Source organism: Haemophilus influenzae, assembly GCF_900475755.1.
Classification (GTDB): Bacteria; Pseudomonadota; Gammaproteobacteria; order Enterobacterales; family Pasteurellaceae; genus Haemophilus; species Haemophilus influenzae_D.
Map to the genome: position 1 here is coordinate 922,741 of NZ_LS483411.1, position 115,343 is coordinate 1,038,083.

Annotated in this window: 109 protein-coding genes, 1 rRNA gene, 1 other RNA gene, 2 pseudogenes and 1 riboswitch (3 of these 114 cut by a window edge); of the genes and pseudogenes, 75 read left to right on the forward strand and 38 right to left on the reverse strand. The window is 38.0% G+C overall.

The genetic code is table 11. The annotated features are described in order from the left end of the window. Positions 1-3, forward strand: partial view of a penicillin-binding protein 2 gene (gene mrdA, locus DQN24_RS04620; protein WP_111695453.1) — the 3' portion only. Its footprint begins 1,953 nt before the window's first position; only the last 3 of its 1,956 coding nucleotides appear in the window; its start codon lies beyond the left edge, outside the window; it ends in the stop codon at positions 1-3. Then, positions 1-1,108, forward strand: partial view of a rod shape-determining protein RodA gene (rodA, locus tag DQN24_RS04625; protein ID WP_021035516.1) — the 3' portion only. Its footprint begins 8 nt before the window's first position; 1,108 of the gene's 1,116 nt are visible here — the last part of the coding sequence; its start codon lies off the left edge, out of view; its stop codon occupies positions 1,106-1,108. Before mrdA ends, rodA begins: the two co-directional genes overlap by 11 nt. Positions 1,109-1,159: 51 nt before the next feature. Beyond that, positions 1,160-2,023: a septal ring lytic transglycosylase RlpA family protein gene (locus DQN24_RS04630; protein ID WP_048940936.1), complete on the forward strand. Its 864-nt coding sequence runs from the start codon at positions 1,160-1,162 to the stop codon at positions 2,021-2,023. A gap of 15 nt (positions 2,024-2,038) precedes the next feature. Then, positions 2,039-3,220: a D-alanyl-D-alanine carboxypeptidase family protein gene (locus DQN24_RS04635; protein ID WP_021035514.1), complete on the forward strand. Its 1,182-nt coding sequence runs from the start codon at positions 2,039-2,041 to the stop codon at positions 3,218-3,220. 96 nt (positions 3,221-3,316) lie between these two features. After that, a complete protein-coding gene (ybeD, locus tag DQN24_RS04640) occupies positions 3,317-3,595 on the forward strand; it encodes a DUF493 family protein YbeD (protein ID WP_006995721.1) in 279 nt (92 codons plus the stop codon). 1 nt (position 3,596) lies between these two features. Further along, positions 3,597-4,235, forward strand: coding sequence for a lipoyl(octanoyl) transferase LipB (gene lipB, locus DQN24_RS04645; RefSeq protein ID WP_048940939.1), 639 nt, complete (start codon positions 3,597-3,599; stop codon positions 4,233-4,235). A 53-nt stretch (positions 4,236-4,288) separates the two neighbouring features. After that, on the forward strand, positions 4,289-5,251 hold the full coding sequence (gene lipA / locus DQN24_RS04650; RefSeq protein WP_111695454.1) for a lipoyl synthase: 963 nt from the start codon (positions 4,289-4,291) through the stop codon (positions 5,249-5,251). Between the two features lie 377 nt (positions 5,252-5,628). After that, positions 5,629-6,636 (forward strand): [citrate (pro-3S)-lyase] ligase, encoded by a 1,008-nt coding sequence (citC, locus tag DQN24_RS04655; protein ID WP_048940942.1) that lies wholly within the window; start codon positions 5,629-5,631, stop codon positions 6,634-6,636. A 37-nt stretch (positions 6,637-6,673) separates the two neighbouring features. After that, entirely contained in the window at positions 6,674-6,961 is a 288-nt protein-coding gene (citD, locus tag DQN24_RS04660; protein ID WP_005639587.1) for a citrate lyase acyl carrier protein, read from the forward strand. After that, positions 6,958-7,833, forward strand: a complete 876-nt coding sequence (gene citE / locus DQN24_RS04665) for a citrate (pro-3S)-lyase subunit beta (RefSeq protein ID WP_172453974.1) — start codon at positions 6,958-6,960, stop codon at positions 7,831-7,833. Before citD ends, citE begins: the two co-directional genes overlap by 4 nt. Positions 7,834-7,846: 13 nt before the next feature. Beyond that, entirely contained in the window at positions 7,847-9,349 is a 1,503-nt protein-coding gene (citF, locus tag DQN24_RS04670; protein ID WP_111695456.1) for a citrate lyase subunit alpha, read from the forward strand. Between the two features lie 180 nt (positions 9,350-9,529). Then, positions 9,530-10,927 (forward strand): triphosphoribosyl-dephospho-CoA synthase CitG, encoded by a 1,398-nt coding sequence (citG, locus tag DQN24_RS04675; protein WP_111695457.1) that lies wholly within the window; start codon positions 9,530-9,532, stop codon positions 10,925-10,927. A 1-nt stretch (position 10,928) separates the two neighbouring features. Further along, on the forward strand, positions 10,929-12,368 hold the full coding sequence (locus DQN24_RS04680; RefSeq protein WP_042593654.1) for an anion permease: 1,440 nt from the start codon (positions 10,929-10,931) through the stop codon (positions 12,366-12,368). Between the two features lie 382 nt (positions 12,369-12,750). Then, complete coding sequence (miaB, locus tag DQN24_RS04685) at positions 12,751-14,175, forward strand: tRNA (N6-isopentenyl adenosine(37)-C2)-methylthiotransferase MiaB (RefSeq protein ID WP_111695458.1); 1,425 nt, start codon at positions 12,751-12,753, stop codon at positions 14,173-14,175. A gap of 70 nt (positions 14,176-14,245) precedes the next feature. Here the strand turns inward: miaB and ung are convergent, their stop codons facing one another. Beyond that, positions 14,246-14,905, reverse strand: a complete 660-nt coding sequence (ung, locus tag DQN24_RS04690) for a uracil-DNA glycosylase (RefSeq protein ID WP_111695459.1) — start codon at positions 14,903-14,905, stop codon at positions 14,246-14,248. Positions 14,906-15,162: 257 nt separating this feature from the next. On the opposite strand from ung, the gene grcA reads away from it, so the two are divergent. From grcA to era, 5 genes are all read left to right on the forward strand, one after another. Next, positions 15,163-15,546: an autonomous glycyl radical cofactor GrcA gene (grcA, locus tag DQN24_RS04695; protein WP_005628746.1), complete on the forward strand. Its 384-nt coding sequence runs from the start codon at positions 15,163-15,165 to the stop codon at positions 15,544-15,546. A gap of 170 nt (positions 15,547-15,716) precedes the next feature. After that, positions 15,717-17,513 (forward strand): translation elongation factor 4, encoded by a 1,797-nt coding sequence (gene lepA, locus DQN24_RS04700; RefSeq protein ID WP_111695460.1) that lies wholly within the window; start codon positions 15,717-15,719, stop codon positions 17,511-17,513. Positions 17,514-17,521: 8 nt separating this feature from the next. Next, positions 17,522-18,571 (forward strand): signal peptidase I, encoded by a 1,050-nt coding sequence (lepB, locus tag DQN24_RS04705; protein WP_021035502.1) that lies wholly within the window; start codon positions 17,522-17,524, stop codon positions 18,569-18,571. 1 nt (position 18,572) lies between these two features. Continuing rightward, entirely contained in the window at positions 18,573-19,256 is a 684-nt protein-coding gene (gene rnc / locus DQN24_RS04710) for a ribonuclease III (protein ID WP_038439622.1), read from the forward strand. Then, the gene (era, locus tag DQN24_RS04715; protein ID WP_021035500.1) at positions 19,253-20,161 is read left to right on the forward strand and encodes a GTPase Era; all 909 of its coding nucleotides are present in this window, start codon (positions 19,253-19,255) and stop codon (positions 20,159-20,161) included. The genes rnc and era overlap by 4 nt, the downstream gene beginning before the upstream one ends. A 62-nt stretch (positions 20,162-20,223) precedes the next feature. Here the strand turns inward: era and rsmC are convergent, their stop codons facing one another. Then, on the reverse strand, positions 20,224-21,216 hold the full coding sequence (rsmC, locus tag DQN24_RS04720; protein ID WP_021035499.1) for a 16S rRNA (guanine(1207)-N(2))-methyltransferase RsmC: 993 nt from the start codon (positions 21,214-21,216) through the stop codon (positions 20,224-20,226). A gap of 104 nt (positions 21,217-21,320) precedes the next feature. Between rsmC and holD the strand changes: the two genes are divergently transcribed. Continuing rightward, positions 21,321-21,725: a DNA polymerase III subunit psi gene (holD, locus tag DQN24_RS04725; protein WP_021035498.1), complete on the forward strand. Its 405-nt coding sequence runs from the start codon at positions 21,321-21,323 to the stop codon at positions 21,723-21,725. Positions 21,726-21,727: 2 nt separating this feature from the next. Then, positions 21,728-22,168 carry a ribosomal protein S18-alanine N-acetyltransferase gene (rimI, locus tag DQN24_RS04730; protein ID WP_021035497.1) on the forward strand — a complete coding sequence of 147 codons (441 nt, stop codon included), beginning with the start codon at positions 21,728-21,730 and terminating at the stop codon, positions 22,166-22,168. A gap of 39 nt (positions 22,169-22,207) precedes the next feature. Here the strand turns inward: rimI and fdhE are convergent, their stop codons facing one another. The 4 genes from fdhE to fdnG form a co-directional block, all read right to left on the reverse strand. Then, a complete protein-coding gene (gene fdhE, locus DQN24_RS04735; RefSeq protein ID WP_021035496.1) occupies positions 22,208-23,116 on the reverse strand; it encodes a formate dehydrogenase accessory protein FdhE in 909 nt (302 codons plus the stop codon). A gap of 71 nt (positions 23,117-23,187) precedes the next feature. After that, positions 23,188-23,907, reverse strand: coding sequence for a formate dehydrogenase subunit gamma (locus DQN24_RS04740; RefSeq protein WP_005649889.1), 720 nt, complete (start codon positions 23,905-23,907; stop codon positions 23,188-23,190). After that, on the reverse strand, positions 23,900-24,838 hold the full coding sequence (gene fdxH, locus DQN24_RS04745) for a formate dehydrogenase subunit beta (RefSeq protein ID WP_005668036.1): 939 nt from the start codon (positions 24,836-24,838) through the stop codon (positions 23,900-23,902). Before fdxH ends, DQN24_RS04740 begins: the two co-directional genes overlap by 8 nt. Position 24,839: 1 nt before the next feature. Continuing rightward, positions 24,840-27,926 carry a formate dehydrogenase-N subunit alpha gene (fdnG, locus tag DQN24_RS04750; RefSeq protein ID WP_143413987.1) on the reverse strand — a complete coding sequence of 1,029 codons (3,087 nt, stop codon included), beginning with the start codon at positions 27,924-27,926 and terminating at the stop codon, positions 24,840-24,842. Positions 27,927-28,196: 270 nt separating this feature from the next. Here fdnG and fdhD point away from each other — a divergent pair, with 270 nt between their 5' ends. Continuing rightward, entirely contained in the window at positions 28,197-29,009 is an 813-nt protein-coding gene (gene fdhD, locus DQN24_RS04760; RefSeq protein ID WP_021035493.1) for a formate dehydrogenase accessory sulfurtransferase FdhD, read from the forward strand. 37 nt (positions 29,010-29,046) lie between these two features. On the opposite strand, the gene DQN24_RS04765 is transcribed toward fdhD, so the two are convergent. Next, positions 29,047-29,277: a zinc ribbon domain-containing protein gene (locus DQN24_RS04765; protein ID WP_111695461.1), complete on the reverse strand. Its 231-nt coding sequence runs from the start codon at positions 29,275-29,277 to the stop codon at positions 29,047-29,049. 196 nt (positions 29,278-29,473) lie between these two features. Between DQN24_RS04765 and DQN24_RS04770 the strand changes: the two genes are divergently transcribed. The 18 genes from DQN24_RS04770 to pheA all read left to right on the forward strand — a co-directional run bounded on the left by DQN24_RS04770 (position 29,474) and on the right by pheA (position 50,687). After that, on the forward strand, positions 29,474-31,060 hold the full coding sequence (locus DQN24_RS04770; protein WP_021035491.1) for a carbon starvation protein A: 1,587 nt from the start codon (positions 29,474-29,476) through the stop codon (positions 31,058-31,060). 201 nt (positions 31,061-31,261) lie between these two features. After that, positions 31,262-31,717, forward strand: coding sequence for a division/cell wall cluster transcriptional repressor MraZ (gene mraZ, locus DQN24_RS04775; RefSeq protein WP_050847212.1), 456 nt, complete (start codon positions 31,262-31,264; stop codon positions 31,715-31,717). A gap of 30 nt (positions 31,718-31,747) precedes the next feature. Then, positions 31,748-32,713, forward strand: coding sequence for a 16S rRNA (cytosine(1402)-N(4))-methyltransferase RsmH (rsmH, locus tag DQN24_RS04780; RefSeq protein WP_111695462.1), 966 nt, complete (start codon positions 31,748-31,750; stop codon positions 32,711-32,713). 2 nt (positions 32,714-32,715) lie between these two features. After that, positions 32,716-33,039, forward strand: coding sequence for a cell division protein FtsL (gene ftsL, locus DQN24_RS04785; protein ID WP_050838306.1), 324 nt, complete (start codon positions 32,716-32,718; stop codon positions 33,037-33,039). A 12-nt stretch (positions 33,040-33,051) separates the two neighbouring features. Continuing rightward, positions 33,052-34,884 (forward strand): penicillin-binding transpeptidase domain-containing protein, encoded by a 1,833-nt coding sequence (locus tag DQN24_RS04790; RefSeq protein ID WP_111695463.1) that lies wholly within the window; start codon positions 33,052-33,054, stop codon positions 34,882-34,884. A gap of 9 nt (positions 34,885-34,893) precedes the next feature. Beyond that, positions 34,894-36,360, forward strand: coding sequence for a UDP-N-acetylmuramoyl-L-alanyl-D-glutamate--2,6-diaminopimelate ligase (gene murE / locus DQN24_RS04795; protein WP_111695464.1), 1,467 nt, complete (start codon positions 34,894-34,896; stop codon positions 36,358-36,360). Between the two features lie 13 nt (positions 36,361-36,373). Next, complete coding sequence (gene murF / locus DQN24_RS04800; RefSeq protein WP_111695465.1) at positions 36,374-37,747, forward strand: UDP-N-acetylmuramoyl-tripeptide--D-alanyl-D-alanine ligase; 1,374 nt, start codon at positions 36,374-36,376, stop codon at positions 37,745-37,747. Further along, positions 37,741-38,823 (forward strand): phospho-N-acetylmuramoyl-pentapeptide-transferase, encoded by a 1,083-nt coding sequence (gene mraY / locus DQN24_RS04805; RefSeq protein WP_005651824.1) that lies wholly within the window; start codon positions 37,741-37,743, stop codon positions 38,821-38,823. The genes murF and mraY overlap by 7 nt, the downstream gene beginning before the upstream one ends. Positions 38,824-38,935: 112 nt before the next feature. Further along, the gene (gene murD, locus DQN24_RS04810; RefSeq protein ID WP_111695466.1) at positions 38,936-40,249 is read left to right on the forward strand and encodes a UDP-N-acetylmuramoyl-L-alanine--D-glutamate ligase; all 1,314 of its coding nucleotides are present in this window, start codon (positions 38,936-38,938) and stop codon (positions 40,247-40,249) included. 21 nt (positions 40,250-40,270) lie between these two features. Continuing rightward, positions 40,271-41,455, forward strand: coding sequence for a putative lipid II flippase FtsW (gene ftsW, locus DQN24_RS04815; protein WP_021035484.1), 1,185 nt, complete (start codon positions 40,271-40,273; stop codon positions 41,453-41,455). Between the two features lie 11 nt (positions 41,456-41,466). Further along, positions 41,467-42,522: an undecaprenyldiphospho-muramoylpentapeptide beta-N-acetylglucosaminyltransferase gene (gene murG / locus DQN24_RS04820; protein WP_111695467.1), complete on the forward strand. Its 1,056-nt coding sequence runs from the start codon at positions 41,467-41,469 to the stop codon at positions 42,520-42,522. Between the two features lie 97 nt (positions 42,523-42,619). Then, positions 42,620-44,047 carry a UDP-N-acetylmuramate--L-alanine ligase gene (gene murC / locus DQN24_RS04825; RefSeq protein ID WP_111695468.1) on the forward strand — a complete coding sequence of 476 codons (1,428 nt, stop codon included), beginning with the start codon at positions 42,620-42,622 and terminating at the stop codon, positions 44,045-44,047. Between the two features lie 70 nt (positions 44,048-44,117). After that, the gene (locus tag DQN24_RS04830) at positions 44,118-45,038 is read left to right on the forward strand and encodes a D-alanine--D-alanine ligase (protein WP_111695469.1); all 921 of its coding nucleotides are present in this window, start codon (positions 44,118-44,120) and stop codon (positions 45,036-45,038) included. Beyond that, the gene (locus DQN24_RS04835) at positions 45,038-45,802 is read left to right on the forward strand and encodes a cell division protein FtsQ/DivIB (protein WP_021035480.1); all 765 of its coding nucleotides are present in this window, start codon (positions 45,038-45,040) and stop codon (positions 45,800-45,802) included. Before DQN24_RS04830 ends, DQN24_RS04835 begins: the two co-directional genes overlap by 1 nt. Before the next feature lie 18 nt (positions 45,803-45,820). Then, positions 45,821-47,098 carry a cell division protein FtsA gene (ftsA, locus tag DQN24_RS04840; protein ID WP_103745984.1) on the forward strand — a complete coding sequence of 426 codons (1,278 nt, stop codon included), beginning with the start codon at positions 45,821-45,823 and terminating at the stop codon, positions 47,096-47,098. Between the two features lie 83 nt (positions 47,099-47,181). Then, positions 47,182-48,447, forward strand: coding sequence for a cell division protein FtsZ (gene ftsZ / locus DQN24_RS04845; protein ID WP_111695470.1), 1,266 nt, complete (start codon positions 47,182-47,184; stop codon positions 48,445-48,447). A 38-nt stretch (positions 48,448-48,485) separates the two neighbouring features. After that, entirely contained in the window at positions 48,486-49,403 is a 918-nt protein-coding gene (gene lpxC, locus DQN24_RS04850; protein ID WP_021035477.1) for a UDP-3-O-acyl-N-acetylglucosamine deacetylase, read from the forward strand. A 126-nt stretch (positions 49,404-49,529) separates the two neighbouring features. Further along, positions 49,530-50,687, forward strand: coding sequence for a prephenate dehydratase (pheA, locus tag DQN24_RS04855; RefSeq protein WP_021035476.1), 1,158 nt, complete (start codon positions 49,530-49,532; stop codon positions 50,685-50,687). Positions 50,688-50,731: 44 nt separating this feature from the next. Here the strand turns inward: pheA and rapZ are convergent, their stop codons facing one another. Genes rapZ through yjgA form a run of 6 tightly spaced genes read right to left on the reverse strand, consistent with a single transcriptional unit; the run spans position 50,732 to position 54,526 of the window. Next, complete coding sequence (gene rapZ / locus DQN24_RS04860; protein ID WP_021035475.1) at positions 50,732-51,589, reverse strand: RNase adapter RapZ; 858 nt, start codon at positions 51,587-51,589, stop codon at positions 50,732-50,734. A gap of 17 nt (positions 51,590-51,606) precedes the next feature. Next, on the reverse strand, positions 51,607-52,101 hold the full coding sequence (gene ptsN / locus DQN24_RS04865) for a PTS IIA-like nitrogen regulatory protein PtsN (RefSeq protein WP_021035474.1): 495 nt from the start codon (positions 52,099-52,101) through the stop codon (positions 51,607-51,609). Between the two features lie 2 nt (positions 52,102-52,103). After that, the gene (gene lptB / locus DQN24_RS04870; protein ID WP_021035473.1) at positions 52,104-52,829 is read right to left on the reverse strand and encodes an LPS export ABC transporter ATP-binding protein; all 726 of its coding nucleotides are present in this window, start codon (positions 52,827-52,829) and stop codon (positions 52,104-52,106) included. A 3-nt stretch (positions 52,830-52,832) separates the two neighbouring features. Then, positions 52,833-53,351, reverse strand: coding sequence for a lipopolysaccharide transport periplasmic protein LptA (lptA, locus tag DQN24_RS04875; protein ID WP_011272405.1), 519 nt, complete (start codon positions 53,349-53,351; stop codon positions 52,833-52,835). Further along, positions 53,332-53,940: an LPS export ABC transporter periplasmic protein LptC gene (gene lptC, locus DQN24_RS04880; protein ID WP_021035471.1), complete on the reverse strand. Its 609-nt coding sequence runs from the start codon at positions 53,938-53,940 to the stop codon at positions 53,332-53,334. Before lptC ends, lptA begins: the two co-directional genes overlap by 20 nt. A 49-nt stretch (positions 53,941-53,989) precedes the next feature. Then, positions 53,990-54,526, reverse strand: a complete 537-nt coding sequence (gene yjgA / locus DQN24_RS04885; protein WP_111695471.1) for a ribosome biogenesis factor YjgA — start codon at positions 54,524-54,526, stop codon at positions 53,990-53,992. An 88-nt stretch (positions 54,527-54,614) separates the two neighbouring features. Between yjgA and pmbA the strand changes: the two genes are divergently transcribed. The 4 genes and pseudogenes from pmbA to DQN24_RS04905 all read left to right on the forward strand — a co-directional run bounded on the left by pmbA (position 54,615) and on the right by DQN24_RS04905 (position 58,377). Then, complete coding sequence (gene pmbA / locus DQN24_RS04890) at positions 54,615-55,970, forward strand: metalloprotease PmbA (RefSeq protein WP_111695472.1); 1,356 nt, start codon at positions 54,615-54,617, stop codon at positions 55,968-55,970. A 199-nt stretch (positions 55,971-56,169) separates the two neighbouring features. Further along, positions 56,170-56,709, forward strand: coding sequence for a hypoxanthine phosphoribosyltransferase (gene hpt, locus DQN24_RS04895; RefSeq protein WP_021035468.1), 540 nt, complete (start codon positions 56,170-56,172; stop codon positions 56,707-56,709). 86 nt (positions 56,710-56,795) lie between these two features. Continuing rightward, positions 56,796-56,960 (forward strand): annotated as a pseudogene (locus DQN24_RS09085) (LysE family transporter); the annotation flags it as partial. A 94-nt stretch (positions 56,961-57,054) separates the two neighbouring features. Beyond that, complete coding sequence (locus tag DQN24_RS04905; protein WP_005690669.1) at positions 57,055-58,377, forward strand: L-cystine transporter; 1,323 nt, start codon at positions 57,055-57,057, stop codon at positions 58,375-58,377. A gap of 99 nt (positions 58,378-58,476) precedes the next feature. Here the strand turns inward: DQN24_RS04905 and nrdG are convergent, their stop codons facing one another. Further along, positions 58,477-58,944, reverse strand: coding sequence for an anaerobic ribonucleoside-triphosphate reductase-activating protein (gene nrdG, locus DQN24_RS04910; RefSeq protein ID WP_005657221.1), 468 nt, complete (start codon positions 58,942-58,944; stop codon positions 58,477-58,479). A 129-nt stretch (positions 58,945-59,073) separates the two neighbouring features. On the opposite strand from nrdG, the gene ffs reads away from it, so the two are divergent. Then, positions 59,074-59,172: signal recognition particle sRNA small type (gene ffs, locus DQN24_RS04915), an RNA gene on the forward strand. Between the two features lie 20 nt (positions 59,173-59,192). Here the strand turns inward: ffs and cydC are convergent. The 9 genes from cydC to DQN24_RS04960 form a co-directional block, all read right to left on the reverse strand. Further along, a complete protein-coding gene (cydC, locus tag DQN24_RS04920) occupies positions 59,193-60,923 on the reverse strand; it encodes a heme ABC transporter ATP-binding protein/permease CydC (RefSeq protein WP_021035464.1) in 1,731 nt (576 codons plus the stop codon). Further along, positions 60,923-62,683: a heme ABC transporter permease/ATP-binding protein CydD gene (gene cydD / locus DQN24_RS04925; RefSeq protein ID WP_111695473.1), complete on the reverse strand. Its 1,761-nt coding sequence runs from the start codon at positions 62,681-62,683 to the stop codon at positions 60,923-60,925. The genes cydC and cydD overlap by 1 nt, the downstream gene beginning before the upstream one ends. 61 nt (positions 62,684-62,744) lie before the next feature. Further along, positions 62,745-63,701 carry a thioredoxin-disulfide reductase gene (gene trxB, locus DQN24_RS04930; protein WP_005627209.1) on the reverse strand — a complete coding sequence of 319 codons (957 nt, stop codon included), beginning with the start codon at positions 63,699-63,701 and terminating at the stop codon, positions 62,745-62,747. A gap of 73 nt (positions 63,702-63,774) precedes the next feature. Beyond that, positions 63,775-64,632 (reverse strand): co-chaperone YbbN, encoded by an 858-nt coding sequence (locus tag DQN24_RS04935; protein ID WP_021035462.1) that lies wholly within the window; start codon positions 64,630-64,632, stop codon positions 63,775-63,777. Positions 64,633-64,710: 78 nt separating this feature from the next. Further along, positions 64,711-65,682 carry a ferrochelatase gene (hemH, locus tag DQN24_RS04940; protein ID WP_021035461.1) on the reverse strand — a complete coding sequence of 324 codons (972 nt, stop codon included), beginning with the start codon at positions 65,680-65,682 and terminating at the stop codon, positions 64,711-64,713. Continuing rightward, complete coding sequence (locus tag DQN24_RS04945) at positions 65,679-66,095, reverse strand: hotdog fold thioesterase (RefSeq protein WP_054249327.1); 417 nt, start codon at positions 66,093-66,095, stop codon at positions 65,679-65,681. Before DQN24_RS04945 ends, hemH begins: the two co-directional genes overlap by 4 nt. Positions 66,096-66,140: 45 nt before the next feature. Next, positions 66,141-66,590 carry a hypothetical protein gene (locus DQN24_RS04950; RefSeq protein ID WP_021035459.1) on the reverse strand — a complete coding sequence of 150 codons (450 nt, stop codon included), beginning with the start codon at positions 66,588-66,590 and terminating at the stop codon, positions 66,141-66,143. Then, positions 66,547-66,729, reverse strand: coding sequence for a hypothetical protein (locus DQN24_RS08985; protein WP_032825031.1), 183 nt, complete (start codon positions 66,727-66,729; stop codon positions 66,547-66,549). Before DQN24_RS08985 ends, DQN24_RS04950 begins: the two co-directional genes overlap by 44 nt. Positions 66,730-66,782: 53 nt before the next feature. Beyond that, on the reverse strand, positions 66,783-69,866 hold the full coding sequence (locus DQN24_RS04960; RefSeq protein ID WP_111695474.1) for an FAD-binding and (Fe-S)-binding domain-containing protein: 3,084 nt from the start codon (positions 69,864-69,866) through the stop codon (positions 66,783-66,785). 369 nt (positions 69,867-70,235) lie between these two features. Between DQN24_RS04960 and ompA the strand changes: the two genes are divergently transcribed. Both ompA and grxD read left to right on the forward strand, forming a co-directional pair. Next, a complete protein-coding gene (gene ompA / locus DQN24_RS04965) occupies positions 70,236-71,279 on the forward strand; it encodes a porin OmpA (RefSeq protein WP_021035457.1) in 1,044 nt (347 codons plus the stop codon). A gap of 150 nt (positions 71,280-71,429) precedes the next feature. Continuing rightward, positions 71,430-71,753 carry a Grx4 family monothiol glutaredoxin gene (gene grxD / locus DQN24_RS04970; RefSeq protein ID WP_005653629.1) on the forward strand — a complete coding sequence of 108 codons (324 nt, stop codon included), beginning with the start codon at positions 71,430-71,432 and terminating at the stop codon, positions 71,751-71,753. Positions 71,754-71,829: 76 nt separating this feature from the next. Here grxD and hisC read toward each other — a convergent pair whose 3' ends face one another. Together hisC and serC are read right to left on the reverse strand one after the other, a co-directional pair. Next, complete coding sequence (gene hisC / locus DQN24_RS04975; RefSeq protein ID WP_111695475.1) at positions 71,830-72,930, reverse strand: histidinol-phosphate transaminase; 1,101 nt, start codon at positions 72,928-72,930, stop codon at positions 71,830-71,832. Between the two features lie 86 nt (positions 72,931-73,016). Further along, a complete protein-coding gene (gene serC, locus DQN24_RS04980) occupies positions 73,017-74,105 on the reverse strand; it encodes a 3-phosphoserine/phosphohydroxythreonine transaminase (RefSeq protein ID WP_021035455.1) in 1,089 nt (362 codons plus the stop codon). Positions 74,106-74,295: 190 nt separating this feature from the next. Here serC and DQN24_RS04985 point away from each other — a divergent pair, with 190 nt between their 5' ends. Next, positions 74,296-74,640 (forward strand): DUF496 family protein, encoded by a 345-nt coding sequence (locus DQN24_RS04985; protein ID WP_005653635.1) that lies wholly within the window; start codon positions 74,296-74,298, stop codon positions 74,638-74,640. A gap of 40 nt (positions 74,641-74,680) precedes the next feature. Here DQN24_RS04985 and DQN24_RS04990 read toward each other — a convergent pair whose 3' ends face one another. Then, entirely contained in the window at positions 74,681-75,247 is a 567-nt protein-coding gene (locus DQN24_RS04990) for an aminotransferase class IV family protein (protein WP_021035454.1), read from the reverse strand. A 131-nt stretch (positions 75,248-75,378) separates the two neighbouring features. Next, complete coding sequence (locus DQN24_RS04995) at positions 75,379-76,356, reverse strand: aminodeoxychorismate synthase component I (RefSeq protein ID WP_111695476.1); 978 nt, start codon at positions 76,354-76,356, stop codon at positions 75,379-75,381. Positions 76,357-76,412: 56 nt separating this feature from the next. On the opposite strand from DQN24_RS04995, the gene DQN24_RS05000 reads away from it, so the two are divergent. From DQN24_RS05000 to fbpC, 7 genes are all read left to right on the forward strand, one after another. Next, positions 76,413-76,985: an anthranilate synthase component II gene (locus DQN24_RS05000; protein WP_111695477.1), complete on the forward strand. Its 573-nt coding sequence runs from the start codon at positions 76,413-76,415 to the stop codon at positions 76,983-76,985. A gap of 375 nt (positions 76,986-77,360) precedes the next feature. Further along, positions 77,361-77,516: a hypothetical protein gene (locus DQN24_RS09270; protein WP_411690095.1), complete on the forward strand. Its 156-nt coding sequence runs from the start codon at positions 77,361-77,363 to the stop codon at positions 77,514-77,516. Positions 77,517-77,590: 74 nt separating this feature from the next. Then, positions 77,591-78,037: a methyltransferase regulatory domain-containing protein gene (locus DQN24_RS09275; protein ID WP_411690089.1), complete on the forward strand. Its 447-nt coding sequence runs from the start codon at positions 77,591-77,593 to the stop codon at positions 78,035-78,037. Next, the gene (locus DQN24_RS09280; RefSeq protein ID WP_021035451.1) at positions 78,000-78,158 is read left to right on the forward strand and encodes a hypothetical protein; all 159 of its coding nucleotides are present in this window, start codon (positions 78,000-78,002) and stop codon (positions 78,156-78,158) included. The genes DQN24_RS09275 and DQN24_RS09280 overlap by 38 nt, the downstream gene beginning before the upstream one ends. A gap of 151 nt (positions 78,159-78,309) precedes the next feature. Then, entirely contained in the window at positions 78,310-79,308 is a 999-nt protein-coding gene (locus tag DQN24_RS05010; RefSeq protein WP_005667903.1) for an iron ABC transporter substrate-binding protein, read from the forward strand. Between the two features lie 117 nt (positions 79,309-79,425). After that, positions 79,426-80,946 (forward strand): ABC transporter permease, encoded by a 1,521-nt coding sequence (locus DQN24_RS05015; RefSeq protein ID WP_005687630.1) that lies wholly within the window; start codon positions 79,426-79,428, stop codon positions 80,944-80,946. After that, positions 80,933-82,003, forward strand: a complete 1,071-nt coding sequence (gene fbpC / locus DQN24_RS05020; protein WP_032821670.1) for a heme ABC transporter ATP-binding protein FbpC — start codon at positions 80,933-80,935, stop codon at positions 82,001-82,003. Before DQN24_RS05015 ends, fbpC begins: the two co-directional genes overlap by 14 nt. A gap of 34 nt (positions 82,004-82,037) precedes the next feature. Here fbpC and DQN24_RS05025 read toward each other — a convergent pair whose 3' ends face one another. From DQN24_RS05025 to DQN24_RS05045, 5 genes are all read right to left on the reverse strand, one after another. Further along, on the reverse strand, positions 82,038-82,718 hold the full coding sequence (locus DQN24_RS05025; protein ID WP_005687632.1) for a M15 family metallopeptidase: 681 nt from the start codon (positions 82,716-82,718) through the stop codon (positions 82,038-82,040). 1 nt (position 82,719) lies between these two features. After that, on the reverse strand, positions 82,720-83,853 hold the full coding sequence (gene dapE / locus DQN24_RS05030; RefSeq protein WP_111695478.1) for a succinyl-diaminopimelate desuccinylase: 1,134 nt from the start codon (positions 83,851-83,853) through the stop codon (positions 82,720-82,722). Positions 83,854-83,880: 27 nt separating this feature from the next. Next, on the reverse strand, positions 83,881-84,225 hold the full coding sequence (locus tag DQN24_RS05035; protein WP_011961808.1) for an ArsC family reductase: 345 nt from the start codon (positions 84,223-84,225) through the stop codon (positions 83,881-83,883). 78 nt (positions 84,226-84,303) lie between these two features. Further along, positions 84,304-86,184: a molecular chaperone HtpG gene (gene htpG, locus DQN24_RS05040; protein ID WP_172453975.1), complete on the reverse strand. Its 1,881-nt coding sequence runs from the start codon at positions 86,182-86,184 to the stop codon at positions 84,304-84,306. A 121-nt stretch (positions 86,185-86,305) separates the two neighbouring features. Next, entirely contained in the window at positions 86,306-87,367 is a 1,062-nt protein-coding gene (locus tag DQN24_RS05045) for an ABC transporter substrate-binding protein (RefSeq protein ID WP_050847246.1), read from the reverse strand. A 52-nt stretch (positions 87,368-87,419) separates the two neighbouring features. Further along, a riboswitch (TPP riboswitch) is annotated at positions 87,420-87,509 on the reverse strand. A 120-nt stretch (positions 87,510-87,629) separates the two neighbouring features. On the opposite strand from DQN24_RS05045, the gene uvrD reads away from it, so the two are divergent. The 5 genes from uvrD to DQN24_RS05070 all read left to right on the forward strand — a co-directional run bounded on the left by uvrD (position 87,630) and on the right by DQN24_RS05070 (position 93,790). Further along, a complete protein-coding gene (gene uvrD, locus DQN24_RS05050) occupies positions 87,630-89,810 on the forward strand; it encodes a DNA helicase II (RefSeq protein WP_172453976.1) in 2,181 nt (726 codons plus the stop codon). 88 nt (positions 89,811-89,898) lie between these two features. Continuing rightward, positions 89,899-90,900, forward strand: coding sequence for an ABC transporter permease subunit (locus tag DQN24_RS05055; protein WP_048954735.1), 1,002 nt, complete (start codon positions 89,899-89,901; stop codon positions 90,898-90,900). 14 nt (positions 90,901-90,914) lie between these two features. Then, positions 90,915-91,802, forward strand: coding sequence for an ABC transporter permease subunit (locus tag DQN24_RS05060; protein WP_080334082.1), 888 nt, complete (start codon positions 90,915-90,917; stop codon positions 91,800-91,802). A gap of 9 nt (positions 91,803-91,811) precedes the next feature. Next, entirely contained in the window at positions 91,812-92,804 is a 993-nt protein-coding gene (gene dppD, locus DQN24_RS05065) for a dipeptide ABC transporter ATP-binding protein (RefSeq protein ID WP_044330457.1), read from the forward strand. Between the two features lie 2 nt (positions 92,805-92,806). Next, on the forward strand, positions 92,807-93,790 hold the full coding sequence (locus tag DQN24_RS05070; RefSeq protein ID WP_048954736.1) for a peptide ABC transporter ATP-binding protein: 984 nt from the start codon (positions 92,807-92,809) through the stop codon (positions 93,788-93,790). A 28-nt stretch (positions 93,791-93,818) separates the two neighbouring features. On the opposite strand, the pseudogene DQN24_RS05075 reads toward DQN24_RS05070, so the two are convergent. Beyond that, a pseudogene (locus DQN24_RS05075) lies at positions 93,819-94,625 on the reverse strand (DNA ligase). Between the two features lie 205 nt (positions 94,626-94,830). On the opposite strand from DQN24_RS05075, the gene lpcA reads away from it, so the two are divergent. The 6 genes from lpcA to DQN24_RS05110 all read left to right on the forward strand — a co-directional run bounded on the left by lpcA (position 94,831) and on the right by DQN24_RS05110 (position 98,879). Beyond that, positions 94,831-95,415, forward strand: coding sequence for a D-sedoheptulose 7-phosphate isomerase (gene lpcA / locus DQN24_RS05085; protein ID WP_014550905.1), 585 nt, complete (start codon positions 94,831-94,833; stop codon positions 95,413-95,415). A 126-nt stretch (positions 95,416-95,541) separates the two neighbouring features. Then, on the forward strand, positions 95,542-96,273 hold the full coding sequence (gene artP / locus DQN24_RS05090; RefSeq protein WP_014550906.1) for an arginine ABC transporter ATP-binding protein ArtP: 732 nt from the start codon (positions 95,542-95,544) through the stop codon (positions 96,271-96,273). A gap of 16 nt (positions 96,274-96,289) precedes the next feature. Beyond that, complete coding sequence (locus tag DQN24_RS05095; RefSeq protein ID WP_048951360.1) at positions 96,290-97,009, forward strand: lysine/arginine/ornithine ABC transporter substrate-binding protein; 720 nt, start codon at positions 96,290-96,292, stop codon at positions 97,007-97,009. Positions 97,010-97,012: 3 nt separating this feature from the next. Continuing rightward, entirely contained in the window at positions 97,013-97,678 is a 666-nt protein-coding gene (gene artQ / locus DQN24_RS05100) for an arginine ABC transporter permease ArtQ (RefSeq protein WP_044330467.1), read from the forward strand. Then, entirely contained in the window at positions 97,678-98,361 is a 684-nt protein-coding gene (gene artM, locus DQN24_RS05105; RefSeq protein WP_111695483.1) for an arginine ABC transporter permease ArtM, read from the forward strand. Before artQ ends, artM begins: the two co-directional genes overlap by 1 nt. Positions 98,362-98,567: 206 nt before the next feature. Continuing rightward, positions 98,568-98,879 (forward strand): YadA C-terminal domain-containing protein, encoded by a 312-nt coding sequence (locus DQN24_RS05110; RefSeq protein ID WP_111695484.1) that lies wholly within the window; start codon positions 98,568-98,570, stop codon positions 98,877-98,879. A 97-nt stretch (positions 98,880-98,976) separates the two neighbouring features. Here DQN24_RS05110 and DQN24_RS05115 read toward each other — a convergent pair whose 3' ends face one another. The 3 genes from DQN24_RS05115 to metK form a co-directional block, all read right to left on the reverse strand. Continuing rightward, on the reverse strand, positions 98,977-99,489 hold the full coding sequence (locus tag DQN24_RS05115) for an opacity family porin (protein WP_111695485.1): 513 nt from the start codon (positions 99,487-99,489) through the stop codon (positions 98,977-98,979). A gap of 50 nt (positions 99,490-99,539) precedes the next feature. Continuing rightward, positions 99,540-100,055 (reverse strand): SprT family zinc-dependent metalloprotease, encoded by a 516-nt coding sequence (locus tag DQN24_RS05120; protein ID WP_110430592.1) that lies wholly within the window; start codon positions 100,053-100,055, stop codon positions 99,540-99,542. Positions 100,056-100,348: 293 nt separating this feature from the next. Further along, positions 100,349-101,503 carry a methionine adenosyltransferase gene (metK, locus tag DQN24_RS05125; RefSeq protein ID WP_005630438.1) on the reverse strand — a complete coding sequence of 385 codons (1,155 nt, stop codon included), beginning with the start codon at positions 101,501-101,503 and terminating at the stop codon, positions 100,349-100,351. Positions 101,504-102,014: 511 nt separating this feature from the next. Here metK and ybeY point away from each other — a divergent pair. Both ybeY and DQN24_RS05135 read left to right on the forward strand, forming a co-directional pair. Next, on the forward strand, positions 102,015-102,479 hold the full coding sequence (ybeY, locus tag DQN24_RS05130; RefSeq protein WP_050848776.1) for an rRNA maturation RNase YbeY: 465 nt from the start codon (positions 102,015-102,017) through the stop codon (positions 102,477-102,479). Positions 102,480-102,496: 17 nt separating this feature from the next. Continuing rightward, complete coding sequence (locus DQN24_RS05135) at positions 102,497-103,282, forward strand: Cof-type HAD-IIB family hydrolase (protein ID WP_172453995.1); 786 nt, start codon at positions 102,497-102,499, stop codon at positions 103,280-103,282. A gap of 36 nt (positions 103,283-103,318) precedes the next feature. Here the strand turns inward: DQN24_RS05135 and DQN24_RS05140 are convergent, their stop codons facing one another. Both DQN24_RS05140 and gap read right to left on the reverse strand, forming a co-directional pair. After that, the gene (locus DQN24_RS05140) at positions 103,319-105,118 is read right to left on the reverse strand and encodes an AMP-dependent synthetase/ligase (protein WP_111695486.1); all 1,800 of its coding nucleotides are present in this window, start codon (positions 105,116-105,118) and stop codon (positions 103,319-103,321) included. A gap of 192 nt (positions 105,119-105,310) precedes the next feature. Next, positions 105,311-106,330, reverse strand: a complete 1,020-nt coding sequence (gap, locus tag DQN24_RS05145; protein WP_014326504.1) for a type I glyceraldehyde-3-phosphate dehydrogenase — start codon at positions 106,328-106,330, stop codon at positions 105,311-105,313. Positions 106,331-106,580: 250 nt separating this feature from the next. Here gap and gmk point away from each other — a divergent pair, with 250 nt between their 5' ends. The 7 genes from gmk to DQN24_RS05180 form a co-directional block, all read left to right on the forward strand. After that, positions 106,581-107,207, forward strand: a complete 627-nt coding sequence (gmk, locus tag DQN24_RS05150; protein ID WP_111695487.1) for a guanylate kinase — start codon at positions 106,581-106,583, stop codon at positions 107,205-107,207. Between the two features lie 62 nt (positions 107,208-107,269). Next, on the forward strand, positions 107,270-107,536 hold the full coding sequence (rpoZ, locus tag DQN24_RS05155; RefSeq protein WP_111695488.1) for a DNA-directed RNA polymerase subunit omega: 267 nt from the start codon (positions 107,270-107,272) through the stop codon (positions 107,534-107,536). 543 nt (positions 107,537-108,079) lie between these two features. After that, positions 108,080-110,194, forward strand: a complete 2,115-nt coding sequence (gene spoT / locus DQN24_RS05160) for a bifunctional GTP diphosphokinase/guanosine-3',5'-bis pyrophosphate 3'-pyrophosphohydrolase (protein ID WP_111695489.1) — start codon at positions 108,080-108,082, stop codon at positions 110,192-110,194. Continuing rightward, positions 110,191-112,272 carry an ATP-dependent DNA helicase RecG gene (recG, locus tag DQN24_RS05165; protein ID WP_111695490.1) on the forward strand — a complete coding sequence of 694 codons (2,082 nt, stop codon included), beginning with the start codon at positions 110,191-110,193 and terminating at the stop codon, positions 112,270-112,272. The genes spoT and recG overlap by 4 nt, the downstream gene beginning before the upstream one ends. A 30-nt stretch (positions 112,273-112,302) precedes the next feature. Continuing rightward, the gene (gene murI, locus DQN24_RS05170) at positions 112,303-113,112 is read left to right on the forward strand and encodes a glutamate racemase (protein ID WP_111695491.1); all 810 of its coding nucleotides are present in this window, start codon (positions 112,303-112,305) and stop codon (positions 113,110-113,112) included. 210 nt (positions 113,113-113,322) lie between these two features. Then, a complete protein-coding gene (gene lldD, locus DQN24_RS05175) occupies positions 113,323-114,468 on the forward strand; it encodes an FMN-dependent L-lactate dehydrogenase LldD (RefSeq protein WP_021035422.1) in 1,146 nt (381 codons plus the stop codon). A 366-nt stretch (positions 114,469-114,834) separates the two neighbouring features. Continuing rightward, positions 114,835-115,343, forward strand: a 16S ribosomal RNA gene (locus DQN24_RS05180) (it continues 1,030 nt past the right edge of the window).

The following is a 115,343-nucleotide window of genomic DNA, read 5'->3' on the forward strand; positions in this document are numbered from 1 at the left end:
TAAAATCCCTTTTTGGTTGCGTGTTTGGCAACGTTTGCATATTGATTTTTGGCTGTTTATCGGACTTCTTGCAATAACGGCTTATGGTATGCTGGTGTTATATAGTGCATCAGGTGCCAGTGAAATGATGTTTAATAACCGAATTATTCAGGTTTTACTTGGATTTATTGTTATGCTGTTAATGGCTCAATTTCCACCAAGATTTTACCAACGCATCGCACCTTATCTTTATTTAATTGGTTTTGTGTTGTTGATCTTAGTAGATGCTATTGGCACGACAAGTAAAGGTGCGCAGCGTTGGCTTGATCTGGGATTTATTCGTTTTCAACCCTCTGAAATTGTAAAACTGGCTGTGCCATTAATGGTGGCGGTATATTTAGGTAATCGCCCGCTTCCACCTAAATTAAGTGAAACATTTATTGCGATTGCAATGATTATGATTCCGACTTTACTTGTAGCTATGCAACCTGATTTAGGCACATCAATTTTGGTAAGTGCGTCAGGTCTATTTGTAGTATTTTTAGCTGGAATGAGTTGGTGGCTTATTTTAGCTGCAGTGATTGGTCTAGCTGGGTTTATTCCGATCATGTGGCTATATCTAATGCACGATTATCAACGTACTCGTGTACTTACATTATTAGATCCAGAAAAAGACCCTCTCGGTGCAGGCTATCATATTTTGCAATCAAAAATTGCGATTGGTTCTGGTGGATTAAACGGAAAAGGCTGGATGCAGGGGACTCAATCACAATTAGAATTTTTGCCCGAACCTCATACAGATTTTATTTTTGCGGTAATGGGTGAAGAGCATGGAATGATTGGTTTCTTGATTTTAATAGCGATTTACTTATTTATTATTGTGCGTGGTTTAATGATTGCTGTAAATGCTCAAACTTCTTTTGGGCGTATTCTTGCTGGCGCAACAACATTAATTTTCTTTGTCTATGTATTTGTTAATATTGGAATGGTGAGCGGTATTTTGCCTGTTGTGGGTGTGCCATTACCTTTATTTAGCTATGGTGGTACATCTTATGTTGCTATTATGGCGAGCTTTGGTTTACTGATGTCTATTCATACGCACAAAAGTCAATTTATGAAAAGGAACTAATTTCATTTTTTTCTTTCTTAAAGAGAGACTAAATGAAAAGCGTCAATACTTATGAAATTAAAAACTTGGTTAAATTTGACCGCACTTTCGCTGTTTATGGTAAGCATTAATCTTCCAGTGCAAGCGAATACACAAAAAATGTATGGCATTCGAGGTGATAATCTGTCTATTACTACTAAAATGCCAACACCAATTACTTATTCGGTGAAAGGGAAAACCTATACGACTAAAAGTGGAGATGATGCCAAATTTTATATAAAAGAGGGAGTGGCGAGTTATTACCATTCTAAGTTTAATGGTCGCAAGACGGCAAATGGTGATATTTATCGTGCTACACAATTTACTGCAGCACATAAAACATTACCAATGAATTCTTATGCTTTGGTCACAAATCTGAATAATAATCGTAAAGTTATCGTTCGTATTAATGATCGTGGACCTTTCAGTGATAAACGTTTAATTGATCTTTCGCACGCTGCAGCAAAAGAAATTGGCTTAATTTCCCACGGCACTGGACAGGTAAGGATTGAGGCGTTGCATGTTGCTAAAAATGGAAATTTATCAGGTGCAGCCACAAAAACACTGGCTAAACAAGCAAAAACTCAGGAAGCTGCCGATCGTTTAGTATTAAAATCTAACACGTTTTCCGATAAGTCGCTTCAGGCTACAAATGAAAAAAAAGGAAATGAATTTTACCGTTTGAAAATGCTTGAACTAACCTCTCGTAGCCAAGCAAATAAGTTAATTACGCAACTTGCGTTAGCGAATATTCAGGCTGAAGTAAATCGCTCGGGAAATAAATATGAAATTCATATTGGGCCTTTTGATGACAAAACAAAAATGGCACAAGTGAGAACTAAATTACAAAAAATGGCAAATAATAAGCCATTAATTGTTTATACGTATAAAAATTAATTGTAGGAAGATCTTATGTTGAAAAGAACAACAAAAATCGCATTTTTATCTGGATTTGTGGCACTTAGCACTTTTTCCGTATCTGCTGAAGATATTCAGTTTGCTGTAATGCCTCCACAAATTACGGCTCAAACGTATGTACTGATGGATTATAATTCAGGCGCAATTTTGACCGCACTTAACCCAGATCAACGTCAATATCCTGCATCACTGACTAAAATGATGACAAGTTATGTAGTTGGTGTCGCATTAAAACAAGGCAAAATCCATAATACTGATATGGTGACTATTGGCGAGAGTGCGTGGGGACGTAATTTCCCTGACTCATCAAAAATGTTTTTAGATTTAAATACACAAGTATCTGTAGCAGATTTGAATCGAGGCGTGATTGTTGTTTCTGGAAATGATGCAACAGTGGCTTTAGCCGAACATATTTCTGGCAATGTACCGAACTTTGTAGAAACAATGAATAAATATGTTCAAAAATTTGGTTTGAAAAATACGAATTTCACTACGCCACATGGTTTGGACGATCCAAATCAATATTCTTCCGCGCGTGATATGGCAATTATTGGTGCGCATATTATTCGTGATTTACCTGAAGAATATAAAATTTACTCAGAAAAAGATTTCACATTTAACAAGATTAAACAACCTAACCGTAATGGCTTACTGTGGGATAAAACTATCAATGTTGATGGGATGAAAACGGGTCATACCAGTCAAGCAGGATACAACTTAGTTGCTTCTGCCACGACACCAAACAATATGCGTTTGATTTCAGTGGTAATGGGGGTTCCAACTTATAAAGGTCGTGAAGTAGAAAGTAAAAAACTTTTACAATGGGGTTTTGCTAATTTTGAAACCTTTAAAACTTTAGAAGCAGGTAAAGTCATTTCAGAGCAACCTGTTTATTATGGTGATAAAGGTAGCGTGAAATTGGGAACGCTACAAGACCGCTTTATCACTATTCCGAAAGGTAAACAAAATGAGCTTAAAGTGCGCTATGAGTTAGAAGGTAAAAACTTACAGGCACCTTTAGCAAAAGGACAAATTGTAGGGAAAGTCGTTTATCAATTAGAAGGCAAGGATATTGCAGCGGTAAACTTACAAGTAATGGATGAAGTTGGCGAAGCCGGTATTTTCGGAAAAGCTTGGGATTGGCTGGTGCTCACTGTAAAAGGCTTGTTTGCATAAAATATCTGAGAAATTACCGCACTTTTTTAATTAAGAGATTACGTACTATGTGGGTAGTTTGCCATCCACGCATAATTTTTATTACTGGGAAATAATATGACAACGGAAAACGATTACGCAAAACTTAAAGAATTAATGGAATTTCCAGCAAAAATGACCTTTAAAGTTGCTGGAATTAATCGTGAGGGGTTAGCGCAAGATCTAATTCAAGTCGTTCAAAAATATATTAAAGGCGATTATATTCCTAAGGAAAAACGGAGTAGTAAAGGCACTTATAATTCGGTATCAATTGATATTATTGCTGAAAACTTTGAGCAGGTAGAAACACTTTATAAAGAACTGGCTAAAGTTGAAGGCGTGAAAATGGTTATTTAGTATGAATAATTCCCTTATCGTTCGTCAGTTAGGATTGCAAGATTATCAAGAAATTTGGCACAAAATGCAGAATTTTACAGATGGTCGAACCGAGGAAACGCAAGACGAAATTTGGTTGGTGCAACATCCTCCTGTATTTACCCAAGGGCAAGCAGGTAAACCAGAGCATCTTTTACAACGTAGTGAAATACCTGTAGTGCAATCGGATCGTGGTGGGCAAATTACTTATCACGCACCTGGTCAGCAAGTGATGTATGTGCTCATTGATATTAAGCGTCATGAGAATTTAAATGTACGTCAATTAGTTACCGCACTTGAACAAACGGTGGTAAAAACCTTAGCTGAATATGGTATTGAAAGTTATCCAAAACCTGATGCACCAGGTGTGTATGTGGATGGAAAAAAGATTTGTTCTCTTGGACTACGTATTCGTCGTGGTTGCTCTTTTCACGGGCTAGCATTGAATATTAATATGGATCTGAATCCATTTCATTATATTAACCCATGTGGCTATGCTGGTCTTGAAATGTGTCAATTAGCGGATTTTGTTAATCAAGATGAGGCTAATTGCGATAAGGTTTCAGCAAAATTAATTAAACACTTCGCCGAACTTTTAGGCTATAATGTAACAACTTTATAACATTTTATAAAAAGTAAATGCCCAACTTGGGCATTTTTATTTAGGAAAATACTATGTCTACTCCTTTCAAAATGGAACGCGGTGTAAAATATCGCGATGCGGCAAAAACCTCAATTATTCCCGTAAAAAATATCGATCCTAATCAAGAGTTATTAAAAAAACCAGAATGGATGAAAATTAAACTTCCAGCAAGTTCAGCTAAAATTGAAAGCATTAAAAATGGAATGCGCCGTCACGGGCTACATTCTGTTTGTGAGGAAGCATCTTGTCCAAATTTACACGAATGTTTTAATCATGGAACTGCAACTTTTATGATTTTAGGTGCAATTTGTACGCGCCGTTGTCCATTCTGTGATGTGGCTCACGGTAAACCATTACAGCCCGATCCTGAAGAACCACAAAAATTGGCAGAAACGATTCAAGATATGAAACTTAAATATGTGGTAATCACATCGGTGGATCGCGATGACTTACCTGATCGTGGTGCGGGTCATTTTTCTGAATGTGTAAAAGCTGTGCGTGAACTTAATCCTAACATTAAGATTGAAATTTTAGTGCCAGATTTTCGTGGTCGTGTTACACAGGCTTTAGAAAAATTAAAAGATAATCCGCCAGATGTCTTTAATCACAATTTAGAAAATGTACCGCGCTTATATAAAGAAATTCGTCCGGGTGCGGATTACGAGTGGTCACTTAAATTATTGCGTGAATTCAAAGAAATGTTCCCAAATATCCCAACCAAATCTGGTTTAATGGTGGGATTAGGAGAAACTAACGAGGAAATTTTGCAAGTAATGCAAGATTTACGAGATAATGGTGTAACGATGCTGACATTAGGGCAATATCTCCAACCTAGCCGTCACCATTTGCCCGTTGCGCGTTATGTTCCGCCTACCGAGTTTGATATATTTCGTGATAAAGCTAATGAAATGGGCTTTGAACATGCAGCTTGTGGACCATTTGTTCGATCTTCTTATCATGCTGATTTACAAGCCAGTGGCGGATTAGTGAAATAATTTAAAACTACGCTGAATTAAACCGCACTTTTTGCTTCTTACAAAAGTGCGGTTTATTTTTACAACTCAGAGTAACCGCCAATATTGCCTATTCATTAATCAACTATTAAGCCTATCATCATTTCCGCAATTGTAAGGAAAAGGATATCAAGAAAATAGTATTTTTAACTTATATTATCGAGTACCATGTAAGTTTTTGAAAAAAAAGAAAATATCTATAAATTATTCAATGTATAATGCAGTGTGAAGATAATATTAGATTATAAAGTTGGGGAAAATATGAGCTTATCTTATATCGTAATTTGCTCATCGCTTATAATAACTCTATACTACTAACTTGGTAGTGATGTTATGTTTTCTTCTTTTTTGGAGAGTCGATGCAATTTGAGCGAATTTCTACTGAACAAAAAAAACTTTCTCTCATTCAGACATTTTTACATCAAAATGCGCTTAAATTAGATGAACAAATCGAGTATTTTGTTGTTGGCTATAATGATAACGAACAAATCGTTGTCTGTGGAGGTTTAGCAGGCAATATCATAAAATGTGTTGCGATTGATGAGTCTTTGCGTGGTAGCGGTGTTGCCCTGCAATTAATTACTGAATTGGTTGATTTAGCTTACACGCTAAAACGCCCACACCTTTTTATTTATACAAAACCCGAATATGCAACGTTGTTCAAATCTTGCGGTTTTTATATCATCTCTGATGCCAATCCTTATGTAGTATTGTTAGAAAATAGTGCTACGCGTTTACAAAAACAATGCTCATTATGGGAGAAAATGCGTGTGGATGGTAATCGAATTGGCTCGATTGTAATGAACGCGAATCCATTTACCTTAGGTCATCGTTATTTAATTGAGCAAGCATTACAACAATGTGATCATCTGCATTTATTTATTGTTGGTGAAGACGCATCGCAATTTTCTTACGCTGAACGATTTGAAATGGTTAAACAAGGTATTTTCGATTTATCCAATATCACTCTTCATTCTGGCTCTGACTATATTATTTCTCGTGCAACATTTCCAAATTATTTCCTAAAAGATCAATTAATTACAGATGAAAGTTATTTTGAGGTTGATCTGAAGTTATTCCGTTTACATATTGCTCAAGCTTTGGGCATAACACATCGCTTTGTTGGTACTGAGCTAAATTGTCCCGTCACTGCCGAATATAATCGCCAAATGCATTATTGGTTAAGGGATGCCGAAATGAATGCAGCAAAAATAAATGTTATCGAGATACCTAGAAAAACAGCAAGCAACCAGATTATTTCTGCTTCTACAGTACGAAAGCATTTGGCTGAAAAAAATTGGGCTCAACTCGCAGAGTTTGTGCCTATGACTACGTTAAATTATTTACAAAAGTGCGGTCGTTTTTAAATACATTTTTATTCATCAATATACGGAAGGAAAATCTATGAAAATAACAAAAGTAGCCGTTGCAGGGACACTGGAATCCAGTGATGTTCAAGTACGGGTTCAACCTTTTGATTCACTCGATATTGAAATCAATAGCTCAGTAGCAAAACAATTTGGTGAACAAATTGAAGCGACAGTTCGTGAAGTATTAGCAAAACTTGGCATTACAGCAGCACAAGTCATTGTAGAAGACAAAGGGGCGTTAGATTGCGTGTTACAAGCTCGAGTAAAAGCTGCTGCAATGCGTGCAACTGATGAAATGATTAACTGGGAGGCTGTGTTATGAAATTAAGAAGAAGTATGTTATTTGTGCCAGGCTCAAATGCCGCCATGTTAAGTAATAGCTTTATTTATAAACCAGATTCCATTATGTTTGACTTAGAAGATGCGGTTGCTCTCAAAGAAAAAGATTCTGCTCGTTTATTAGTCGCTCACGCACTTCAACATCCGCTTTATAAAGAAATTGAGACCGTAGTTCGTGTTAATCCGCTAGATTCTGAATTTGGTTTATTGGATTTGAATGCGGTAGTGCGTGCGGGTGTGGATGTGGTACGTATGCCAAAAACTGAAAGCGCGCAAGATGTGTTGGATATGGATCACGCCATTACTGAGATTGAGAAAGCCTGCGGTCGAAAAGCAGGTTCGACTAAAATGCTAGCAGCCATCGAATCACCATTAGGTATCACTCAAGCCAACCAAATAGCTTTCGCTTCTAAACGTTTAATTGGTATCGCATTGGGTGCTGAGGATTACGTACGTAATTTAAAAACCGAGCGTTCACCAGAGGGGATTGAACTGCTTTTTGCTCGTTGTTCTATTTTACAAGCGGCACGTGCGGCTGGCATTCAGGCCTTTGATACCGTATATTCTAACGCGAACAATGAAGAAGGCTTCTTAAAAGAGGCTGCGTTAATTAAACAGCTTGGTTTTGACGGTAAATCCTTAATCAACCCACGCCAAATTGAATTGTTACACAACTTATTTGCACCGACACAAAAAGACGTGGAGCAGGCAAAACGCATTATTGAAGCGGCAGCAGAAGCTGAACGACAAGGGGCTGGTGTTGTTTCGTTAAACGGTAAAATGATTGATGCACCGATTATTGATCGCGCAAAATTGGTATTAGAACGTGCGAAATCAGGTGTTCGTGAAGAGTAAGGGAGATAAAAAGATGACAACAAGAGAACAACGTATTGAAAAATATCATGCTAGTCGCCCAGTTTATCAAGCTGAGCTTAAATCTGAATCCCTTGCGCGCACTGAGAAAGATCGTAAACTTTGTACTTCTTTAGAAGAAGCAATTAAACGCTCGGGCTTAAAAGATGGTATGACTGTTTCATTTCATCATGCTTTTCGGGGCGGAGATTTCGTGGTGAATATGGTGATGAATAAAATTGCCGAAATGGGTTTCAAAAATCTGACCCTTGCATCTTCATCCTTAATTGATAGCCACTTCCCGATTGTCGAACATATCAAAAATGGCGTGGTCACCAAAATCTATTCTTCTGGTTTACGCGGTGAACTTGCAGAGCAAATCTCTCGCGGTTTATTAAATGAACCTGTAAATATTCATTCTCATGGTGGACGTGTTCACTTAGTAAAATCTGGCGAATTAAAAATTGACGTTGCTTTTTTAGGCGTACCTTGCTGTGACACATTCGGTAATTCCAATGGATTTACTGGAAAAAGTAAATGCGGCTCTCTAGGCTATGCGCGAGTCGATGCTGAATGCGCTGACAAAGTTGTGTTGCTCACAGAGGAATTTGTTGAATACCCGCACCACCCAATCGGCATTGCTCAAGATCAAGTAGATTTAATCGTGCAAGTTGAAGCCGTCGGTGACCCGAAAAAAATTGGCGGTGGCGCAACCCGAATGACTACCAATCCACGCGAATTACTCATCGCGCGTAAATGTGCAGAAGTAATTTTTGCCAGTGGTTATTTTAAAGATGGCTTCTCATTACAAACTGGTTCTGGGGGGGCAGCATTAGCTGTTACACGCTTCCTAGAAGAAAAAATGCGTCGTGAAAATATCACTGCCGATTTCGCACTTGGCGGTATTACCGCAAGTATGGTGGCATTACATGAGGCTGGTCTTATTAAAAAATTATTAGATGTTCAAAGTTTTGACTCTGTTGCGGCTGAATCACTTGCTCGCAACCCAAATCATATTGAAGTTTCCGCTAACCAATATGCGAACTATAGTTCCAAAGGGGCATCGGTTGAACGTTTAGATATGGTTATTCTTTCTGCTCTAGAAATCGACACTAAATTTAACGTGAATGTATTGACTGGCTCTGACGGTGTGATTCGCGGTGCATCTGGTGGTCATTGCGATACCGCAGCTTCTGCACAAATAGCAATCATTGTGGCACCATTAGTTCGTGGTCGTATTCCAACCGTGGTGGAAAACGTGATTACCTGTGTAACACCTGGTGAAAACGTCGATATTCTCGTTACCGATCATGGTGTAGCAGTAAATCCTAAACGTCCAGATTTGATAGACGCTTTAAATAAAGCAGATATTCCTTTGTTTACCATTGAACAGCTTTGTGAGTGCGCTTACAGCATTACAGGTAAACCAAAAGAAATTGAGTTTACTAATAAACCTGTGGCTGTTGTTCGTTATCGTGATGGTTCGGTGATTGATACGGTGTATCAAGTTAAAGACTAGAATCAGCATTACAAGCGATCTACTTTCAATAGCCAAAATTAACTCTTGTCTTCCCATGATTATCAGGAAAGGAACCCAAAGAGTTGAAAGGGACTCAATTAGCTCTTTCAGCTTTCGCCAACACCCTATAAATGGAAAGCGTTAAGAAAATTTATTTTTATACAAAAGAGTGGTCAAATTTTGCAGCATTTTTTTACGACATTCTCTACAGAGGGTTCAGAAATTTCACTTGAAGCATTACTTAATGCTCGAGAGGAACGTGCAATTTTACAACAACAGCTTATAACACAATATGGACAAACCTTACTTTGCATCACTTTAACTGCTGTGGGTGGAGTAAAAAAAAATGCTTTGCTGGATTATGTTTTTAGAAAAGCTCTAGAAAATCTGACCGCACTTTTTACTCAGTTAAACATTACAGCAGTAAAAGAAATAATCCGTCCGTTAGAAACGGGGCATGAAGCCTATTTTGTATTACCGATAGATGCTCGTACGCTAAAAGTGCTGATGATTGAATTGGAAGAAAGCATTCCTCTTGCTCGTTTGTGGGATTTAGATGTGTTTAATGCTAAAGGCAATCTACTGAGTCGTACAGATTTTGATCTTTCTCCAAGAACTTGTTTAGTGTGCGGGGAAAATGCAAAAATCTGTGCCAGAACCCGCAAGCACGAGATTGATGAGATTGTGGATAAAATTCAATCTCTTGCACAAAATCATGATTTCGCAGAACATATTGGTGAACAAGTTTATCTGGCATTAATACAAGAGGCTCGCTTATCGCCAAAACCTGGTTTAGTGGATGCCATCAATAACGGTTCGCACAAAGATATGAACCTGCATACTTTTGAGCAAAGTGCGATTAGTTTAAAACCTTTTTTTACGCAGTTTGTTCTCAAAGGCATGATGACCGCGCATTTGTCTGAAAATCAAATTCTCGCTGAAATTCGTCCTTTAGGTTTATTGGCGGAAAAAGCAATGTTTAAAGTTACTGATGGCGTAAACACCCACAAAGGTGCTATTTTTTCTTTTGGTTTAGTGTGTACGGCAATTGGACGATTATTGGCACAAAAAAGTTTGGCTCAAAGTGCGGTAGATTTTGATGTTAAATTAATCTGCTCACTTGTTGCACAATTTACTCAAGGTTTAACGGATGAACTCAAAAATTATCCTGAACACTTGCCTAGTACGGCTGGAGTGCGTTTATTCCAAAAATATGGCTTAACAGGTGTCCGTGGCGAAGCAGAAAATGGCTTTAATCTCATTCAAACGTTGTTGCCACAATTTGATGAGTACCATCAGTTAGAATGGGAACATCGTTTACTGATTTTGTTGTTGAATTTAATGGCAATTAACTCCGACACTAACGTGGTTCATCGAGGTGGTTTAGCAGGATTGCATTTCATACAGCAAACAGCACGGGATCTGCTTACAGATCAACATCTTGTGACAGATAAAGCAGCACTGACACAAGCATTAATGAAATTTGATACCGCCTGCATTGAACGTAATTTAAGTTCGGGCGGTAGTGCTGATTTATTAGCACTAACAATTTTCTTTTTATCATTTAGAGGTAATTAATATGGCATTATCCAAAAATACAAAACTGGTGATTTTAATGGCTATCCCATTGATCACTTTCTTACTACCTGCTCCTGATGGGCTTTCTTTGATTGCTTGGCGATTACTTGGTGTTTATATCGCCACTATCGTTGGGCTTGTGCTTAAACCTTATGGCGAGCCTGTTATCTTATTGGCTGCAATTGCGGTTTCTGGTGTTATCATCGGTAATACTGAAGGGGCTAAAGAATTGGTTAAAGTCGGCAATATGTTGGATGGTTATAAATCTGGCACAACATGGCTTATTTTTACCGCATTCACTTTGAGTTCAGCATTTGTAATCACAGGTCTAGGTAAACGTATCGCCTATCATATGATCGGCGCAATGGGTAGCACAACCCTACGCTTAGGCTATGTTACCATGTTCTTAGATCTTTTACTCTCGCCAGCAACGCCCTCTAACACCGCACGTTCAGGTGGGATTATCTTTCCAATCATTAATAGCGTAGTGGTTGCTCTTGGTTCAGATCCAGAAAAAAGCCCGAAAAAAGCAGGGCGTTATTTGATGATGAACGTATATATGGTGGTTAAAACTACCTCTTATATTTTCTTAACCGCAATGGCGCCTAATGCCTTAGCTCTTTCATTAATGGCACCAATTCTTGGTTTTGAAACCACTTGGATCAAATGGTTCTTAGCTGCATCCGTACCCGGCTTACTCTGCTTATTCTTAATTCCATTAATTTGTTATTGGGTATCTCCACCAGAATTGAAAAAAGTGGATAATAAAGCCATTGCGAAAAAAGGCTTAGAAGAATTAGGTCCAATGTCTTTTCGTGAAAAAGCACTCAGCGTGTTATTCGTAATTGCATTATTCGGCTGGATTTTCTCTAATTCACTTCATATCAATGCTACCATTGTTGCAATCATTGTAATGGTGCTTTGTATTGTATTAAGTATCGTCACCTGGGACGATATCCTAAAAAGCAAAGGCGCATGGAATACCCTAGTATGGTATGGTGGTATCATCGGTATGTCTGGCTTGCTTGAAAAAGCTGGCTTCTTCAAATGGTTAGCAAAAACCCTAAGTACCATACTTCAGTTTGAGGGACATGGTATGATGGCGTTAATAGTGATTCTTACCTTAAGTGTCTCTGTACGTTATTTATTTGCATCAGGCGGTGCATATGTAGCTGCAATGGTACCTGTATTTGCAACGGTCGGACATGTAACAGGTGCTCCTACTGAATTGCTTGCTCTAGGCTTAGTCTTTGCTAATTCTTATGGTGGTTCAGTAACTCACTACGGAGGTGGACCAGGTCCAATTGCATTCGGTGCAGGTTATAATGATATAAAATCTTGGTGGATTACTGGCGCGATCATTGCTTTTGGTAGTTTAATTATCCATCTAACTATCGGTATGGCATGGTGGAAATTATTAATGAGTTTAGGCTGGTTATAGGCTGATCTTTTTTTAATTTAACTGCTATTTTGACGGTGTAGTAGACAAAGTAGTTGATTATAAATATATGCTTGCGCTTTCCTAAAAAGTGAGCTCTATTTAATCCTTTTGGTTTACCTTGAATATACACATCGTTGTAATCGCGATAAGCTAGTATTTCCTTTAATTTTATGAACTAATATTTACCTCATACTGCATTATATCTTGAGTATATTTATGAATATCTTATTTTTTAATGATTTACAAGCCTTTCTAGCTTATCAAAATATCCTGTTTAGTGTCTTTCACCGAATATTCACTAGCCAGAATTATCGTAAGTCTGTAAAATAGCCGACCGCTTTATTCGACTAATTATTTATAACACCTGACGATATTGTAGAAAATGACTCAAAAATTACATATTAAAACTTGGGGCTGTCAGATGAATGAATATGATTCATCTAAAATGGCAGATCTTTTATTAAGCACTCACGGATTAGAACTCACGGAAGCACCTGAAGAAGCAGACGTATTATTATTGAATACCTGTTCTATTCGTGAAAAAGCACAAGAAAAAGTGTTTCATCAACTTGGGCGTTGGAAAGAATTAAAGAAAAATAATCCAAATTTAGTGATTGGCGTGGGCGGCTGTGTGGCTTCTCAAGAAGGGGAACATATTCGCCATCGTGCGCCTTATGTGGATATTATTTTTGGCCCACAAACTTTGCATCGTCTGCCTGAAATGATTAATCAAATTCGTGGTGGTAAAAGTTCTGTGGTTGATGTGAGTTTCCCTGAAATTGAGAAATTTGACCGCTTACCTGAACCTCGCGCAGAAGGCCCAACGGCATTTGTTTCCATTATGGAGGGTTGTAATAAATACTGTACTTTCTGTGTTGTGCCTTATACTCGCGGGGAAGAAGTTAGTCGTCCTGTAGATGATGTGTTATTTGAAATTGCGCAACTTGCGGATCAAGGTGTGCGAGAGGTTAATTTGCTTGGTCAAAACGTGAATGCTTATCGTGGCCCAACGCACGATGGCCAAATTTGTAGCTTTGCTGAACTGCTTCGTCTCGTAGCCTCTATCGATGGTATTGACCGTTTACGTTTTACAACTAGCCATCCAATAGAATTTACCGATGATATTATTGATGTGTATCGTGATACGCCTGAATTAGTGAGTTTCTTGCATCTTCCAGTGCAAGCAGGTTCTGACCGTGTATTAACAATGATGAAACGTGGTCATACCGCATTAGAATATAAATCTATTATTCGTAAACTTCGTGCTGTGCGTCCAGATATTCAAATCAGCTCTGACTTTATTGTTGGTTTCCCAGGGGAAACTGCGGAAGATTTTGAGCAAACTATGAATTTGATTGCACAAGTGAACTTTGATATGAGCTTCAGTTTTGTGTATTCTGCCCGACCAGGTACGCCTGCTGCAGATATACCAGATGATGTGACGGAAGATGAAAAGAAACAGCGTCTTTATGTGCTACAAGAGCGTATTAATCAACAAGCCGCACAATTTAGTCGTCGTATGCTTGGCACAGAGCAGCGCGTGTTAGTTGAAGGGCCATCGAAGAAGGATATTATGGAATTAACAGGACGCACTGAAACAAATCGTATTGTTAATTTCCAAGGTTCTCCAGAAATGATCGGTAAATTTGTGGATGTGAAAATCACTGATGTTTATACTAATTCGTTACGTGGCGAAGTGGTGCGTACTGAAGATGAAATGGGATTACGTATTGCACAATCGCCACAAGAAGTGATGAATCGCACACGTAAAGAAGATGAATTAGGCGTAGGGCGTTATCACGGCTAATTAAAATGCTGAAATATTTAACCGCACTTTGAGAGATTAAAGTGCGGTTATTTTTTTAGGGATATATGGTTTAGATTTGCCAATCAATTGGTTTCATTCCATTGCTTTTCAAATATGAATTTGTTTTGGAAAAATGATGACAGCCAAAGAAACCTCGATGGGCTGAAAGTGGGGAAGGGTGCGGAGCCGTTAAAACAAGGTGACGAGTGCGGTCAATAATTTGTCCTTTTTTTTGTGCGTGACTGCCCCAAAGTAAAAATACCAGTTTTTCACGATGTTCATTAAGCACTGCAATAACTTTATCTGTAAACCTTTCCCAACCTAAATTGGCGTGTGAATGTGCCATACCACGTTCTACGGTAAGCACTGTGTTAAGTAGCAATACCCCCTGTTCTGCCCATTTGACTAAATAACCATGTGATGGCATTTGGAATCCCGAAATATCTTGTGTGAGTTCTTTATACATATTTAATAGGGAAGGGGGAATAGCAACCTCGGGTTTCACTGAAAAAGCCAAGCCATGAGCTTGGTTTGGTCCATGATAAGGATCCTGACCTAAAATCACCACTTTTACATCTTCAAAAGCGGTATATTTGAATGCATTAAATACCTCTTCTTGTGGTGGATAAATTGTTTTCCCGTTTGCTCTTGCAAGATGAACTTGTTGTAGAGCGTGTTGAAAGTAAGGTTGTTCTTTTTCTTTTCCGATAACGTCTGTCCAGTTTTTCATTATTCTATCCTATTAATAAGTTTTTATTCATTATAAACAAAAACACTCATTCAATAAAAAGTTAAATTAATGTTAAATTATTGATATAAATTTTATTTAAAAATTAATAAATTTTAATTTAGATCAAATTTATAAAAATTAATTAAAAAAATAACCTGCTCTTTATCAAATAAATCTAAAATAATTTGAAATATTAAAATGATTTGATAAAATTTGTACAGTTTTATTATTATTTTCGTGCCAATTAGGAGGCTATTATGATTAAAGGTATTCAAATTACTCAAGCGGCAAATGACAATTTGCTTAATTCATTCTGGTTATTAGACAGCGAAAAAAATGAAGCGCGTTGCTTATGTGCAAAAGGCGAATTCGCTGAAGACCAAGTTGTTGCAGTGAGCGAATTAGGTCAAATCGAATACCGTGAATTACCAGTAAACGTAGCACCAACTGTAAAAGTTGAAGGTGGCCAACATTTAAACGTGAACGTATTACGTCGTGAAACTTTAGAAGATGCGGTAAATAACCCAGATAAATATCCACAATTAACTATCCGTGTTTCTGGTTACGCAGTACGTTTCAACTCTTTAACGCCAGAACAACAACGCGACGTTATCACTCGTACTTTCACTGAAAGCCTATAATTTCAGTTTGAATGAAAAAAAAGAAACCCCGAAGTTATTCGGGGTTTTGTTTTATCTAAAAGGTTAAAAAATTTGACCGCACTTTTCCTTTTCATCTCTAGCGATTTCCGCGCTTTTCAGGTAGAATCCGCCAGTTAAATTTATTGATTTTTTGAGAAAAACTATCTTTTATGAAGAATATTCGCAACTTTTCTATTATTGCCCATATTGACCACGGTAAATCGACACTTTCTGACCGTTTGATTCAAACTTGTGGTGGCCTTTCGGATCGTGAAATGGAAGCGCAAGTGCTAGATTCAATGGATCTTGAGCGTGAGCGTGGAATTACCATCAAAGCACAAAGTGTGACTTTAAATTATAAAGCCAAAGATGGCGAAACTTATCAATTAAACTTTATCGATACGCCTGGACATGTGGACTTTTCCTATGAAGTGTCTCGCTCTCTTGCTGCTTGTGAAGGGGCATTGTTGGTAGTTGATGCTGGTCAAGGGGTCGAAGCCCAAACCTTGGCAAACTGTTATACCGCAATCGAAATGGATTTAGAAGTAGTACCGATTTTAAATAAAATCGACTTGCCAGCGGCAGATCCTGAACGCGTAGCGGAAGAAATTGAAGATATCGTGGGAATTGATGCGATGGAAGCGGTTCGATGCTCAGCTAAAACGGGTGTCGGTATCGAAGATGTATTAGAAGAGATAGTGGCAAAAATTCCAGCACCAGAAGGCGATCCTAATGCGCCATTACAAGCATTGATTATTGATTCTTGGTTCGATAACTATTTGGGCGTGGTATCTTTAGTGCGTATTAAAAACGGGGTATTACGTAAAGGCGATAAAATTAAAGTGATGTCCACAGGGCAAACTTACAACGTAGATCGTTTAGGGATTTTCACGCCAAAACAAGAAGATACGACTGTTTTAGAATGTGGCGAAGTGGGTTGGGTCGTTTGTGCGATTAAAGATATTTTAGGCGCGCCAGTTGGGGATACCTTAACCCATCAACATAATTCTGCAACTGATGTGTTGCCAGGTTTTAAAAAAGTAAAACCACAGGTTTATGCTGGTTTATTCCCCGTTAGCTCTGACGATTATGAAGCGTTTCGCGATGCACTTGGCAAATTAAGTTTAAACGATGCATCACTTTTCTATGAACCAGAAACTTCGACCGCACTTGGTTTTGGTTTCCGTTGTGGTTTCCTTGGCCTTTTACACATGGAAATCATTCAAGAGCGTCTAGAGCGTGAGTATGATTTAGATCTTATCACGACTGCGCCAACGGTAATTTACGAAGTGCAATTAACGAATGGTGATGTTGTTTATGTGGATAGTCCTGCAAAATTGCCTCCACTTAATAATATTGCTGAACTTCGCGAGCCGATCGCAGAATGTAATATGCTGGTGCCGCAAGAATATTTAGGTAACGTTATTACCCTTTGCGTTGAAAAACGTGGTGTGCAAACCAATATGGTATATCACGGTAATCAGATTGCACTGACTTATGAAATTCCAATGGGTGAAGTTGTTCTAGACTTTTTTGACCGTTTAAAATCAACATCGCGTGGTTATGCTTCGTTAGATTACGGTTTCAAACGTTTCCAAGCGGCAGATATGGTTCGCGTGGATATTATGATTAACAGCGAACGAGTAGATGCTTTAGCTTTAATTGTTCATAAAGATAATTCACAATATCGTGGTCGTGAATTGGTTGAAAAAATGCGAGAGTTAATTCCTCGTCAGCAATTTGATATTGCCATTCAAGCAGCGATTGGAAACCACATTATTGCGCGTTCAACCGTAAAACAATTACGTAAAAACGTATTAGCAAAATGTTATGGTGGCGACGTGAGCCGTAAGAAAAAACTCTTACAGAAACAGAAAGAGGGTAAAAAACGTATGAAGTCTTTAGGTAACGTAGAAGTGCCGCAAGAGGCGTTTTTAGCAATTTTACACGTAGGAAAAGATAAATAAGGAAAATTATGTCAAATTTATTTTTTGTGATTTTATTGGCTGTGGGTTTTGGTGTGTGGAAAGTATTAGATTATTTTCAGCTGCCAAATACTTTTAGTATTTTGTTACTAATTTTGACCGCACTTTCAGGCGTATTATGGTTTTATCATCGTTTTGTGGTGCTGCCAAAACGTCATCGTCAAGTGGCACGTGCAGAACAACGTTCTGGTAAAACCTTAAGTGAGGAAGATAAAGCCAAAATTGAACCGATTTCTGAGGCTTCAGAATTTTTATCTTCACTTTTTCCTGTGCTTGCAGTGGTATTTTTGGTTCGTTCTTTTTTGTTTGAACCGTTTCAAATTCCCTCTGGCTCAATGGAATCCACCTTACGTGTTGGCGATTTTTTAATTGTGAATAAATATGCTTATGGTGTGAAAGATCCGATTTTTCAAAACACCATTATTGCAGGCGAAAAACCACAACGTGGCGATGTAATTGTGTTTAAAGCACCACAACAAGCGTTAATTCGTACAGGTCTTGGCGCAACTCGAGCGGCTTTTGCAGAAAATCTTGCGTTAAGTTCAAAAGATAATATGTCTGGTGTTGATTATATTAAACGTATTGTTGGAAAGGGCGGAGACCGCATAATTTTTGATGTGGAACAAAAAACATTAAAAATTGTATATGGTAAAGAAGGTAAACCTTGTGAAATTGATTGCGAAACCAAGGCGTTTGAATATACACAAAATCCAACAAATCCAGCTTTTCCTAATGAATTAGAATTGACTGAAAAAGGCGATGTAACACACAATGTGTTAATTAGTGAATATCGTCGTTATTCAGGCTCTGAATTTTTCCCACAAGAGGGGATGCAAACTGCAGAATGGCTTGTGCCAGAAGGGCAGTATTTTGTGATGGGGGATCATCGCGATCACAGTGATGATAGCCGTTTTTGGGGCTTTGTGCCTGAAAAAAATATTGTGGGGAAAGCCACTTATATTTGGATGAGCTTAGAAAAAGAAGCGAATGAATGGCCAACAGGTTTCCGTTTTGATCGCTTCTTTACAGCAATAAAATAAGATGAATCATTTAGATCGACTTGAGCGTAAAATCGGCTATTGTTTTAATGATATTGCGCTCTTAAAGCAGGCACTTACGCATCGAAGTGCGGCAACTCAACATAATGAACGCCTAGAATTCCTAGGCGATTCCATTCTTAATTTCACTATCGCTGAAGCACTTTATCATCAGTTTCCACGTTGTAATGAAGGAGAACTGAGCCGTATGCGTGCTACTTTGGTACGCGAACCCACTTTAGCGATTTTAGCGCGCCAATTTGAATTAGGCGATTATATGTCGCTTGGTTCTGGCGAGCTAAAGAGCGGTGGTTTTCGCCGTGAATCTATTCTTGCCGATTGTGTAGAAGCGATTATTGGTGCAATGTCTTTGGATCAAGGATTAGCTGTGACGACCCAAGTGATTCGAAATTGGTATCAACAATTATTGGCAGAAATTAAACCGGGCGATAATCAAAAAGATGCGAAAACTCGTTTGCAAGAATATTTACAGGGTAAACATTTGCCATTGCCAACTTATGAAGTGGTAAATATTCAAGGGGAAGCCCATTGCCAAATTTTCACTGTTGAATGCAAAGTGAAAAGTGCGGATAAAATTGACCGCACTTTTGTGGCAAAAGGATCTAGCCGTCGTAAAGCTGAACAAGCGGCAGCAGAACAAATTTTAAAAGAACTGGACATCAAATGACCGAACAATTCGACAAAACCTATTGCGGCTTTATTGCTATCGTAGGTCGCCCAAATGTGGGTAAATCAACGCTCTTAAATAAAATTTTAGGACAAAAAATTTCAATTACATCACGTAAAGCACAAACTACCCGTCACCGCATTGTGGGAATTAAAACTGAAGGGGCGTATCAAGAAATCTATGTGGATACGCCAGGGCTTCATATTGAAGAGAAGCGTGCAATTAACCGCTTAATGAACCGCGCCGCAAGTAGTGCTATCGGCGATGTTGATTTAATTATTTTTGTTGTTGATGGCACACACTGGAATGCAGATGATGAGATGGTGCTAAACAAATTACGCAATGCAAAATCCCCCGTTGTGCTTGCTATCAACAAAGTAGATAACATCAAAAATAAAGATGATTTATTGCCGTTTATTACAGATCTTAGCAGTAAATTTAACTTTGCTCACATTGTGCCAATTTCTGCACAGCGTGGTAATAATGTTCATGAATTAGAGAAAATTGTACGCCAATCTTTACGCGAAGGTGTGCATCATTTCCCAGAAGATTATGTTACAGACCGTTCACAACGTTTTATGGCATCGGAAATAATCCGTGAAAAATTAATGCGTTTTACGGGAGAAGAATTGCCTTACTCTGTTACTGTTGAAATCGAACAATTCAAAGTGAATGAACGTGGTACTTATGAAATAAATGGCTTAATTCTGGTTGAACGTGAAGGTCAGAAAAAAATGGTAATTGGTGCGGGCGGTCAAAAAATTAAAACTATTGGTATGGAAGCACGTGCTGATATGGAACGTTTATTTGATAACAAAGTCCATCTTGAACTTTGGGTAAAAGTGAAATCAGGTTGGGCAGATGATGAACGTGCGCTGCGCAGTTTAGGATATATGGATGAATAAAGTGCGGTAAAATTTATTCGCATAATAAAAATCCCCATTATTGTGATGGGGATTTTTTGTTTTTAACTTTTCACTGAATACACTTTAAATTTTCCTGTTTGAGCAAGAACTTGATAATCATTGAAATGTTGTTTAAGTAGCTCGGGATAAGGCAAAAATGCATTGGCGACAATGCGTAATTCTCCACCTTGATTGAGATGCCATTTCGCTTGAGTGATAAGTTCTTTTACGGCTCGATAGGCGGTATCAATGCCATCGTGGAATGGTGGATTTGAAATGATCAAATCAAATTTTCCTTGTACATCAGAAAAGACATCACTGGCGTAAACCTCGCCTTGTAATTGATATTCAGAAAGTGTTTTACGCGCTGATTCTAATGCCATTGCGTGAATATCTGCCATCGTAATTTGTGCGTTAGGCGAGCGTTTTTTTATCATAGAGCCAATTACCCCCGCGCCACAGCCAAGATCGAGCACTTTTCCTTTTATTTTATTATCAATGGTTGAAAGTAACAGTTCCGTGCCTGTGTCTAATTCCGCCGCACTAAATACCCCAGGTAAACTATATATAGTTAAGTCTTCTAGCGTAGAATGTTGATAGGTTTTCCAGAAATTTTTAAGTTCAAAGTGCGGTTTATTTTGGAGTGAAAAATGATATAAACCACAACGGCGAGCAGAGTCAATTTTTGCTATTTCCCCATAGGGTGCTAATGTTTTTTCTACTGAACGTACGCCACAACGATTTTCGCCAATAATTAATATTTCTTGACCAATAGGAGCTTGAGACAATAGTTGAAGCAGTTGGAAATTGACTTCTTGTTTGTTTTTAGTCCAATAATAAACGATTAAATCGGCTTGACCTTGAAATTCAACGGAAAAATTGACCGCACTTTGCGTTCTTGCATAGTCAAAATAGCAGCTCCAAATTTGGATTGATTGGCATTTTGAGGCTAATGTTTGAGGAAAATTATCAGAAATTCCTCCAGCAAATAATACCGATTTACCATTAAAAAATGAAAGATGGCGTTCTAAAACTTGGCTCTCTAGAGAAATCACGCTTTGAATCCTGTGGGTTATTAGTTAAAATTATGCGTCATTTTAGCAAAGATTAATAAAAGAAATTAACACTATTTTTCAAGCAACGTTTTAAAAATTCACTTATGAACAGACGCGATCTTCTTTTACAAGAAATGGGCATTTCCCAGTGGGAATTATATCGCCCCGAGGTACTGCAAGGTTCAGTAGGAATCAGTGTGGCAGAGAATATTCGCTTTATCACTGTTTCCGATGAGAATATCAGTAGCTCGCCTTTGTTGGCTGATGTGCTGTTAAGCCTTGATCTTAAAAAAGAAAATTGCTTATGTTTGAATTACGATCAAATCCAGCATATGGAATGTAAGCAGCCTATTCGTTATTGGTTACTATCAGAAAATAGCGACCAAATTGACCGCACTTTAGCATTTTGTGTGCAGGCAGAGCAGGTTTATCGCTCGCCAAGTTGGCAGCAATTTCAATCTAATCATCAAGCCAAACGAGCGTTATGGCAACAAATTCAGCAGTCTTAATTATGTCTATTATTTCTCAAATTGAAGCCTGTGATTTCGAGCGATTGTATGAAATCGAACAGCAAGCACATCTGGTGCCTTGGTCGCTGGGGACGTTAAAAAATAATCAAGGGGAGCGTTATCTCAATTTAAAATTAATTGAGAATAATCAGATTATCGGTTTTGCGATTTGCCAAACCGTATTAGATGAAGCGAATTTGTTTAATATTGCGATTTTGCCTAATTATCAAGGTTGTGGATTTGGCAAATTATTGTTAGGCGAATTAATCTTTCAATTAAAGGAAAGAGGTGTACAGACTTTATGGCTAGAAGTCAGAGAGTCTAACCCTGCTCGTTTCTTGTATGAAAAAGTTGGTTTTAATGAAGTCGATATTCGGAAAAATTATTATCCGAAACCCAGTGGTGGACGAGAAAATGCCGTGGTAATGGCGTGTTATCTATAGATTTAAATAATTAGCCTAGATATTTCTAGGCTATATTTTTTATGCTTCTTCTGCAGGAAAAACAAATGGATTTAATCCGCTTCGTGCGAAACCTTTTTCTTCCATTTCAATATCTAAGAAAATAGAAGCCAAATCGTCGGCTACAGGCTCTACATGAGGATCTTTTTCTTGGAACATAATTTTCAAGTAACTTTCACAGCTACCACAGGTTTCAGCACGAACAAGTGCAAGTTCTTCATCTAACGACCACATTTCGAGTTTGTCGTGGCTATTACAATTGGTGCATTGTGCGCGTACTAAATTCCATTCACTTTCACATAAATTACAATGTAAGTAGCGTAACCCTTGTGATGTACCAATTTGTACAATACTTGCCACAGGTAAAGAACCACAAACAGGGCAGTGATGTAAATTTTCGGCGTTCTCAACTTGGCTATTATGGGGAATTTGCTGGGCGAGCTGTAGCCAATAAAGAGAAAGTGCAGCCCAAATAAAGACGGCTTTATCACTGCTAACTAAATTAAATTCTTGTGCTAAGAGTTTATTTGCCATTTCTTCTAAGTCGGCAGAGGATGCTTTTTCAAGAAATTCAATTGTCGCAGCGACTTGCTCATTAGCCTTTGGTTTAATTTCATCAAGAATTTCAGTTAAGTATTCGCGCCAGATGCTGTTTCTTTTAAAGGTTTTTGCATTTAGTGGCTTGATATCATTTAGCTGTTCAAACTGTTGTGGCGGTAAAGGATTTTTTTCTAACGTGGAAAGTTGGCTTTCAACTATGTCTGCGGCAAATAATAAATAATCAGATAGAGGATGATTTTGTGCTAAGTCTCTTAAACGTTTTGCTCTGCGTAGGTAAAGATTTTTAGGATTGGCAAATAAAATCGCTGGGGCTTGATATGTATTTGCCACTTGTTTAATTTCTGATTCAGATAAGATTTTGATACTCATATTCTTCTCACTTTTATAATAAAAAGTGCGGTCAATTTTAACCGCACTTTTTTCTTTTTCAGGATTTGAGCTTATTTGCCAAATCCTTTAAATAAGACTTTGGTTTTACCTACTTTTTTGCCAGATTGCTCGTTGAGTAAATCTTCTTCAAGTTTTGATAAAACTTCTTCACGATACCATCTTGGGTGATGTTTTTTCGCCCAACGAACAGTAACCCAACCTTCAACAATACCGCGAATTGATCCTTTAACCCAAAATGCCATATATATATGCACCAAGATACCCGTGAATAACATAAAAGCACTTGCAGAGTGGAGTAAAATAGCAATTCGCAATACTGGGATTGAGAAGTAATGTGAAAAATATTGACGCCACATAATGATGCCAGTGACTAATAAGGTTACCATCGCCAAGTTTAATGTCCAAAAGAGCATTTTTTGACCAAGGTTATATTTACCGTTGTCAGCAACTGCGTGTTCATTCCCTTTAAGCACTTCAACGACACCTTTTGCCCAGCGAATATCGTTTTTTTCTGGAATATTGTGATCCCAGTACAATAACGCTAAGTAGATGAAAGCGAAGAACATTAAAATCCCAGTGAATGGGTGAATGGCGCGCGCAATTTGTGGTGTACCCAAAATTTCTGTGAGCCAAGCAAAGTCAGGGAAGAAAAATGCAACACCAGTGAACATCGTCATAAAAAAGCAAATAACCAACATCCAGTGACTAATACGCGCTGGGGTTCTATGACGGATAACGCGAGTATCGTTGCTAATTTCAATTTTACTCATTGTTTTCCCCCTTAGACGGTTTATTTTCTTCAAATTCGTGATGATGATCTTCTACATCTTCTTCTACATTTGGGCCAACGGTTAAGTAATGTGCAACTTCTGCTAGAGCTAGACCACCCATTGCCACTGCAGCGACTGGTTTCAATACATCTTTCCATAAGGTCACACTCAAATCAATTTGAGGATCTTTTGGAAGACCATTGTAAAGCTCAGGTTTATCTGCGTGATGCAACACATACATTACGTGTGTACCGCCTACACCTGGAGGATCGTAAAGTCCCGCATTTTCATAACCACGAGATTTTAAATCTACAACACGTTGTTCTGCGTAAATTTTCATTTCTTCTTTAGAGCCGAAACGAATCGCACCTGTTGGACAGGTTTTCACGCAAGCTGGTTCTTGTCCAACAGAAACACGATCAACACAAAGGGTGCATTTGTATACACGATTGTCTTCAGGATTCATTCGTGGAATATTGAATGGACAGCCTGCAATACAATAACCACAACCAATACATTTATCGGATTGGAAATCCACAATACCGTTAGCATATTGAATGATTGCACCCGGTGCAGGACAAGCCTTTAAACAACCAGGTTCTGCGCAATGCATACAGCCATCTTTACGAATCAGCCATTCTAAACGATCGTTTTCTTCAACTTCGTTAAAACGCATCACCGTCCACGCTTTTGCATCAAGATCAACTGGATTGTCATAAACCCCAACACATTGTGCATTGACATCAGAGCGAATATCATTCCACTCTGAACAACCCACTTGGCAGGCTTTACATCCGATACAAGTTGAAACATCAATTAATTTTGCGACTTCGACTTTATGATCTCTCGCTTGTGGTGCTGGTGTTAAACCAGATGTTGCGGAGATTTTAATAACGTCTTGCGTTTGAACGCCTTGAGCAGTTCCGGCCATATTATGCCTCCCCAACTTTTTCAATATTTACCAAGAATGTTTTGTATTCTGGTGTTTGCGTGATTGCCTCACCCCAAGATGGTGTTAAGGTATTAGTAGAGAATCCACGGTTACCTTTGCCATTCAATGCCTTCATATTCCAGTGAATTGGAAGACCTATATGGTGTACGACACGTCCATCAATTTCGAGATCTTTAAGACGTTTTGTAACCACGGCAACCGCTTTAATATAGCCACGACGAGAAGTAATTTTTACCATATCGCCTTTTTGGATGCCTTTTTCTGCCGCTAATTTTTCGCCAATTTCCACAAATTGTTGTGGTTGTGCGATGATATTTAATGCGGATTGTGCAGTCCAGCTGTGGAAATGCTCGGTTAAACGATAAGTTGTTGCTACAAATGGATAGTCTTTATTTGAACCAATAAATTCACGATCTTCTTTATAGATACGTAAAGTTGGATCTGTCACTACATTTGGATGAAGTGGGTTTGTATCAATTGGGCTTTCAACTGGTTCATAGTGTTCTGGCATTGGGCCATTTGCAATTTTATCAACGGCAAATAAACGTCCTACGCCTTCTGCGGACATAATGAACGGCCCAGTATCAGAACCTGGTGGTTGCGTGCCGTAGTCAGCAATATCAAACCAGTTCCAGTTTTTACCGTTCCATTTGATTAATTGGCGGTTTTTATCCCAAGGATTACCATTGATATCTAATGATGCACGGCTATAAAGTACGCGGCGGTTTGCAGGCCATGCAAAGCCCCAGCCAATAGTACAACCTAAACCCGATGGATCTGAATTATCGCGATTAGCAGTTTGGTTGCCTTTTTCAGTCCATTGACCAACATATAACCAGTTACCTGATGTTGTTGTACCATCATCACGTAAATGTGCAAATCCATTGAGTAATTGACCTTTCTTGTACATCAAGTTACCGTTTGGATCATAAAGATCTTCAAGTGCATAACCATTTAATTCTTTGGCTAATTCAACCGCACTTGGTGAGTGTGGTTGAGCATAATTCCAAGTCATTGCTTCAAAAGATTTAATGCCTTGACCACCCTCTTTTTTATAAAGTTCGTGCATTTCTTCGCGTAGCATAGAAAGAATATCAACATCAGGTAAGGCTTCTCCCGGTTGATCGCAACCTTTCCAGTGCCATTGAGCCCAGCGACCAGAATTAACGATTGATCCGTCTTCTTCTGCGAAACAAGTAGTTGGTAAACGGAAAACTTCTGTTTGAATTTCCGCAGGATTTACATCATTTGACTCACCAAAATTTCTCCAAAATTCTGATGATTCAGTTTGTAATGGATCCATAACGACTAAGTATTTCAGTTTACTCATACCAGATAACGTTTTATTTTTATTTGGTAGTGCATTTAATACGTTAAAACCTTGTAAAATCCAACCGTGTAATTTGCCTTCATTCATCAATTTAACGTGAGTAATCGGATCATATAAGCGATCTGCTTTTGGTAAGAAATCGAATCCCCAGCCATTTTCCTTAGTGGCATTATCTCCGTAGAAAGTTTTCATCATACTGACAAAGAATTTTGAAGTATGACGATAATAGTTCACTTGGTTTGGAACGATATCTTTTGGTGTAATTGCGTTAATGTATTGATCGTAAGAGGTATCTTTATCGTTTGGCAAACGCATATAACCTGGTAAAGACATTGGCAATAAGCCCATATCTGTCGTACCTTGAACATTGGAGTGTCCACGTAATGCGTTAATACCGCCACCTGGCATCCCCATATTACCTAAAAGTAATTGGATTATCGCCATTGAGCGAATATTTTGTGTACCGATTGAATGCTCTGTAAAACCTAATGCATATAGATGCGTCATCGTTTTATTTGGTACTGATGTCTTACCAATTTCTTCACAGATTTGTAAGAAGAGTTTTTGTTTTACACCTGTAATACGCTCAACCATTTCTGGGGTATAACGAGAAACGTGCTCTTTTAAGATGTTAATGACACAACGAGGATGTTGTAATGTCATATCACGTTTAGCGTGACTATTTTCATCAAATTGGTAGTTCCATTTAGATTTATCGTAGTTACGTTTTTCTTCGTCATACCCTACAAATAAACCATCTTCAAATTTGAAACCTTCATCAATTAAGAATGAAGCATTGGTATAGTGTTTAACATATTCGTGTTGAATTTGATTCGTTTCCAATAGGTAACGGATCACGCCCATTAAGAACGTAATATCAGAACCAGAACGAATTGGTGCGTGTAAATCTGCAACGGATGCTGTACGGTTAAAACGCGGATCAATAACGATGATTTTCGCACCGTTTTTCTTCGCTTCAATTGCCCAACGGAAGCCAACAGGATGAGCTTCTGCAGGGTTACCGCCTTGAACGATGATTAAGTTGGCATTTTTAATATCAACCCAGTTATTTGTCATGGCACCGCGACCAAATGATGGAGCAAGACTTGCTACCGTTGGTCCGTGTCAAGTATTCGCTTGGTTACATACTGGCACCATACCGAGCATTCGAATCCACTTTTGCGTTAATAACGCAGCTTCATTGCTCATTGCTGATGCAGTCATAATTCCTGTCGTTGCCCAACGATTAACCGTTTTTCCACTTGCATCTTTTTCAACAAAGTTGGCATCTCGGTCATCTTTCATTAAACGAGCAATACGTTTAATGGCATCTTTCCAAGAAATTCGTTCCCATTTATCAGAACCGGGTGCACGATATTGAGGATATAAAGAACGGCTTTCACTATTGACATAATCGAGTGCACCAGCACCTTTCGGGCAAAGTGCACCACGACTGACTGGGTGATCTGGATCGCCTTCAATATGAAAGAGTTTTGAACGAGTATTTGTGCCAGTATGGCTACCTAATGAATTGTAAGGTTTGCCTGTGCTATATAACAACATACCGCAACTTACAGCGCAGTATGTACAGGTGTTACGGGATTCAAACGCACGTAATAATTTATATTCGCGTGGTGCAGCTAATACATTTGCTGGAGCAAAGCCCAACATTGCAGCTGACGTTCCCGCCATACCTCCTGCACAGATCTTGAAGAATTTTCTTCTTGAGACCTGCATAATCACTCCTTTCAACAACAAGTTGTTGAGATATTATAGATAGTAATAAAATTCGTTTAGTAGCTAGATTATGTTGATTTCGTTAAAATAACACTCTCTAGTATATAAATCATCGAAAAAACGCTGATTTATTAGGTGGCTAGGATAACGATTTTTTAACGATAAATCCATAATCAAATAATATTAGCTTCAACAAATATTGTGATCTAGATCATAAATATAAAAATAATTTAACAGATTTTTTACATTTAACTGATGGGCAGGTAATAAATGCAGTGCTGGATTCGACAAACTATCAACTTTTTTAGAAAGATAAAAAATACAGAAAAATTGACCGCACTTTTACAACAAAAAGAGGACATACTGGCTGTTGAGATGCCAGTTTCTTTGGTATATAACGGCATTTCTCACGCAGTTATGATGTGTTCCCCAAACAATTTAGAGGATTTTGCTTTAGGCTTTTCTCTAACAGAGGGAATTATCAATCAACCAGAAGATATTTATGGTATTGATCTTGTAGAAGTTTGCAATGGTATTGAAGTGCAAATTGAACTTTCTAGCCGTAAATTTATGGCATTAAAAGAGCATCGTCGTAATCTTACGGGGCGTACTGGTTGTGGTATTTGTGGTACAGAACAATTGAATCAAGTATATAAAACTTTTCCAAAATTAGACTGTACTTTTCAATTTGATTTAAATTTGCTAGATAGTTGTCTTATTGATCTTCAAAAAAATCAATTACTTGGATGTAAAACTGGTGCTACCCATGCTTGTGCATTTTTCGATTTATATGGAAATATGTTAGCTATTTACGAAGATGTAGGTCGCCACGTTGCGTTAGATAAATTGCTTGGTTGGCACGCAAAATTGGGTAAGCCTAGAGGTTTTATTTTAGCCTCCAGTCGAGCGAGTTATGAAATGGTGCAAAAAACAGTGGCTTGCGGGGTGGAGATGTTAGTCACGATTTCCGCCGCAACGGATTTAGCAGTAACAATGGCAGAGAAACATAATTTGACTTTAATTGGTTTTGCTAGGGAAGGAAAAGGAAATATTTATAGTGGGCATCAACGACTTCACAATTAACCCCAATCAAGAGAGTGATTTGAGGTTTTGTTGTTGATTAATTTACCATCCAGCTTGTGACTGCGATAAAAATTGCAAAGATGCAAAACCAAGTTATGTGTAGTTTTGTGCTTTTACGATTGACTTCTTCATTATGTAAGCGTAGAGCTTCTAATCTTTGTTTGTAAATCTCTAGATCTTTTTGTTTGAAAGAAAAACCGCAATTAGGGCAATTTTCTGCATTTTCACTAATCTTTTTTCTGCATTCGGGGCATCTTGTTAAGGACATATTTGCTCTATACCTATTCAATTACTTATTTGTTAGTATTTTAATAGATGTTTTAGATTTTACAAATGTGATACAAGTCACAAATCTTATAAAAATCTTTAAATTCAATTTTTTATTTGACGTAATTTGAAATAGAATACAGCCGCTTGTTTAGGGCATATAAATACCTTTACTTTATTTTTTGAGGAGCCTTCCTATGTTATGGTTTTTCTTTTGTGTAGCCGTGTTGATTATCGGTTACTTTATTTATGGAAAAATTATCGAAAAAATTTTTGTGATTAATCCAAAACGTCAAACACCTGCTTACCAAGTAAATGATGGTGTGGACTATATGCCAATGTCTAAAACGAAAATTTGGCTAATTCAATTATTAAATATTGCGGGAACAGGCCCTATTTTTGGCCCTATTCTTGGTGCATTGTATGGACCTGTTGCAATGCTTTGGATTGTTATTGGTTGTATTTTTGCTGGCGCAGTACACGATTATTTCTGTGGTATGTTAAGTATTCGTCACGGTGGTGCAACAATGCCATATTTGGCGGGTAAGTTTTTAGGTCGTCCCGTTAAAGTCTTTATCAATACATTAGCACTTGTGTTGCTTTTACTTGTCGGTGTTGTGTTTGTGGCAAGCCCAGCTCAATTGATGGGTACCATTACAATGGATGTATTTGGTGCTTCGCAAGGTGCGTTAGTGCTTGGTGATGCAGAGGCAGTTCATCATTCTGTTGAAGCTGGTGGGATTAAAGTATGGGGAATGGATAAAGCAACAGTGGTTGCTGTGTGGACAGCGATTATTTTTGCTTATTATATTCTTGCAACCTTACTTCCAGTTGATAAGATTATTGGTCGAATTTATCCACTCTTTGGTGCGTTATTACTCTTTATGTCAGTTGGTATGGTATACGGATTAGTTGTTTCACATTTTAGTGCAACAGATCCAATTGAGTTTTTCCGTACAATCAATGCTGATGGCGAGGGTTTAACTTGGGCGAAATTTACACAAAATTTCCAAGTGAAAGGTGATGTTCCAATTTGGCCACTTTTATTCTTAACTATCTCTTGTGGCGCATTATCAGGTTTCCACGCAACGCAAACTCCATTAATGGCACGTTGTACAGAAAATGAAAGTGAAGGTCGCTTCATTTTCTACGGTGCAATGATTACTGAGGGGGTAATTGCATTAGTATGGTGTATGGTTGGTCTTGCATTCTATGAAAATCCACAAGCGTTACAAGATGCAATTTCAGCAGGTTCTCCATCTAAAGTTGTGTATGATAGTTCGTTACATTTCTTAGGTTTTATTGGTGGTATTTTTGCCATATTAGGCGTGATTGTTCTTCCTATTACTTCTGGCGATACTGCATTCCGTGCTGCGCGTTTACAGATAGCCGAAATTTTTAATGTTGATCAACGTTCATTACCTAAACGTTTATTAATTGCTGTGCCGTTGTTTGTATTAGGTTATTTTATTTCAACCATTGATTTCAGCGTATTATGGCGTTATTTCACTTGGGCAAACCAAATGACAGCAATGGTAATGTTATGGACTGCAGCGGCATATTTATATCGTTATCATAAATTCCACTGGGTTGCGTCTCTTCCTGCGTGGTTTATCACAACAGTATGTACAACTTATTTGTTCTACAACAAAATTGGTTTCGGCTTAGATTATCAGCTTTCTGTGTATCTTGGTTTAGCAACAACCATCGTTTGTATCGTATTGTTCTTCACAATGCTTAAACCATTAGGTACGCGAGATGAAGAAGCTTATATAAATAATTAGTCAATAAAATTTGATGAAAAAAGCCGTTTGAATTGTTTATTCAAACGGCTTTTTTATTTCGATAAAAATCAGTTGCTTTAATGTGGAATTACTTGCAAGTTGAGCGAACAAATTATAAACTTGCTAGAAGTGGAGAAAAGTGGTGTTTTGTGGAGATTTTTAGAGATTTTCTAAAAATAAGTTCAATTTTTAAGGTGTAATATGTTTCGTGGTGCAACGGCGGTTAATTTAGATTCTAAGGGACGTGTAGCGATCCCAACTCGCTATCGCGCTGAAATTCTTGAAAAGAACCAAGGGCAAATGGTTTGTACTGTAGATATTCGCCAATCCTGTCTTTTACTTTATCCCCTTGATGAATGGGAAAAAATCGAACAAAAACTTCTCGCACTTTCTAACTTTGATCCTACCCAACGTCGTTTGCAAAGAGTAATGCTTGGCCATGCCACTGAATGTGAGATGGATTCTCAAGGCCGTATTTTACTTGGTAGCTTGTTACGCCAACACGCAAAATTAGAAAAAGGTTTAATGTTGGTAGGGCAACTTAATAAATTTGAAATTTGGAGCGATGTAGAATGGCATACTCAAATTGCAGAGGATATAGAAATTGGCTCCAGCGCAGATTTTGCTGTTGATGCGTTAAATGATTTCTCATTATAGAAAATAATGTAGTACTTTTATCTTAAATTTATGAATAGCGAAAATTCTTTTTCTTCATCTGAACATATTACAGTTTTACTTCACGAAGCCGTGAATGGCTTAGCATTGAAGGAGAATGGCATTTATATTGATGGTACTTTTGGGCGTGGGGGGCATTCTCGGCTTATCCTTTCTCAACTTTCCTCTAATGGTCGTTTGATTGCTGTAGATCGCGATCCTCATGCTATTGCAGAAGCACAAAAAATTCAAGATTCACGTTTTCAGATTGAACATAACAGCTTTTCTCATATTCCTGAAATTTGTGACAAATTAAATTTAGTGGGCAAAATTGACGGTATTTTGCTTGATCTTGGTGTGTCTTCCCCTCAACTTGACGAAGCGGAACGTGGTTTTAGTTTTATGAAAGATGGGCCGCTTGATATGCGTATGGATACAACTCAAGGTTTATCTGCCGAAGAATGGTTAAAACAAGTGTCCATTGAGGATTTAACTTGGGTGTTGAAAACTTTTGGCGAAGAGCGTTTTGCTAAACGTATTGCCACCGCTATTGTTGATTACAACAAAAGTGCGGTAAAAAATGGCACAGAATTTTTATCACGTACTAGTCAATTGGCGGAGCTTATTTCACAGGCAGTTCCTTTTAAAGATAAATATAAACATCCTGCGACGCGTAGTTTCCAAGCCATTCGTATTTTTATTAATTCGGAATTAGATGAATTAGAAAGTCTGCTTAATTCTGCGTTAGATATGTTAGCACCAGAAGGGCGTTTATCAATTATAAGTTTCCATTCTTTAGAAGATAGAATGGTGAAACATTTTATGAAAAAACAAAGTAAGGGCGAGGATATTCCTAAAGGTTTACCGTTGCGAGAAGATCAAATTCAGCGTAATCAAAAATTAAGAATTATTGGTAAAGCCATTCAGCCAAGTGATGTAGAAATTCAAGCAAATCCTCGTTCAAGAAGTGCAGTATTGCGTGTCGCGGAGAGAATTTAGCGATGTCTGAAAATAATAAGCCTCGTTATCCGTTACAGCAAATTTTAGTCGAAGATTTATTTTCTTCAAATAAATTAGTGGTGTTGCTGTTAATGGGGATTTTAGTTTCTGCAATGGGAACGATTTGGATAACCCATAAAACTCGCCAACTAATTTCTGAAAATGGAATGTTAATTTTACAGCGTCAAGCACTTGAGAATGAATACCGTAATTTACAAGTGCAGGAAGCTACGGAAGGGGATAGTACGCGTGTAGAATCTATTGCGATTAGTACATTAAAAATGAAAGTTGTTTCTTCAGAGCAAGAAGTTGAAATTAGAGAATAATAGGTAAAAAAGATGGTGAAATTTAATTCCCCGCGTAAATCAGGTAAGTCGAAAAAAACAATTAGAAAATTGACTGCACCTGAAACTGTAAAGCAAAACAAACCTCAAAAGCTGTTTGAAAAATGCTTTATGCGTGGACGTTATATGCTTTCGACGGTTCTTATTTTACTCGGTCTGTGCGCTTTAGTCGCGCGAGCAGCTTATGTTCAATCTATTAATGCCGATACGTTATCGAGTGAAGCGGATAAGCGTTCTTTGCGTAAAGATGAAGTATTATCTGTGCGTGGTTCTATTTTAGATCGTAATGGTCAGCTTTTATCTGTAAGCGTGCCGATGAGCGCGATTGTGGCAGATCCAAAAACGATGTTGAAGGAAAATTCGATTGCGGATAAAGAACGAATTTCAGCTTTAGCCCAAGAATTAGGTATGACCGAAAATGATTTAGTGAAAAAAATTGAGAAAAATGCTAAATCTGGTTATTTGTATTTAGCGCGTCAAGTTGAATCAAATAAAGCTAACTATATTCGTAGATTAAAAATTAAGGGAATCATTTTAGAAACTGAGCATCGTCGTTTTTATCCTCGTGTAGAAGAAGCTGCACACGTGGTGGGTTATACGGATATTGATGGAAATGGTATTGAAGGCATTGAGAAAAGTTTTAATTCAATACTTGTTGGTAAAGATGGCTCACGTACTGTTCGTAAAGATAAACGTGGAAATATTGTTGAACATATCTCCGATGAGAAAAAATATGATGCACAAGATGTTACCTTAAGTATCGATGAAAAATTGCAATCTATGGTGTATCGTGAGATTAAAAAGGCGGTGGCTGAGAATAATGCTGAGTCTGGTACTGCGGTGTTAGTTGATGTTCGAACAGGGGAAGTGTTAGCTATGGCGACTGCGCCCTCTTATAATCCAAACAACCGTGTCGGCGTAAAATCAGAGTTAATGCGTAACCGCGCAATCACCGATACGTTTGAGCCAGGTTCTACGGTAAAACCTTTCGTTGTTTTAACCGCACTTCAACGAGGTGTCGTTAAACGAGATGAAATTATTAATACCACGTCCTTTAAATTAAGCGGTAAAGAAATTGTGGATGTTGCACCACGTGCTCAACAAACTTTAGACGAGATTTTAATGAACTCTAGTAACCGTGGTGTAAGTCGTCTTGCATTGCGTATGCCACCTAGTGCATTAATGGAAACTTATCAAAATGCAGGTTTAAGTAAACCGACAGATTTAGGTTTGATCGGCGAACAAGTTGGGATTTTGAATGCAAATCGTAAACGCTGGGCAGATATTGAACGTGCAACAGTTGCTTATGGTTATGGTATTACTGCGACACCTTTACAAATTGCTCGTGCCTATGCAACTCTTGGTAGTTTTGGTGTTTATCGCCCGCTTTCTATCACTAAAGTTGATCCGCCAGTTATTGGGAAACGCGTTTTCTCTGAAAAAATAACTAAAGATATTGTGGGGATTTTAGAGAAAGTAGCAATTAAAAATAAACGCGCAATGGTGGAAGGTTACCGTGTTGGCGTGAAAACAGGTACAGCACGTAAGATTGAAAATGGACATTATGTAAATAAATATGTGGCATTTACTGCGGGTATTGCACCAATTAGTGACCCTCGTTATGCCTTAGTGATTTTGATCAATGATCCAAAAGCAGGCGAATATTATGGTGGTGCGGTTTCTGCCCCTGTATTCTCTAGCATTATGGGCTATGCGTTACGTGCAAATGCTATTCCGCAAGATGCTGAAGCAGCTGAAAACACAACAACGAAAACTACAAAACGTATTGTTTATATTGGCGATCACAAGAATCAAAAAGTGAATTAAGGAAAAATTATGAAAAAACTCACCGCACTTTTTAATTTGCCTGAATTAAAGAATGATATAGAACTCCATCATATGGTGTTAGATAGCCGTAAGGTTAAAGCTGGCGATCTTTTTGTGGCGATAAAAGGTCATCAGGTGGATGGAAATCAATTTATTGATTCTGCTATTCATTCTGGTGCGAGTGCGGTGGTGTCTGAGACAGAATTATCTAGCGAGCATTTAACTGTCGCATTTATTGGGAATGTTCCCGTAGTGAAATATTATCAACTTGCACGTCATCTTTCGTCCTTAGCTGATGTTTTTTATGATTCGCCCTCTAAAAATTTAACCCTTGTTGGTGTAACAGGGACAAATGGCAAAACCACTATTTCTCAATTATTAGTGCAATGGGCGGAATTATTAGGTCATCGTTCGGCAGTGATGGGAACCATTGGTAATGGGCTTTTAGGTCAAGTTATAGAAGCTAAAAATACAACTGGTTCAGCAGTGGAAATTCAATCGTCCCTTTCAAATTTCAAGCAAGCAGGCGCAGATTTTTCCTCTATTGAAGTTTCATCACACGGTTTGGCGCAGCATCGTGTAGAAGCCTTGCATTTTAAAGCAGCAATTTTCACGAATTTAACCCGTGATCATCTAGATTATCATCAATCTATGGAAAATTATGCTGCGGCGAAGAAACGCTTGTTTACTGAATTAGATACCCAAATTAAAGTGATTAATGCTGATGATGAAATTGGACACCAATGGCTAACTGAATTACCTGATGCTATTGCCGTAAGTATGAATGCGGATTTTAAAGTAGGTTCACATCAATGGATGAAAGCAATAAATATCCATTATCATTTTAAAGGTGCAGATATTACTTTTGAATCTAGCTGGGGTAATGGCGTTTTGCATAGCCCATTAATTGGTGCTTTTAATGTAAGTAATTTATTATTAGTAATGACCACGTTGTTATCGTTTGGTTACCCATTGGAAAATTTACTCGCTACGGCGAAATCTTTAAAAGGAGTATGTGGAAGAATGGAAATGATTCAATATCCAAATAAACCAACCGTTATTGTAGATTATGCGCATACACCAGATGCGTTAGAAAAAGCGTTGATTGCTGCGCGTGAACATTGCCAAGGCGAATTATGGTGCATCTTTGGTTGTGGCGGAGACCGTGATAGAGGCAAACGTCCGTTAATGGCACAGGTTGCAGAGCAGTTTGCTGAAAAGATTATTGTGACAAAAGATAATCCACGAACAGAATCACAAAACCAAATTGAAGCAGATATTGTCGCAGGCTTTAAAAATATGGAAAAGGTGGGGATTATTCCTGATCGTGCACAGGCAATCCAGTTTGCGATTGAAAGTGCGGTAGAAAATGATGTGATTTTAATTGCTGGAAAGGGGCACGAACATTATCAAATTATTGGTTCGGAAGTTGTGCATTTTTCCGACCAAGAAATTGCACTTGATTTCTTAAAATAATCATCACTCAATTATGATTAAACTCTCTACTGTACAACTTGCACAGATTCTTCAAGCTAAATTAATTGGCGATGAAAATGTGCAAGTTGAAGAAATTAATACAGATACTCGAAAAAGCATATCAAATAGCTTATTTTTTGCTTTGAAAGGCGAAAAATTTGATGCTCATCAATATCTTGAACAAGCGGTAGCACAAGGTGCGCTCGCACTTGTTGTTCAGCAAGAAAATTCTTCCATTTCTATTCCACAACTTGTGGTTAAAGATACTCGTATTGCTTTGGGCGAGCTTGCAAAATGGTTACGCGAGAAAATTAATCCGCGTATTGTGGCGATGACAGGCTCTTCTGGTAAAACTACGGTAAAAGAAATGACCGCAAGTATTTTGCAGCATACTGCTGGTAATCCAGAGGCGGTACTTTTTACTAATGGTAATTTCAATAACGACATTGGTGTGCCTTTAACCCTGCTGCACTTAACAGAAAAGCATCGTTTTGCTGTGATTGAACTTGGTGCTAATCATCAAAATGAAATCAATTACACCACAAAATTAGTTCAACCTAATGCCGCATTGATTAATAATATTGCACCCGCACATTTAGAGGGGTTTGGTTCTTTAGCGGGGGTTGTTCAAGCAAAAGGCGAGATTTATCGAGGTTTAACAAAAAATGGTGTAGCGATTATCAATGCTGAACATAATCACTTAGCTATTTGGCAAAAAGAAATCAGCAATCACGCCATTCAATATTTCAACGGCAAGGATTATTCTGTCAAAAATGTTCAAGGTAACGAACAAGGTTCAACCTTTACGTTAGTTTCTCCGCAAGGCGAAATTGATATTAGTTTTCCTTATCTTGGAGAGCATAATGTAAAAAATGCTTTAGCTGCTACCGCACTAGCGATGAATGTTGGTGCTACGCTTGCCGATGTCAAAGCTGGATTAGAACAACGTTCACAAGTGAAAGGACGTTTATTCCCTATTCAAGTAACGCCTAATTTATTATTGTTAGATGATACTTATAACGCAAATAAAGATTCTCTCTGTGCGGCGATTGATGTCCTAAAAAGTTATGATGCTTTCCGTATTCTATGTGTCGCAGATATGAAAGAATTGGGCGATAATTCTCTCGCTATTCATCGTGAAGTTGGACAATATGTTAAATCGTCAAATTTAGATTTAGTTTGTTCTTATGGCAATGAAAGTGCGGTCATTTCTGAGGCTGTTTTGGGTAAGCATTTTACGGATAAAACTGAAATGGTGGATTTTTTAGTTCCACTTATTGAAAACCAATTACAACAAAATAAAAAAGTCGTGGTGCTAGGAAAAGGCTCACGCTCAATGAAAATGGAAGATGTGATCTATTCATTAAAGGATAAAATTAAATGTTAGTCTGGCTTGCTGAATATCTTGTTCGTTACGAAACCGCCTTTAATGCGATTTCTTATATTACCGTCCGTGCAATTCTTGCATTATTAACTGCACTTTTTATCTCCCTCTGGATTGGCCCTAAAGTGATCAAACGTTTGCAGATCTTAAAATTTGGTCAAGAAGTGCGAAATGATGGCCCTGAAAGTCACTTTGCAAAAAAAGGCACACCTACTATGGGCGGTGTGATGATTTTATTCTCTATTGGCGTAAGTACGTTATTATGGGCAAATCTTGCGAATCCGTATATTTGGGTTTGCTTATTTGTATTATTTGGATATGGCGCAATTGGTTTTGTGGATGATTTCCGTAAAATTACCCGTAAAAATACAGATGGTTTAATTGCTCGTTGGAAATATTTCTGGATGTCTGTGGTGGCATTAGTGGCAATCCTTTGGCTTTATTGGCTTGGTCACGACACCGATGCAACCCGTTTAGTGATTCCATTCTTTAAAGATATTATGCCTCAATTAGGTTTGTTCTATATCGTATTGTCCTACTTTGTGATTGTTGGCACAGGTAATGCAGTGAATTTAACCGATGGTTTAGATGGATTAGCGATTATGCCAACAGCACTTGTTGCAGGTGCGTTTGCTTTAATTGCTTGGGCTACAGGTAACGTGAATTTCGCAGAATATTTGCATATTCCGTATATTAAATACAGTTCCGAAGTGGTGGTGTTCTGTACAGCTATTGTTGGCGCGAGTTTGGGATTCTTATGGTTTAATACTTATCCTGCTCAAGTATTTATGGGAGACGTGGGTTCTCTTGCATTAGGTGGTGCGCTGGGTGTCGTAGCAATTCTTGTTCGTCAGGAATTTTTGCTTGTGATAATGGGTGGCGTATTTGTTGTTGAAGCACTCTCTGTTATTTTGCAAGTGGGTTCTTATAAGTTACGCAAACAACGCATTTTTAGAATGGCACCGATTCATCATCATTTTGAATTGAAAGGATGGCCAGAACCAAGAGTGATTATTCGGTTTTGGATTATTTCCTTAATGTTAGTGTTGATGGGATTAGTCACCTTGAAGTTGCGTTAATAAATGTTGTGAGGTTCGCTCTTTCAGTTTTTGAAAGAGCGAGCTTTTTACGTTATAAATTGATATTCCCATCAGCAAAATTTAAAACTTATAGTAATTAAGAAGAAATAAAATGAACGCCTATCAAAACAAAAATATTACGATCATTGGGCTTGGCAAAACAGGTCTTTCTTGTGTGGATTATCTCTTATCCCAACAGGCTAATATTCGTGTGATTGATACCCGAAAAAATCCTACTGGTATTGATAAACTTCCTAAAAATATCCCTCTTCATACTGGTAGTTTAAATCAGGAATGGTTACTTGAAAGCGATATGATTGTTATTAGCCCAGGACTTGCGGTAAAAACACCAGAAATTCAAACCGCACTTAAAGCGGGAGTGGAAGTAATAGGCGACATTGAATTATTCTGCCGTGCGGCGACAAAGCCAATTGTGGGGATTACAGGTTCAAATGGAAAAAGTACTGTAACGACTTTAGTTTATGAAATGGCGAAAGCTGCTGGCGTAAAAGTTGGTATGGGTGGAAATATTGGCATTCCCGCTTTGTCATTGTTGAATGAAGATTGTGAACTTTATGTATTAGAGCTTTCTAGTTTTCAACTTGAAACAACTTACAGCTTAAAAGCTGCGGCTGCAACTGTTTTGAACGTGACTGAAGATCATATGGATCGCTATGTAGATTTAGAAGATTATCGCCAAGCAAAATTACGTATTTATCATAATGCTGAGGTCGGAGTTTTAAATAATGAGGATAAGCTGACTTTTGGTGAAGGCGAAAATCAAGCGAAACAAATTGTTTCTTTTGCAGAAAATGGTGCGGATTTTTGGCTAAAAACGGAAAACGGCAAGCAATACTTAATGGCAAAAGATGAAGTGATTTTACCTTGTGAAGAAGCCACATTGGTGGGTCGCCATAATTATATGAACATTTTGGCAGCAACAGCATTGGCACAAGCTGTCGGTATTAATTTAGATGCAATTCGTACCGCACTTCGTCATTTCAAAGGATTAGATCATCGTTTTCAATTAGCGCATCAAGCCAATGGCATTCGTTGGATTAATGATTCTAAAGCGACAAATGTAGGCAGCACTGTTGCCGCATTGGCTGGGCTTTATGTTGAGGGTAAATTGCATTTGTTGTTAGGTGGAGATGGAAAAGGGGCTGATTTTTCAGAATTGGCTGCATTAATTAATCAACCACACATTATTTGTTATTGTTTTGGTCGAGATGGTGCGCAGCTTGCAAAACTTTCATCACAAAGCTATTTGTTTGAAACAATGGAACAAGCCATCGCGTTTTTACGTCCAACATTGCAAAGCGGAGATATGGTATTATTGTCGCCTGCTTGTGCAAGTCTCGATCAGTTTACTTCTTTTGAAAAGCGCGGCGAAGAATTTACGCGTTTAGCTCAATGTTTAACCTAATTTAGTCACTCACGAAATAAGATGGAATTTTTACAAAATATCAAAAAAAATTACGATGAATGGACACGCATCACACCTCAAGGTTTGTTGTATGATCGCGCACTATTTTGGTTATTTGTTATTTTGCTTTTAATTGGTTTAGTGGCAGTAACATCTGCTTCTATTCCTTATAGCTCTCGTTTATTTAATGATCCTTTTTACTTTGCAAAACGCGATGCTATTTATGTGCTACTTTCTTTGCTAACTTGTTATATTTCATTACAAATTTCTTCTTCGCAATGGGAAAAATGGCACGCTAAAATTTTCTTATTTTCCGTCATATTATTATTGCTTGTTCCCTTTATTGGTACATCGGTTAATGGTGCAAAACGTTGGATTTCATTGGGGATCTTAAACTTTCAACCTGCAGAATTTGCAAAATTAGCACTCACTTGTTTTTTAGCAAGCTATTTTACTCGTCGTTATGATGAAGTGCGGTCACAACATGTTAGTATTTTTAAACCGTTTATTGTTATGCTTGTATTAGGTTGTTTTCTTTTATTACAACCTGATTTAGGTAGTACAGTCGTGCTATTTATTATTATGTCTGGGATGCTTTTTATCGTGGGGGCAAAAATTTTACAGTTTGTAGGATTAATCGCTCTAGGAGGCATTTTATTCGTTTGGCTTGTATTGACAGCTTCTTATCGCCTCAAGCGATTTACAGGTTTTTTAGAACCCTTTAAAGATCCTTATGGTACGGGATTTCAACTAACAAATTCTCTTATAGCGTTTGGTCGAGGAGAAATTACTGGAGAAGGATTAGGTAATTCAATTCAAAAATTAGATTATCTGCCTGAAGCACATACCGATTTCATTATGGCGATTATCGGCGAAGAATTTGGATTTATCGGTATATTTATTGTTATTCTTTTATTAGGTTTATTAATTTTTCGTGCAATGAAAATTGGACGAGAATCCTTAATGTTAGAACAACGTTTTCGAGGTTTTTTTGCATTAGGTATTGGTTTTTGGATTTTCTTTCAAGGCTTTGTTAATTTAGGTATGGCGCTTGGAATGTTACCAACTAAAGGTTTAACCTTTCCACTCGTGAGTTATGGTGGTTCGAGTATTATCATTATGTCCGCCACCATTGGTATTTTATTGCGAATTGATCACGAAAATCGTTTATTTCGTATAGGTCAAGCGCGCTTGCGTGATGATTAGAGATAGAAAAGATGAAAAAGAAAAAATTATTAGTGATGGCGGGTGGTACTGGTGGTCATATTTTTCCTGCTATTGCGGTTGCTCAAACTTTACAAAAACAAGAATGGGATATTTGCTGGTTAGGCACGAAAGATAGAATGGAAGCTCAGCTTGTACCAAAGTATGCTATTCCTATTCGATTTATTCAAATTTCTGGCTTGCGTGGTAAGGGCATAAAGGCTTTATTTAACGCGCCTTTTACTATTCTTCGTGCGGTGTTGCAGGCAAAAAAAATTATTCAAGAAGAAAAGCCTGACGCTGTACTTGGTATGGGGGGCTATGTTTCGGGTCCTGCTGGCGTAGCGGCAAAACTTTGTGGTGTACCAATAATTTTACATGAACAAAATGCGATTGCGGGTTTAACGAACAAATTATTAGGTAAAATTGCAAGCTGTGTATTGCAGGCATTTCCAACCGCTTTTTCTAATGCTGAAGTGGTAGGAAACCCCGTCCGAGAAGATTTATTTGAGATGCCAAATCCTGATATTCGTTTCTCGGATCGTGAGGAAAAATTACGTGTCTTAGTTGTTGGTGGTAGCCAAGGGGCGAGAGTACTTAATCATACTTTGCCCAAAGTGGTGGCGCAGCTTGCAGATAAATTAGAGATTCGTCATCAAGTAGGCAAAGGTGCGGTAGAAGAAGTCAGCCAACTTTATGGCGAGCATCAAGAGAAAGTTAAAGTCACAGAATTTATTGATAATATGGCTGAGGCTTATGCTTGGGCTGATGTGATTATTTGTCGTTCTGGCGCATTAACCGTATGTGAAATTGCGGCAGTGGGAGCCGCAGCAATTTTTGTACCATTCCAACATAAAGATCGCCAACAATATTTAAATGCGAAATATTTATCAGATGTTGGTGCGGCGAAAATTATAGAACAGGCAGATTTAACGCCTGAAATTCTAGTGAATTATTTAAAAAATTTTACTCGTGAAAATTTATTGCAGATGGCATTGAAAGCGAAAACAATGTCGATGCCTAATGCGGCACAACGTGTAGCTGAAGTAATTAAACAATATTCAAGCTAGGACTTGCTGTGTTCTAATGATTAGAAATAAGAAAACGTTGCGAATTTTAACCGCACTTTTAGTTGAGTTTTGTCATTTGGGAGAAAAGGAAAAATAAATGAAGCATTCCCACGAAGAAATTAGAAAAATTATCCCTGAAATGCGTCGTGTACAGCAAATTCATTTCATTGGCATTGGTGGCGCGGGAATGAGCGGCATTGCAGAAATTTTATTAAATGAAGGTTATCAAATTTCAGGTTCAGATATTGCCGATGGTGTAGTCACTCAACGTTTAGCTCAAGCTGGGGCAAAAATCTACATTGGTCACGCAGAAGAACATATTGAGGGTGCGAGTGTTGTTGTTGTGTCTAGTGCAATAAAAGATGATAACCCAGAGCTTATTGCAGCGAAACAAAAACGCATTCCAGTGATTCAACGAGCGCAAATGTTGGCTGAGATTATGCGTTTTCGTCATGGTATTGCTGTTGCAGGAACGCACGGAAAAACAACAACAACAGCTATGATTTCAATGATTTATACACAAGCTAAACTTGATCCGACTTTTGTCAATGGCGGTTTAGTGAAATCGGCGGGTAAGAATGCACATTTAGGGGCAAGTCGTTATTTAATTGCCGAAGCGGATGAAAGTGATGCGTCATTTTTGCATTTACAACCAATGGTATCTGTTGTAACTAATATGGAACCAGACCATATGGATACTTACGAAGGCGATTTCGAAAAAATGAAAGCTACCTATGTGAAGTTCCTACACAATTTACCATTTTATGGTTTAGCTGTGATGTGCGCTGATGATCCTGTTTTAATGGAACTTATTCCCAAAGTTGGTCGCCAAGTGATTACATACGGTTTCAGTGAACAGGCAGATTATCGTATTGAAGATTATGAACAAACGGGTTTTCAAGGTCACTACACTGTGATTTGCCCAGATAATGAACGTATTAATGTATTGCTCAACGTTCCTGGAAAACATAATGCGTTAAATGCAACGGCAGCGTTATCTGTCGCAAAAGAAGAGGGGATTGCTAACGAGGCAATTTTAGAAGCCCTTGCCGATTTCCAAGGTGCAGGTCGTCGTTTTGATCAGCTAGGCGAATTTATTCGTCCAAATGGTAAGGTGCGTTTAGTTGATGATTATGGTCATCATCCAACAGAAGTCGGTGTAACGATTAAAGCCGCGCGAGAAGGCTGGGGAGATAAACGAATTGTGATGATTTTCCAACCGCATCGTTATTCTCGTACTCGTGATTTATTTGATGATTTTGTACAAGTGCTTTCGCAAGTGGACGCATTAATTATGCTTGATGTGTACGCAGCGGGAGAAGCACCAATTGTTGGAGCTGATAGTAAATCACTTTGTCGTTCAATTAGAAATTTAGGAAAAATCGATCCAATCTTGGTTTCTGACACATCACAATTAGGCGACGTTCTTGATCAAATTATTCAAGATGGCGATTTAATTTTGGCACAAGGTGCGGGCAGTGTAAGTAAAATTTCTCGTGGCTTGGCTGAATCTTGGAAGAATTAATGCCAGATGGATTGATTGAAAATCTTAACATTAGAAAAATATCATCATAAGAAGAAAAACAGGATAAAAAATGAACTTAAAACAAGAAAAAATTGCTGTGTTATTGGGCGGTATATCTGCTGAACGTGAAATTTCCCTCAATTCAGGCAAAACGGTATTAGAAGCATTATTAAATCAAGGTTATAATGCGTATCCTATTGATCCTAAAGAATATAATGTCGCTAATTTGAAAAGTGATGGCTTCGATCGAGTATTTAATATTTTGCATGGTCGTGGTGGAGAAGATGGCACAATGCAAGGTTTATTAGAGCAAATTGGTTTACCTTACACTGGTTGTGGCGTGATGGCTTCTGCATTAACGATGGACAAAATGCGTACAAAAATGTTGTGGAAAGCTTTTGGTTTACCTGTTGCAGATATGGAAGTGGTTACCCGAGAAAGTTTTTCTGAATTAGATCCTCAGGCTGTTGTGGAAAAATTAGGTTTACCATTAATGGTTAAACCCTCTTTAGAAGGCTCTAGCGTTGGCTTAACGAAAGTAAAAGCGGTAGAAGAGTTAAAAAGTGCGGTGGAATATGCGCTTAAATTTGATAATACCATTCTAATTGAAGAGTGGTTAGCTGGCGATGAATTAACTGTGCCTGTGCTTGACAATCAAGTATTACCCGCAATTCGTATTGTTCCACAGGGCGAATTTTATGATTATGAAGCGAAGTATATTTCTGATAATACGCAATATTTCTGCCCAGCAGGTTTAACGCCTGAACGCGAGCAAGAGTTAGCTATATTAGTAAAACGTGCTTATGATGCAGTGGGATGTCGTGGTTGGAGTCGTATTGATGTAATGTGTGATGCAAAAGGCAATTTCCGTTTGATTGAGGTTAATACTAATCCAGGAATGACTAGCCATAGTTTATTCCCAAAATCTGCCGCAAGCGTGGGTATTTCTTTTGAACAGCTTGTTGTGAAAATCTTGGAGCTAAGTGTGTAATGAACATTCTGAAAAGAAAAACGCCGCAGAATATTCGTTTTGGAGAACAAAAGCCTAAATATTATTTTCATATTCGGGCTTTCGCGGTATTGCTTGGCGTCTTTTTTTTACTTGGTGTTTATTTTAATTGGCAAAGCATTTTAGAAAAAATGGATGATAAGCCGATTAGCGCATTTGCACTTGTTGGACAAAATACCTTTACTACCGATAATGATATTAAAGAAAGCCTATTAAAAATGGGCGAATTAAAAGGATTTTGGGGGCAAGATGTGGCACCGATTCAAGCTCAAATTGAGGCTTTACCTTGGGTTAAAGGTGCAATAGTAAGAAAAATATGGCCAAATCGTTTAAGTATTTGGGTGTCGGAATATCAACCCGTTGCGTTTTGGAATCAAAATCAATTTGTTACCCTTGATGGTATCGTTTTTCAGCTTCCCTCTGTACGTTTAACAGCAAAAAATTTGCCCTATTTGGGCGGACCCGATTATCAGAGTTTGAAGGTAATTGAGACGTGGAATCAAATTTATGTCAATTTAAAATCAAATAATATAATGGCAAAGGGAGTCAATATTGATGATCGCGGTGCGTGGCAGGTCCAGCTTGATAACGATATTGTGCTAAAATTAGGTCGTGGCGATTGGAAATCAAAACTTGAGCGATTTGTCACAATTTATCCGCAAATTGATGTGCCAGAAAACAAAAAAATAGAGTATATAGATTTAAGATATACGGCAGGTGCCGCTGTAGGTATGGTTGATAGATAAAAATAACTGGGTGTGAAAATGGTTAAAGGTGTGGAAGCAAAAACAATAGTAGGTTTAGAGGTTGGCACCTCAAAAGTGGTCGCTGTGGTTGGCGAAGTATTTCCTGATGGTGTAGTGAATGTGCTTGGTGTAGGCAGTTGTCCTTCTAAAGGGATTGATCGTGGCAGTATCACTGATCTTGATGCTGTGGTGGGATCGATTCAACGTGCTATTGAAGCGGCAGAATCTATGGCTGATTGTCAGATTATGAGTGTGACTTTGGCGATCACTGGAGAGCATATTCAAAGCCTTAATGAAAGTGGTTTTGTGCCGATAGCAGAAAGTGAAGTAACCCAAGAAGAAATCGATTCGGCACTTCATACAGCAAGTTCAATAAAATTACCAGAGGGATTGTCTTTATTGCATGTTATTCCACAAGAATATGCTGTTGATCGTCAGCTGAATATTAAAAATCCATTAGGATTACAAGGCGTGCGTTTAAAAGCACAAGTGCATTTGATCGCTTGTCATCAAGATTGGCAAAATAACTTAAAAAAAGCCGTTGAACGTTGTGGTTTACAAGTAGATAAAGTGGTTTTTTCTGGTTTCGCAGCGACACATTCTGTACTAACTGAGGATGAAAAAGATCTCGGTGTGTGTCTAATTGATTTTGGTGCAGGCACAATGAACGTGATGGTTTACACTAATGGCGCATTACGTTTTAGCAAGGTAATTCCTTACGCTGGTAATATTGTGACGAATGATATTGCGCACGCTTGTACAATTTCGCGATCAGAAGCAGAACGCATTAAAGTGAACTATGCGAGTGCATTTTACCCAGCACGTTTGCACGGAGATAAAAAAATTGAGGTAGCAAGTATTGGCGGCCGTGCGCCTCGTTCATTAACAAAAAGTGATTTATCTTTAATTACATCGGCTCGTTATACGGAGCTTTTAGGTGTGGTAAAAGATGAATTAGATAAGTTAAAAGCTGAATTAGAAGCAAAACATATTAAATTTGAATTAATTGCGGGTGTGGTTATGACTGGTGGTGGAGCGCAGATTGAAGATCTTAAAGAATGCGCTTCAAATGTTTTCCATTGCCAAGTACGTATAGCAAGCCCATTAAATATTACTGGTTTGACTGATTATGTGAATCGTCCACAATATTCAACGGTGGTGGGATTATTGCAATATAATCACAGTAATAGTGACGATGATTTAATTTCAGGAAGTGATGATTCTGAAGGAACTTTCTTTGAGTCTATTTGGCAAGGAATTAAAAAAATTGTCAATAAAGTGCGGTCAGAATTTTGATTATTTTAATTTTTCATCTACAATAAAGAGAATTTATATTTTATATATTTAGTCAGCTTATCTGGCAGTAACGGAGAACATCAATGCTATACCCAGAGTACCCTGAGTACGACAATTTTAACGAATCCGGCGCACTGATCAAAGTCGTAGGTGTAGGCGGTGGCGGTGGTAATGCCGTAAACCATATGGTAATGAATATGGTAAAACAAGAAATGGGCGGAACCTTTGTTGGCGAAAATTCATTAACATCAGAAGAACACGGTCGTATAGTATTTTATGCCGTCAATACTGATGCTCAAGCATTGCGTAAAAGCCAAGTTCAACAGACTGTACAAATCGGTGGAGAAACAACTAAAGGTTTAGGTGCTGGGGCAAATCCGAATATTGGTCGTAAAGCAGCTGAAGATGATCAGGATGAAATCCGCAAAATGCTTGAAGGCGCAGATATGGTCTTTATTGCAGCAGGTATGGGCGGCGGCACAGGTACGGGTGCGGCACCTGTTGTTGCTAAAATTGCTAAAGAACTGGGTATTTTAACTGTTGCAGTAGTGACTAAACCTTTTGCTTTTGAAGGCAAAAAACGTATGCAATTTGCAGAGCTTGGTATTAAAGATTTATCCCAATATGTTGATTCAATGATTATTATTCCGAATCAACAAATTCAAAAAGTTCTCCCTAAAAATGCTAAATTAATAGAGGCTTTTGCTGCTGCAAACGATGTGTTACGTAATTCGGTTATGGGTATTTCGGATATGATTACATCGCCTGGCTTAATCAATGTGGACTTTGCCGATGTAAGAACGGTAATGTCCGTTCAAGGGCAAGCAATGATAGGTTTTGGTTCAGCGGTGGGAGAACCTGGTGCGGGTAGAGCAGAAGAGGCGGCTCGCCTTGCGGTACGTAACGATCTTCTAGAAAAAATAGATCTTTCTAATGCTCAAGGTATTTTAGTTAATATTACTGCTGGAATGGATTTAGTTTTTGATGAATTTAACATTATAGGTGAGACAATAGGTAGCTTTGCTTCTGAAGAGGCGACAGTTGTTGTTGGTACGAGTTTAGTGCCTGAGATGAGCGATGAAATTCGTGTAACTATTGTGGCAACTGGTCTAGGGGAAATTGCAGGAAATGAGCCAATTCAAGTTGTTCGTCAAGGGCTTTCTACGCAGAATATTGAAGGCGAAGGGCGTGTAAACATTGTTCCTGAACTTCATCGTCGTGAATCTGTTGAAGTGTCAAGAACTGCATCAGAAGAATATCAACGGCCGTTAGATAAACCGATTACAGATCGCTTGGAAGCATTTAAGAAAAATAATTTCTTTAATCCTGCACAGCGTGAAGAAAATTAATAAGTTTCAGAAAATACCTAGTAAATGAAGGTAGTAGAATGATTAAACAAAGAACATTAAAACAAAGTATTAAAGTGACAGGCGTTGGCTTGCATAGCGGTAAAAAAGTGACATTAACCTTACGCCCAGCTATGCCAAACACTGGTGTTGTTTATTATCGTACAGATTTAAATCCTGCTGTGGCATTTCCTGCCGATCCTAATTCAGTGCGTGATACAATGCTCTGTACAGCACTAATTAATGATCAAGGTGTACGTATTTCTACCGTTGAGCATTTAAATGCAGCTTTGGCAGGGCTTGGTATTGATAATATCATTATCGAGGTTGATGCGCCTGAGATTCCAATTATGGATGGTAGTGCGAGTCCGTTTATCTATTTGTTGTTAGATGCGGGAATTGAAGAACAAAATGCAGCGAAAAAATTTATTCGCATTAAAGAATATGTACGAGTTGAAGATGGCGATAAATGGGCTGAATTTAAACCTTACAATGGTTTTCGTTTAGATTTCACTATTGATTTTGACCATCCTGCTATTGGCAAAGATGTACGTAACTATGAAATGAATTTTTCCGCCCAAGCATTTGTTCATCAAATTAGCCGAGCAAGAACTTTTGGCTTTATAAAAGATATTGAATATCTTCAATCTCAAGGTTTAGCATTAGGTGGTAGCCTTGATAATGCGATTGTTCTTGATGATTATAGAATCTTAAATGAAGATGGCTTACGCTTTAAAGATGAACTTGTTCGTCATAAAATGTTAGACGCAATTGGCGATCTTTATATGGCTGGTTATAACATTATCGGTGATTTTAAAGCCTATAAATCAGGTCACGGTTTAAATAACAAGTTACTTCGTGCTGTTTTAGCAAATCAAGAAGCGTGGGAATTTGTAACCTTTGAAGATAAAGCGCAAGTGCCACAAGGGTATGTTGCTCCAGTGCAAGTGCTTATTTAATTGTTTTATTGTTGAAAAAGCTATATTTCTGGTAGGAAGTATAGCTTTTTTATTTCATCTCGTGCTTAAATGGCGAATCTACTAAAAGTGCGGTCAATTTCGTGGGATTTTTTATAAGGAAGCATTATGGCATTAGAATTATCTGACATTCGCCAACAAATTACGCAAATCGATCGTAGTTTGTTAAAGCTACTTTCGGAGCGTCATCGTTTGGCGTTTGATGTAGTAAGAAGCAAAGAAGTGACGCAGAAGGCTTTACGTGATGTCGCACGTGAGCAGCAACTTTTACAAGAACTAGTGCAATTTGCAGAAAATGAAAATTATCAGCTTGAAGCACAATATATCACTTCAATTTTCCAAAAAATCATTGAAGACTCGGTATTGACCCAGCAAGTCTACTTGCAGAATAAACTTAATGAACAACGTAATCAAAATTTACATATTGCTTTTTTAGGTAAACGTGGTTCTTATTCTAATTTAGCTGCACGTAATTATGCTGCTCGTTATCAAAAACAATTTGTAGAACTAGGATGTCAGTCTTTTGAGCAAGTATTTGAAAAAGTTCAGACTGGAGAAGCTGACTTTGGTGTATTGCCTTTAGAAAATACAACATCGGGTGCAATTAATGAAGTTTATGATTTACTTCAGCATACTGATTTATCATTAGTGGGAGAGTTGGCGTATCCAATCAAACATTGCGTGCTTGTCAATGATAAAACAGATTTGAGTCAAATTGATACGTTGTATAGTCATCCTCAAGTGATTCAACAATGTAGTCAATTTATTCATAGTCTTGATCGTGTGCATATTGAATATTGCGAAAGCAGTTCACACGCAATGCAATTAGTCGCAAGTTTGAATAAACCTAATATTGCAGCATTGGGTAATGAAGATGGTGGAAAATTGTATGGACTTAGTGTATTAAAAACTAATATTGCTAATCAAGAGAACAATATTACACGTTTTATTGTGGTGGCAAAAGAACCTCGTGAAGTTTCATCACAGATACCCACAAAGACTTTATTATTAATGACAACTTCACAGCAAGCTGGCGCATTAGTGGATGCTTTATTGGTGTTTAAAAAGCATCAAATCAATATGACAAAATTGGAATCTCGACCGATTTATGGTAAGCCTTGGGAAGAAATGTTTTATCTAGAAATTGAAGCAAATATCCATCATCCAGATACGAAACAGGCTTTGGAAGAACTACAAAATTATAGTAATTACTTAAAGATTTTAGGCTGTTATCCTAGTGAGATTGTAAAGCCAGTGAGCGTGTAAAAAAAGTGCGGTCAATAAAAATAATATTTCTATGACCGCACTTTTTATATTTTTTTGTTCCGTTCTAAGGATTTATGTTGAATTTGTACCGTTTTTCCTTTGGCTTGAAAATATTCGCCTAATTGTTGGGCAATATAAACGGAGCGATGTTTTCCCCCAGTACATCCAATGGCAATCGTCAAATAGCTACGATTATTTTTTTCTAACATCGGCAACCAAGTATCAATGTAATTGCGAGTGAGATAAATAAATTCATTGACTTCTGTATGACTATTTAGAAATTCTGCGACAGGGGCTTCTAATCCAGTCATTGGGCGTAATGTTGGATCCCAATGGGGGTTAGGCAAAAATCGTACATCGAAAACATAATCAGCGTCTAAAGGAATTCCATATTTAAAACCAAAAGATTCAACAATAATTTTTAATTCTTTTTCACTATTACCGCGTAAAAATTCGCGTAATCGTTCTGCAAGAGTATGCGTAGAAAGATGGGTGGTATCAAGAATAAGATTTGCGTGTTGAATTAATGGCTCAAGATAGCGATATTCTTCATCTATTGCAGCTTCAAGAGATAAATCTTTTAATGAAAGTGGGTGCAAACGGCGTGAATCGCTATATCGGCGAATCAGGGTGGCGCGATCAGCCTCTAAGAAAATGATTTTAATCTGATGATGTTTTTGTAATGTTGAAAGCGTTTGCTCAAGAGAATTAGCGGGGTTTAGAATATTACGAATATCAAGACTAATGGCGACCGAAGATTGAGATTGAGACAGAATATCAGTCAATTGAGGAAGCAAATCTAAAGGAATATTATCAACACAGTAATATCCTGTATCTTCTAATGCTCGTAAGGCTACAGATTTTCCTGCGCCAGAACGCCCACTAATAATGATAATTTCCATAAATTTCCCCACTGTAATTATTCTTTCACTTCTTCAAGTGTTGTTTCCGATTGATCGATAATTTCAAAAACTTGCCAAATTTCATCCGCACTTTTAGCTGAACGTAATTGCTTCAACACATTTTTATCAGTCAGTTTTTCTATTAATGATGCTAAAACTGGAATGTAGGTTTCACATTGATTTTCTGGAATCAGTAAGGCAAAGATTAAATCCACTGGTTTACCATCAAAAGCATCGTAATCAATCGGATTATCGAGTTGCATAAACACTGCAATTGCTTTATCTGATACTGTTACGGGGATTTTCGCTTTTGGCATTGCAATCCCATTTCCTAAACCAGAATTACCCAGTTTTTCGCGTTCAAAAAGGCATTCAAAACAGGCTTGTTCGCCTTGTTCTGCAAAGATTTGTTCTTCTACAAAATGCGCAATAGACTCAAATAATCGTTTTTTGCTAGAAAAACTAACGCCCTGACGAATATTCTCAGGGCTTAATAATTCAGTTATTTTCATTTTTATAATTTGAATTGTTCGCCAAGATAAACACGTTTAACCTGTTCATCGTTCATCACTTGTTCTGGTGTACCTGTTGCGATAATTTTACCTGCACCAACAATATAAGCGCGTTCGCAAACATCAAGGGTTTCACGAACATTATGATCGGTAATCAAAACACCTAATCCTCGGTTACGTAAGTCGGTGATAATTTTTTTAATATCGCTCACAGAAATAGGATCTACACCAGCAAAAGGCTCGTCTAATAGAATAAAGTTTGGATTTGCCGCTAAGGCACGTGCGATTTCCACACGACGACGTTCGCCGCCTGATAAGGCTTGCCCTAAATTATCTCGAATATGAGCAATGTTAAATTCTTCAATTAATTCATCTGCTTTTTCGCGACGTTGTTGTGGGGTTAAATCTTTACGAATTTCCAATACCGCCATCAAATTTTCATAGACAGTCAAACGGCGAAAAATCGAGGCTTCTTGCGGTAAATAACCAATGCCACGTTGCGCTCGGTTATGCATTGGGAGCAAACTAATGTCTTCGCCATCAATAACAATTTTGCCTTGATCTTGGCGAACAAGCCCAACAACCATATAGAACGTGGTTGTTTTACCTGCACCGTTTGGCCCGAGCAAACCGACAATTTCATTAGAATTTACGGTTAAACTGACATCCGAAACAACTTTACGACTTTTGTAGCTTTTAGCTAAATTCTCTGCAGTCAAAATTGACATAGATTACTTCCCTTTAGCTTGTTGTAATTGAGATGGAATAAGAACTGTTGTTACCCGTGATTTTCCATTACCATTAGCTTTAAGTTGTTGTTTCTTCACATCATAGGTAATAACACTGCCATTAATTTTACTATCAAGCTGCTTTAATTCGGCATTGTTAGTTAATGTTAAAAATTCGTTGCCAAGATCATAATGAACTTTATTTGCTTTTCCATCTATTGGAGTGCCATTATCTAACTGTTGATGGAATGTGACTGGCGTACCGAATGCTTCTACAGTTTCTTTTTTCCCTGATTTTTCAGCAGGACGAGTGATAACAACTTTATTTGCTTTAATGATGATAGATCCCTGTGTAATTACTACATTATCTGTGAATGTCACTACACTTTTTTCCATATCTAAGGATTGATTATCCGAAACGATATTTATCGGCTGATTAACGTCATCTTTCAATGCAAAAGCTGAACTTGATGCTAATACCATCGTTGCAAGAAAAAGAATTTTATTGCTTACTAACTTCATAATATGTTTTTACCTGTTCCTTTAATGTCGCCACTTGTTGGCGTAAATTTCCGACTAATTTTAATCCTGTAGAACTAAAATTTTTACCCTTAATTTTAACCTGTGTTTCGGAAGTCATATCCTGTGTTTTTAAATTGACGACCGCTGATTCTGTTTCAATGCGTTGCAAACGAGAATCTGATGTTAAACTTTGCACGACGACATTACCCTCTAAATACAATATTTGATCTTTTGTCAATCTTGCTTGATTTGCGCTTAATTTCCAGTTTTGTGTGCTAAAAAAATCTACATTTTGATTGGAATTTTGTTCCTTTTCATTTGATGTTGTGGGATATAAATAAACTAAAGGCGCGGTAAAAAGGGTTTGTTCATTGACTGTATAATGCTCAATTTTATCGGATAAAGCCAAATATTGTTTTTTACCCTCAGGGGAAAAAACCGTTGTTTCCATTTTATAACCCACATAATCAGGACTATCTGGTTTTTTCACAAGTTCAGATAAATCTGCGGTTTCCTGATTTAAGGAATAAAACCACGCCAAAGCACAAAGTGCGATAACGCCCAAAATTACATTCCAACGAATATTCATTTTATTTCAATCACTTATCCACAAAGTGCGGATGAAAATTTCAATGTTTTTAATCTTCCAACATTAATACCTTGAGCATTTGATAAATTTCTCGATAGGCTTTTGATGGTTTATTTTGTTCACGTTCTTTTTGTGCAGAACGAATCAGATTGCGTAGTTGCTGACGATCGCCATCAGGATAATCATTTAGTAAATCAGTTAAAGCCACATCGCCTTTTTCCACCAATTCATCGCGCACTTTTTCGATTTTGTGCAACATAGCTTGTTGTTGATTATGCTTATTTTTAATTTTATCTAAGACTTCACGAATAGGTTCAACATCAATTCCACGCAATAATTTACCAATATATTGTAATTGACGGCGGCGAGCTTCTTTTTGTAAACGCTGTGCAAGTTCAATGGCATCAAGTAAGGATTCATTAAGTGGAATTTTTGCCAGATTGTTTTTCGTGAGATTGACAATCTTTTCGCCAAGTTGTTTTAAATCTTCCGCATCGCGTTTGATTTCGCTTTTACTCACCCAAATAATTTCTTCTTGATCTTCATCTTCCCAATCGAAAACTTCTTTTTTCTTACGTTTTGCCATTTTTTATCCTTTATGAAAATTGGCGTGCATTTTACCATAAACTTTAAAAATAAGATAAAATGTTGAAAATTTTTAATAGGAAAAAATAATGAAAACAGCCGAAAATTCAACCGCACTTTTAAAAGCACAAGAACAAGAATTACGTCAAGCCGTCAGTTTTGCAGTGGCGTTAGCAACGAAAGCTGGCGCAAGTGCAGAAGTCGCGGTCACAAAAGTGAGCGGTTTATCCGTATCTGCTCGTTTGCAAGAAATTGAAAACGTAGAATTTACTAATGATGGCGCATTGGGGATCTCCGTTTATATGGGGCAACAAAAAGGCAATGCTTCTACTTCCGATTTAAGCGAAAGCGCAATTAGAAATGCGGTAGAAGCCGCACTTGCAATTGCAAAATACACTTCACCCGATGATTGCACAGGCCTTGCGGATAAGGATTTAATGGCTTTTAATGCACCTGATTTAGAGCTTTATCATTCTGCTGATATAGATGTTGATAAAGCGACGGAATTGGCACTTCAAGCAGAACAAGCCGCTTTGCAAGCGGATAAATGCATCGTAAATAGCAACGGAGCAAGTTTTAATTCACATACAGGCGTGAAAGTGTATGGTAATAGTCACGGTATGTTGCAAAGTTATTTATCAAGCCGTTATTCTTTATCTTGTTCGGTTATTGGTGGCGTAGAAGATACCTTAGAAAATGATTACGAATATACAATTTCTCGTGAATTCGACAAACTCCAATCGCCAATTTGGGTTGGCGAAAATTGTGCAAAGAAAGTCGTTTCTCGTTTAAATCCTCAGAAACTTAGTACACGCGAAGTGCCCGTCATTTTCTTAAATGATGTTGCAACTGGTCTTATTTCTCACTTTGCTGCTGCAATAAGTGGTGGCAGTTTATATAGAAAATCGAGTTTCTTGCTCGATCATTTAGATAAACAGGTCTTACCAGATTGGTTTAATATTAGTGAACGACCACATTTATTACGCCGTTTAGCTTCTACGCCTTTTGATAGTGAAGGTGTTCGTACGCAAGATCGTGAAATTGTTGAAAATGGGGTATTACAAACTTATTTAGTGACAAGTTACAGCGGTAAAAAACTCAGTATGCCAAGTACCGGTCATGCTGGTGGAATTCACAATTGGCTTGTTAAGCCAAATTTAACTGGAGGATTGACCGCACTTTTACGTCAAATGGAAACTGGATTGTTAGTAACGGATGTCATGGGACAAGGTGTCAATATTGTTACTGGCGATTATTCCCGTGGCGCATCAGGTTTTTGGGTGGAAAATGGTGAAATTCAATATCCCGTCGCCGAAATTACCATTGCGGGGCAACTACAAGATATGTTGAAGAATATGGTTGCTGTAGCTGACGATATAGAGCATCGTTCTAATATTCAAACTGGTTCTATTTTGTTAGATAAAATGAAAATTTCTGGAAATTAAGAAATATTTTTGAAATTGAGAATAATTCTTATTGACAATGACTAAATATCTGTTACTATACGCACATCTGTTGTTGCTCCAACAGGTAGAGTAGAAAGTAAATTCGTTAGGGTTGAAAAAGACTGAAGGTTTAAACTTCAGTCTTTTTTTTGTAAAATAGCAAACGATTTTATCTTCTGTCATTTCATAAGGAAACACAATGAAAAAACACTACGTAGATGTTTTAATTTCAGAGAATGATGTTCATACACGTATTGCTGAATTAGGTGCTCAAATTACAAAATTTTATCAAGAAAAACAGATCGATAGCCTTGTTGTCGTAGGGCTTTTACGTGGTTCCTTTATGTTTATGGCGGATATCGTTCGTCAGATAAATTTACCTGTGGAAATTGAATTTATGACAACTTCAAGTTATGGCACAGGTATGACCACGAATCACGACGTTCGTATTACCAAAGATTTGGACGGCGATATAAAAGGTAAACACGTTTTAATTGTGGAAGATATTATTGATACGGGCTATACGTTGGAAAAAGTGCGTGATATTTTGAATTTACGTGAGCCTGCGAGCCTTACAATTTGTACGTTACTTGATAAACCTTCTCGCCGCGAAGTGGAAGTGCCTGTTGAATGGGTTGGTTTTGAAATTCCTGATGAATTTGTGGTGGGGTATGGTATCGATTACGCGCAACGCCATCGTAATTTAGGCTATATCGGTAAAGTTGTTTTAGAAGAATAATTTGATTTTATTGAAAAGTGCGGTTGAAATTTTAAATGAATTTTTAGCCGCACTTTTTTATATTATTTCATTTCATTTCATTTCATTTCATTTCATTTCATTTCATTTCATTGCTATTTTCTCGATCACTTGCTAAATCTTTTTACAGCAAATACAGCCGTTATATTGATAATCTTGCAGGGGCAATTTTCTTATTTTTCGGCGGCTATTTAGTTTATTCAGGCGTGCTAGCCACTGCAGCCGCATTTTAATTACCAAAACGTATAAAATATAACGAAAGAAAACTTGTTATTTTTGCTGAAGTTGATAGTCTCCAAACACTTTAATCAGTTTTGGAGATTTTTTATGTTATTAGTCAATTTGGCGATATTTATTGCTTTTTTATTGCTGTTAGCACAGCTATATCGCAAAACCGAAAAATTAGGGCAAACGGTATTTATCGGTTTATTGCTCGGTTTGCTTTTTGGTGCGGTATTGCAATCCGCTTTTGAAAAACCTTTGTTAGACAAAACTTTAGATTGGATCAATGTGGTCGGTAACGGTTATGTTCGTTTATTGCAGATGATCGTGATGCCGTTGGTGTTCGTGTCGATTTTATCTGCTATCGCTCGTATCAATCAAACCAGATCATTGGGCAAAGTCAGCGTTGGCGTGTTATCCACCTTGCTGATTACCACCGCCATTTCCGCTGCAATTGGGATTGCGATGGTGCATTTATTTGATGTGTCGGCGGCAGGATTAATTGTGAGCGATCGTGAATTAGCGGCTCAAGGCAAAGTGTTAGATAAAGCAGGGCAAGTGTCTAATTTAACTGTGCCTGCGATGTTGGTGTCCTTTATTCCGAAAAATCCTTTTGCTGATCTCACGGGTGCCAACCCAACGTCCATTATTAGTGTCGTAATTTTCTCAGCATTACTTGGCGTGGCGGCTTTGAGTTTAGGCAAAGAAGATCAAGCACTTGGCGAACGAATTGCACAAGGTGTAGAAACTTTAAACAAATTAGTGATGCGTTTGGTGCGTTTTGTGATTCGCTTAACCCCTTACGGCGTGTTTGCGTTGATGATTAAAATGGCTGCCACCTCAAAATGGGCGGATATTGTCAATTTGGGCAATTTTATTGTGGCTTCTTATGCTGCTATTGCCTTAATGTTTGTGGTTCACGGCATTTTATTGTTCTTCGTTAAAGTCAATCCTGTGGATTACTACAAAAAAGTGTTGCCAACCTTAAGTTTTGCGTTTACATCTCGCTCAAGTGCGGCGACAATTCCGTTAAATATTGAAACGCAAACCGCAAAATTAGGTAACAACAATGTCATCGCCAACTTTGCTGCCACATTCGGTGCCACTATCGGACAAAACGGCTGTGGCGGCATTTATCCAGCGATGCTTGCTGTAATGGTCGCCCCAATGGTCGGCATTGACCCTTTTAGCTTCAGCTACATTCTAACCTTAATTTTCGTGGTCGCCATTTCTTCATTCGGCATCGCAGGCGTAGGTGGCGGAGCCACATTCGCCGCTATCGTCGTGCTATCTACGTTAGGTTTACCACTGGAATTAATCGGTTTACTCATTTCCATCGAACCGCTCATCGATATGGGACGTACCGCACTTAACGTAAACGGTGCCATGGTGGCAGGCACGATTACGGATCGCTTGCTAAATAAGTAACTGGAAATCAATAAAAAAATCTGCAATTGAGAATTCAGTTGCAGATTTTTTATCGCTCAATACTTTTGACTAAAAAGTGCGGTGGTTTTTTTCAGTGTTTTATAACTTAAATCGATGAATAATTTGATTTGCGGAACCTCGCCAAACTAAACTTGGGTCTGCCTGTTCTTGAATAAATTTCCCATCAATTAATACATCAATATAAGGCAACATAGCACGTTGTTGTTCATCTAATTCATCTAGCTTATAACCCGTCCAAACCCAGATATCTTTATCGGGGCATTCTCGTTTTACGCGTTGCACAAATGGCAATAATGTTTCTACGTTGAGGGGATGAAGTGGATCGCCACCTGAAAGCGTCAGCCCTTGGCGTTTAATGCGAGTGTCTTTTAAATCATTGATGATTTGTTGTTTCATTGCTTCATCAAATAATACACCCGCTGAAAATGACCAACTTTTTTGGTTATAGCAACCTTTGCAAGCATGCGTACAGCCACTGACGAAAAGTGTGCATCTTGTGCCTTCGCCATTGATAACATCGGTCGGGTAGTATTGTAGGTAGTTCATTTCATAAAAATCCTGAAAATGTGGCTTAAATTCTCGTCAAATTCACCGCACTTTTGAATTAATCTTTGCAATAAGGCAATAAATTCTGCATAATAGCGAGCAATCGCATTTGCGATATCAATGGAAACTTTCTCGGTCTCTCGCAACGGTGTCTGGTTTACTCGGTCAGGTTCGGAAGAAAGCAGCCAAAGTCGGAATTACTGTGTGCCGAGAAGAAGCTGGGAAGGTTTCCGCCCAACTTCCTTTTCTTATACTCGCTCAACCAATCTTTTAAAGAAACCATTTTCTTTTGTGATTAAGCTACTGTAATCGCCTTCTTCGATTAATCTTCCGTTATCAATTACACAAATTTTATCGAATTGTTCAATTGAACTTAGACGGTGAGTGACCATAATTAGGGTTTTATTTTCGGCATGTTGCAGAATTAAACGTAAAATTTGACGTTCAGTTTCGCGATCTAAACCTTCTGTTGGTTCATCCAATAATAAAATTGGTGCATTATTGAGTAAAATACGTGCTAAACCTAAACGGCGTTGTTCTCCGCCAGAAAGTGGACGACCTCCATCTCCCAGCCAAAGATTTAAACCTTTTCCTTCTTGCTCAAGTAATTTGCTTAAGCCAACTTGATGTAGCACTTCAATCATTTTTTCATCAGAAATTTTATTCGCACTTGCAAATTGTAAATTTTGACGAAGTGTATCGCTGAATACGTGAACACGTTGAGTTAAAAAACAAATTTGGCGGCGTAATGTTTCTTCTGAATAGGCGGAAATTGGTTTTTCTGCCAATAAAAGCTCGCCTTGATTTGCATCATAATTGCGTACTAAAAGTTGAAGAAGTGAAGATTTCCCACTTCCAGTTTTGCCTAAAATAGCAATTTTTTTGCCCTGTTCTAAATCTAATGTAAGATTTTTTAATACAAGCGTTTCTTGTTCGGGATAGGAAAAACTTAAATTATTTGCTGAAATTAACCGCACTTTTGTTTCAAATTCCTCGTTACCATTAAACTCGACAAGCGGTTTTTGCTCAATGATTTCGGTCACTCGCTCTGCTGCCGCAATAACTTGACCTATGTGTAAAAATGCTGCACCCAATGGCATGATTATCTCAAAGGCGGCAAGTGCAGCAAAAGTGAAAAGTGCAATATAAGCCGTGCGATATTCATCTGTGCCAAAATCGGCGTTACTTGCAAACCATAGCATTCCAGAAATCAACAAACCATTAAGAAAGAGAACAAGTGCGGTAGAAAATCCGCTTAATTTTGCTTCTTTGGCTTGATCTTCCTGCCATGTTTTTTCTGTGGCTGACATTTTCTCTTTTAATTTATCTTCTGCATTAAATAATAAAAGCTCAGCTTGTGCTTGGATAAATTCTAAAAACTGGGTTCGATAGGTCGCACGTGCTTGGATTAAGCGTTCGCCAAATTGCTGTCCTAGTCGATAGAAAACAGTTGGGATAATTATTAATAAAATTAACAAAAATAAACCTAAACCCAGTGCAAGTGGAATATTGATAAAACTAAGTCCAATCGTTATAGCAATAGTCACAAATGCAGCCGTGAAAAATGGTGCAAGTAAACGTAAATAGAGGCTATCAAGTGTATCCACATCGGACACTAAACGATTTAACAAATCGCTGTTACGATAACGATTTAACACTGCTGGACTTAAAGGAATGATTTTTTCAAATACTTGTACGCGTAATTTGGACAAAATGCGGAATGTTGCATCATGCGTCACTATTTTTTCAAAATAGCGCATGACGGTTCGTCCGATAGCTAAACCTCGCACACTGGCTGAAGGGTAGAAAAAGTTAAATAGAGTGCCTAGTCCTGCAATGGCTGTAGCGGCTAAAAACCAGCCTGAAACGGTAAGCAAGCCCATGCTAGAGCCTAAGCCTAAAATCATCAGCACTAAGCCTAAAATAAGCGGAAATTTGGCGAATTTAAATAAACGTATAAAGGGAAGTAATGTGCGCATTATTGGATATCCTGTTGTCGTTGAGCGAGCAATTCAGCAAAGAAACCTTCATGTTGTAATTCGGCAAATTTACCTTGCTGTACTATTTCTCCTCGTTGCATCACAAAAATTTGATCACATTGTTTCAAATCTTCAATTCGATGTGTAATCATCAGTGTAGTTTGATGCTGGCTTGCTTCATTCAGTGCGTGCAAAACAAGATTTTCTGATTGCGCATCTAGGCTTGCGGTTGGTTCATCAAGCAGAAGCAAATCGCCTTTGCGTAACAAGGCACGAGCAATGGCAAGACGTTGCGCTTGTCCCACAGAAATGCCTAATCCACCATCTTTGATTTCGTGATGAAGTCCAAGTTTATCGGTAAATTCTTTCGCTTGAGAACGCATTAACGCTTGATTAATTTCTTCATCGTTGGCTTGAATATCGCCAAGTAGTAAGTTTTCCTTAATTGTGCCTTGTAATAACAATGGATTTTGTCCTACCCACGCAATATGTTTGCGCCAGTCAGCTAGATTACTTTCGCGAAGTTCTTGACCATTAATTTTGAGCGAGCCCTCATAAGGCAAAAAGCCCAAAATAGCATTTATTAATGAAGTTTTACCTGCACCACTTTGTCCTACAAGTGCAACATTGTGATTTGCTGGAATTTGGAAGTTTAACGGCTTGGTTAATGCTGAACCCTGTGTCGAAAGCACCACTAAATTTTCGGCAGAAATTTCAACCGCACTTTCTAAAGAAATTGTTTTTTCATTTTGATGAACGGTTAAATAATCAGCTTCTAAGAAATCAACAATGGCATCTGCTGCACCAATACCCGCTGCGCGGTCGTGGTAATAAGTGCCGAGATCACGCAAGGGTTGATAAAATTCAGGTGCAAGAATTAAACAAAAGAAACCTGTGAAAAGTGTAAGCGGTGCATTATAGGTGCCAAATTCAATTTGACCTAAGTAGCTAAAACCAAAATAGACCGCCATCAGTGCAATGGAAATAGAGGTAAAAAATTCCAATACAGCAGAAGAGAGAAAAGCGAGTTTTAGCACATCCATTGTGGTCTCACGAAAATCTTCAGTGGCGTTTTCAATATGCTCAGTTTGTTCAGAAGTGCGGTTAAAAAGACGCAAGGTTTCTAAGCCGCGTAAGCGATCTAAAAATTGGGCACTTAGGCGAGAAAGGGTATCCATATTTTTTTGGCTGTTGTCAGCCGCAGCAATACCGACAATGATCATAAACAAAGGAACAAGCGGTGCGGTAATCATTAAGATTAAGCCTGCAGCCCAGTTCAACGGAAATACAGCAATGAAAATAACCACTGGAACAATGGCTGAAAGGCTTTGTTGAGGCAGAAAACGGGCATAGAAATTATGTAAGTTTTCTACTTGTTCTAACATAATGCTTGCCCAACTTCCAGCTGGTTTTTGATTGATTGTCGCAGGACCGACAAGATGGATTTTATCCAGAATTTTTTGACGAATATGGTTGCGTAATAATTGTCCGCTTCGGAAGCCAATTTTTTCTCTTACCCATAAAATAATGGCACGCATCCCGAAGCCGATAATTAGCCCGAGAAAATAAGGAATAAGTTCATCACGAGGCACATTTTGCATAATCAGTTTATCGAGCAAAGTCGCAAGAAAATAAGTTTGCGCGACTAAAATGAGTGCAGAAAGCGTAGCGAGAGCAATGTTTGCACGCATTAATTTTTTGATAGGTTCTTGTTGTGCGCGAAGCCATTGTTGTAAATATTTTTGACGAACTTTATTCATAGGTTTATCGAGATATAGAAAAAGTTCCCCTCTTTTAAAAGAGGGGAATTAGCTAGAAAATTTATGCTTCTTGAGCATCTAAGTAGCGTTCTGCATCCAAGGCTGCCATACAACCAGTCCCTGCAGAGGTAATGGCTTGGCGATAATTGTGATCCATTACATCGCCTGCTGCGAACACGCCTTCCACAGAAGTGGCTGTTGCATTGCCTTCAAGACCAGATTTTACAACGATATAGCCATTATTCAATTCTAGTTGCCCTTGGAAAATTTCCGTATTTGGCGAGTGACCAATCGCCACGAATAAACCATCTAATTTGAGTTCTTCTTTCTCGCCAGTTTTTGTGTTGGCTAAACGCAATCCGGTTACACCCATATTATCGCCTAATACTTCATCTAAAGTGCGGTCAGTATGAAGAACGATTTTTCCTTCTTCCACTTTTTTGTACAAACGATCGATAAGAATTTTTTCCGCACGGAAGCTATCGCGACGGTGGATTAAATGCACTGTACTTGCAATATTGGCTAAGTAAAGGGCTTCTTCCACCGCAGTATTTCCTCCACCAATCACACCGACTGGTTTATTACGATAAAAGAATCCATCACAGGTTGCACAAGCGGAAACACCACGACCTTTGTAGTTTTCTTCTGAAGGTAAGCCAATATAGCGTGCAGAGGCACCTGTTGCGATAATTAACGCATCACAAGTGAAATTTTGCACATCGCCAAAAAGTTTGAATGGGCGAGAAGATAAATCTACGCGATTGATATGATCGAAAACGATTTCTGTCTCAAATTTTTCTGCGTGTTGCAACATACGTTGCATTAAACCTGAACCAGTAGTCATCTCAAAATCGCCTGGCCAGTTCTCAATTTCATCTGTAGTGGTAAGCTGGCCACCTTGTTGTAAACCCGTTACCAATACTGGTTTTAAGTTTGCACGTGCTGCATAAATGGCTGCCGTATAACCAGCAGGGCCTGAGCCTAAAATTAAAAGTTTTGCGTGTTTGGTATCTGACATAAAGAATCCTTGTTTGTAGTTAAGTAATAATATAATGCAATAAGTTGCATTTTACTGATTATAAATTTTTTGCTTAATAAAGCAGCGAATAAAGTAATCGACGAAATTTATTTGTCAGCGGATTAGCATTGCCCATTGCACTTAAAATGGATAAAAATTGTTGTTTAACTTCGCCATTTTGCACGCCTAAGTCGGTTTTTAAAATACCGAAAAGTAGTGTCAGTGCTTCTTCATTTCGTCCTGCTTGATGAAGCTGAACAGCAAGTTTTATTGCAATTTCAGGCGTTGGATTTTTGGCATAATCAGCTTGTAATTGTTGGATTTCAGGTGTGTCAGCTGCTTGAATTTGCAGCCCAATTTGTGCTTGTAATCCGTGCCAACGACTATCACGATCTTGCAATGGAATTTGATTTAAAATTTCTTGTGCTGGCTCCGTTTTCTTCATTGCAATATAGGTTTCAGCGTAGAGTAGGGCAACATCACTATTTTTCTTATCAGAAAGCTCCCACGCATCTTTCAATAATGGCAATGCAGCTTCGTAATTTTCTACTTGCAAGAAATCTAATGCTTGTTGGAATTTTAAATCTTCCTCTTTAGGTAAAATAATGCTTAATCGTTGGATTAATGAAGATTTATCAAGCACGCTTGGAAATGCATCTAATGCCTGTGCTTCTTTAAACAAATAGGTGGTTGGTAATGCTTGGATGCGGAATTGTGCGACAATCATTTGCTCTTTTTCACAATTTACTTTTCCAAGAATAAATTGTCCTTGATATTGTTCTGCAACTTGCTCAAGTAGCACCAAAAAATCTGCCGATTCTTTATGCGTTGGCGCATAAAAATTGATGACAAGTGGTTTTTCTAAGGATTGTTGCAGTATTTCAGTAAGGTTTTGTTCGTTGATCTCAACGATAAAAGGAAAATCAGCCATGTTTTATCCTTGTGAAAAAATAATGGCTGATTTTAGCAAAGTGCGGAAGATTTTAGAAACGTTTTACCATTTCTATTATTAATCAAGTTTCTTTAAGATCAATTTTCCCATCATTTCAATATGTGCATGCTCTACATTAAGTGCAGGAATATATTGATAAGATTGTCCGCCATTGTTTAGGAAATTTTCTCGATTTTCTTTGTCAATTTCTTCAATGGTTTCTAAACAATCTACGGAGAAACCTGGGCAAACAACAGCAATTTTTTGAATGTTCTGTGTTGCAGCAGATTCTAAAAATTTATCGGTATAAGGCTGTAGCCATTCTTCACGTCCAAAGCGAGATTGAAACGTCATTCCCCATTGTTTTTCTGTTAAGTCTAGCTTATTAACAACTGCAATAGTCGTTTGTTTACAATGTTCACGATAATAATCGCCCATTTTTTCGTAACGCAGAGGAATACCGTGATAAGAAAATAACAAAAACTCATCGGATTTTAATCGCACTTTTATGGAGTCGGCTAAGGCGTTAATGTAATTTTCATCAATATGATAAGAATGGATGAAATCAAAAGGCACTAATCCTCGTTCTTCTTTAAGAGCGTTAGCGAAAGCATCAAATACTGCGCCCGTGGTTGAGCTAGAGTATTGCGGATAAAGAGGCAAAACAATAATTCGCTCAACTTGATTTTTAAGCAAATTTTTCACCGCACTTTGCATTGATGGATTGCCGTATGTCATGGCAATTTCTACTTGAGTATCGATATTTTGATTATCTAAATAGGCTTGTAATGCGTCTTTTTGTTGTCGTGAAATAGCAAGTAAAGGCGAGCCTTGTTCTGTCCAAATTGCTTGATAATTTTTGGCGATACGTTTTGAACGCAATGGCAAAATAATGGCTTTTAGTAGTGGATACCATTTGCAACGCGGTAAATCGACCACGCGAGGATCCGTTAAAAATTGCCATAAATAACGGCTAATTGACTTCGGCGTTGGGCTATCTGGCGTGCCTAGATTGGCAAGTAATACGCCGATTTTTGCTGGTTTTGTCATAAATTGATTACGGAAAGGGTTAATCTAGAAACACAACAAAGTTTATTCTCTTCTGTGCGGATGTCAATTTGCCAAACTTGGATATTTCTGCCCAAATTAATTGGTGTGGCTCTTGCAGTCACTTTACCTGAACGAACAGGGCGAAGATGATTGGCGTTAATATCCAATCCAACCGTAGCTTTGCCTTCTTCTAAACAAAGCGAACTCGCAAGAGAACCAATTGTTTCAGCTAAAGCAACCGAAACCCCACCGTGCAATACACCAAACGGCTGCATAGTACGATGATCCACAGGCATCGTCGCTTCAATCCAATCCTCGCCAAAAGCTGAAATTTCAATGCCAAGATGGCTAACTGCACTGTTAGCACAAAGTTGATTTAAGTTTTCGAGGGTAAAAGTTTTTTTCCAGAGCATTTTTATCTTTATAAAAAATAAAGGTAAATTATTAGACTTACTTCATTAATAATTGCCTTTTTTAATTAATGTATCGACGGTCATTTTGATTTTTTTCAAGATTGCTTCATTATTTTTTTCATTTAATGAGCCAAACATTTTATCGTGCGTGATTAAAAATCTGACAGAAAAACTATATTCTCCTCGTTGATCCTCATTATCTTTTCTTAATACGATTAAAGGGTCATTCTTTTCTGAAATTCTAGCGTGATAAAGTTCTAAATACCAAGGGATAGCGTATTTACCCAGATCAGAACGTTTTAAACGACCAACTTTGCGATCACTATAATTTTCGTAAACTTCAACAAACCCTTGTTGTTCCCATTTATCAAGTAATTCAAAAACATCCATTGCGTAATTATCGATGTCTTCATCACTAAAACCTAGTTCTCGACTGATTTCTCTAAACAATTTATGTAGAGAAACTTTTGCTGGAATCTTTATTACATTTGCCATAATTGTAAATTTCCATAAATTTTTTTAAACGCTCTTCACGTGTTTCGCCTGTGATTCTGGTGCTTTCAATATGATTGCCCAGCTTTATTAGCTCATTAATGAGTTCTTGATTGGTTGGTGGTGAAAGATGTCTAGACATATTTCCTCCTTAGTAGTATCAAGTTTTGATGTTATTGTGGCATAAGTTCTCTTTTATTCCAATATTTCTAATAACGCCTGCACAGGATGCTTTAACACCACATGTTCATAACGTTTTACCTGACTGCGACAAGAATAACCGGTAGCTAAACAAAAGTGCGGATCTTTTCCATGTAGTTTTTTATGCCAGGATACATCGTAGATTTCTCGGCTCATTTTTTGATTTTGCATTTCATGTCCAAATACACCAGCCATACCGCAACAGCCTACTTTTTCTACATTCAGTTGTTGTCCAAATCTTCCAAAAATTTCTTGCCATTCTTTTGGGCTGTTCGGCATAAAGGTAGATTCCGTACAATGAGGGAATAAATACCAACCTAAAGTGCGGTCAGTTTTGGCGATGTTTTTTAACTTCTCTTGCAAATCCGCATTTTGTAATCTTTGCTTTAACCATTCGTGTGCGGTGAGAACGTGAAAATCGCCACGTTTTTCTTGTAGTGCTTCCTTGTATTCATCTCGATAAGACAGCACGATGGCTGGATCAATGCCTACAAGTGGAATGCCTAATTTTGCCATTCGATTTAAAAACTCGGCTTGGTTTTGTGCTGTTTTGCTAAAGCGTTTTAAGAAACCTTTAATGTGCATTGCTTTGCCGTTTGGTTTAAATGGCAATAGAATTGGTGTGAAGCCTAATTTCTGCGTAAGCATAACAAAATCCCGTACCACTTTCGCATCATAGTAAGAGGTATAAGGATCTTGCACAATAAATAAAACATTGTTTTTTTCTACCGCACTTAGGTCTTCCAATTCTTCCAAGGATTTGCCTTGATAATGAATTTCCACCAGCTGTTGTTGCAAATTGGGTTCAGAAAGCAAGGGCAAATCAGTCATGCCTAGTGTTTTTTCCACTAATGTTTGCGTGACTTTTAGCTTGGTAAAATAATTAAAGAATTTTGCCTGTTTTGCCATATAAGGCGCAGCGATTTCTAAATTTGCCACAACGTGGTCTTTTGCTGGTCGTAAATAACGGCTGTGATAAAAATGAAAGAATTTCGCACGGAAACTTGGCACATCAATTTTAATCGGGCATTGGCTTGCACAGGCTTTACAAGCAAGGCAAGTATCCATTGTGGCTTTTACTTCGTGAGAAAAATCATAATTGCCTCGCCATTTTTGAACTGTATTTCGTAGTCTTTTTACAAGTGCGGTTAGTTTTATTTCTGTTTTACGGAAGTCTAATTGTTCGGGGGAAACATTTTCATTTGCCATCAATCGAAGCCATTCTCGAACCATAGCTGCACGACCTTTCGGCGAAAATACACGGTTTTTACTGACTTTCATCGATGGGCACATAATGCTGTGTTCATCAAAATTGAAACATAAGCCATTTCCATTGCAGTTCATCGCACCCTTAAATTCATCTCGTATTTGGATAGGAATTTGACGATCCTTATCAGCTCGCATCGGCGAAAGAATAGAATAAAGTTCATCTTTGGAATCTAAAGGCGTACAGATTTTGCCCGGATTTAAGCGATTGTTTGGATCGAATAAGGTTTTGATATAACGAAGTTCGTGCCAGAGTTCTGGCGTAAAGAATTTTTCGCCGTAATGGGAACGCACGCCTTTTCCATGTTCTCCCCAAAGTAATCCACCATATTTAATCGTAAGTTCTGCCACTTCATCTGAAATTTGTTTAAATAATTTCACTTGTTCTTTATCGCATAAATCAAGCGCTGGGCGAACGTGCAACACGCCCGCATCGACGTGACCAAACATTCCATATTGTAAATTGTGCTTGTCTAATAAAGCACGAAATTCACTGATGTAATCCGCAAGATTTTCTGGAGGGACACAAGTATCTTCTACAAAAGGAATCGGTTTGGCTGCACCTTTTGCATTACCCAGTAAGCCCACTGCTTTTTTTCGCATTGCATAAATTCGTTCAATAGACGGCAAATCAGAACAGACTTGATAGCCAATAATGTGATCTTGATTGTGTTCAATTTTTTCATCAAGTAAGTGACAAAGAGCGGTAACTTGGCGGTCTATTTTTTCTTTATTATTACCGGCAAATTCCACAATATTTAAACCAAGAATTGGATCTGCTTCATCTTCTGTAAGAAGTTCATTCACAGAGTGCCAAATAATATCTTGTTTGGCGAGGTTTAAGACTTTGGAATCAACGGTTTCCACAGAAAGCGCATTGGCTTTCACCATAAAGGGTGCATTGCGTAATGCCGCATCAAAAGAACGATATTTAATATTGATGAGCGTGCGATACTGCGGAATTGGCAGAAGATTGAGTTTAGCTTCACAAATAAATGCGAGAGAACCTTCAGAGCCAGTGAGAATCCTTGTTAGATTAAATTCACTTTCATCTTCATTGAATACATTTTTCAGATCGTATCCCGTTAAAAAACGGTTAAGTTGTGGCAAATCTTTAATGATAGCCGCTCTTTTTTCTTTACAGTGTTGCGCAATTGTTTGATGGAGTCTTTTGCTACTATCACTTAATTCAAGCGCATCGATGTTTTCTAAAACATCAACAGAATTGACCGCACTTGTATCTAAAATTTCACCGTTCATTAATACTGCACGTAATGCCAAAACATGATTAGAGGTTTTACCGTATTGCAATGAACCTTGCCCCGAGGCATCTGTGTTAATCATTCCGCCTAAAGTCGCTCGATTGCTGGTGGATAACTCTGGGGCAAAGAACAAACCATGTGGTTTTAAAAATTGATTAAGTTGATCTTTTACAACGCCTGCTTGTACTCGAACCCAGCGTTCTTTTACATTGAGTTCTAAGATGGCAGTCATATGACGAGAAAGATCCACTATTATATCGTTATTGATAGATTGTCCATTGGTTCCCGTACCACCACCGCGAGGAGTAAAAGTGAGTGATTGATATTTTGGTAAATTTGCCAATTTGGTTATACGCACTATATCAGCAACAGTTTTCGGAAAAAGAATCGCCAGTGGAAGTTGTTGATAAACGCTGTTATCCGTAGCTAGACTTAATCTATCTGAATAGTTTGTTGCAATATCCCCCTCAAAATGTTGGCGTTGAAGATCACTAAGATAATCAAGTACATATTGTTCAACTTGAGGAATGCGATTTAGATTTGGCAACATAGTATTTGACCCATTTAAACATATCAGATGGAGACTTTGATAATATCCTAAGGCTAGAATAATGTCGATTAGGAAAGAGAGAGGAGAAGGTAAAAAGTCTGTTTAAGAAAGTGTTATTTTGGATAAAAACTAAACAAATAATTCAAAATAATTTGATCTTTTTAAAATTCATAGGATAATGATCACACTTTTGAACGTTCCTTTGGGGTAAACATAAACAAAGGAATTGAATTTGTCAAAAGGTAATAAAGTAGGGCAAATTCAAAACCCTAGTTAAGTGACTGTTTAGAATGTAACTTTAATTAAAAGTTCAGTATAAACAAGTACACTTTTTTATTACTATTCGATCACTAAATAGAGGACATCAAAATGAAAAAAACTGCAATCGCATTAGTAGTTGCTGGTTTAGCAGCAGCTTCAGTAGCTCAAGCAGCTCCACAAGAAAACACTTTCTACGCTGGCGTTAAAGCTGGTCAAGCATCTTTTCACGATGGACTTCGTGCTCTAGCTCGTGAAAATAAAGTAGGTTATCACCGTAATTCTTTCACTTATGGTGTATTCGGTGGTTATCAAATTTTAAATCAAAATAACTTAGGTTTAGCGGTTGAATTAGGTTACGACGATTTCGGTCGTGCTAAAGGTCGTGAAAAAGGTAGAACTGTTGCTAAACACACTAACCACGGTACTCACTTAAGCTTAAAAGGTAGCTACGAAGTATTAGAAGGTTTAGATGTTTATGGTAAAGCAGGTGTTGCTTTAGTTCGTTCTGACTATAAATTCTACGATAAGAAATACGGCGAACATCACAGAGCACGTGCCTCTGGTTTATTTGCAGTAGGTGCAGAATATGCAGTATTACCAGAATTAGCAGTTCGTTTAGAATACCAATGGCTAACTCGCGTAGGTAAATACCGCCCTCAAGATAAACCAAATAGCGCAATTAACTACAACCCTTGGATTGGTTCTATCAACGCGGGTATTTCTTACCGTTTTGGTCAAGGTGCAGCGCCAGTTGTTGCAGCACCTGAAATGGTAAGCAAAACTTTCAGCTTAAACTCTGATGTAACTTTCGCATTTGGTAAAGCAAACTTAAAACCTCAAGCGCAAGCAACATTAGACAGCATCTATGGCGAAATGTCACAAGTTAAAAGTGCAAAAGTAGCGGTTGCTGGTTACACTGACCGTATTGGTTCTGATGCGTTCAACGTAAAACTTTCTCAAGAACGTGCAGATTCAGTAGCTAACTACTTTGTTGCTAAAGGTGTTGCAGCAGACGCAATCTCTGCAACTGGCTACGGTAAAGCAAACCCAGTAACTGGCGCAATTTGTGACCAAGTTAAAGGCCGTAAAGCGCTTATCGCTTGTCTTGCTCCAGACCGTCGTGTAGAAATCGCGGTAAACGGTACTAAATAATTTTAGTATTTGTTTAACGAAAGATTAAATACAGCAAAAGGCTTAAACTTCGGTTTAGGCCTTTTGTTTTAAATGAATATAAAACCAAGCATTTCAATCAAGTTTTAACTTGTGATAAAATGCTTATCTCGTTTATTTATAGGGAACATTATGGAAACCTTAGACAAAATCAAAAAGCAAATTAGTGAAAATCCCATTCTTATTTATATGAAAGGTTCGCCAAAATTACCATCTTGTGGTTTTTCTGCTCGTGCATCTGAGGCATTAATGCACTGCAAAGTGCCTTTTGGTTATGTGGATATTTTGCAACATCCAGATATTCGTGCTGAATTACCAACATATGCAAATTGGCCAACTTTTCCGCAATTATGGGTTGAGGGAGAATTAATTGGTGGTTGTGATATTATTTTGGAAATGTATCAAGCAGGCGAATTGCAAACTTTATTAGCTGAAGTGGCAGCAAAGCACGCTTAATCACAGTGGAAAAATAAAACCCGCAATAAGCGGGTTTTTTATATAATAAATTTCCCTTGCATTATTAAATAATAGATTAAGCAAACTTTAATACCTTAGAAAGTGCAGTGAAAAATTTCTCGTTTTCTTCAGGTAAACCAATACTTATACGTAAATGATTCGGCATGCCATACCCAGCAATTGGGCGAACAATTACGCCTTCTCGTAACAACGCATCATAAATTGGTGCGGCAGGTTGTTTGAAATCAATGGTTATAAAATTTCCTTTAGAGGGAATATAATCCAATTGATTTTTTTGACAAAAGTCTTCATAACGTCGCATTTCTATTCGATTATTTTCAGCGACTTTTTCAACAAATTCATCGTCATTCATTACGGCAACTGCAGCGGTTAATGCCAAAGAATTACAGTTAAATGGCTGTCGAACTCGATTTAATAAATCTGCGATTTCTGGATTAGATACCGCATAACCAATGCGTAAGCCTGCCAAGCCATAGGCTTTAGAAAGAGAGTGGGAAATAATTAAATTTGAATATTTTTTTAATAAACTGAAAGAGTCCACTCGTTCTTCAGATCTAGTAAATTCCGTGTAGGCTTCATCTAATACCACGATTACATTTTCGGGGACTTTTGCTAAAAAATCTTCAATTTCTTGCGATGTTAAAAAATTACCCGTTGGATTATTTGGATTAGCAATGTAAATGAGCTTTGTTTTATCAGAAAGTGCGGTTAAAAATCCTTGTAAATTATGCCCCCAATTTTTAGCTGGAATTTCTTTTGCAACGGCATTTATTGCTTTAGTCACTAAAGGATAAACAATAAAGGCATATTGTGAATAAATGATTTCATCGCCTTCTGCTGCAAAAGTGTGAGCAAAAAGTTCTAATAAATCATTTGATCCATTTCCAAGCGTAATTTGATTTGGTTGAACGCCAAATTTGTTTGCGATAGTTTGTTTTAGTTCAAAGCCATTGGCATCTGGATAACGAGTTAGTTTATCTAATTGTTCAAAAATTGCTTTTTTTGCACTTTCTGGAAAACCAAATGGGTTTTCGTTTGAGGCAAGTTTAACGATATTGGAAATACCAAGTTCTCGTTCTAATTCCTCAATGGGTTTGCCTGCTTGATAAGGGGATAAGGATTTTACGCCACGATTGGCAATGTTGATGTACTGCATAGTTGTATTTATAAATATTGATATGAATTAGTATGAATTTTCAAGTAAATTTGGGCGTAAATACGCCCATTGAAAATGTTCTTTAACTATTGAGGAAGATTTTCAGCTTCAAATTTTTTCATAAATGTAATTAGTGCCTCAACACCATTTTGCGACATTGCGTTATAAATAGATGCACGCATTCCACCTAAAACCTTATGACCTTTCAAGGCTTGCAAGCCCGCAGCAGTAGACTCTGCGACAAATTTTGCATCTAATTCAGGATTACCTGTGATGAAAGTCACATTCATTGTTGAGCGGTTTTCTTTTGCTACCACATTGCGGTAAAGTTTGCTCGAATCAATATAATCATAAAGAGTTTGTGCTTTTAGTGCATTACGTTTTTCGATTATTTCTAAGCCACCTATTTCTTTAAGATGTTTAAATACGAGGGAACATAAATACCACGCAAAAGTTGGGGGGGTGTTGATCATTGAGTCTGCATCACGTTGAGTTGCATAATTCCAAATGGATGGGGTTTCTTTACGTGCATTACCGATTAAATCCTCACGAATAATAACTAATGTAATGCCCGCAGGGCCAAGATTTTTTTGCGCCCCTGCATAAATTACACCAAATTTACTGATATCGATTTGACGTGAAAGAATATTTGAAGACATATCCGCGACCAATACGGTATCGCCCACATTTGGTATATCAAAAATCTCCACACCACTGATGGTTTCATTCGGGCAATAATGAACGTAGTCATATTGATCAGCGATATGGCTAAAATCAAGATCGGTAATTCGGGTTTGTTCGCCATTTTCTACGATAGTGATTTCATCAATTTCTGCAAAATTTCTTGCTTCTTTTGCCGCTGTAGCTGACCAATGCCCACTATTTAAATAAAGGGCTTTGCCTTTTTTACCGATTAAGTTCATCGGAATTGCGGCAAATTGACCGCGAGCGCCACCTTGTAAGAAAAGTACACGATAGTTATCAGGAATATTGTAAACCTCACGTAGATCTTTTTCCGCTTGGGTAACGAGTTCCATAAAATACTTTCCGCGATGGCTGACTTCCATCACGGATACGCCTTGATTGAGCCAGTTTGTAAGTTCATTTTGTGCTTTTTGCAACACTTCTGGGAAAATCATCGCAGGACCCGCGCTAAAATTAAAGACTTGTGACATTGTGTTTCCTTGCTTTTTATGAAAATAATGGTGTCTTTTTTATCACTACAAAAATCGATAATCAATGCTTTTTACTGAAATCAAAAAAATTCTTTCCATCATTCATAAAATAGAGGGTAAATTTTGACGATTGATTAAAAAAAAGCTAAATTACGGCACAGTCATTTTATTTATTTTAAAGGGAGTTGTGATGGAAATTGTGAATAAACAATCTTTTCAAGATGTGTTGGAATACGTGCGTATGTATCGTTTAAAAAATAGAATTAAACGAGATATGGAAGACAATAATCGTAAGATTCGCGATAACCAAAAACGCATATTATTGTTGGATAATTTAAATCAATATATTCGTGATGATATGACTATTGCAGAAGTACGCGGAATTATTGAAAGTATGCGTGATGATTATGAAAGCCGAGTGGATGATTACACGATTCGCAATGCTGAACTTTCTAAGCAACGCCGTGAAGCGAGTACGAAAATGAAAGAGCAGAAAAAAGCACACGCAGAATTATTGAAAAACGCTGAAAAATAATAGGATAACTAGAGCCGACTAAATCAGTCGGCTTATTTTTTTATAAACCATTCATTGCATTAATGATTTTAATTTCATCGAAATTGCCAATATCTTCTTGGAATATTGTACGTTCTTGAATTTTCCCCTCTTGTAATAATTTTTCTCGTTGTGTGCCTAAAAGCAATGGCGTGTCTGGTGTGTACCATTTTTTCCCTTGGCGAAAAATTAAATTACCGATGGAACAATCTGTCACTTTTCCATTTTTGATAATTATAATTTCATCACAAGTGCCACGTTGTGCAAACAATGTATTAATTAAACTGCGATCTGAATATTTCAAGCTGTATTCGATATCGTCACAAATTACAGGTTGAAAAGTGCGGTAGATTTTTTGCTGGTATTCAAAATATTGAATTTTTGTGGTTTCGGCATTGTAATCAATACGGCAGCGAACTAATTGATTTTGTAAATCTTCAGGCAGTTGAATAAGGGAAAAAAGATTAAAAATTTTTACCGCACTTTTGCCATAATATTCACGCAAACTACGTTCATATCGCGCTTGGTGTAAATTGATATTTTTAATTTCCCCCTTTTCAATGCAAAGGGTTTCAAATAAAGGGAACATTAAAGTATTCCTGTTAGTTATTGACTAGGGTAAGCATAATTAAACCGATTTTGGGGCGGTAGTTAGAAATACCCCAAAGGGGAATAACTATGCGTAACCGTGGGTACACTTACCCACGGTATAACAGATTTTTATATCGCGTAAGTTTCTGAAATAGGCAAATAAACTTTTTCAAGCAATTCCTGATATTCATCTGCCACGCGACTGTGAATGGTTATACCACCCCCACTATGAAAATAAAATTTTTCATCTACTTGAGAAATAAATCGAATTGCCACCGCACTTTGTAGTGTTTTACCATCAAATATGCCAAAGATTCCTGTGTAATAACCACGTTTTTGTTTTTCTGCTTGTTGAATAATTTGTGTGGTTTTCTCTTTTGGTGCGCCACTAATGGAACCAGCAGGCAAGAGTTTCGATAAAATATCGCCAATTTGATTTTGCCAGTTTTCATTCAATTTTCCGTAAATTTCAGAACTGGTTTGCAGTATTTCGCCTTTTTGTGTTTTTATGCGATCGATATAACGAAATTTTTTCACTTGAATGTGTTCTGCCACCATTGATAAATCGTTACGCATTAAATCAACAATTGTGTAATGCTCGCGTTGTTCTTTTTCATTTGTGAGTAACTGATTTTCTGCATCGGGCAGAGAGGCGTTAATCGTCCCTTTCATGGGATAAGTAAAAATGCGGTTATCCTGAATATTGACAAAACATTCAGGCGAAAAGCAAACAAATTGATCTTGTAACCACAATTTATAAGGTGCATTGGTTTGATGAAAAATTTGTTCCAGTGAAAGATTTCCTGAAATTTCAGTAGGATAGGTTAGATTCAATAAATAAGAATTACCTTTTTGCAATTCACTTTGAACAAGTTCAAAACCTTGTTGATAACGCGAGAAAGGCATTGGATGTTTGGTAAAATTAAGAGGGATAGGTTGTGGAGAAATCGTGCTATTTCTTTTCTCTAAAATATCAAAATAAATGCCTTGTTGTGCAGAATTTTCGAGAGGACAAATCAAGGGTTTTTCTTTTTCAAAATCAATAAGAAAGAAAAATGGCGTGCGTTGTTTGCCATAATGATTAGCCTGTTTAATAAAATGTTGCATTGTGCTTTATGTTATTTTGCGTAAAATTGCACGATTATAACGAATACCGAGCGGTTATGAAATTACTCATCATTAATAATCACGATTCTTTTACTTTTAACTTGGTAGATTTAATTCGGAAATTAAATGTGCCTTATGACGTTTTAAACGTGGAAGATTTGAAAGAAAATACAGCGGAGAACTATAGTCATATATTGATTTCGCCGGGGCCCGATGTGCCACGCGCTTACCCACAAATTTTTTCTCTATTAGAAAAATATTATCAGCAGAAATCTATTTTAGGTGTGTGTTTAGGGCATCAAACCTTATGTGAATTTTTTGGTGGTACATTATATAACTTAGAGAATGTTCGTCACGGGCAGAAAAGAACATTAAAAGTGCGGTCAAATTCCCCGTTGTTTTTTGATCTTCCAACTGAATTTAATATCGGGCTATATCATTCTTGGGGCGTGCAGAAAGATGATTTTCCTCATAGCCTAGAAATTACCGCACTTTGTGATGAAGATGTAGTGATGGCTATGCAGCATAAATTTTTGCCAATTTATAGCGTTCAGTTTCATCCAGAGTCTTATATGTCAGACTTTGGAGAGCAAATTTTGCGTAATTGGTTGGCGATTCCTGCTATCTAATTCTGAATGGGCATATAATACACCACCAAATTCCACACTTGATCTATGAAAAAGAATCAGAGGTATATCAAAGCAAATTATTAGTTCATATTGTTTCTTTCAAACTAAGTAATAAAACTAGGTTACATTATCTCACTTTGTTTTTGTGTCAATTCACTTTACAATGTTGCATTTAAAAGATATTGACAATTTCTACATTAACAGGACAAATCAAATCAATATAACCCTTACGATGAATTAGGATACTATTCTAAACCCTTTTCTTATACGAGTATTGCGCTTTTAGAGGGGAATGCGACATTTTGGGGATTAAAGCCGCCAGCACTCAAAGGGGCTAAAGTATTAGAATTAGGTTCTTCTTTTGGTGGAAGCTTAATCTCTCAAGCGGTTTATTATCCAGATACGGAATTTGTTGGCGTGGATTTAGCGGATAGTCAAATTACCCAAGGTAATGAAATTATTCAATCAATGGGCTTAACCAATGTTCGTTTAGAAACAAAAATATTCTTGAAATTTGTCGCGAAAATTTAACCTCAAACGGTATTGCTTATATTTCTTATAATACCTACCCAGGTTGGAAAAGCCGCGAAGTTGCACGGGATATTATGCTTTATGCCAATAAATATACGCAAGATTTGCCGCTTGCAGAACAAACTCGTCGTGGTAAAGTGGTGGTTCAATTATTTTCTGATGCAATTAAATCCATTGCCTCTGAAAAAATAAAAAATCATAGCCTAGTGGATAATTTTGATAGTATTCAAATACATAGTGATCATTATGTTGCACACGAATATCTTGAATACCACAATCATCCAATTTATCTTCATCAATTTGTGGATAGTCTTAATCAACATCAATTAGCTTATATTGGCGATACCAGTTTCCAACTTTCCTATATTTCTTGGATGCCTCACCATTTGAGAGAAATGATCGATCAATTATCTGAGACTGATTATGTCGCCGTGAGCAATGCCTTGATTATTTTTACAATGTGGCATTTAGACGAAGTTTGTTATGTCATCAGCATTACAAGGCTATTTAATTCAAAATGAATATAAAGATATGAACAACAATGATAAGTTGATTGATGAAACTTATGATTGCACTGAGTTGTTTAATGCGCTTTGTGATGTATTAACAAGATTAGGTTATATCCAGCCTGTAAACCTATAATCTGTGGACGGTGCGTGTTATGTACCGTTTTATTTTTCATCTAAACATTAACTTAAATTGAGAATTATTTGCATTTAAATGAAATTAGGCATAGAATAGCCACAATTCAGTCTTAACTGAATAATTTGCACTCAACATAAGGAGCTTTTCAATGCAATTTAAACATTTCAAACTTGCTACCCTTGCGGCAGCACTTGCTTTTTCTGCTAATAGTTTTGCTGATATTACCGTTTATAATGGTCAGCACAAAGAAGCCGCTACGGCTGTGGCAAAAGCCTTTGAACAGGAAACAGGCATTAAAGTTACGCTAAATAGCGGGAAAAGTGAGCAACTTGCAGGTCAATTAAAAGAAGAAGGCGATAAAACACCAGCCGATGTTTTCTATACTGAACAAACAGCGACTTTTGCCGATCTTTCTGAAGCAGGGCTTTTAGCACCAATTTCAGAACAAACCATTCAACAAACCGCACAAAAAGGCGTACCACTTGCACCGAAAAAAGACTGGATTGCATTAAGTGGCCGTTCTCGCGTAGTGGTTTACGATCACACTAAATTATCTGAAAAAGATATGGAAAAATCAGTGCTTGATTATGCAACACCAAAATGGAAAGGCAAAATCGGTTATGTATCAACTTCTGGCGCGTTCTTAGAGCAAGTTGTTGCGTTAAGCAAAATGAAAGGGGACAAAGTTGCGCTTAATTGGTTAAAAGGTTTAAAAGAGAACGGAAAACTTTACGCTAAAAATAGTGTGGCATTACAAGCGGTTGAAAATGGCGAAGTACCTGCTGCGTTAATCAATAACTATTATTGGTATAACCTAGCAAAAGAAAAAGGCGTGGAAAACCTAAAAAGCCGTCTTTATTTTGTTCGCCACCAAGATCCAGGTGCGTTAGTTAGCTATTCAGGTGCAGCAGTATTGAAAGCTTCTAAAAATCAAGCTGAAGCACAAAAATTTGTTGATTTCTTAGCGAGTAAAAAAGGTCAAGAGGCATTAGTGGCAGCGCGTGCAGAATATCCGTTACGTGCTGATGTGGTTTCGCCATTTAATCTTGAACCTTATGAAAAATTAGAAGCACCAGTGGTGTCCGCAACAACAGCTCAAGATAAAGAACATGCGATCAAATTAATTGAAGAAGCTGGATTGAAATAATCCAAATATTGCGTGCGTGTATTTGAAAAAATTCACGCACGCGTTTACAATTCTCTAACAAAATTAACCGCTTGCGTGCGTGAACTGAAAGGTTCACATTCCTAAAAGGATTTAACTTTGCCTCGCAGACCGCCATTCTGGCTCACTTTACTTATCATCTTAATCGGGCTTCCGTTATGTTTGCCGTTTCTGTATGTCATTTTGCGTGCGACAGAAGTGGGATTAACGCGAAGTGTTGAGCTATTGTTTCGCCCTCGAATGGCTGAATTATTAAGCAATACAATGCTTTTAATGGTTTGTGTAACTATCGGTGCTATTTCACTTGGCACGCTTTGTGCTTTTTTACTTGAACGTTATCGCTTTTTCGGTAAAGCTTTTTTTGAAGTGGCGATGACGTTACCCCTTTGTATTCCCGCCTTTGTAAGTTGTTTTACTTGGATCAGCCTCACATTCCGCGTTGAGGGTTTTTGGGGAACAATTGGTATTATGACATTAAGTTCATTTCCTTTGGCTTATTTGCCCGTTTCCGCCATACTAAAAAGACTTGATCGTTCTCTTGAAGAAGTAAGCCTTTCGCTGGGTAAAAGCCCTGTGTATACCTTTTGGTATGTTATTTTCCCGCAACTTAAACCCGCCATTGGTAGTAGTATCTTACTGATTGCTTTACATATGTTGATCGAATTTGGTGCAGTGTCAATTTTAAATTATCAAACCTTTACCACTGCCATTTTCCAAGAATATGAAATGTCTTTTAACAACAGCACTGCTGCATTATTATCCGCCGTTTTAATGGCGATTTGTATACTTATTGTTTTTGGGGAAATTTTCTTTCGTGGAAAACAAACCCTTTACCACAGTGGAAAAGGTGTTACGCGTCCTTATCTCGTAAAAACACTTTCCTTTGGAAAACAATGTTTAACCTTCGGATTTTTCTCTAGCATATTCATTTTAAGCATTGGCGTGCCTGTGATTATGTTAATTTACTGGCTTATTGTGGGAACTTCACTCGAAAGTGCGGGTGATTTTTCAGAATTTTTATCGGCATTCAGCAATTCATTTATCATTTCAGGCTTAGGCGCATTGCTTACCGTAATGTGTGCCTTGCCATTAGTTTGGGCAGCTGTTCGTTACCGTAGTTATTTAACGATTTGGATCGACCGCTTGCCATATCTATTACACGCTGTGCCAGGCTTAGTCATTGCCTTATCATTAGTCTATTTTTCCATCCATTACGCTAACGACCTATATCAAACCTTTTTTGTGATTATCATTGCCTACTTTATGCTCTATTTGCCAATGGCACAAACTACATTAAGAGCGTCTTTAGAGCAACTTTCCGATCAAATTGAAAAAGTCGGACAAAGTCTTGGGCGAAGCCCTTTCTATATTTTTCGCACCTTGACGCTACCAGCCATATTACCAGGTGTGGCCGCCGCATTTGCTTTGGTTTTTTTGAATTTAATGAAAGAGCTTACCGCGACGCTTTTGCTCACATCAAATGATATTAAAACCTTATCCATTGCTGTGTGGGAACATACCAGCGATGCGCAATATGCTGCCGCCACCCCTTATGCGTTAATGCTCGTTCTTTTTTCGGGTATTCCTGTATTTTTATTGAAAAAATATGCGTTTAAATAAAATGATAAATAATCCGTTATTAACCGTTAAAAATCTCAATAAATTTTTTAATGAACAACAAGTTCTGCACGATATTTCATTCAGCTTACAACGCGGAGAAATCCTCTTTTTACTTGGTGCTTCAGGCTGTGGCAAAACTACATTATTACGTGCCATTGCAGGATTTGAACACCCCAATACTGGCGAAATTTGGCTAAAAGAGCGGTTAATTTTTGGCGAGAATTTTAATCTTCCAACGCAACAACGTCATCTCGGTTATGTGGTGCAAGAGGGCGTACTTTTTCCTCACTTAAATGTCTATCGCAACATTGCTTACGGATTAGGCAACGGCAAAGGAAAAAATAGCGAAGAAAAAACGCGGATTGAACAAATAATGCAACTAACGGGTATTTTTGAACTGGCGGATCGCTTTCCACATCAACTTTCAGGCGGACAACAACAACGCGTAGCATTGGCGCGTGCTTTAGCCCCTAATCCAGAACTGATTTTATTAGACGAGCCTTTCAGTGCCTTAGACGAGCATCTTCGCCAACAAATTCGCCAAGAGATGCTCCAAGCACTTCGCCAAAGCGGTGCTTCCGCAATTTTCGTTACTCACGACCGTGATGAATCCTTACGCTACGCTGATAAAATCGCCATTATTCAGCAAGGTAAAATTTTACAAATCGATACGCCACGCACCCTTTATTGGTCGCCTAATCATCTTGAAACAGCAAAATTTATGGGGGAAAGTATTGTTTTGCCTGCAAATCTACTCGATGAAAATACCGCTCAATGCCAATTAGGCAATATTCCTATAAAAAATAAATCAATCTCACAAAATCAAGGTAGGATTTTGCTTCGTCCAGAACAATTTAGCCTGTTTAAAACATCAGAAAATCCAACCGCACTTTTTAATGGACAAATAAAACAAATTGAATTTAAAGGAAAAATTACCTCCATTCAAATTGAAATTAATGGCTACGCAATATGGATTGAGAACGTTATTTCTCCCGATTTATCTATTGGCGATAATTTGCCTGTTTATTTACATAGAAAAGGGCTTTTTTACGCTTAACAATAAAGCCTTATCTTCACGATAAGGCTTATTTTTAAACAATATATTCGGAAAAAATTTGTTCAAGATGTGATATTAAACAGTCTGCGCCTAAAATATTTTCCCCTTTCCACGCCTGTTGCAAAATCTCTGGAGAAAATTGCTGGCTTGCCAATTCAGCTAACGGCAAATAACTGATATGCCAAGGCTCCCGCCCCACTTTCTTATTGGACTGCATATTCATAAAAGGCAAAGCAAAATCAAAGTGCGGTAAATTTTCGGCAAGAAATTCACTCAATTCAAAGAAGTAGCCGCCTTTTTCATATTCCCAAGGCTCCAGTTGTAAAGATTGCCCTTGTGGCAAAAGATCAGGATCAAAAATATCCACTTCCGTTCCCCAATGATGACGGCTCGCCCCCGGCAATGCAGACCAACGTAAAATCGCCTGACATTTTTGCCAGTCATCTAATTGGTTCAAATCTAATGCCTTTCCTGCATCATCGTGTACTTTTCGCTCGCCCTTAAATTTACTGTTCCAAATAAGTTTTTGGCGTTCAAAATCACGAAAACTGCTCGCAGGCTGTAAATTAAAGCCATTTTTTGCCGCACTTTGTTGCAAAGCTTGAAATGCTTGCATAGCTTGTGTTTGCAAAAAATGATTTGATGAATGAGTTGTGGGTAAATTGACTAAATGCTCACGAGACTTTCCTGTAAGCATTTCTAGGGTTAATTTCATTTTAGCTATCCAATAAATTCACTAACATTTTGTGATAAATTTCACCGCACTTGCCAAGATCTTCTATACTGACACATTCATTGACTTTATGAATGGTTGAATTTAACGGACCAAATTCCACTACTTCTGCGCCCATCAATGCAATAAAACGACCGTCTGACGTGCCACCACCTGTTTCAGCCTTTGGCGTTATGCCTATGGTTTCCTCAATAGCGGAGGTTATCGAATCTAATAATTTACCTGGTTTTGTTAAAAAGGGTTTGCCTGATAAATTCCATTCAATACGATATTTCAAATTGTGTTTTTCTAGCATTTCAGCGACTTTTTGCTTAATGATTTCATCCGTGACTTCTGTGCAATAACGCAAATTAAACTGAATATATAATTCAGCAGGAATTACATTATTACTTCCCGTACCCGCGTGAATGTTAGCAATTTGTAGGATTGTTGGCGGGAAAAATTCATTGCCTTTATCCCATTGGTAAGTCGTTAATTCTTGCAAGAATGGGGCTGCTTTATGGATTGGGTTTTCAGCTAAATGCGGATAGGCTACGTGTCCTTGAATACCTTTAATATAGAGATTTCCTGTAATTGAGCCGCGGCGACCATTTTTGACAACATCGCCTAAGTTTTTAGCACTCGATGGCTCTCCAACCATACAATAAGTAATTTTTTCATCACGCGCCATTAACGTCTCAACCACGCGTATAGTTCCATCTTTTGCGGCAGCCTCTTCATCAGAGGTAATCAATAATGCAATGGTGCCTTTATGATTAGGATTTGCTTTTACGTATTCTTCTGCCGCCACAATCATTGCTGCAAGGGAGCCTTTCATATCCGCCGCACCACGCCCATAAAGCATGCCATCAATAATCTCCGCAGAAAACGGCGGAGACGACCATTGATTTTCATCGCCAGTAGGCACAACATCCGTATGACCTGCAAAAGCAATAACTGGCTCGCTCGTTCCGTGTTTTGCCCACAAATTCAACGTGTCATTAAAAGGCATCCATTCAATTTGAAAACCTAATTTTTCTAAACCTTCGGCAATAATTTGCTGACAGCCTTCGTCATTTGGGCTAATAGACGGGCGACGAATTAAATCTTGCGCCAACGAAACCACTTTTTCTTTCATAAAAACTCCTAAGAAAATAACCGCACTTTAAGCAAAAGCAGCCTGATATTCCTTTTCATTAAATCCAATTAATGCCTTCCCATCTTGTAAAATAATTGGGCGTTTAATTAAAGTTGGATTCTCAGCCAACACGGAAAGTGCGGTGGTTTTATCAAGAGAATTTTTAACTTGCTCATCCAAATTACGCCAAGTTGTACTGCGTTTATTCACTAACACATCCCAGCCAAATTGAGTTTCCGCTTGGGTTAAAAAATTCAAATCTAACCCATCAATACGGTAATCATGGAGTTTATATTCAATATTGTGATCCGCCAACCATTTCAACGCTTTCTTTACTGTATCGCAATTTTTAATACCGTAAACTGTAATCATATTTCACCTAAAAAAGAAAAATCCTCAATCTAATCAGATTGAGGATTTTAACCCTTATGCTACTTCATCTCAAATGAATTAACCTAACAACTTATTGATACGTTTAATAAACGCAGCTGGATTTTCCAAAGATCCGCGCTCTGCTAACATAGCTTGTTCAAGCAACAGTTCCACCCAATCAGCAAATTCAGTTTCATCTGCAATATCAGCCACTTTTTTCACTAAATGATGTTCTGGATTAAGTTCAAAAGTGTATTTTACTTCTGGAACAGGTTGCCCTGCGGCTGCAAACAATTTCGCCATTTGAGTCGTCATTTGATCGTTATCTGTAGAAACTACCGCTGGTGTATCTGTTAAATTGTGAGTTAAACGCACCATTTTCACACGTTCCCCAAGCAAGTTTTTCACACGCTCAATAAAACTACCAAAGGCTTCATCTTGTTGTTTTTGTGTTTCAGATTCTTTATCCGCTAAATCGCCTAAATCCAAATCGGCTTTCGTGATACTTTGTAATTGTTTACCGTCAAATTCAGTTAAATAGCTTAACATCCATTCATCAATGCGATCGGAAAGCAATAAAACCTCAATGCCTTTTTTATTGAATAACTCCAAGTGCGGACTATTTTTCGCTGCAACATAACTATCCGCTGTAATGTAATAGATAGCTTTTTGCCCCTCTTTCATACGCGAGATGTAATCTTCTAAAGAGACAGTTTGCTCGCTGCTATCATTATGCGTTGAAGCAAAACGCAATAACTTCGCGACAGTTTCTTTATTAGCAAAATCTTCTGCAGGGCCTTCTTTCAAGACTAAACCAAACTCTTTCCAGAATTGGAGATATTTTTCTGTATCATCTTTTGCTAATTTTTCTAGCATTTGTAATGAACGCTTAGTTAATGCTTTGCGTAATGCTGCAGTAATTTTGTTATCTTGCAAAATTTCACGAGATACATTTAATGGCAAGTCATTGCTATCAATTAAACCACGCATAAAACGTAGATAATTCGGCATAAATTGCTCAGCATCATCCATAATAAATACACGTTGAACATAAAGTTTTAAGCCGTGTTTATGTTCGCGATTAAATAAATCCCAAGGTGCTTTAGCTGGCACATAAAGCAAACTAGTATATGCTTGATTTCCTTCAACTTTGTTATGCGCCCAAGTCACAGGATCTGCAAAATCATGGCTTAAATGTTTGTAAAACTCCTTATATTCCTCATCGGAGACATCATTTTTAGAACGCGTCCAAAGTGCATCGGATTTATTAATTTTCTCCCATTTTTCGCCGCACTCTTTGCCTTCATCATCGTATTCTTTCGTCAGCATTTCCACTGGCAAGCCAATATGGTCAGAATATTTACTGATAATTTCACGCAAACGCCATTCGTTTAAAAATTCTTTTTCATCTTCACGTAAGTGCAAAATCACATCTGTGCCACGGGATTTTTTCTCAATATCCGCCACAGAATATTCGCCTTCGCCCGCAGATTCCCAAAGTACGGCTTTATCCGCCTCTTCACCAGCTGCTCTGGTTTTTACAGTCACTTTATCTGCCACAATAAAAGCTGAATAAAAACCTACACCAAACTGCCCAATAAACTGGCTATTTTTTGCTTGATCTTGACCAAGTGCGGTTAAAAATTCTTTTGTTCCTGATTTCGCAATCGTACCCAAATGATCGATGACTTGCTCGCGAGTCATACCAATGCCGTTATCGCTAATTGTGATAGTGCCTTTGTCCGTATCAAAGCTCACACGCACACGCAAGTCGCCATCACTTTCATATAAAGCAGGGTTGGAAAGCGCTTTAAAACGTAATTTATCTGCCGCATCAGAGGCATTAGAAATTAATTCACGTAAGAAAATTTCTTTGTTGGAATACAAAGAATGAATCATTAATTGGAGGAGTTGTTTGACTTCAGATTGGAAGCCACGAGTTTCTTGATTTTGTGACATAATTTTTTCCTTCATAAAGATAAAAATTGAACGTCACAGATATAAGAATAAAAAGAAAGATTTCAAGGGGAAAAGCAAAGTGCGGTGAATTTTCACCGCACTTTTATCAGGCTAACATCAATTACTCTTTTCTTTCCTTCACATTTTCAACCCAGCGTTCTATTAATCGTTTCGCCTCTTGATCCGAACCAAATTTGATGAAATCAATATCAAGTAGTTTAAGTTTTGCTGGCTCTGAAAGATGTGGATGCGCTTTGGCATGAATATTTGTTGGCAGTTGGTAAGAATCCGCCTCACGCCAATGAATTTCTTGGGCTTCAGCAGAAAGAACAAAATCGACAAAGCGTTTAGCATTCTCTAAATTGCGTCCATTTTTAATGATACTGACCGCCCCTAACGTATAGCCTATGCCTTCGCAAGGTAAAGCACCAATAACTGGCGCACCTTTATCCTTTTCACGCACATAAGTATGCATAAAACCAATATCAACAGCGGCTGCGCCCGTAGAAATATTAGCCGTTGCTAATCCAGTTTTCGTGTATTGAGCAATGTTTTTGTCAAGTTCTTTCAAATAAGCAAAGGCTTTATCTTCGCCCATAATTTCAATTAAAGTTGTAAGAATAGTGTAGCCAGTGCCCGATACTCGAGGATCTGGATATTGAATTAACCCTTTAAATTCTGGTTTTAATAAATCAGCATAACATTGAGGTTTCGCGATATTTTTTTCAGCTAGCAGTTTTTCATTCATCCCAATGCCAAGCTCCATAAGATAAATAATCGACGTAGTATCGCCACGTTGTTCCGTGAGCTTTTTGAATTGAGGCATAATTTCTTTTTGCAGAGGCGAACGATAAGTTTCTAACAAACCTGCATCTCGTGCTTGAAAGTGCGGTTCCAATGTACCGCCATACCACACGTCTGCTTGTGGATTTTCTTTTTCAGCTTTGATTTTGCCTAATACAGTCCCAGTGCTATTACGCACAAACTGAGTGTCCACATTATATTTTTTGCTAAAAGCGCGAGCGACTTTTTCACAAGTCGTGTTTTGGACGCTGCAATACAGCACTAATTTGCCTTCTGCTTGAGCAGGGGTTGATAAACTTAATCCTAATAAGCCGCAACCAAGCACGCTGGAAAGTGCGGTCAATTTAAAAGAATTTTTTAAAGAAAAAGAGAGTGTCATGATGCATCCTTACTTATATGAATACAGAAAAAAGTAAGTCAGCCCTTTAAGTAAGAAGGAGAGATTAGTTTCCTACGCCAGTGCTAACTGTTTCAGGTTCACGGGTATTTTCTCAGCGATGTCCGCACCCCGACTAACCGTGAATCAATATAAGTTGTAATACTATTTTTGTAAAGTCGGATAAGTTTATGATTTTCTTGATTGTGATATAAAAAAATTAGACTTATAATTCCTGTAAATTTGAACAGATAAAAATTTCATCATGGATATTTCTGAATTACTTGACGGACTTAACGATAAACAACGCAAAGCCGTAGCTGCTCCTCTTGGTAATCACTTAGTGCTAGCTGGTGCAGGCTCTGGCAAAACGCGTGTATTGACACACCGTATCGCTTGGTTAATTGCGGTAGAAAATATTTCTGAAGGCAGCATTATGGCGGTGACGTTTACCAATAAAGCAGCAGCAGAAATGCGTCATCGTATTCAAGCTACCCTTGCCAAACACGCACAACATCAATTATTTGGTATGTGGATTGGAACCTTTCATAGCATTGCCCATCGTTTATTGCGAGCCCACCATTTAGATGTAGGATTGCCACAGGATTTCCAAATTTTGGATTCAGAAGATCAACTTCGTTTAATTAAACGGTTATTAAAATTACATAATTTTGATGAGAAAGCTTTTCCGCCGAAACAGGCTTGTTGGTATATCAATAACAAAAAAGATGAAGGCTTGCGACCAAACGACATTGAAGATTTTAATGATCGTCAAGAGCGTGAATGGATTAAAATTTATCAGATTTATCAAGACACTTGCGATCGCGCAGGATTAGTCGATTTTGCTGAATTATTAATTCGAGCCTATGAATTATTTGAGAAAAAACCATTAATTTTGCAACTTTATCAACAACGTTTTCAGCATATTTTGGTAGATGAATTTCAAGACACCAATAAAATTCAATATAAATGGATCAAAATTCTCGCAGGAAAAACAGGCAAAGTAATGATTGTGGGCGATGATGATCAATCTATTTATGGTTGGCGTGGTGCACAAATCGAAAATATCCAGAAATTCTTAAAAGATTTCAAAGCAGAAACAATTCGCCTTGAACAAAACTATCGTTCTACCGCCAATATCCTAAACAGCGCAAATGAATTGATTGCAAACAATAGTGATCGTCTTGGTAAAAATTTATGGACAGAGGGTGAAAAAGGCGATCCTGTGGGCATCTATGCCGCCTTTAATGAATTGGACGAAGCAAAATTTGTCGCTTCACAAATTCAGGATTGGGTAGAAAATGGCGGAAAACTTGATGATTGCGCTGTACTTTATCGTAGTAATAGTCAATCACGGGTTATTGAAGAAGCCTTAATTCGTTGTCAAATTCCATATCGTATTTATGGCGGTATGCGTTTCTTCGAACGCCAAGAAATTAAAGATGCGTTAGCCTATCTTCGTTTGATTAATAATCGTCAAGATGATGCGGCTTTTGAGCGTGTAATTAATACGCCAACCCGTGGCATTGGCGACCGCACTTTAGATATATTGCGTAACTTAACACGCGAACGCCAAATTACCTTATGGCAAGCAGTACAAGTCGCAACACAAGAAAATATGTTGGCTGGACGAGCCTCAACAGCCTTATTACGTTTCCAAGAATTAATTAATTCATTACAACTTGATACAGCAGAAATGCCGCTTTTCGCACAAACTGATTTTGTGATTAAACATTCGGGTTTATATGAAATGTATCAACAAGAAAAAGGCGAAAAAGGCGAAGTGCGTATTGAAAACTTGGAAGAGTTAGTCAGTGCAACCCGTGAATTTATCAAACCTGATAATGCAGAAGAAATGACCGAACTCACCGCCTTTTTAACGCACGCTTCCTTAGAAGCTGGCGAAGAACAAGCCTCTCCGCATCAATCTTGTGTAGAAATGATGACGTTACACTCCGCTAAAGGCCTAGAATTTCCTCGTGTGTTTATGGTCGGCGTAGAAGAAGGATTATTCCCAAGTTTCCGTTCTTTTGAAGAACCTGGGCGTTTAGAAGAAGAACGTCGTTTAGCTTACGTCGGTATTACTCGCGCGAAGAAAAAACTGACCATCTCTTATGCGGAAAGCCGTCGGTTATATGCAAAAGAAGAACGCCATTTACCATCACGTTTTATCGCAGAATTACCGAGAGAATGTATCCAAGAAATTCGTTTACGAGGGACTGTCACGCGTGCAATGAATCTAACAAAAGTCGGTTCATTGTCGAATACCAGTGCGGTCGAAAATGAATGGAAAATGGGTCAAAAAGTCAAACATGAAAAATTCGGTTTTGGCACAGTCATTAATGTCGAAGGATCAGATAACAATACTCGCCTCCAAATTGCCTTCCAAGCACAAGGCATTAAATGGCTTATTGCACATTTGGCAAAACTGGAAAAAGTACGGTAGAATCCAAGAGAGTTTTACTTCTACCGATTAATTTCTTTGAAAAGTGCGGTGAATTTTTACCGCACTTTTATTATCTACGAGTGATGGAATGTTTAAATTTGTATTCAAACGAATCTTAATGGTGATCCCTACTTTTATTGCCATTACTTTTATTACCTTTGCCCTTGTGCGTTTTATTCCCGGTGATCCTGTGGAAATTATGATGGGGGAACGTGGCTTAACGGCAGAAGTACATCAACAAATGCTGCACCAATTGGGTTTAGATTTACCTCTTTATCAGCAATATTTCCACTATATTGGCAATGTAATTCAAGGGGATTTCGGTGCATCGTTCCGCACTCAACAACCTGTTCTTAGTGAATTTTTTACGCTTTTTCCTGCTACCGCTGAATTAGCATTTTTTGCGTTATTTTGGTCATTATTAGGCGGCGTTATTTTAGGCACAATTGCCGCAGTAAAAAAAGACAGTTGGATTTCTCACACGGTTACAGTAGCATCGCTCACAGGTTATTCTATGCCAATTTTCTGGTGGGGTTTAATTTTAATTTTATATGTTTCGCCACAACTTGGTTTACCGCAAGGCGGACGTTTAGATAATGAATTTTGGATCGATACACCAACAGGATTTATGCTTATTGATAGCTGGCTTTCAGGTGTTTCTGGTGCTTTTGAAAATGCAGTGAAATCTCTAATTCTTCCTGCCATCGTATTAGGCACAGTTCCTCTTGCCATTATTACTCGTATGACACGCTCTGCGATGTTGGAAGTATTAGGCGAAGATTACATTCGCACGGCAAAAGCAAAAGGTTTAAGCTATACTCGAATTGTTATTGTTCACGCATTGCGTAATGCGTTAATTCCTGTTGTTACTGTAGTGGGATTAATTGTAGGTCAATTGCTTTCTGGTGCAGTTCTCACCGAAACCATTTTCTCTTGGCCAGGAATTGGAAAATGGATTATTGATGCTATTCAAGCCCGTGATTATCCAGTATTACAAGGTTCTGTACTGATTATTGCGACGATTATTATTGTGGTGAATTTAACCGTCGATTTACTTTACGGTGTGGTCAATCCGCGTATCCGTCATTAATTGTAGGAGAAATTATGTCTGACACGCCTTCAACTTTCGCGCCGAAAACGCCCTTGCAAGAATTTTGGTTTTACTTTAAACAAAATCGTGGTGCGCTAATTGGCTTAATCTTTATTTTACTGGTTGCCTTAATCAGCATTCTCGCGCCTTATATTGCGCCTTTTGATCCAACAGAGCAAAATCGTACCGCACTTTTACTGCCTCCCGCTTGGTATGAGGGCGGCAATCCTGCCTATTTACTCGGCACAGATGATATTGGGCGAGATATTCTTTCGCGCATCATTTACGGAACACGAATTTCCGTTTTTGCTGGATTTGTCATCGTATTGCTATCTTGCGCCTTTGGCACCAGTCTTGGCTTGATTTCTGGCTATTATGGCGGCGTGCTAGATACAATTATCATTCGCCTAATTGATATTATGCTCGCGATTCCAAACTTGCTTTTGACGATTGTGGTCGTCTCTATTTTAGAGCCATCACTCGCCAACGCCACTTTAGCTATCGCCGTTGTGTCAATTCCTAGCTATGTGCGTTTAACTCGAGCAGCCGTGATGAATGAAAAAAATCGTGATTATGTGACTTCATCTAAAGTGGCTGGCGCAGGTATTTTACGCCTAATGTTTATTGTGATTTTACCAAACTGTTTAGCCCCTTTAATTGTGCAAATGACAATGGGCATTTCCAATGCAATCTTAGAACTTGCGACACTTGGTTTCTTAGGCATTGGTGCAAAACCGCCAACACCAGAACTTGGCACAATGCTTTCCGAAGCACGTGGTTTTATGCAAGCGGCAAACTGGTTAGTTACAATTCCCGGTTTAGTTATTTTATCTTTGGTGCTTGCTTTCAACTTAATGGGCGATGGCTTGCGTGATGCACTTGATCCAAAACTCAAACAATAGGAAAACAGAATGGCATTATTAGACGTAAAAGAACTTTCTGTTCACTTTGGCGATAAAAAAACGCCATTTAAAGCAGTGGATCGTATCAGCTATCAAGTTGCACAAGGCGAAGTGCTTGGTATTGTGGGAGAATCGGGATCAGGGAAATCTGTTAGCTCTCTCGCAATTATGGGATTAATTGATCATCCTGGGCGTGTATCGGCAGAATCCTTGCAATTTGAAAACACAAATTTGCTTACTTTAGATCATAAAGCCAAACGTCAGCTTATTGGTGCTGATGTTGCGATGATTTTCCAAGATCCGATGACAAGTTTAAATCCAGCTTATACTGTGGGTTTCCAAATTATGGAAGCGTTAAAAACTCACGAGGGTGGCACAAAAAAGGCGAGAAAAGACCGCACTTTAGAGCTTTTAAGATTGGTTGGTATTCCAGATCCTGAATCTCGAATGAATGTTTATCCCCATCAGCTTTCTGGCGGTATGAGCCAACGTGTGATGATTGCGATGGCAATTGCCTGCAGACCTAAATTATTGATTGCTGACGAGCCAACCACAGCATTGGACGTGACTATTCAAGCACAAATTATGGAACTCTTACTTGAATTGCAAAAGAAAGAATGTATGTCCCTAATTTTGATTACTCACGATCTAGCACTTGTGGCAGAAGCAGCAGATCGAATTATCGTGATGTATGCTGGACAAATCGTTGAAGAAGGCACCGCAAAAGATATTTTCCGCGATCCAAAACATCCTTACACGCAAGCCTTGTTACGTTCATTACCAGAATTTGCAGAAGGAAAATCTCGCTTAGCGTCATTACAAGGTGTAGTACCTGGAAAATACGATCGCCCAACAGGCTGTTTATTAAATCCTCGTTGCCCTTATGCCACTGAATACTGCCGCCAAGTTGAACCTCTATTGCATCAGATCGGTTCGCGTAAAGTAAAATGCCACACTCCGCTGAACGAACAAGGCAATCCCGTTGAATATCAAGGAGCTTAATAATGACGAATGAAGTAAAAGAAAATGCGCCATTATTAAATGCGATTGGCTTAAAAAAATATTACCCTGTAAAAAAAGGCTTGTTTGCAAAACCACAGCAAGTAAAGGCGTTAGATGGTGTCTCTTTTCAGCTTGAACGTGGTAAAACTTTAGCTGTCGTGGGGGAATCTGGTTGTGGAAAATCAACGCTAGGTCGTTTATTGACAATGATTGAAGAACCAACCAAAGGCGAACTTTATTACAAAGGGCATAATTTTTTAGAAAATGATTCTGAAACAAAAGCACTACGTCGTAAAAAAATTCAGATTGTTTTTCAAAATCCTTATGCATCATTGAATCCACGCAAAAAGATTGGTTCAATTTTGGAAGAACCATTAATTATCAACACAAAACTTTCCGCCAAAGAACGGCGAGAAAAAGTTTTATCGATGATGGAAAAAGTGGGATTGCGAGCTGAATTTTATGACCGTTATCCCCATATGTTTTCAGGCGGACAACGCCAACGCATCGCCATTGCACGTGGTTTAATGTTAAATCCTGATGTTGTCGTTGCCGATGAACCTGTTTCTGCATTGGATGTTTCCGTGCGTGCGCAAGTACTGAATTTAATGATGGATTTACAAGATGAATTAGGCTTGTCTTACGTGTTCATTTCACACGATCTTTCTGTGGTAGAACATATCGCTGATGAAGTGATGGTAATGTATCTAGGTCGTTGTGTCGAAAAAGGAACAACAGAGCAAATCTTCTCTAATCCTCAACATCCTTATACCAAAGCGTTACTTTCAGCGACGCCACGTTTGTCACCAAACTTACGCCGTGAGCGTATAAAGCTGACGGGCGAATTGCCAAGTCCAATTAATCCGCCCAAAGGCTGTGCATTTAATCCTCGTTGTTGGAAAGCGACAGAAAAATGCCGTGAAAATCAACCGCACTTAGAGCAACATACTGATGGAAAATTAATCGCTTGTTTCCATATTGATTAAATTCATTTTGTAAGATTTATAAATAGGCTCATTTTTTCTCTCGCCAATAGGTTGCAAATCGAGGTTTTCCACGACTCGTGAGGCCTCGATATTTATAAGTAATTACAGATCCTATCGGAGGGGGATTTTCTCGTTCGTTTAAGTTAAAACCCGAACCGATTTTAAATTCTCCCCGATGATTTTTACAAGTTAAAGCACCCATCACATTTTCAAATTGTCCTTTGCCTTTATGGTGTGCAATAACTGTACATTCTTCATCTCGTGCTGTTTTCAATTTTAAAATTTGTGAGCTTCGCTTACGTTCATAAGGTGCATTGGGGTTGCGTACAACAACGCCCTCGCCTTGCAAATTTTCGACTTGTGCAAGAAATCGATATAAATGGGTTTTATCTTTAACAGGAATTTGCTCAATAATTTCAATATAAGTTGTGGGATGTTCGACTAAATATGCTTTCAATTTAGCTAAACGCTCAAATAAATTGCCTTCTGCATCAGGCACATCAAAAACATACAATTTAAGTTTTTCCCAACCGTCGCCTTTAAAAGATTTTGTGATGGATGAAATTTCCTCAAAATGATTCCGCTCACTAAATAATTCGCCATCAATCGCAAAAGGCGGAAAATCCTTAATGAAATAGGCGGGCGGCGATAAAGGTTGCCCTTGTCGGGTTAATAATTGCTTTCCATTCCAATAACCGCGTACGCCATCTAACTTTTCAGACATTACCTAACCCTCTATGGGTTGATTATTGTAGGTATGAAGAAGCATTAAATCTGAGTTAGCAAAAGCAAAAGAACTCGCCAAGAAAAGTAACAAAGTGCGGTAAAATTTCATTGTGTTTTTGAAAATTAAAAGGCTAATAAGTTTACGCAAGATAAACATATCTTGAAAAATCCCCAACCATTCAAACTTATTTTTTCGATCTAAATCGCAAAAAATCATCATTTCATCGAAAAAAGATGAATTTTTATTTACGCTAGCGAAGAATCTTCATCTGCTATACAATGCCATCGCGATTTTATGCTAAAAGGAGCAATCAATGTATTTAGATCAAATCAAAGCAGAACTTGTGGAAGCACAAGATGTGTTAAACAAATTTATTGCTGATGAAAATAACATTAAATTAATTCAAGAAGCCGCATTATTAATTTCCAACAGTTTCAAGCAAGGCGGAAAAGTGCTTTCTTGTGGTAATGGCGGTTCGCACTGTGATGCGATGCATTTTGCAGAAGAATTAACTGGTCGTTATCGTGAAAATCGCCCTGGTTATCCCGCTATTGCGATTTCAGATGCAAGCCATTTAAGCTGTGTAAGTAATGATTTTGGCTATGAATATGTATTTTCACGCTATGTTGAAGCGGTGGGTCAAAAAGGCGATGTATTATTCGGTTTATCAACTTCAGGCAATTCAAAAAATATCTTAAATGCTATTGAAGCGGCAAAAGCAAAAGGAATGAAAGTGATTGCGATGACAGGCAAAGATGGCGGAAAAATGGCAGGATTAGCAGATGTTGAAATTCGCGTACCCCATTTCAGTTATGCAGATCGTATTCAAGAAATCCATATCAAAGTCATTCATATTTTAATGATGTTAATTGAGTTTGAAATGGCAAAACAAGCCTAAAGTGCGGTTGATTTCAATCAAGTTTTTAAAATCCCAAATTTTTTTGGGATTTTTTATTAATAGCATTTGCATAATTATGCATAAAAATGTAATATTTTTTCATCTTATAAAGCATAGAGAAGAAAAATGGCTATTCGTGTTAAAAATCTCAATTTCTTTTACGGTTCATCACAAGCGTTATTTGATATTAACCTTGAAGCTGAAGAGGGCGATACCGTTGTGTTGCTGGGCCCAAGTGGCGCAGGCAAAAGTACATTAATTCGCACATTAAATTTGTTAGAAGTGCCAAAATCTGGCGAATTAAGCATTACAAACAATGAATTTAATTTATCCAATGCAATGGCAAATCCCAAAGCAATCAGACAATTACGCCAAGATGTAGGAATGGTGTTTCAACAATATCATCTTTGGCCGCACTTAACGGTAATTGAAAACTTAATTGAAGCACCAATGAAAGTGCGTGGTGTGAGTGAAAGTGAAGCGAAAACTGATGCAATGGAATTGTTAAAACGTTTACGTTTAGAACAACTTGCTGATCGCTTTCCATTACATTTGTCAGGTGGGCAACAACAACGTGTTGCAATAGCACGCGCACTGATGATGAAGCCACAAGTTCTATTATTTGATGAACCAACGGCAGCATTAGATCCAGAAATTACTGCGCAAGTTGTAGATATTATTAAAGAATTACAAGAAACTGGCATTACGCAAGTGATTGTAACCCACGAAGTCAATGTTGCACAAAAAGTAGCAACTAAAGTGGTGTATATGGAACAAGGTAAAATCGTCGAAATGGGATCGGCTGATTGCTTTGAAAATCCGAAAACCGAACAATTTAAACACTATCTTTCTCACTAGAAATAAGGAGCTTACGATGAAAAAAACATTATTAACTGCCATTTTATTGGGATCATCTGTTGCTGCAAACGCACAAGAACTAACTTTTGCAATGGAACCTAGCTATCCACCATTTGAAACCACAAATGAAAAAGGCGAAATTATCGGCTTTGATGTGGATGTGGCAAATGCAATTTGTCAAGAAATCCAAGCAACCTGTAAATTCAAGAGCGAAGCCTTTGATGCGTTAATTCCAAATTTAAAAGCAAAACGTTTTGATGCGGCAATTTCCGCTATTGATATTACTGATGCTCGTGCAAAACAAGTGCTATTCTCTGATCCATATTACGACAGCACAGCAAGCTATGTTGCTCTTAAAGGCAAAGCAACTTTAGAGAGCGCAAAAAATATAGGTGTTCAAAATGGCACAACATTCCAACAATACACCGTAGCGGAGACCAAGCAATATACTCCAAAATCCTATTCAACTTTACAAAATGCTATTTTAGACTTAAAGAGCGGTCGGATTGATATTATTTTTGGCGATACCGCAGTGCTTTCCGATATGATTTCCAAAGAGCCAGAAATTCAATTTATAGGCGAAAAAGTAACCAATAAAAAATATTTTGGTAACGGGATAGCGATTGCAATGCACAAATCAAACAAAGATTTGGCGGCACAACTAAATAAAGGTTTAGCTGCAATTAAAGCGAATGGCGAATACCAAAAAATCTATGATAAATGGATGACAAAATAATTTATGTTTTCTGACTTTCTTTCTTTAATGTTTACTGCTGCCCTAATGACTTTAGGGCTTGCGGTCTGTTCATTGATCTTAGGCTTATTTTTAAGCCTAATTTTTACCGCACTTGAAGCAAATCGTTTTGTTGGCAAGCCGATGACAATATTTGTGGCATTATTACGTGGCTTACCCGAAATTATTGTTGTATTACTTGTCTATTTTGGTTCTACTGAATTAGTAGAAATGCTAACAGGAGAATACATTGAATTTGGGGCATTTGGCTGTGGTGTGTTTGCGCTTTCTCTTATTTTTGCGGCTTATGCTTCACAAACATTACGCGGCGCAATTCAAGCCATACCAAAAGGACAATGGGAATCAGGTGCAGCGTTAGGTTTAAGCAAAAGCTATACCTTTATTCACATTGTTATGCCACAAGTATGGCGTCACGCTTTACCAGGTTTAAGCAATCAATGGCTTGTATTACTAAAAGACACAGCATTAGTTTCATTAATTGGCGTAGATGATTTGATGCGCCAAGCGGATCTGATTAATGCCAATACACATCAACCCTTTACTTGGTACGGTATTGCTGCGTTAATTTATTTAGCGGTAACATTAATTAGCCAAGTTGGTATTCGAAAATTAGAGCTGCGTTTTACTCGTTTTGAAAGGGGCGTGAAATAATGTTTCAAGAATATTTAACTGTGATCGCACAAGGGATTCCAACGAGTTTACTACTTACTGTCGTATCCTTACTGATTGCTTTCTTTTTAGCCTTATTTCTTACTTTTTTACTTTCAATGGAAAATAAATGGATAAAAAGTGCGGTCAATTTATACCTTACTTTATTCACAGGCACGCCACTGTTAGTACAGTTCTTTTTAATTTATGCGGGGCCCGGTCAATTTCAATGGATTATTGACAGCCCATTATGGTTTTTCTTATCTAATGCGTGGTTCTGTGCCGCATTAGCTTTAGCACTAAACAGTGCAGCTTATTCCACCCAATTATTTCACGGTGCAGTAAAAGCCATTCATAAAGGACAATGGGAAAGTTGTGCAGCGTTAGGATTAAGCCGATTACAGACACTCAAAATCTTAATTCCCTACGCTTTAAAACGTGCGTTGCCGTCTTACAGTAACGAAATTATTTTGGTATTTAAAGGCACGGCATTAGCTTCCACCATTACCATTATGGATATTATGGGCTATGCTCGCCAACTTTATGGTACAGAATATGATGCACTGACAATTTACGGCATTGCGGGCGGTATATATTTAATTATTACGGGCATTGCGACTTTATTACTACGTAAACTAGAGAAAAAAGTATTGGCATTTGAACGTTTTGAAGTAACAAAAGCATAAAGTGTGGTAAAATTTTTAGTGATTTTTAAATCCCAATCTCCGTTGGGATTTTTTATTTTGTGATCTTGATCACATATTTTTGATATTAAGCCATTGGAAAATGCTTATAAAACAGAGCGTCAAAATTATGCTGATTTGGCAGAATTACGTAATATTCTTTACGATTTGCCGAAAAAAAAGAGGAAGTTGCTGGGTTAAAAAGCAATATGGAACAGTTGAAAACCGCAGCTAATCCAAATCAAGCTAAGATTGACAACGCGACTAAACCTTATGAAACAGCTAAAAATGAATTAGTTTCAACTTGGAAAGGCACTGCGGGTTCGGTTTCAGTGGGGAATGAAATAAGAGGCATAACCCGCCAAATTACTGGCGTAGCTGCAGGGACTTATCAAGGACAATCTGCTGTTGCAGTTGGGGTTCGTTATACACCTAAACCAAATATAGTAATTAGCCTTTCTGGCTCTGCTGATACCAATAACGGTGTGGGTGCTGCAACAGGGGGAAGTTTTGGGTTTTAACGTATTGAAATAATCCAAAAATAAATAACGGTGATTGTTTTAAACGATCACCGTTAAATTAAAGTGTTTTATAAAAAAGATTTTTGTATTCTAAAAATTAGAATCCGTAACCCACGCCAACTTTCGCGCCATAATTATTAACTTTGGTACTATCAAAATTACCTAAACGATTGTATTCAACACCGCCATTTGCATACCAGTTGCCATCTAATTTATATTTCGCACCTGCTACAGCACCATAGCCGAGCTTAATTTCTGAAGAACTTCTATATGGTTGGTTAGCTCTGTTATCATATTTAAACTGGTTAGCTGCAACACGAGCACCAACATAAGGTTGCACTTTAGAATTTGTATCAAAATCATAAAATACCGAAGTACCTAAACCTTGAATTTTTGTGCCATCAACTTTTCCGTGATGAGTATAATCACCCGCAACGCGTGTATTTCCTACTTTATAACCCACGGATACGCGAGGTTCAACTCTTGTATTGTTACTATCGTTGGCTTTAGTTCGAGATAAACCGACATCGCCTTCAGCATAAATATTCGCATTTGCAACAGAAGCAAAGGTAAATGCACCAACAATAACAGCTAATAAAGATTTTTTCATTGGATAATCCTTTTATTTATTGAATAAACTGGAAAAATATATCACAAAAATTATTCGTCTTCATCGACAAAAATTAATTTTCCCTTACATTTTTTACACAAATATTCGATGTTTTCTTTCATTATTTTGTTATGCCGACGAATACTTAGAAAATGGGTTTGGCACGCACAACGATATTCAAAGGTTTTACCTTGCACATTTTTTATATCAAATTGATGACAGGTATCTGCAGGCAGCTTAAAAATTTCATTCATTACAAATTGCCATTCTTTCCCGTGTGGTTTTACGCGACCAAACATTTTATACACAATCAAATGCGCAAGCTCGTGTGGCACGACTTGTCGAATAAATTCATCCGTATTTTCTTGCAATAAAGTGCGGTTAAATTTTATTTCATTTTTTTGTAGGTAAGCAACTCCTGCCTTTATGCCACGCAACTCATAATTTACCTCAGGCATTGTAAATTTTCGCTTAAAATAAGCCTCTGCAAGTAGCAAAGACTGATTCAATTTGCGTTGCACTTGCATTTTTAAATGACGGAATGGAATGAGTGATATTGATGTCATTGGTAAAAGCAAAAACCGCTAGATAAGCGGCTTTATATGATAGAATGATCAGTGGTTGGTCAGGTACGTTATTGCCTGACTGGCGGGTCAGGCAGTAACTCAATCTCGATCAGCTTTGTTTAACAACTCTGAAAGGAGATAGCCTTATGATAAAAATCATCTTAATGATTATTATCGGGTTCTTGTTGCTGTTCTTTAGCTCCCCAGCTTGGTAGCAACCTAAACCAACTAAGGCAACAAGAAATCTTGTTACCTTCTAAACATAAGCCTTTCAAACTAAAAATTCAAGCCTATTATTTTAAACCTGCCGCAATACGTAATTCTGCTGCACGATCCACTTTTTCCCAAGGGAATTGCTCACGACCGAAATGGCCATAAGCTGCCGTTTCACGATAGATTGGTTGGATTAAATCTAACATTTTAATTAAGCCATAAGGACGTAAATCAAAAAATTCACGAACTAATGACACTAATAATTCATTTGCAACTTTTCCAGTTCCAAAGGTTTCGACCATAATAGATGTTGGATCAGCCACACCAATCGCATAAGAAAGTTGGATTTCACAACGATCTGCTAAACCTGCTGCCACAATATTTTTTGCAACATAGCGTGCAGCATAAGCTGCGGAACGGTCAACTTTAGATGGATCTTTTCCTGAGAATGCGCCACCACCGTGACGAGCGGCACCACCGTAAGTATCGACAATAATTTTACGACCAGTTAAACCACAATCGCCCATTGGCCCACCGATAACAAAACGACCAGTCGGGTTAATGAAGAATTTTGTTTCTTTAGAAAGCCATTCACTTGGTAATACAGGTTTGATAATTTCTTCCATCACACCTTCGTGTAAGTCTTTTTGGCTAACTTCTTCAGAATGTTGAGTAGAAAGCACAACCGCATCCACACCAACAATTTTATTATCTTCATATTTTAAAGTAACTTGGCTTTTCGCATCTGGGCGTAACCATGCTAATTTACCGCTTTTACGCACTTCAGCTTGTTTTTCCATTAAACGATGTGCATAAGTAATAGCTGCAGGCATTAATACATCCGTTTCATTAGTGGCATAACCAAACATAATACCTTGGTCGCCTGCGCCTTGATCTAATGGATTTTCACGATCAACGCCTTGGTTAATATCTACAGATTGTTTACCAATCGCATTAAGCACTGCACAAGAATGGCCATCAAAACCCATTTCAGAATGTTCATAACCAATATCACAAATCACTTTACGGGTTAAATTCTCAATATCAACCCACGCAGAGGTTGTGATTTCCCCACCCACCAATGCCATACCGGTTTTTACGTAGGTCTCACAAGCTACTCGTGCTTTTGGATCTTGTTTTAGGATTTCATCAAGTACTGCATCAGAAATTTGATCGGCAATTTTATCTGGATGCCCTTCAGAGACAGATTCGGATGTAAATAAATAGCTAGACATATTTTCTCTCTTTTTCTTTTAAATTTGGATGTATTGACGTATAGACGTCTATAATACGTATTTTTGCTTAATAAGCAAGCGGTATTATGGGTTAGCTGTTGTAATTGTGTTTACTTCAAAACACAAAATTAATTTTAATTTATAGAAATTGTGGATAAGTGTCTAGTTGCATCCTACATATCCTTGTGTTTAACTAATCCAGTGAGAGTGGTTAAAAATTTAAGCACAAAAATCAACTATAGCGAATATTTTTCAGTTTGCTTCGAAAATGGAGTGTAAAATGTGCGGGGGATGATTTTGTCTATATAGGGGGAATAGTTTGATTTTCATATTTATCCTACGATATATGTTTTATATTAAGAAAAGATTAATTTGTGGAGAGTAATTGGGCTTGTTGTTAGTTCGCTTTATTTTTACACACAAGAATAGTCATAAGTCCACACGTTTGTTATATGTATTCAATAGGTGCAAAAAGTGCGGTCAGAAATTGAAAAGAATTTAGGAGAGTAAAATGGGAAGTATATTGGTTGATTTGCAAATTGCCACAGAAAATATAGAGGGTTTACCAGCAGAAGAACAAATTGTTCAGTGGGCAACGGCGGCTGTTCAGCCTGAGGACAATGAAGTCGAAATGACGGTTCGTATTGTGGATGAAGCCGAAAGCCACGAATTAAATTTAACTTATCGTGGCAAGGATCGCCCGACTAACGTGCTTTCATTTCCATTTGAATGTCCCGATGAAGTGGAGTTGCCGTTGCTAGGGGATCTCGTTATTTGTCGTCAAGTCGTGGAGCGAGAAGCCGTAGAACAAGATAAACCATTAATGGCGCATTGGGCGCATATGGTCGTGCATGGTAGCTTACATTTACTCGGTTATGATCATATTGAAGACGATGAAGCTGAGGAAATGGAAAGTTTAGAAACTCAAATTATGCAAGGATTAGGCTTTGCTGATCCTTATCTAGCAGAGAAATGATTTTATTCGGAGTAATGATGTATAAAGCAGTATTTAGTGATTTTGATGGCACCTTATTAACTTCTCAACATACCATTTCCACCCGAACTGTTGCGGCGATTAAGCGTTTAACGGCGAATGGCATTCCTTTTGTGCCAATTTCGGCGCGTTCTCCTTTAGGGATTTTGCCGTATTGGAAACAGCTTGAAACGAATAATGTGCTTGTTGCATTTAGTGGTGCGCTTATTTTAAATCAACATTTTGAACCAATTTATAGCGTACAAATTGATCCACAAGATGTTTTAGAGATTAATGCTGTTTTGGCGGATCATCCGTTGCTTGGCGTGAATTATTATACCAATAATGATTGCCATGCTCGTGACGTAGAAAATAAATGGGTGATTTATGAATGCAGCGTCACCAAAATTGAAATTCATCCTTTTGATGAAATAGCAACAGGTTCGCCGCATAAAATCCAAATTATTGGGGAAGCAGAAGAAATCATTGAAATTGAAATTATTTTAAAGGAAAAATTTCCACATCTGAGTATTTGTCGTTCCCATGCTAACTTTTTAGAGGTAATGCACAAGAATGCAACCAAAGGAAGTGCGGTGCGTTTTTTGGAAGATTATTTTGGCGTACAAACCAATGAAGTGATTGCATTTGGCGATAATTTTAATGATTTGGATATGCTACAACACGCAGGGCTTGGAGTGGCAATGGGAAATGCGCCAGATGAAATTAAACAAGCGGCAAATGTGATTACGGCAACCAATAATGAAGATGGACTTGCATTGATTTTAGAAGAAAAATTTCCTGAATAATTAGAAAAGAAAGGCTCTCAATTGAGAGCCTTTTGGTTATGCTTCTTGTGAATGATACATTGCTTCAATTTGCTTGCGGTAACGTTCCAAAATTACTTTTCTACGCAATTTTAATGTTGGTGTAATTTCGCCTAATTTAATGCTGAATGTTTGAGAGAGTAGCGTGAATTTCTTTACTTGCTCAAAGTGAGCCAATTCTTTTTGCACCGCATTAATACGTTGCTCAAACATTTTCAGAATGTCAGAATTTTTTAATAATTCTAAACGGTCATGATATTTAATATTGATCTGTTTAGCGTACTCTTCCAAACTATCAAAGCAAGGCACAATAAGTGCAGACACATATTTTTTCGCATCGGCGATGATCGCAATTTGTTCGATAAATTTATCTTTACCGATTTTGCTTTCGATATATTGCGGCGCGATATATTTTCCATTTGAGGTTTTCATTAATTCTTTAATACGATCGGTAATAAATAAATTCCCTTGTTCGTCAAATTCTCCCGCATCGCCAGTTTTTAAGAATCCATCTTCTGTGAAGGCTTGAGCCGTTTCTTCTGGCTTCTTGTAATAGCCTTTCATCACCATTCCGCCACGCACGAGGATTTCATTATTTTCCCCAATTTTAACTTCTGCTTTTGGCATGAGTGTGCCGATTGAATTTGGGTTAAATTGGAAATCATGCCAGCAAGAAACGGTCGCAGTTGTTTCTGTCATGCCATAGCCTAATTTGATGTTGATACCAATGGCGTGGAAAAATAGCCCGATAGCAGGTTCTAATTTAGCTCCTCCGCAAGGCATCATTTTTATACGCCCACCCAATAATTGGCGAAGTTTTGAGAGTACTAATTTATCTGCCAAAGCAAATTGTTTCTTCAATAAGAACGGAATAGCTTTGTTATTCGTACGTAAATCAAAATGTTTTTGTCCTACGGAAATTGCCCAATGGAACATTATTTGGCGAAGTTTTGGTGCTTTTTGAACTTTATCCAATACGGCGGCATAAATTTTTTCGTAAAAACGTGGGACGGCACACATTAAAGTTGGGCGAATCTCCGTTAAAGCTGACCGCACTTGATTGGTGTCTTCTAAATAGCAAAGTATTGCACCTCTATGAAGAATATAAGCCGCCCAAGCTCGTTCAAAAATATGCGAAAAGGGTAAGAAAGAAAGTGAAATATCCTGCTCTGTCACATTAAGTGAAAGATCATGTGTTTCTAATTGGTGAGCGAGATTATCGTAATCTAACATAACACCTTTAGGCTCTCCCGTTGTGCCAGAGGTATAAATAATCGTAAATAAATCCGATAATTGTTTTTGGTTTAAGCGTTGGGTTAGTTCATTTTGTTGTACGTTTGAACCTGTTTCAATAAAATTTTCCCAAGTGCAAGAAAGAGGATCTTGTTGTAATTGAATGGTGGATTTCATTGCCACGATTTTTTGTAATTTTGGACAATGATGAGCAATTTCCAATGCTTGATCGTATTGCTCTTGATCGCCGACGAAGAGAATTTTTACATCGGCGTGATTTAAGATAAATTCTGCTTGCTGGGCTGTATTGGTTGCGTAAATAGGTACTGTGATTGCTCGAATTTGTAAGGTCGCAATGTCAGCGATTGTCCAACGTTCCATATTATGGGCAAAAATGGCGATTTTATCTTGTACGTCAATATTGTGAGCAAGCAATGCACGAGAAAGTTGATTGAGTTGCTCTTGAAAATTTTTCCAAGAGATGTCTCGCCATAAGCCGTGTTCTTTATAGCGAAGTGCGGTCATATTTGCACGAGTTTTGGCTTGTTGTTGAATACGATGAACAAAATGGAGATCGAGATTCATATTAACCCTATTTTTGATTTTATTGAGCGAACAATCGTTCGCTAATATAATCTTAAATAGGAATAAAAGCTAGAAGAATATTGATTGTTTTAAATTATTCTTAGTGATCCTTTGTTCATTTTTAGATCGTAAATTAAATTTTAGATAATAAAAAACCGCTCCGAAGAGCGGTTAATTTTTGCAAAGTTTTAATTAGCCTTTGTAGTTGTAAACGTGAGCAACTAAGTCTAATACTTTGTTTGAGTAACCAGTTTCGTTATCATACCAAGATACTAATTTAACGAAAGAATCAGTTAATGCGATACCTGCTTCTGCATCAAATATAGAAGTTAAAGCACAGCCGTTGAAGTCAGTAGAAACAACTGCATCTTCAGTGTAGCCTAATACGCCTTTTAATTCGCCATTGAAAGTTTTACCTTCAGCTGCATCTTTGATTGCTTGTTTGATTGCATCGTAAGAAGCTGGTTTTTCAAGGTTTACAGTTAAATCAACAACAGATACGTTTGGCGTTGGAACACGGAAAGCCATACCAGTTAATTTACCGTTTAATGCAGGTAATACTTTACCTACTGCTTTCGCCGCACCTGTTGAAGATGGAATGATGTTTTGTGATGCACCGCGGCCGCCGCGCCAGTCTTTAGCTGATGGACCATCTACAGTTTTTTGAGTTGCAGTCGTTGCGTGAACAGTGGTCATTAAACCATCTTTGATACCGAAAGTTTCATGAACAACACGTGCTAAAGGAGCTAAACAGTTTGTTGTACAAGATGCGTTAGACACGATATCTTGACCTGCGTATGCGTTGAAGTTTACACCACGAACGAACATAGGGGTCGCATCTTTAGATGGGCCAGTTAATACAACTTTTTTCGCGCCTGCAGTGATGTGTTTACGAGCAGTTTCATCAGTTAAGAATAAACCAGTCGCTTCAACAGCGATATCAACACCGATTGCACCCCAGTTTAAGTTTGCTGGATCACGTTCTGCAGTGACACGGATGGTTTTACCATTAACCACCAAGTTACCATCTTTCACTTCAACAGTGCCGTCGAAACGACCGTGAGTTGAATCATATTTCAACATATAAGCCATGTACTCAACGTCGATTAAGTCGTTAATACCTACAACTTCGATGTCATCACGGTGTTGTGCTGCACGAAATACGATACGACCGATACGACCAAAGCCGTTAATACCAATTTTAATTGCCATAAGATTTTCACCTTTTATTTAAGTTAAACAAATCTGTTCGCTTTGAGTAATACTACTTACTCAGTAAGATTGTGTTGTAGAGTATAGCACGAGCATTTTTATAAAACTATAACCCTACTACTTTTTTGTGATCTATATCAAATCATCATTAGAATGAAAAAGTACCGTAAAAAATCACCGCACTTTTGATGATTTTTTATAGAGAAATCTGCATAATAGACTGAAATTGTTAGAAAAGGTTAAATGATCTATGTCTCAAGGTAATCTTTATATTTTGTCTGCACCAAGTGGCGCAGGAAAATCTTCATTAATTTCTGTGTTATTGGCATCAGATAGTTCAACTCAAAAAATGGTTTCTGTGTCACATACGACCCGTGCTCCACGCCCTGGTGAAGTTGAAGGCGTACACTATTATTTTGTATCAAAAGAAGAGTTTGAATCACTCATTGAGCAAGATTTATTTCTAGAATATGCCAAAGTTTTTGGTGGAAATTATTATGGAACCTCTTTACCTGCGATTGAAGAAAATTTAGCAAAAGGCATTGATGTATTTTTAGATATTGATTGGCAAGGCGCTCAACAAATCCGTAAAAAAGTGCCTTCAGTAAAAAGCATTTTTATTTTACCGCCTTCATTGCCTGAATTAGAACGTCGTTTAATTGGTCGTGGGCAAGATAGTGAAGAGGTTATTGCTGAACGAATGTCAAAAGCGATAAGTGAAATTTCGCATTATGACGAATATGATTATGTTATTGTGAATGATGATTTCGAGAAAGCATTAAAAGATTTGCAAAGTATTTTGCAAGCAGAACGCTTAACCAAAAATTATCAGCAAAAACAAAATGCAATGTTAATTCAACAGCTACTAGCCAAATAAGGCGAAATTGAGTATTATAACGCCCTTTCAATAGAGTAATTTTTGACAAATCGGAGTAAATTATGGCTCGTGTTACTGTGCAAGATGCAGTAGAAAAAATTGGTAACCGTTTTGATTTAATTTTAACGGCTGCGCGTCGTGCAAGACAATTACAACTTAACCAAAGTGCGCCGTTAGTGCCAGAAAATAATGACAAACCAGCAGTTATTGCATTGCGTGAAATCGAAAAAGGTTTGATTAATCAAGATATTATGGATGCAAAAGAGTTCCAAGAAATGGCTAAAGTGCAAGAAACGGAAGAAGCAGCTATTGCATTAATTACAGAATAATCTTTTAAAAAGTGCGGTAAAAAATAAAGGTATTTTACCGAGGGTAGGTATACCCACGGTTGATCATAGTTATAGTAGTTCTCCTTTGGGGAACGTAATTTCTACCCCAAAGGGGTAATATTTAGTTAAACTAGGGTATACTTACCCTAGGCGATATTCTGTAACCGCGGGTAGGTATATCCACGGTTAATTATGGTTATAGTTGTTCCCCTTTGGGGAACGTAATTTCTACCCCAAAGGGGTAGTATTTAGTTAAGCTAGGGTATACTTACCCTAGGCGATATTCTGTAACTGTGGGTAGGTATACCCACGGTTAATTATGGTTATAGTTGTTCCCCTTTGGGGAACGTAATTTCTACCCCAAAGGTAATATTTAGTTAAACTAGGGTATACTTACCCTAGGCGATATTCTGTAACCGCGGGTAGGTACACCCACGGTTGATCATAGTTATAGTAGTTCTCCTTTGGGGAACTTTTGTCTTACCTAAAGGGTAACATTTCAATTGCCCTAGGCGATATTTTTCGACGATAAGTAGGTCTCCTTTGGAACTGTTTGCGGATTTAGATCGAATTATTCAAGGGTATTTGCCCGCAGATAAAATTGAACTCATCAAGCGTGCGTTTGTGATTGCAAGAGATGCGCACGAAGGACAATTTCGCTCCAGCGGCGAACCTTACATTACTCATCCTGTGGCGGTAGCCTCCATTATTGCTCAACTACACTTAGATCACGAAGCGGTAATGGCTGCGCTTTTGCACGATGTTATTGAGGATACACCTTATACGGAAGAACAATTGAAAGAAGAGTTCGGTACCAGTGTGGCTGAAATTGTAGATGGTGTATCAAAACTCGATAAGTTGAAATTTCGTACTCGCCAAGAGGCACAAGTCGAGAATTTTCGCAAAATGATTTTGGCGATGACGCGTGATATTCGCGTTGTGTTAATCAAGCTTGCTGACCGCACGCATAATATGCGCACGCTTGGTGCGTTACGACCAGATAAACGCCGCCGCATTGCGAAAGAAACGCTTGAAATCTATTGTCCGCTTGCTCATCGTTTAGGTATTGAGCATATCAAAAATGAATTAGAAGACTTATCTTTTCAAGCAATGTATCCCCATCGCTATGAAGTGTTGAAAAAACTCATTGATGTGGCGCGGAGTAATCGACAAGACTTAATCGAACGTATTTCACAAGAGATTAAAGTACGGTTAGAAAACGCAGGAATTTTTGCCCGAGTATGGGGGCGTGAAAAACACCTTTACAAAATCTATCAAAAAATGCGCATAAAGGATCAAGAATTCCACTCTATTATGGATATTTATACGTTCCGTGTGATTGTAAAAAACGTGGATGATTGTTATCGCGTTTTGGGACAAATGCATAATCTTTATAAGCCACGCCCTGGCAGAGTAAAGGATTATATTGCTGTGCCTAAAGCAAATGGTTATCAATCTTTGCAAACCTCAATGATTGGGCCGAAAGGTGTCCCCGTAGAAGTTCATATCCATACTGAGGATATGGAACAAGTCGCCGAAATGGGCATTACTGCACATTGGGTTTATAAAGAAAATGGTAAAAACGACAGTACAACCGCACAAATTCGTACACAACGCTGGCTGCAAAGTTTGGTCGAGATTCAACAAAGTGTAGGTAATTCGTTTGAGTTTATTGAGAATGTAAAATCAGAGTTTTTTCCTAAAGAGATTTATGTTTTTACCCCAAAAGGTCGAATTGTTGAGTTGCCAATGGGCGCAACGGCAGTGGATTTCGCTTATGCCGTACATTCAGATGTGGGGAATACTTGTGTTGGCGTGACTGTTGAGCATAAACCTTATCCGCTTTCACAAGCTCTTAAGTCTGGTCAAACGGTAAATATCATCACCGATCCAAATGCGTATCCTAAAGCAGCGTGGTTAAATTTTGTGGTAACAGCTCGTGCGAAAACACGGATTCGTCATTATCTTAAACAACGCTGTGAAGAAGATGCCGTGAAATTAGGAGAAATTGAGCTTAATGCAGCATTACAGCCTCATAATTTAGGCGATTTTTCTATTCAAAAAATTAGCACTGTATTAGATGCTTTAGCACTTTCTTCTTTAGATGAATTATTACGAGAAATTGGTTTAGGTAATCAGTCTGCCACTGTAATTGCGCATCAATTTGTGGGCGTTCCTCTTGAAGTTGTGGAAACAAAGAATCTTGAATTTGAGACAAAAACGCTCACTATTACACCAATGCAAGTGGGTAAAACCCAATTTGCTCAATGTTGCCATCCAATCCCGGGCGATCCTATTGTGGGATGTCGTACACAAGAAAACACAGTTATGGTACACCATCAACATTGTGCTAATTTAAAAAATGCTCGTCGCCAGTCCTTGGCTCAATGGGATAATGCTCAAAGTGCGGTAAGTTTTGAGGCAGAATTGCAAATTGAAATATTGAACGAACAAAATGCCTTGTTGAGTTTAATGACCGCAATTTCTGCGAGCGAAAGCAGCCTCCAAAATATTTGGACGGAAGAATTAGAGAGCAATTTATTGCTTGTGATTTTGCAAGTTTGTGTAAAAGATATTAAACACCTTGCCAATATTGTTCATCGTATTAAAGGCATTACTGGCGTTGTTAATGTCAAACGTAATATTAACAAGCTATGAACCTTGAGCTTCTCGATGCCGTCCCTTTGACCAGCCTCTCTGGTGTTGGGGCTGCCATTTCTAATAAATTGGCTAAAATCGGCATTCATAACCTGCAAGATTTACTCTTTCATTTACCTATTCGCTATGAAGATCGTACGCGAATTACGCCAATCGCTAATCTTCGCCCCGAACAATATTTTACCATTGAAGGAATTGTACAAACCTGTGAAGTCGCTTTTGGTCGCCGTCCGATTTTATCGATCAGTTTGTCAGACGGTACATCGAAAATTATATTACGTTTTTTCAATTTTAATGCGGGGATGCGTAATAGTTTTCAAGTAGGAGTGCGAGTAAAGGCTTTTGGCGAAGTGAAACGTGGTCGCCATATGCCAGAAATTCATCATCCAGAATATCAAATTGTGCGAGATAACGCGCCTATTGTATTGGAAGAAACACTAACGCCGATTTATTCCACGACGGAAGGGCTAAAACAAAATTCATTACGAAAATTAACAGATCAGGCTTTGGCATTACTCGACAAAGTTCAGATTGCAGAAATTTTGCCTAATGAATTTAATCCACATCAATATAGCTTAAAAGAAGCATTGAGATTATTGCATCGTCCGCCGCCAGACATTTCATTAGAAATGTTGGAGCAAGGCAAGCATCCTGCACAACAACGATTAATTTTTGAAGAATTATTGGCGCATAATCTTGCTATGCAAAAAGTGCGGTTAGGAACGCAGCAATTTTCTGCTTTACCGCTACATTATCAAACAGATTTGAAACAGCGATTTTTAGCCACTTTGCCATTCCAACCCACTAATGCGCAAAAGCGAGTCGTGTCGGATATTGAACAAGATCTTATCAAAGATTATCCGATGATGCGCTTAGTGCAAGGGGATGTCGGCTCGGGAAAAACATTGGTTGCCGCATTGTCTGCTTTAACGGCAATTGATAACGGCAAACAAGTCGCCTTAATGGCGCCAACAGAAATATTAGCAGAACAGCATGCGAATAATTTTCGACGTTGGTTTGAGCCTTTCGGTATTGAAGTTGGTTGGTTGGCCAGTAAAGTAAAAGGAAAATCAAGACAAGCAGAGCTTGAAAAAATTAAAACTGGTGCGGTGCAAATGGTAGTGGGGACGCACGCTTTATTCCAAGAAGAAGTCGAGTTTTCTGACTTGGCATTAGTGATTATTGATGAACAACATCGTTTTGGCGTGCATCAACGATTAATGTTGCGTGAGAAAGGCGAAAAAGTAGGATTTTATCCCCATCAGTTAATTATGACGGCCACGCCGATACCAAGAACGTTGGCAATGACCGTCTATGCAGATTTGGATACATCAATTATTGATGAATTGCCTCCAGGCCGTACGCCGATAACAACCGTAGTGGTTTCTGAAGAACGTCGCGCTGAAATTGTGATGCGTGTAAAAAACGCTTGTGTTAATGAAAAACGTCAAGCCTATTGGGTGTGTACGTTAATTGATGAATCAGAGGTTTTAGAAGCTCAAGCTGCCGAAGCGATTTGGGAAGATTTAACGAAAGCATTACCTATGTTAAATATTGGTTTAGTTCACGGGAGAATGAAACCACAAGAAAAACAAGATGTTATGATGCGTTTTAAAAATGCAGAATTGGATTTATTGGTCGCGACGACAGTAATCGAAGTGGGTGTTGATGTTCCGAATGCGAGTTTGATGATTATCGAAAATGCAGAGCGTTTAGGTTTATCACAACTTCATCAGTTACGAGGGCGAGTGGGGCGAGGCAGCACGGCTTCTTTTTGTGTATTGATGTATAAGCCCCCACTAGGTAAAGTTTCGCAAAAACGTTTGCAAGTGCTAAGAGATAGCCAAGATGGGTTTGTTATTTCGGAAAAAGACTTAGAAATTCGCGGACCAGGTGAAGTGCTTGGAACGAAACAAACGGGCATCGCTGAATTGCGAGTAGCAAATTTAATGCGAGATAGAAAAATGATACCAACGGTGCAATTTTATGCGAAATCACTTATCCAAAAATACCCAGATTTAGCAGAAAGTCTGATTCGCCGTTGGTTAAATAATAAAGAGATTTACTCGAACGCTTAAAAGTGCGGTCCAATTTTCAAAGAGTTTTAAATGGATAAAAAAGAAAAACGCCCCACTGTACTTTTTTTTGACTCTGGAGTGGGTGGGTTTAGCGTATATCGTGAAGCCAAAAAATTATTACCAAATTGGCACTATCTCTATTGCTTTGATAATGCTGGCTTCCCTTATTCAGAACGTGAAGAAGAAAGTATCATTCATCGTACTTTAGCGATTTGCCAACTGATCAATCAACGTTATCCATTAGATGCAATTGTGATTGCTTGCAATACAGCGAGTACTGTTGTGCTTCCACCGTTGCGTGCCAATTTTGACATTCCTATTATTGGCACTGTACCAGCGATTAAACCTGCATCAGAGATGACAAAGACAAAACATATTGGTTTATTGGCGACGAAAGGGACTGTAAAGCGTCATTATGTCGATGATTTAATTGATAAATTTGCGCAAGATTGTGTTGTGGAGAGATTGGGATCAACAAAATTAGTCGAAATTGCGGAGCAAAAAATTCGTGGTCATTCCATTGATCTAATTAGCTTAAAAGATGAATTATCTCCGTGGGCAAATATGGCAGATTTGGATACATTAGTTTTAGGCTGCACCCATTTCCCATTAATCAGAGATGAAATTCAGTTATGCTTGCCACAAGTTAAATATTTTATGGATCCGAGCGCAGCGATTGCTAAACGGATAAAATATTTACTCGATGATAAAAGTCTACAAGCGCAAAATGAAAAATATAATCAAATGTTTTGCACCGCACATTTTCCCGAAGAAGATCAATTCAAAAAATCTTTACATCTATGGGGATTTGAATTTTTGGAAGTAATCAAAATAGATTAAAAGTTAATAGATTAATGGTGTGATATTGATAAATTCACAATTTTTCCTAATTTCATAGGTAATTTTCTATCCAGATCTTTTCTATATGTCACTTTTTTAAAATAAATTGTGATCTAGTTCTCAAAATAATTATGATTTTTATTTAATTTGTTAAAATAGTGTTACAATACCTATCGGGTTTCTCACTATTTTATTTAATAAGAGGTAAAAATGATTATTTCATCAGCTAGCGATTATCGTGAAGCGGCACGCCGCCGTGTTCCTCCCTTTATGTTCCACTATGCCGATGGCGGTTCTTATGCCGAGCAAACACTTGCGCGTAATGTGAGTGATTTGGAAAATATTGCTTTAAGACAACGTGTCTTAAAAGATATGTCTGAATTGGATACCAGTATAGAATTATTCGGCGAAAAACTTTCAATGCCAACTATTCTTGCACCAGTTGGGGCGTGCGGAATGTATGCGCGCCGAGGGGAAGTGCAAGCAGCGCAAGCGGCAGATAACAAAGGCGTGCCATTTACCCTTTCAACCGTGTCAATCTGCCCGATTGAGGAAGTTGCGCCAGCGATTAAACGCCCGATGTGGTTCCAGCTTTATGTATTAAAAGATCGTGGCTTTATGAAAAATGCTCTTGAGCGTGCGAAGGCTGCGGGCTGTTCAACCTTGGTGTTCACCGTAGATATGCCAACACCAGGTGCGCGTTATCGTGATATGCACTCAGGAATGAGTGGTCCTTACAAAGAAATTCGCCGTGTTTTGCAAGGCTTTACGCATCCATTCTGGGCATATGATGTAGGTATTAAAGGAAAACCACACACTTTGGGCAATGTTTCTAATTATATGGGTAGACAAATTGGCTTAGATGACTATATTGGTTGGCTCACAGAGAATTTCGATCCGTCGATTTCGTGGAAAGATTTAGAATGGATTCGCGAGTTTTGGGAAGGTCCGATGGTGATCAAAGGGATTCTTGATCCTGAAGATGCAAAAGATGCGGTGCGTTTCGGGGCTGATGGTATTGTGGTGTCAAACCACGGTGGTCGTCAGTTAGATGGCGTGCTTTCAAGTGCAAAAGCGTTACCACCGATTGCTGATGCAGTGAAAGGGGATATTAAAATTATTGCCGATTCAGGCATTCGCAATGGTTTAGATGTAGTCCGTATGTTGGCATTAGGAGCAGACGCAACAATGTTAGGTCGAGCATTTGTTTATGCTTTAGGGGCAGCAGGTCGCCAAGGTGTTGAAAATATGCTAGACATTTTCAAAAAAGAGATGCGTGTAGCGATGACATTAACTAGCAATCGTACCATTGCTGATATTAAACCAGAGGCTTTAGTTGATCTAAGTAAACTTTAATTTATAAATTGAGATCAAAAATCAACCGTTTGTTGGCGGAATTATGTATTTTGCGTATGTATTTTCAACAAACGGTCGAGTTTTTCAAAAATTGTTGTAAAAAGTACTTGCAAGGGTTTTTAAAATCCCTATAATGCACCGCACACAACGACGCACTGTTGTGAAGTTTTTAAGTTTCCAAGTGCGTCGTTCTTTTTTGCTCTTTAACAATATATCAGACAATCTGTGTGGGCACTTGTTGATTGACTTGTTTTAAAAATATTTTTTAATTTTGAAGTCTTAATAGGTGCTTAACTGAAAATTCATAATTACTTTTTTAAGTAGTGTTTTATTTATAGCTAAGTAGTTTATTGAGCGATTGAACTTGAATTGAAGAGTTTGATCATGGCTCAGATTGAACGCTGGCGGCAGGCTTAACACATGCAAGTCGAACGGTAGCAGGAGGAAGCTTGCTTTCTTGCTGACGAGTGGCGGACGGGTGAGTAATGCTTGGGAATCTGGCTTATGGAGGGGGATAACGACGGGAAACTGTCGCTAATACCGCGTAGTGTCGAGAGACGAAAGGGTGGGACTTTTAGCCACCTGCCATAGGATGAGCCCAAGTGGGATTAGGTAGTTGGTGGGGTAAAGGCTCACCAAGCCTGCGATCTCTAGCTGGTCTGAGAGGATGACCAGCCACACTGGAACTGAGACACGGTCCAGACTCCTACGGGAGGCAGCAGTGGGGAATATTGCGCAATGGGGGGAACCCTGACGCAGCCATGCCGCGTGAATGAAGAAGGCCTTCGGGTTGTAAAGTTCTTTCGGTATTGAGGAAGGTTGATGTGTTAATAGTACATCAAATTGACGTTAAATACAGAAGAAGCACCGGCTAA

What these genes read in the sequence shown, in the direction of transcription:
- lpcA (WP_014550905.1), top strand. Translation starts at nt 94,831, where the DNA reads ATGTATTTAGATCAAATCAAAGCAGAACTTGTGGAAGCACAAGATGTG.
- gap (WP_014326504.1), bottom strand. Translation starts at nt 106,330, where the DNA reads ATGGCAATTAAAATTGGTATTAACGGCTTTGGTCGTATCGGTCGTATC.
- murC (WP_111695468.1), top strand. Translation starts at nt 42,620, where the DNA reads ATGAAGCATTCCCACGAAGAAATTAGAAAAATTATCCCTGAAATGCGT.
- DQN24_RS04680 (WP_042593654.1), top strand. Translation starts at nt 10,929, where the DNA reads ATGGCATTATCCAAAAATACAAAACTGGTGATTTTAATGGCTATCCCA.
- fdxH (WP_005668036.1), bottom strand. Translation starts at nt 24,838, where the DNA reads ATGGCCGGAACTGCTCAAGGCGTTCAAACGCAAGACGTTATTAAAATC.
- rapZ (WP_021035475.1), bottom strand. Translation starts at nt 51,589, where the DNA reads ATGGAAATTATCATTATTAGTGGGCGTTCTGGCGCAGGAAAATCTGTA.
- ftsL (WP_050838306.1), top strand. Translation starts at nt 32,716, where the DNA reads ATGTCTGAAAATAATAAGCCTCGTTATCCGTTACAGCAAATTTTAGTC.
- dppD (WP_044330457.1), top strand. Translation starts at nt 91,812, where the DNA reads ATGGCATTATTAGACGTAAAAGAACTTTCTGTTCACTTTGGCGATAAA.
- fdhE (WP_021035496.1), bottom strand. Translation starts at nt 23,116, where the DNA reads ATGAGTATCAAAATCTTATCTGAATCAGAAATTAAACAAGTGGCAAAT.
- DQN24_RS09275 (WP_411690089.1), top strand. Translation starts at nt 77,591, where the DNA reads ATGCTTTATGCCAATAAATATACGCAAGATTTGCCGCTTGCAGAACAA.
- serC (WP_021035455.1), bottom strand. Translation starts at nt 74,105, where the DNA reads ATGTCACAAGTCTTTAATTTTAGCGCGGGTCCTGCGATGATTTTCCCA.
- DQN24_RS08985 (WP_032825031.1), bottom strand. Translation starts at nt 66,729, where the DNA reads ATGTCTAGACATCTTTCACCACCAACCAATCAAGAACTCATTAATGAG.
- DQN24_RS05070 (WP_048954736.1), top strand. Translation starts at nt 92,807, where the DNA reads ATGACGAATGAAGTAAAAGAAAATGCGCCATTATTAAATGCGATTGGC.
- lipB (WP_048940939.1), top strand. Translation starts at nt 3,597, where the DNA reads ATGAATAATTCCCTTATCGTTCGTCAGTTAGGATTGCAAGATTATCAA.
- DQN24_RS04985 (WP_005653635.1), top strand. Translation starts at nt 74,296, where the DNA reads ATGGAAATTGTGAATAAACAATCTTTTCAAGATGTGTTGGAATACGTG.
- citD (WP_005639587.1), top strand. Translation starts at nt 6,674, where the DNA reads ATGAAAATAACAAAAGTAGCCGTTGCAGGGACACTGGAATCCAGTGAT.
- DQN24_RS05095 (WP_048951360.1), top strand. Translation starts at nt 96,290, where the DNA reads ATGAAAAAAACATTATTAACTGCCATTTTATTGGGATCATCTGTTGCT.
- ung (WP_111695459.1), bottom strand. Translation starts at nt 14,905, where the DNA reads ATGAAAAACTGGACAGACGTTATCGGAAAAGAAAAAGAACAACCTTAC.
- lptC (WP_021035471.1), bottom strand. Translation starts at nt 53,940, where the DNA reads ATGAATATTCGTTGGAATGTAATTTTGGGCGTTATCGCACTTTGTGCT.
- uvrD (WP_172453976.1), top strand. Translation starts at nt 87,630, where the DNA reads ATGGATATTTCTGAATTACTTGACGGACTTAACGATAAACAACGCAAA.
- holD (WP_021035498.1), top strand. Translation starts at nt 21,321, where the DNA reads ATGAACAGACGCGATCTTCTTTTACAAGAAATGGGCATTTCCCAGTGG.
- DQN24_RS05010 (WP_005667903.1), top strand. Translation starts at nt 78,310, where the DNA reads ATGCAATTTAAACATTTCAAACTTGCTACCCTTGCGGCAGCACTTGCT.
- DQN24_RS04835 (WP_021035480.1), top strand. Translation starts at nt 45,038, where the DNA reads ATGAACATTCTGAAAAGAAAAACGCCGCAGAATATTCGTTTTGGAGAA.
- lpxC (WP_021035477.1), top strand. Translation starts at nt 48,486, where the DNA reads ATGATTAAACAAAGAACATTAAAACAAAGTATTAAAGTGACAGGCGTT.
- DQN24_RS05035 (WP_011961808.1), bottom strand. Translation starts at nt 84,225, where the DNA reads ATGATTACAGTTTACGGTATTAAAAATTGCGATACAGTAAAGAAAGCG.
- DQN24_RS05000 (WP_111695477.1), top strand. Translation starts at nt 76,413, where the DNA reads ATGAAATTACTCATCATTAATAATCACGATTCTTTTACTTTTAACTTG.
- era (WP_021035500.1), top strand. Translation starts at nt 19,253, where the DNA reads ATGACCGAACAATTCGACAAAACCTATTGCGGCTTTATTGCTATCGTA.
- metK (WP_005630438.1), bottom strand. Translation starts at nt 101,503, where the DNA reads ATGTCTAGCTATTTATTTACATCCGAATCTGTCTCTGAAGGGCATCCA.
- DQN24_RS04990 (WP_021035454.1), bottom strand. Translation starts at nt 75,247, where the DNA reads ATGTTCCCTTTATTTGAAACCCTTTGCATTGAAAAGGGGGAAATTAAA.
- gmk (WP_111695487.1), top strand. Translation starts at nt 106,581, where the DNA reads ATGTCTCAAGGTAATCTTTATATTTTGTCTGCACCAAGTGGCGCAGGA.
- DQN24_RS04960 (WP_111695474.1), bottom strand. Translation starts at nt 69,866, where the DNA reads ATGTTGCCAAATCTAAATCGCATTCCTCAAGTTGAACAATATGTACTT.
- DQN24_RS09280 (WP_021035451.1), top strand. Translation starts at nt 78,000, where the DNA reads ATGTCATCAGCATTACAAGGCTATTTAATTCAAAATGAATATAAAGAT.
- artM (WP_111695483.1), top strand. Translation starts at nt 97,678, where the DNA reads ATGTTTCAAGAATATTTAACTGTGATCGCACAAGGGATTCCAACGAGT.
- DQN24_RS05110 (WP_111695484.1), top strand. Translation starts at nt 98,568, where the DNA reads ATGGAACAGTTGAAAACCGCAGCTAATCCAAATCAAGCTAAGATTGAC.
- fdhD (WP_021035493.1), top strand. Translation starts at nt 28,197, where the DNA reads ATGCAGTGCTGGATTCGACAAACTATCAACTTTTTTAGAAAGATAAAA.
- cydC (WP_021035464.1), bottom strand. Translation starts at nt 60,923, where the DNA reads ATGCGCACATTACTTCCCTTTATACGTTTATTTAAATTCGCCAAATTT.
- DQN24_RS05045 (WP_050847246.1), bottom strand. Translation starts at nt 87,367, where the DNA reads ATGACACTCTCTTTTTCTTTAAAAAATTCTTTTAAATTGACCGCACTT.
- DQN24_RS05060 (WP_080334082.1), top strand. Translation starts at nt 90,915, where the DNA reads ATGTCTGACACGCCTTCAACTTTCGCGCCGAAAACGCCCTTGCAAGAA.
- recG (WP_111695490.1), top strand. Translation starts at nt 110,191, where the DNA reads ATGAACCTTGAGCTTCTCGATGCCGTCCCTTTGACCAGCCTCTCTGGT.
- citF (WP_111695456.1), top strand. Translation starts at nt 7,847, where the DNA reads ATGACAACAAGAGAACAACGTATTGAAAAATATCATGCTAGTCGCCCA.
- ompA (WP_021035457.1), top strand. Translation starts at nt 70,236, where the DNA reads ATGAAAAAAACTGCAATCGCATTAGTAGTTGCTGGTTTAGCAGCAGCT.
- lepA (WP_111695460.1), top strand. Translation starts at nt 15,717, where the DNA reads ATGAAGAATATTCGCAACTTTTCTATTATTGCCCATATTGACCACGGT.
- DQN24_RS05135 (WP_172453995.1), top strand. Translation starts at nt 102,497, where the DNA reads ATGTATAAAGCAGTATTTAGTGATTTTGATGGCACCTTATTAACTTCT.
- lepB (WP_021035502.1), top strand. Translation starts at nt 17,522, where the DNA reads ATGTCAAATTTATTTTTTGTGATTTTATTGGCTGTGGGTTTTGGTGTG.
- pmbA (WP_111695472.1), top strand. Translation starts at nt 54,615, where the DNA reads ATGAAAACAGCCGAAAATTCAACCGCACTTTTAAAAGCACAAGAACAA.
- DQN24_RS05025 (WP_005687632.1), bottom strand. Translation starts at nt 82,718, where the DNA reads ATGAAATTAACCCTAGAAATGCTTACAGGAAAGTCTCGTGAGCATTTA.
- ptsN (WP_021035474.1), bottom strand. Translation starts at nt 52,101, where the DNA reads ATGAAAATAACTGAATTATTAAGCCCTGAGAATATTCGTCAGGGCGTT.
- rnc (WP_038439622.1), top strand. Translation starts at nt 18,573, where the DNA reads ATGAATCATTTAGATCGACTTGAGCGTAAAATCGGCTATTGTTTTAAT.
- htpG (WP_172453975.1), bottom strand. Translation starts at nt 86,184, where the DNA reads ATGTCACAAAATCAAGAAACTCGTGGCTTCCAATCTGAAGTCAAACAA.
- rpoZ (WP_111695488.1), top strand. Translation starts at nt 107,270, where the DNA reads ATGGCTCGTGTTACTGTGCAAGATGCAGTAGAAAAAATTGGTAACCGT.
- citE (WP_172453974.1), top strand. Translation starts at nt 6,958, where the DNA reads ATGAAATTAAGAAGAAGTATGTTATTTGTGCCAGGCTCAAATGCCGCC.
- artQ (WP_044330467.1), top strand. Translation starts at nt 97,013, where the DNA reads ATGTTTTCTGACTTTCTTTCTTTAATGTTTACTGCTGCCCTAATGACT.
- DQN24_RS04630 (WP_048940936.1), top strand. Translation starts at nt 1,160, where the DNA reads ATGAAATTAAAAACTTGGTTAAATTTGACCGCACTTTCGCTGTTTATG.
- DQN24_RS04635 (WP_021035514.1), top strand. Translation starts at nt 2,039, where the DNA reads ATGTTGAAAAGAACAACAAAAATCGCATTTTTATCTGGATTTGTGGCA.
- trxB (WP_005627209.1), bottom strand. Translation starts at nt 63,701, where the DNA reads ATGTCAGATACCAAACACGCAAAACTTTTAATTTTAGGCTCAGGCCCT.
- grxD (WP_005653629.1), top strand. Translation starts at nt 71,430, where the DNA reads ATGGAAACCTTAGACAAAATCAAAAAGCAAATTAGTGAAAATCCCATT.
- artP (WP_014550906.1), top strand. Translation starts at nt 95,542, where the DNA reads ATGGCTATTCGTGTTAAAAATCTCAATTTCTTTTACGGTTCATCACAA.
- yjgA (WP_111695471.1), bottom strand. Translation starts at nt 54,526, where the DNA reads ATGGCAAAACGTAAGAAAAAAGAAGTTTTCGATTGGGAAGATGAAGAT.
- DQN24_RS05140 (WP_111695486.1), bottom strand. Translation starts at nt 105,118, where the DNA reads ATGAATCTCGATCTCCATTTTGTTCATCGTATTCAACAACAAGCCAAA.
- grcA (WP_005628746.1), top strand. Translation starts at nt 15,163, where the DNA reads ATGATTAAAGGTATTCAAATTACTCAAGCGGCAAATGACAATTTGCTT.
- DQN24_RS04765 (WP_111695461.1), bottom strand. Translation starts at nt 29,277, where the DNA reads ATGTCCTTAACAAGATGCCCCGAATGCAGAAAAAAGATTAGTGAAAAT.
- DQN24_RS04770 (WP_021035491.1), top strand. Translation starts at nt 29,474, where the DNA reads ATGTTATGGTTTTTCTTTTGTGTAGCCGTGTTGATTATCGGTTACTTT.
- murG (WP_111695467.1), top strand. Translation starts at nt 41,467, where the DNA reads ATGAAAAAGAAAAAATTATTAGTGATGGCGGGTGGTACTGGTGGTCAT.
- ftsZ (WP_111695470.1), top strand. Translation starts at nt 47,182, where the DNA reads ATGCTATACCCAGAGTACCCTGAGTACGACAATTTTAACGAATCCGGC.
- DQN24_RS04950 (WP_021035459.1), bottom strand. Translation starts at nt 66,590, where the DNA reads ATGGCAAATGTAATAAAGATTCCAGCAAAAGTTTCTCTACATAAATTG.
- murE (WP_111695464.1), top strand. Translation starts at nt 34,894, where the DNA reads ATGAAAAAACTCACCGCACTTTTTAATTTGCCTGAATTAAAGAATGAT.
- rsmH (WP_111695462.1), top strand. Translation starts at nt 31,748, where the DNA reads ATGAATAGCGAAAATTCTTTTTCTTCATCTGAACATATTACAGTTTTA.
- miaB (WP_111695458.1), top strand. Translation starts at nt 12,751, where the DNA reads ATGACTCAAAAATTACATATTAAAACTTGGGGCTGTCAGATGAATGAA.
- DQN24_RS04935 (WP_021035462.1), bottom strand. Translation starts at nt 64,632, where the DNA reads ATGGCTGATTTTCCTTTTATCGTTGAGATCAACGAACAAAACCTTACT.
- murF (WP_111695465.1), top strand. Translation starts at nt 36,374, where the DNA reads ATGATTAAACTCTCTACTGTACAACTTGCACAGATTCTTCAAGCTAAA.
- DQN24_RS04790 (WP_111695463.1), top strand. Translation starts at nt 33,052, where the DNA reads ATGGTGAAATTTAATTCCCCGCGTAAATCAGGTAAGTCGAAAAAAACA.
- nrdG (WP_005657221.1), bottom strand. Translation starts at nt 58,944, where the DNA reads ATGAACTACCTACAATACTACCCGACCGATGTTATCAATGGCGAAGGC.
- fbpC (WP_032821670.1), top strand. Translation starts at nt 80,933, where the DNA reads ATGCGTTTAAATAAAATGATAAATAATCCGTTATTAACCGTTAAAAAT.
- lldD (WP_021035422.1), top strand. Translation starts at nt 113,323, where the DNA reads ATGATTATTTCATCAGCTAGCGATTATCGTGAAGCGGCACGCCGCCGT.
- DQN24_RS04995 (WP_111695476.1), bottom strand. Translation starts at nt 76,356, where the DNA reads ATGCAACATTTTATTAAACAGGCTAATCATTATGGCAAACAACGCACG.
- ybeY (WP_050848776.1), top strand. Translation starts at nt 102,015, where the DNA reads ATGGGAAGTATATTGGTTGATTTGCAAATTGCCACAGAAAATATAGAG.
- lptA (WP_011272405.1), bottom strand. Translation starts at nt 53,351, where the DNA reads ATGAAGTTAGTAAGCAATAAAATTCTTTTTCTTGCAACGATGGTATTA.
- lptB (WP_021035473.1), bottom strand. Translation starts at nt 52,829, where the DNA reads ATGTCAATTTTGACTGCAGAGAATTTAGCTAAAAGCTACAAAAGTCGT.
- ftsW (WP_021035484.1), top strand. Translation starts at nt 40,271, where the DNA reads ATGGAATTTTTACAAAATATCAAAAAAAATTACGATGAATGGACACGC.
- DQN24_RS05120 (WP_110430592.1), bottom strand. Translation starts at nt 100,055, where the DNA reads ATGACATCAATATCACTCATTCCATTCCGTCATTTAAAAATGCAAGTG.
- DQN24_RS04830 (WP_111695469.1), top strand. Translation starts at nt 44,118, where the DNA reads ATGAACTTAAAACAAGAAAAAATTGCTGTGTTATTGGGCGGTATATCT.
- cydD (WP_111695473.1), bottom strand. Translation starts at nt 62,683, where the DNA reads ATGAATAAAGTTCGTCAAAAATATTTACAACAATGGCTTCGCGCACAA.
- DQN24_RS04740 (WP_005649889.1), bottom strand. Translation starts at nt 23,907, where the DNA reads ATGAGTAAAATTGAAATTAGCAACGATACTCGCGTTATCCGTCATAGA.
- murD (WP_111695466.1), top strand. Translation starts at nt 38,936, where the DNA reads ATGAACGCCTATCAAAACAAAAATATTACGATCATTGGGCTTGGCAAA.
- dapE (WP_111695478.1), bottom strand. Translation starts at nt 83,853, where the DNA reads ATGAAAGAAAAAGTGGTTTCGTTGGCGCAAGATTTAATTCGTCGCCCG.
- citC (WP_048940942.1), top strand. Translation starts at nt 5,629, where the DNA reads ATGCAATTTGAGCGAATTTCTACTGAACAAAAAAAACTTTCTCTCATT.
- hisC (WP_111695475.1), bottom strand. Translation starts at nt 72,930, where the DNA reads ATGCAGTACATCAACATTGCCAATCGTGGCGTAAAATCCTTATCCCCT.
- rimI (WP_021035497.1), top strand. Translation starts at nt 21,728, where the DNA reads ATGTCTATTATTTCTCAAATTGAAGCCTGTGATTTCGAGCGATTGTAT.
- mraY (WP_005651824.1), top strand. Translation starts at nt 37,741, where the DNA reads ATGTTAGTCTGGCTTGCTGAATATCTTGTTCGTTACGAAACCGCCTTT.
- ybeD (WP_006995721.1), top strand. Translation starts at nt 3,317, where the DNA reads ATGACAACGGAAAACGATTACGCAAAACTTAAAGAATTAATGGAATTT.
- DQN24_RS04905 (WP_005690669.1), top strand. Translation starts at nt 57,055, where the DNA reads ATGTTATTAGTCAATTTGGCGATATTTATTGCTTTTTTATTGCTGTTA.
- ftsA (WP_103745984.1), top strand. Translation starts at nt 45,821, where the DNA reads ATGGTTAAAGGTGTGGAAGCAAAAACAATAGTAGGTTTAGAGGTTGGC.
- pheA (WP_021035476.1), top strand. Translation starts at nt 49,530, where the DNA reads ATGGCATTAGAATTATCTGACATTCGCCAACAAATTACGCAAATCGAT.
- lipA (WP_111695454.1), top strand. Translation starts at nt 4,289, where the DNA reads ATGTCTACTCCTTTCAAAATGGAACGCGGTGTAAAATATCGCGATGCG.
- hpt (WP_021035468.1), top strand. Translation starts at nt 56,170, where the DNA reads ATGAAAAAACACTACGTAGATGTTTTAATTTCAGAGAATGATGTTCAT.
- DQN24_RS05115 (WP_111695485.1), bottom strand. Translation starts at nt 99,489, where the DNA reads ATGAAAAAATCTTTATTAGCTGTTATTGTTGGTGCATTTACCTTTGCT.
- hemH (WP_021035461.1), bottom strand. Translation starts at nt 65,682, where the DNA reads ATGACAAAACCAGCAAAAATCGGCGTATTACTTGCCAATCTAGGCACG.
- murI (WP_111695491.1), top strand. Translation starts at nt 112,303, where the DNA reads ATGGATAAAAAAGAAAAACGCCCCACTGTACTTTTTTTTGACTCTGGA.
- DQN24_RS04945 (WP_054249327.1), bottom strand. Translation starts at nt 66,095, where the DNA reads ATGCTCTGGAAAAAAACTTTTACCCTCGAAAACTTAAATCAACTTTGT.
- mraZ (WP_050847212.1), top strand. Translation starts at nt 31,262, where the DNA reads ATGTTTCGTGGTGCAACGGCGGTTAATTTAGATTCTAAGGGACGTGTA.
- DQN24_RS05055 (WP_048954735.1), top strand. Translation starts at nt 89,899, where the DNA reads ATGTTTAAATTTGTATTCAAACGAATCTTAATGGTGATCCCTACTTTT.